This window comes from Nonomuraea sp. AD125B (assembly GCF_041402765.1).
In the GTDB taxonomy this organism is placed as follows: domain Bacteria; phylum Actinomycetota; class Actinomycetes; order Streptosporangiales; family Streptosporangiaceae; genus Nonomuraea; species Nonomuraea bangladeshensis.
The window spans coordinates 236,818-350,107 of the sequence record NZ_JBGLOU010000001.1; the positions used below are offsets into that span (position 1 = coordinate 236,818).

A 113,290-nucleotide genomic window follows, 5' to 3' on the forward strand; every position below is an offset into this window, starting at 1 on the left:
GCCTGCGCGAGCAGCGCGCGGACGAGCCGTACGCCGTCCTGGCCGCCGACCTCGCGCAGGCCGGCCTGCTGTGCGCGATCGACGGGGACACCGCCGGGCTCCTCACCAGCCGGGCCCGCCCGATCGTGCTCCTGCCCCGCCACGACGCCACCCGCCGCGACGCCACCCGCCGCGACGCCACCCGCCGCGACGCCACCCGCCGCGACGCCACCCGCCGCGACGCCCCCCGCCACGACGCCCCCCGCCACGACGCCTCCCGCGCACTGGCGCCCTCCGTCGCGCCCGGGAGCCGGAGTCTCGGCGTCATGCTGCCCGGCACGCCGCTGCACCACCTGCTGCTCGCCGAGGTCGCCGAGCCCCTCGTACTCACCGGCGGCACCGGTGACGAGCCCATCGCGTACGACGACGCCGACGCCCTGGCCCGGCTCGGCGCGGTCGCCGACGCCTTCCTCACCCACGACCGGCCCATCCACGTCCGCGCCGACGACAGCGTGGTCCGGCCCACGGCCGGCGGGGTCGTCGTGCTACGGCGGGCTCGCGGTTACGCGCCCGAGCCGTTGCCGCTGCGCCACTTCGTGCCCCGTACCGTGCTGGCCTGCGGCGCCGACCGCGAGAGCACCTTCTGCCTGGCCCGCGACCGGCGCGCGTTCGTCTCGCAGCCCTTCGGCGACCTGCACAACGACGAGGCCCGGCGCTCGTACGCGGCCGGCATCGAGCACTTCCTCGCCCTGTTCGACCTGTGCCCCGAGATCGTCGCCCACGACCTGCACCCCGGGCACCGCTCCACCCGGCACGCCCTCGCGATCCCCGGCGTCGAGCACGTCGCCGTCCAGCACCACCACGCCCACATCGCCTCCTGCCTGGCCGACAACGGCGAGCGGGGCCCCGTGATCGGCGTCGCCTTCGACGGCTCCGGCCACGGCACCGACGGCACCGTCTGGGGCGGCGAGTTCCTGCGGGCCGACCTGGCCGGCTTCGAACGGCTCGGCCGCCTGGAGCCCGCCCCCATGCCGGGCGGCGACGCCGCGGTCCGCGAGCCCTGGCTCATGGCCGCCGCCTACCTCGGTCCCGGCGACGGCCCGCCCAAGCTGGACGTCGTACGCCGCAACGCCGAACGCTGGGCCGCCGCGCTCGCCCTCGCCGCCGGCTCCCCGCTCACCTCCAGCGCCGCCCGGCTCCTCGACGCCGCCGCCGCGCTCCTCGGGGTCCGGGACCGGATCACCTATGCCGGTCAGGCCGCGTACGAGCTGGAACAGCACGCCGACCCCGCGGAGACCGGCTGCTACCGCGCCCGCCTCACGCCGGGGGAGCCGCTCACCGTGCACGGCGCCGACCTCGTCCGGGCCGCCGCCCGCGACCTGGAGTCCGGGCGGCCCACCCCGGTCATCGCCGGCCGCTTCCACAACGGCGTGGCCGACGCCGTGGCGCGCGCCTGCGCCGCGCTCAGGGACGCCACCGGCCTCACGGCGGTCGCCCTGTCCGGCGGCGTCTTCCAGAACGTGCTCCTCACCGAGCGCGCCGTGCGGCGGCTGCGCGCGGCCGGCTTCCGCGTTCTCACCCACCGGCGGGTGCCGCCCGGCGACGGCGGGCTCAGCCTGGGCCAGGCCGTCGTCGCCGCGGCCCGCGATCGGGACCGCCTATCACGCTGACGCTCCGTGACGGAAGTGAACAGCGGGACCAGGGGAACCAAAGTGATCGCTGTGGCGTCAAAAGGGGCGTGCGCACCCCCAACCGGCCGAAGCATGCCCGGGAGCACGGCCGGTTGGCCGAGCTCGACCTCCTCCGGTTCCTCGCCGCCCTCGCGGTCGTCGCCTTCCACTACTTAGTGGCGTACGCCAGCGTGTGGGGCGACCGGCCCGCCGAGCTGTTCCCTGCCGTGGCCCCCGTGGCCGGGCTCGGCATCCTGGGCGTCGAGCTGTTCTTCATCATCAGCGGGTTCGTCATCCTCATGACGGTGTGGGGGAAGGGGCTCGGCGCGTTCGCCCGTTCGCGCCTGGTGCGGCTCTATCCGGCGTACTGGCTGAGCCTCGCGGCCGTCGCCGCCCTCTACGGCCTCACCGGCGCCAAGGCCCTGGACCCCAAGCTGTCCACCGGCGAATACCTGCTGAACGCGACCATGTTCCAGCGGCTGTTCAAGGTCACCGACGCCAGCGGCGTCTACTGGTCGCTCTGGGCGGAGCTGCGCTTCTACCTCCTCATGGCCATCCTCGTGATCGTCGGCGTCACCTACGGGCGCGTCCTCGCCTTCTGCGGGATCTGGCTGGCCGCCGCGCTCGCGCTCAAGGTGCTCCAGCACGGCGACGTCGCCGTCCCCCCGGTGATCACCGAGACCGTCATGCCCGACTACGCCCCCTACTTCGTCGCCGGCATGGGCCTCTACCTCGTGCACAAGCACGGCCACGCCTGGCTGCCGTGGATCTACGTGGCCGCCGGCTACGCCCTGTCGCTCGACAGCGCCCTGGCCCGCGTGCACCGCCGCATCGACGCCGCCGGGTTCAAGAACATGCCGGTCACCGACACCAGCGTGATCATCGCGATCACGATCGTCTTCGCCCTCATGGCGCTGGCCGCCACCCGGGTCCTGCGGCTCAAGCCGTCGCGGACGCTGACCGCGCTCGGCGGCATCACCTACCCGCTCTACCTGTTCCACAGCGTGGTGGCCGTCGCCGTCATCCCCGTGCTCAGCGGCGATCTGCCGCCGTGGCTCGTCGCCTGTTGCGCCACGCTGATAGCCGTGCTCCTGTCCTATCTGGTGTACGTCTTTGCCGAACGTCCCATCCAGCGCATACTCAAGCCCCGCGGGCGGGCGGGCGCCTCGGTGGCTTCCGCCGTACAGATGGAAAAAGCGTCGGTGCCATAACCTTGTGGCCCTGGGGCACTGTGAAGGGCATAGGCTCGGGCATATAAACGGCGGATAGACAGACCCGGACGAACAGAGGATGTTGCATGACGGTGCGTCGGGTGATGGGCATCGAGACCGAGTACGGCATCTCCGTACCCGGCCAGCCAGGCGCCAACGCGATGGTGACCTCCTCGCAGGTCGTCAACGCGTACCTCGCCGCCTCGGCGGCCCGCGCGCGCCGCGCGCGCTGGGACTTCGAGGAGGAGAACCCCCTGCGTGACGCGCGCGGGTTCGACCTGGCGCGAGAGGTCGCCGACCCCACGCAGCTCACCGACGAGGACCTCGGGCTGGCCAACGTCATCCTGACCAACGGGGCCCGGCTCTACGTCGACCACGCCCATCCCGAATACTCCGCGCCCGAGTGCACCAACCCCCGCGCCGCGGTCATCTGGGACAAGGCGGGCGAGCGGGTCATGTACGACGCCGCCACGCGTGCCTCGGCCATGCCCGCCAACGCGCCCATCCAGCTCTACAAGAACAACACCGACGCCAAGGGCGCCAGCTACGGCTGCCACGAGAACTACCTCATGCGCCGCGCCACGCCCTTCGCCGACATCGTGCGCCACCTGACCCCGTTCTTCGTCAGCAGGCAGGTCGTCGTCGGCGCGGGCAAGGTCGGCATCGGGCAGGACTCGCGCGGCGAGGGCTTCCAGATCAGCCAGCGCGCCGACTTCTTCGAGGTCGAGGTCGGCCTGGAGACCACGCTCAAGCGGCCCATCATCAACACCCGCGACGAGCCGCACGCCGACCCCGAGAAGTACCGGCGCCTGCACGTGATCATCGGCGACGCCAACATGTCCGAGATCTCCACCTATCTGAAGCTCGGCACCACGGCGCTCGTGCTGGCCATGATCGAGGAGGGCTTCCTCAGCCGCGATCTCGCCGTCGAGAACCCCGTCCAGGCCCTGCGCGCGGTCTCCCACGACCCGACCTGCCGCTACGAGATCGCCCTGCGCGACGGCCGCAAGCTCACCGCCGTCCAGTTGCAGATGGAATACCTGGAGCAGGCGCGCAAGTTCGTCGAGGAGCGCGGCACCGCCCAGGACGAGATGAACAAGGACGTGCTCGACCGCTGGGAGTCCGTGCTCACCCGCCTGGCCGAGGACCCCATGCAGCTCGCCCGCGAGCTCGACTGGGTCGCCAAGCTCGAACTCCTGGAGGGCTACCGCAGCCGCGACGGCCTGGCCTGGTCCCACCCCCGCCTCCAGCTCGTCGACCTCCAGTACAGCGACATCCGGCCCGACCGCGGCCTCTACAACCGCCTGGTCGCCCGGGGCCGCATGCAGCGCCTGGTCTCCGAGGAGGAGGTGCAGCGCGCCGTCGAGCACCCGCCCAGCGACACCCGCGCCTACTTCCGCGGCCGCTGCCTGCGCCAGTACAGCGAGTCCGTCGCCGCCGCCTCCTGGGACTCCGTCATCTTCGACATCCCGGGCCGCGAGTCCCTGCAGCGCGTCCCCACCCTGGAGCCCCTGCGCGGCACCAAGGCGCACGTCGGAGAGCTGTTCGACCGCTGCCACACGGCCGCCGACCTGGTCGCCGCCCTCACCGGCGGCGAATGACCGTCCGCTGACGCCGGGGCCGGCCGCTCACAGCAGGCCGATGCCCAGCGTCAGCGTGCCCACCGCCAGGCCCACGCCGCCCGCCACGGCGAGCCAGATGAGCTTGTTCGGCCTGGTGTCGCCCGGGCGGGCCACCGACAGGAAGAACCCCAGCGGCATCAGGACGGGCGCCGCCACGATGAGCACCCGGGTCAGCGTCCTGACGCCCTCGGGGAGTGCGGTCTGGTCCACGTACAGCATCGCCACCAGGGCGAACAGGACCAGCACGCCCGCGTGCGCGTGCCCCGCCCGCCACAGGCCGCGCCGGACCGGGTTGTCCCGGTAGCCGGGAACGTTCCGCATGAGGAACGTCAGCAGCGACACACCGCCGAACACGATCGTCGGGACTGTGATGAGGAGCACACCTGCCATGGTCAGGGACATAGTGGACATATCTGAACCTCCGTGTACGTAGGGGATTCATTATTGGATAGCAACACTATCCAGTCAACCGATACAAGATCGCGCAAGGTTGGGCGCGAAATGTCGGACGGTTCGGGGAAGATATGCCTAGAGGCAGTCCCCCAAGCGGAGGTAGGACATGGCAACCAAGGACACCGGCGGCCAGAAGCAGGCCGGACGGCGCGAGACCGAGGTTGAGGAGACCGAGGCCTCGGCGGCGCCCGACGTTCAGGAGCGTCAGGAGAAGCTCACCGACGACGTCGACGCGATCCTCGACGAGATCGACGAGGTCCTCGAGGAGAACGCCGAGGAGTTCGTCCGCAGCTACGTCCAGAAGGGCGGGGAGTAACACACCCGGCACGGCACCACCACGATCTAGAGTCACGGCAACACCGAGGACGACGTCGAGCGCGCGCTCGCCCGTCAGGGCGGGCCCTGCGCCGTCGCCCTCGGCGCCCGTCCCATGAGCGGCCGGACGGGCGGCACCCCATGAGATGAGGCCGCGAACGGGCGAGCGCTCCGGCCCGGCCGGCGCCTCGCTGTCTTCCGTCACGCGGGCGCCGATCTTTCCTTCCGCGCCTTGACAGGTCGCGAGCGACCGTATGAACGCCGGCGTCTCCCAGGCCGGCCACGAGCCCCACGAACGCACCGAGCTCACGCGCGGACGCGCGGCGCCGCACGCTGCCCCCGGACGTGCTGCCACGGCCCCGGCCGCGCCCGCCGGCGTTGCGGCAACCCCCGCCTGCCCACCATCCGATCATGCGGCCTTCGCCGCCGGCCGTAAGGAAACGATCCGGACAATGATCGGCTCGCGCAGGGGTAGGTTGGCCGCGGCGGGGGAGGGTTCGCCGTGAGCTGATCGTGGGAAGTGCAGACAGCAACGCAACAACAGTAGGGTCGCCCTAGGGACAGTGACGTTTGGGAGGGAGTCGCGTGGCATCGCACAGGGATCTGCCCGTCGGCTTGGTGAATCAGCTTTTCCAGAACAATGGGAGCTCCTCGTTCACGGAGTTCGTCAGCTCCTACGCGCCGGAATTGCTGCCACGGCGGGATGAGGTTCTGGCCACCCCGATCGGCGACCAGGTTCCGCACGCGACCACGATCGTCGCCGCCACCTTCGCGGGCGGGGTGATCATGGCGGGTGACCGGCGGGCGACGTCGGGCAACGTGATTTCGCAGCGTGACGTGCAGAAGGTGTTCAGGACCGACGACTATTCCTGCATGGGCATCGCGGGCACGGCGAGCACCGGCATCGAGTTCGCCCGGTTGTTCCGGGTCGAGCTCGAGCACTACGAGAAGCTCGAAGGCCGCACGATGTCGGTGGCGGGTAAGGCCAACCGGCTGGCGACCATGATCAGGGGCAATCTCGGCATGGCGATGCAGGGGCTGGTGGTGGTGCCGCTGTTCGCCGCCTACGACCCCGACAAGGACGAGGGCCGCATCTTCAGCTACGACGTGGCGGGCGGGCCCTACGAGCGCGAGCGGTTCGACGCGATCGGCTCCGGCTCGATCTTCGCCCGCGGGTCGCTGAAGAAGCTCTACCGCGACGGCGCGTCGGCCGACGACATGGCGATGACGCTCATCCAGGCGCTCTACGACGCGGCCGACGACGACTCGGCGACCGGCGGCCCCGACGTGACCAGGAAGATCTGGCCGGTCGTGGGCGTCATCGACGCCGACGGCTTCCGCCGCCTCACCGACGAGCAGGTCGCCGGCTACGTCGACCAGATGCTCGAAGCCCGGATGATCTCGCCCGACGGCCCCATCGCCCCGCTGCGCTAGAAAGGACCACCTGCCCGTGTCCATGCCTTTTGGATATGCGTCCCCTGAGCAGATCATGCGGGACAAGGCCGACTACGCGCGCAAGGGCATCGCGCGGGGCCGGTCGGTCGTCGTGCTCCAGTACGTCGACGGCATCCTGTTCGTCGCGCCCAACCCGTCGCGGGCGCTGCACAAGATCAGCGAGATCTACGACCGCATCGGGTTCGCGGCCGTGGGCCGCTACAACGAGTTCGAGGAGCTGCGGCTCGGCGGCATCCGCTACGCCGACATCAACGGCTACACCTACGACCGCTCCGACGTGACCGGGCGTGGCCTCGCCAACCTTTACGCCTCCAACCTGGGGCGCATCTTCACCGAGTCGATCAAGTCGCTTGAGGTGGAGGTCGTGGTCGCCGAGGTCGGCGAGACCAAGGACGGCGACGCCATCTACCGGCTCACCTTCGACGGGTCGGTCTTCGACGAGCACGGCTTCGCCGCCATGGGCGGGCAGGCCGAGGCGGTCGCGGGGCGGCTGAAGGAGCGTTACCGCGAGTCGATGTCGCTGGCCGACGCGCTCGAAGTGGCGCTGACAGCGCTGACCGAGCCGGGCGGGGAGCGGCCGCCGGTGGGCCAGCTCGAAGTGGCGGTGCTCGACCGCAACCGTGAGCACCGCAAGTTCCTGCGGCTGACGGGGGCCCGGCTGGAGCGGCTGCTCGCTCAGACGACCCAGTCGCCCGCCTCGCCGCCTTCGTCGTCCGAGCCGTCGGAGGAGCCGCCCTCCACCGGCTCCGCCGGTTCGTCGTCCGGCTCCTCCGGCGACACCCCGCCACCCACGGGCCCCGAAGGCCCGGTCGACGACGGCTCCTCACCCCTGTAACCCCACACCCGTTCCCCGGCGGGGCCGCCACTCGCGCGGCCCCGCCGCTCGCGCTTCCGGTCCCGCCATCCGCGCTTCGGGGCCGTGTCCGGTCGCGCCGTTCGCGCGCCCGGTGCGGTGTGCGGCAGGCCGTGTGCGCAGCCCCCGGCGTGTGCGCAGCCCCCGGCGTGTGCGTGGCGTCTGCCGTGTTTGTGGCGCCTGCCGCGTGTGGCCCCTGCCGTGTGTGCTGCCCCGAACGTTCGCGTCGCCACTGTTCGCGGTGCCGGACCGGGGCGGTGTGAGCTGGATCACCAGGATGGGGGCGAACCGGAGGCGGGTGGTGTTGGTCTCAAGGGGCGTGAACACTTCGTTGCGCACCCTCCTTGCCGGCGGGGCGGCCGCCGCCGCGCTGGTGGCCTCCGGCGGCGCCGCACAGGCCGCGACCGCCGCCTACCCCCACTACAAGGCGCCGAAGATCTTCGGCACCACCTTCCAGCCCGACCCGAAGCACGACTTCACCAAGCGCATCAGCCCCCGCCACGACGGGATCCTGCGCGGCTGGATCACCCACGTGAGCGGCGGCGTGGCCGAGTACCAGCCGATCAAGTGGAAGCGGGACAAGCACACCGAGGGCTATTTCGTGGGCCCGGGCGAGGGCGACGCGACGGCCTACGCCTCGCCGATCGCCAAGAACGTGGAGTTCCTGTCGGCGTACGGCTGCAAGCAGTCGGGCGGGTCGCTCACGGTGAGCAGGAAGACCGGCCTGGGCGCCAAGCGGTGCCCGGCGTCGGTGCTGGTCAAGCGGCACGGCAAGCAGCGTCAGCCAGCCCTCATCACGGTCTACCGGGGCAAGATCGTCAAGGTCCAGGAGATCTACGTCCCGTGAGCGCGCCGCCGTGCTCATTCAGGGGCGGGCACGGCGCTGCCAACAGGGACAAAACATCCCATACAGGTCCGCCATTGAAAACACCCGGCAAGATCTCTCCCGCTCGCCGATCCATGGGCATAGTGTGAGGTGATGGATCGTCGCATCTTCGGGCTGGAGAACGAGTACGGCGTGACCTGCACGTTCAGGGGGCAGCGCAGGCTGTCCCCCGACGAGGTCGCGCGCTACCTGTTCCGGCGAGTCGTGTCCTGGGGCCGATCGAGCAACGTCTTCCTCCGCAACGGCGCCCGCCTCTATCTCGACGTGGGCAGCCATCCTGAATACGCAACACCCGAGTGTGACAACGTCATCGAGCTCGTCACCCACGACAAGGCGGGCGAGCGCATCCTCGAAGGTCTCCTCGTGGACGCCGAGAAGCGGCTGCGCGAAGAGGGCATCGCGGGCGACATCTACCTGTTCAAGAACAACACCGACTCGGCGGGCAACTCCTACGGCTGCCACGAGAACTACCTCGTCGGCCGGCACGGTGAGTTCGGCCGCCTGGCCGACGTGCTGATCCCGTTCCTGGTGACCCGGCAGATCGTCTGCGGCGCCGGCAAGGTGCTGCAGACGCCGCGCGGGGCCGTCTACTGCGTCTCCCAGCGGGCCGAGCACATCTGGGAGGGCGTCTCCAGCGCCACCACCCGGTCGCGGCCCATCATCAACACCCGTGACGAGCCGCACGCCGACGCCGAGCGCTTCCGCAGGCTGCACGTCATCGTCGGCGACTCCAACATGAGCGAGACCACGATGCTGCTCAAGGTCGGCGCCACCGACCTGGTGCTGCGCATGATCGAGTCCGGCACGGTGATGCGCGACCTGTCGCTGGAGAACCCCATCAGGGCCATCCGCGAGGTCTCCCACGACATGACCGGGCGGCGCCGGGTGCGCCTGGCCAACGGGCGCGAGGCGTCGAGCCTGGAGATCCAGCAGGAATACCTGTCGAAGGCGAAGGACTTCGTGGACCGGCGCGGCGGCGACGACATCGCGCACCGCGTGCTGGAGCTGTGGGAGCGTACGCTGCGCGCGGTCGAGACCGGCGACCTCGACCTGGTCTCGCGCGAGATCGACTGGGTGACGAAATACCAGCTCATCGAGCGCTACCGCAAGAAGTACGACCTGCCGCTCTCCTCGCCCCGGGTGGCCCAGCTCGACCTCGCCTACCACGACGTGCACCGCAAGCGCGGCCTGTACTACCTGCTGCAGAAGCGCGGCTCGGTGGAGCGGGTGGCGTCCGACCTGAAGATCTTCGAGGCCAAGTCGGTGCCGCCGCAGACCACGCGGGCGCGGCTGCGGGGCGAGTTCATCCGCAAGGCGCAGGAGAAGCGGCGCGACTTCACCGTCGACTGGGTGCACCTGAAGCTCAACGACCAGGCGCAGCGCACCGTGCTGTGCAAGGACCCGTTCCGCAGCGTGGACGAGCGGGTGGACAAGCTGATCGCCGGCATGTGAGCCGCCGGCTGGACGGGACGCGGGCGGTGCGTTTACCTCGGGCGTACCCGAGGTTCGGGTAGGGTGACGCGAATCTGACGTCTTTTCCGAGGGAAACGCATGCGCCGCGTTCTGGCCGTTCTGGCAGCGATGCCGCTGATCTTCTTCGCCGCGGGATGCGGCTCCGACGACGCCGCATCCGGCGGGTCCACCGGGTTCAAGGTCGCCGGTAACCCCGGCGCCAAGCCCACGGTGACCTTCCCGTCCGGCTCGCCGGCCACCAAGTCGTCCTACGAGGTGATCCAGCCGGGCAGCGGCGCGGAGATCAAGACCGGTGACAAGGTCATCGTCAACCTGACCGTCTGGGACTGGGACGGCAAGACCAACGCCGCCCAGGGCTCGTCGTACGACACCAAGGCCCCCGAGACGATCTCGGTCAACGAGCAGCTCCCGCAGGTGCTGCAGGAGGGCTTCACCAAGGTCAAGCACGGCGGCCGGCTGCTGGCCGTGCTGGCCAACGACTCGGTCCCCGCGCAGCAGCAGCAGCAGACCTCTCCGGCCGAGCCGACCAAGGTGTTCGTCTTCGACGTGGTCGGCACGCAGCCGCCCGCGCTGAAGGCCGCCACCGGCAAGGAGACCAAGGAGTCCATCAAGGGCGTCAAGGTCGAGAACCCGGGCGGCGAGAAGGCGCCGACGCTCACCACCAAGACGGGTGAGAAGCCGCCGGGCGAGCTCGTGGTCAAGACGGTGATCGAGGGCACCGGCGCCAAGGTGCAGCCCAACCAGACGCTCGCCGTCCACTACACGGGCAAGATCTGGGGCACCGACAAGCAGTTCGACTCGAGCTGGGAGCGGGGCGAGGCGGCCGAGTTCCCGCTGAGCGGGGTCATCCAGGGCTGGCAGCAGGGGCTGGCCGGGGTGCCGGTCGGCAGCCGGGTCGTCATGAGCATCCCGCCGAACCTGGGCTACGGCGACCAGGAGCAGCCGAACATCCCGGCCAACAGCACGCTGGTGTTCGTCGTGGACGTCCTGGCCGCCTACTGAGCCACCGCCCGGCCCCGGTGCCCGCCATTTGGGGGTTTCGCAGGGTTTGTGGTGGGTCAGCGCGGTAGCATCGCGAGCCCCGGGGACTGCCTGCCCCGGGGCTCGCCGCGTAGGGGAGGGCCCGATGCTCCGCCGTGCCACCGCCCCCAGGGCCGTTTCCGGGACCGGACCCAGGTCCGTGTGCGGGGCCGGGTTCAGGCTCGTGTCCGGGGACGGGCCTGCACCCGCCTCCGAGGCCGCGTCCATGCGCTTTCCCGAGCCCGGGCCCGCATCTGAGCGCGCGCCCGGGCCCGTCCCCGAGTCCGTGCCTGGGCCCGCTTCCGCGCGCCCGCCCGAGCCCGCGTCCAGGCCCGTCCCCGAGCGCGCGTTCAGGCTCGCGCTGAAGCTCCTGTCGGCGCTCGTGCCGAAGGTCGCGCGCAAGCCCATGCCGGTGCTCGTACGGGAGCTTGGGCCGGTGTTTGGGCCGGTGCTCCTGGTCGCGGTGCTCGCGGGGTGTACCGGGGCGCCTGCTCAAGGGCTGGAGCTGAAGGTGGCCGGGGCGTTCGGGGCGCGGCCCACGGTCGACTTTCCCGACGGCAAGCCCGCGCCCGGCCTCCAGGTGGACGAGCTGACCACCGGCAAGGGCGCCCGGCTGGAGCCGGACGACGTGGCGGTCGTGCAGTACACCGCGCACGTCTGGGACGGCGGGCGCAACCGCCTGGTCGACTCCAGCTTCACCCGTGGCGCGCCCGCCGCGTTCCCCGTGGGCGGCCTGCTGCCCGGCCTGGACCGGGCCCTGGAGGGCCGTACGGTCGGCAGCCGGGTCATCGCCGCCGTCCCGCCCGGCGACGGCTTCGGGCCCAATCCGCCGCGCGGCGTGGGCCCCTCCGATGAGCTGTTCTACGTCGTGGACATCCTCGGCGCCCACCACAAGGGCGCCTCGGTCGAGGGCCGCGCGGGCACGCTGGCGGGCGTGCGTGTGAGCGCCGGCGCGCGGCCGGCGCTCCAGGTGCCCGCCGCCGCTCCGCCGGCCCGGTTCGCGTCCACGGTGCTCGAACGGGGCTCAGGCCCCAAGGCCAGGCCCGGCCGGCTCGTCGTCACCCAGTACGCGGGCGCGGTCTGGGGCAGCCGCCGCGTCTTCGACACCACGTGGACGAGCGGCCTGCCGAAGGCGTTCAAGCTGGGCGACGGCGGCCTCATCAGGGCGTGGGAGCGGGCGCTGACCGGTGTCCCCGCCGGCAGTCGGGTGCTGATGGTCGTCCCGCCCGCGTACGGCTACGGCGCCCCCGGCTTCCCCGCGTACGGGATCAAGGGCTCCGACACCCTCGTCTTCGTCGTGGACGTGCTGGCCGTCTACTGAGCCAGGGCCGCGCGCATAGACTCCCGCCTGTGAGCATCGACGACCTCGACGCGCTGGCCCTGCTGAACGACCCGGTACGCCGCAGCCTCTACGAGGCGGTCGTGGCCGGCGGCGGCGACGTGGGCCGGGGTGAGGCCGCCGAGGCGGCCGGGGTGTCGCGGACGCTGGCCGGGCACCACCTCGACAAGCTGGTCGAGGCCGGGCTGCTGGAGAGCGGGTTCCGCGCCCCCGCCAAGAAGGGGCCGGGCAGCGGGCGGCCGGCCAAGGTCTACCGCAGGGCCAGGGGCGAGCGCTCGGTGAGCCTGCCGCCCCGCGACTACGTCACCCTCGCCTCGGTCCTCGCCGACGTGGTCGAGCTGCTGGGCGCCGATGAGCAGGCGGAGAAGGCGGCGCGCGGCGCGGGTGAGCGCATCGGCGCGCGGCACGCCGGCGAGCCGGTGGAGCGGGTGCTGGGGGAGCGGGGCTATGAGCCGTACGAGGAGGACGGGCTGGTCCGGCTGCGCAACTGCCCGTTCCACGTGCTGGCCTCGGAGCAGCCGCTGCTCGTGTGCTCGATGAACCTGGCGCTGTGCCAGGGGCTGCTGCGCGGGCTCGGCGAGGACCCGGCGCGGGCGCGGCTGGACGCGCGGCCGGGGGAGTGCTGCGTCGCCCTTTCTAAAACAAATGGAGATTGACATAGAAGGGCAGGAGGTGATGTGCTGAGCGTCATGCATCTCGCCCAGCTCAACGTCGCCCACATGCGCGCGCCCATCGACTCCCCCGAGCTCGCCGAGTTCGTCGCCCTGCTCGAACCGATCAACGCCCTCGCCGACGCGGCCCCCGGGTTCGTCTGGCGGCTGAAGGAGAGCGAGAGCGACCCCACCGCGACCGTCCAGCACGAGTACGGCGACTACCTGCTCGTGAACTTCTCCGTGTGGGAGTCACTGGAGTCGCTGTGGAACTACGTCTACCGCTCCCCGCACCTGGGCGTGCTGCGCCGCCGCAGGGAGTGGTTCCAGCGCATGGCGGAGCCGGCCATGGTGATGTGGTGGATCCCGGAGGGCACCATCCCGACGCTGGCCGAGGGCATGCGGCGGCTCGAACGCCTCAGGACCGAGGGCCCGAGCCCCGAGGCGTTCACCTATAAGGACGCCTACGACAGCAGCGAGGCCGCGAACCTGCCCGCCGCCGCCGAGGCGAGGAAGTAGGCCAGGTCCTCCTCCAGGCCCCGGCCCATCGTCGAGAGCCGGACCGGTGCCGCCCGCAGCGCCTCGTGCAGGCCGTCCACCGGCACCGGCACCAGGCGGTGCCGCACCGCCAGCAGCTCGGCCTGGTCGCGCACCCGCGCCCCGAACTCGCCCGGCAGGTCGGGCACCGGCACGTCGGCCGGGCAGAGCGCCACCCGCCCGAACGCGGTCAGCGAGTGATGCGACACCCCGTGGTGCCGCTCGCGCAGGTCGCCCTCGCTGACCCGCAGCGCCGCCACCGGCCGCCCCCGCAGCACCCCGGCCGCGTTGACCGCCTCGCCCGCCTGCACGCCGGAGAAGCCCCAGCGGGTGCCCGAGCCCAGGTTGCCCGGGCCCTGCGCGACGATCGCCACGTCGGCCTCCAGCACGTGCCTGGCCGCCAGCAGCGCCGTGTGCACGGTCACCGCCTCCAGGTCGCCGCCGAACGCCTGGCCCGCCGTCACCACGCCCGCCAGCCAGCCGGTCTCGCGCAGCCGCGCCGCCGTCATCGAGAACCACGCGGGCAGCGCACCGCCGTCCTGCATCACGTACGCCACCCGCGTGCCCGGCGCGGCCTCGTACAGGCCGGCGAGGATCGGCGCGAGCGCCGAGTGCAGGTCGGCCACCACGACGGGCATGTCGTCCAGGGAGTCGGCCTCGCGCAGGACCTCGTGGTGGGGCGAGTCCTGCTCGTCCGCGCCCGCCACCGTGGCCTGCAACGGGGTGTACCGGGCCTTCACCAGGTGCCCCGGCCCCTGAGGATCTTGCGGCAAACGGTTCGGGACGGCCACCACCATGGCGTAACCTCCCGTACCGAGACCCATCGCGAGTGCGGTCGTGTTGAGCAGCACCTCGTCGCCGGGTTCCGGGCGCCCCACCAGCGGGGGGTACGCCAGCGCCCGGCACTCCCCCTCGGGGACGGCGACGTCCAGTTCCACCGCTCCCGGCCACTCGCGTCGGATCCGTACGACCTCGCCCTTGCGCCATCTGATCACGGGGGCAGGGTAGCGTCGATGAAGGAGGAGTGAGGCAGATGTCGCGCCGGAAGACGGAACGGCTGCTCAATCTCGTCATCTGTCTGCTCGCCACCCGGCGTCCGCTGTCGGCCGAGCAGATCCGCCAGGCGGTCCCCGGCTACGACCGCGACGGCGACGAGGCTTTCCAGCGCATGTTCGAGCGGGACAAGAACGAACTGCGCGAGATCGGCATCCCCATCGACGTCGTCCGCGACCCGTGGGAGGACGAGCCGGGCTACCGCATCCAGCGGGAGTCGTACGAGCTGCCGGAGATCACCCTGGAGCCCGACGAGGCCGCCGTGCTCGGTCTGGCCGCCCAGGTGTGGCAGCGCGCCAGCCTGGCCGAGGCCGCCTCGGGGGCGCTGCTCAAGCTGCGCGCCGGCGGCGTCGCCACCGACCAGCCGGTCGGCACCGGCGCGCTGGAGCTGCGCGTCGACACCCGCGACCCGGCCTTCCCCGCCCTGTGGGAGGCTGTGCGCGACCGGCGCGCGGTCCGCTTCGACTACCGCGGCGCCGGCAGCGAGAGCGTACGCGCCCGCACCGTCGAGCCGTGGGGCGTGGTGAGCCGGCGCGGCCGCTGGTACCTCGCCGGCTACGACCGCGACCGGCAGGCGCCGCGCGCCTTCCGGCTCAGCCGCATCGCCGGCCAGGTCGCGCACGTCGGCAAGCCGGGAGCGGTACGCGTGCCCGAGGGCGTCGACCTGCGGGCCATGGTCGGCTTCCCCGACGAGACGACGGACGAGCGGGTGGCCGTCGTACGGGTGCGCCAGGGCGCGTGCGAGGGGGTGCGCCAGCTCGCCAGGGCCGTCCACCCCGGCGTGGACGGCTGGGACGAGGCGGAGCTAACCTTCTCCGACCCCGAGCGGCTGGCCGGCTGGATGGCCAGCCTCGGCGGCGACGTCGAGGTGGTCGAGCCGCCGGACGCGCGCGAGGCGGTCATCCGCAGACTGAAGGGGGCCATGGCGTGAGCGCGCCGGCCACGAAACAGGGGGAAAGCATATGAGCGGGAGCGCGGACCGGCTGCCGCGGCTGCTGGCGCTGGTGCCGTACCTGATGTCCCATCCGGGGGCGCAGGTCGGCGAGGTGGCGGCGGTGTTCGGCCTGAGCGAGAAGCAGCTCATCGACGACCTGCAGCTCGTGTGGATGTGCGGCCTGCCCGGCCACACCCCCGGCGACCTCATCGACGTCTCCTGGGACGGCGGCGAGATCATCATCGACAACGCCGACACGATCGCCCGGCCGCTGCGGCTCGGCATCGACGAGGCCAGCGCGCTGCTCGTCGCGCTGCGCATGCTGGCCGCCCAGCCGGAGCTGGCCCTGCCCGCGGGCAGGGATCAGGCCGGTGGGGCGACCGGTGACGCGCTCGCGCGGGTGACGGCCAAGCTGGAGCGGGCCGCCGGCGAGGGCGCCGCCACCGTCAGCAGCCAGGTCGCCGTGGACGTGGACGCCGCCCCCGACGCGCTGCCCCGCGTCCGCGAGGCGCTGACCGGCGGGCGGCGGCTGTCGCTGCGCTACTACGTGCCGGGCCGCGACGAGGTCACGCCGCGCGAGGTCGATCCCACCCGCGTGCTCGTCGTCGACGGCCGCGCCTACCTGGAGGGCTGGTGCTACCGGGCGGAGGCGATGCGGCTGTTCCGCCTCGACCGCATGCTCGGCGTGGACGTGCTCGACGTGCCCGCCGACCCGCCCGCCGAGGCCGAGCCGATCGACGTCACCCGCGGCGTCTTCCGTCCCTCGCCCACGGACGAGCTGGTCGAGCTGGAGCTGAGCGCGGCCGGCCGGTGGGTGGCCGAGTACTACCCGTGCGAGGAGGTCGCCGAGCTCGGCGAGGGCCGGCTGCGGGTGGCGTTGCGGGCCCGCGACGAGGACTGGATCGTCAAGCTCGCGCTGCGGCTCGGCGACACCGGCCGGGTCGTCGCGCCGCCCCGGATGGCCGAGACCGTGCGCGCCGAGGCCGAGCGGGCTCTCTCCCTGTACGCTCACGGGTCATGACGTGGATCATGCCCGCGGCCGTCGTGGTGGCGGCCGGGCTGGCCGTCCTGGGGGTCCTGGGGGCCCGCGTGGTCGTGGCCGCCCGTGCCCTGAACAGGGAGGTTGCTCGAATTAACCAGCAATTCAGGCTGAAAGCGGACTCCAGGGGATGAGGCAGGGCCGTCGGCAGCGTACGATCGGGTTTGGACAGCACACGGCTCACCTGTAAGGACGTCACATGAACCTGGGAGCTCCGGAGATCATCCTGATCCTGGTGGCATTGGTCCTGCTCTTCGGGGCCAAGAAGCTGCCGGACCTGGCCCGTGGCGTCGGGCGGTCCCTGCGCATCTTCAAGGCCGAGACCAGCAAGATGAACGACGACGACGACGAGCGTCCGACCGTCGTCCAGGCCCAGGCCCAGCCTCCGGCCCAGCCCGCGCCCCCGCAGCAGATCCCGGCCCCCGCGCCCGCGGTGTCGCTCGAGGAGCAGGCCCGCCAGCTCGAGGAGCAGGCCGCCCGGCTGCGTGCCTCGGCGCAGGCCGACAAGCGCGCCTGAGCCTTCCCCTTCATCCGTCCCTCGTCCCCGAGGACTCACCTAGATGGCGCTGCTGAAGAAGTCGGGCCCGAAGCCGTCGCGGGACCCGGAAGGCCGGATGCCGCTGATGGAGCACCTCCGGGAGCTCCGCAACCGGCTGCTCATCGCGATCGCCGCCGTGGCCGTCGGCCTGATCGTGGGCTGGATCGTCTCCGGTCCGGTGTGGGAGATCCTCAAGGAGCCCTACTGCCACACGGACCAGGCGCGGCAGCTCACCGGTGAGTGCAGCCTGACCTACAACGGCATCTTCTCGTCGTTCTTCATCACGCTGAAGATCTCGCTCATGGTCGGTCTCGTGGTGTCCTCACCCGCGTGGCTCTACCAGATCTGGGCGTTCGTCACCCCGGCGCTCTACCGCACCGAGAAGCGCTACACGCTGACGTTCCTGGGGCTGGCGATCCCGCTGTTCGTCCTCGGCGCCTGGCTGTGCTACTTCATCATGGACACCTCGCTGTCCTTCCTGCTGGGCTTCTCGCTGGACGGCACGGTGGCGACGATCGCCATCGACGACTACCTCGACTACGTGCTGATCATGTTGCTGATCTTCGGGGTGTCGTTCGAGCTGCCGCTGCTGCTGGTGTTCCTCAACATCATCGGCGTGGTCTCGCACGCCGCGATCGCCAAGCACCGGCGGCTGGTCATCTTCCTGATGTTCGTCTTCGGCGCGGTGATCACGCCGGGCGGCGACCCCATCACCATGATGGCGCTGGCGACCCCGATGATCGTGCTGTTCCTGGCCGCCGAGCTGTTCATGTACCTCCGCGAGCGCAGGCGGCCGGCGGACGAGTTCGCCGGGCTGTCCGACGACGAGGCCTCGCCGCTGTCCGACGACGACAGGCCGCTCGACGACGTGCCGCTCGGTGACGCCCCGCCCGCTGACAGGCCGGTCGGCGACAAGCCGGGCGACGGGGATCCCGCCGGGCGATAGCGGGCGGAGGATTCCGGTTCCGCGCGATAGGCGATAGGTTCCGGGCGTGTCCCCCCAACTCGCCGTGCTCGTCAACCCGGCCGCACGCGGCGGCCGGGCCCTGCGCCAGCTCGAACCCGTGGCGCGCCGGCTGCGCGCCGGCGGGGCGGAGCTGTCGGTCATCGTCGGCTCCGACGCCGCCGACGCGCTCGAACGCGCCTGCACCGCCGTCGCCGAGCGCCCCGACGCGCTCGTCGCCTTCGGCGGCGACGGCCTGGTGCACCTGGCCGTGCAGGCCGTGGCCGGCACCGACGTGCCGCTCGGCATCATCCCGGCCGGCACCGGCAACGACATCGCGGCCGCGCTCGGCGTGCCGTGCAAGGACCCGATGGCGGCCGCCCGGGTCGTGCTGCGGATGAAGTCGCGGCTGGTGGATGCCGCCCGCGTGCGCGCAGGGCGGACCGAGGAGCTGTTCGCCGGGGTGCTGTGCTGCGGCTTCGACTCGCGGGTCAACGAGCGGGCCAACCGGCTCACCTGGCCGGCCGGGTCGGCCCGCTACGTGGTGGCCATGGTGGAGGAGCTGCGCTCGTTCCGGGCCGTGCCGTTCCGGCTCGTCCTCGACGACGACGAGGTGATCGAGCGGGAGGCGATGCTGGTGGCGGTGGCCAACACCCGTTCGTACGGCGGCGGCATGCGGGTGTGCCCCGACGCGCTGCCCGACGACGGGCTGCTCGACGTAGTGATGGTCGGGGCCCTGCCGAAGGGCGAGTTCCTGCGCGTCTTCCCGAGCGTCTACCGGGGCACGCACGCCGGGCATCCGGCGGTGACGGCGCGCAGGGCGCGGACGGTGCGCCTGGAGGCCGCGGACCCGGCCGGGCTGGTGGCGTACGCCGACGGCGAGCGCGTCGGGCCGGTGCCCGTGGAGTGCGAGGTCCGGCCGGGCGCGCTGCGCGTCCTCGTCTGAAATCTACTTTGTAAAGGCGTCGGGCCCGGATCGCCCGCACCCGGCCCCGTACGGAAGGACGGACCGGAATGGCGGTTTCGGTAGGCTGACGGGTATGACAACGCCAGCGGAACGCTATGCGGCCTTCCGTCAGAAGCACGCCGACGACGGGGCCGCGCTCACATCGTTCCGAGGTCTCTACGACTTCGAGCTGGACGACTTCCAGCTCGACGCCTGCCGCGCCCTGGAGGCCGGTGACGGCGTCCTGGTGGCGGCGCCGACGGGGTCGGGCAAGACGGTCGTCGGCGAGTTCGCCGTCCATCTGGCCCTGCAGCAGGGCATGAAGTGCTTCTACACCACCCCCATCAAGGCGCTGTCCAACCAGAAGTACAACGACCTGGTCAAGCGCTACGGCACCGCCAAGGTGGGCCTGCTGACCGGCGACAACAGCGTCAACGGCGAGGCCCCGATCGTGGTCATGACCACCGAGGTGCTGCGCAACATGCTGTACGCCGGGTCGGCCACGCTGGCCGGGCTCGGCTTCGCGGTGATGGACGAGGTCCACTACCTGGCCGACCGGTTCCGTGGCGCGGTGTGGGAGGAGGTCATCATCCACCTGCCGGAGTCGGTCCGGCTGGTGGCGCTGTCGGCGACGGTGAGCAACGCCGAGGAGTTCGGCGAGTGGCTGGGCGACGTGCGCGGTGACACCACGGTCATCGTCGACGAGCACCGGCCGGTGCCGCTGTGGCAGCACATGATGATCGGCAACCGCGTCTACGACATGTTCGTCAACGACGACCTGACGCCGCGCATCAACCCCACGCTGATGCGGGTGACCAGGGACGCCGAGCGGCTGATGGCGGGCCGGGGCAGGGGGCGGGGCTACGGCCGGCCGCAGCGGGCCCGGCCGCCGGACCGGGTGCAGGTGATCGAGAAGCTCGACTCCGAGGGGCTGCTGCCGGCGATCACGTTCATCTTCTCGCGGGCGGGCTGCCAGGCGGCGGTGCAGCAGTGCCTCTACGCGGGCATCCGGCTCACCACCGACCGCGAGCGGCACGAGATCCGCCAGCTCGTCGACGAGCGCACCGCCCACCTGCCCGACGAGGATCTCGCGGTGCTGGGCTACCTGGAGTGGCGCGAGTGCCTGGAGCGCGGGCTCGCCGCGCACCACGCGGGCATGCTGCCGGCCTTCAAGGAGGTCGTGGAGGAGCTGTTCACGCGGGGGCTGGTCAAGGCGGTCTTCGCGACGGAGACGCTGGCTCTGGGCATCAACATGCCGGCCCGCAGCGTGGTGATCGAGAAGCTGGACAAGTGGAACGGCGAGACGCACGCCGACCTGACGCCGGGGGAGTACACCCAGCTCACCGGCCGGGCGGGGCGGCGCGGCATCGACGTCGAGGGCCACGCCGTGGTGCTGTGGCAGCCGGGCATGGACCCGCTGTCGGTGGCGGGGCTGGCCGGCACGCGTACCTATCCGCTGCGCTCCAGCTTCCAGCCGTCGTACAACATGGCGGTCAACCTGGTGGGGCAGTTCGGCCGTGAGCGGGCGCGCACGCTGCTGGAGGAGTCGTTCGCGCAGTTCCAGGCCGACCGGGCGGTGGTGGGGCTGGCCAAGCAGCTCCGCAAGCACGAGGAGGCGCTGGAGGGCTACCAGGAGGCCATGACGTGCCACCTGGGCGACTTCCCCGAGTACGCCGCGCTGCGGCGGCGGCTGTCGGACCGGGAGGCCGAGCTGTCCAAGCAGCGCGGCGCGGCGCGGCGGGCGGCGGCGGTGCGCTCGCTGGAGGCGCTGCAGCCGGGCGACGTGATCCGGGTGCCGGGCGGGCGGCGGGCGGGGCTGGCGATCGTCCTGGACCCGGGCCGCAACCCGCGCGGGCAGGGCCCGAGCCCGCTGGTGCTGACGATCGGCAAGCAGGTCAAGAAGCTCGACCCGGCCGACTTCCCGGTGCCGGTCGAGCCGCTGGAGAAGCTGCGCATCCCGAAGAACTTCAACGGCCGCTCGCCGAAGGAACGCGCCAACCTGGTCTCCACGCTGCTGGCCAAGATCGGCGACCGTGACCTCGGCAAGCCGCCGCGCGTGCGTGACCACGCGATGGAGGACGACGAGATCAACGAGCTGCGCCGGCGCATCCGGCAGCATCCGTGTCACGGCTGCGACGAGCGCGAGGACCACGCCCGCTGGGCCGAGCGCTACTACAAGCTGCTGCGCGAGACCGAGGGGCTGCGCCGCCGGGTGGAGGGCCGCTCGCATGTCATCTCGCGGACGTTCGACCGCATCTGCTCGGTGCTGGAGCAGCTCGGCTACCTCGACGGCGAGACCGTCACCGACGAGGGCCGCCGTCTCGGCCGCCTCTACACCGAGCTCGACCTGCTGACGGCCGAGAGCCTGCGCCAGGGCCTGTGGGAGGAGCTGGACCCGGCCGAGCTGGCGGCGTGCGTGTCGGCGCTGGTGTTCGAGTCGCGGGCGGCCGACGACGCGCGCCGGCCGAAGATCCCCGCAGGACGGGCGCAGGACGCGCTGACGGCCATGCTGCGGCTGTGGGGGGAGCTGGAGGGCATCGAGTCCGACCACAAGCTGTCGACGCTGCGTGAGCCGGATCTGGGGTTCGCGTGGGCGGCGTTCCGGTGGACGAAGGGGCATACGCTGGACGCGGTGCTGATGGACGGCGTCAACGGCAACGAGCTGGCGGCCGGCGACTTCGTCCGGTGGATCAAGCAGCTGATGGACCTGCTGGGGCAGCTCCAGAACGCGGCGGCGCCGGGCAGCAGGATCCGGCAGACGGCGGGCAAGGCGGTCGACGCGATGCGGCGCGGAGTGGTGGCGTACTCGTCGCTGACCTGACCGGCTGAGTCCGGTGAGTGAGGGCCGGCCACTCGGCCCTCACTCGTCGCCGTGCGCGATGCCCGCGACGGTGAGCGCGAGCCCGAGCACGCCGGTGACGATCCCGGCGACCGTCAGCGCGCCGCCGTCGAACACCAGGTGGAGCAGGCCGAAATCGCGGTCGAAGACGTGGACGGCGACCAGGGCGCCGAAGCCCTGGATCATGAGGAGCACACCGAGGATCGTCATGCGTCCCATCGTGGCGACCGGTGAGGGGCCGGCCATCGGCCGAAAGTAGCGGGCGGGGCCGACTTGTGGCCATTGCCAGGGAAGCTGTGTTGGCGGTGGCGTGACGATTCTTTGGTTCATTTACTCATTTGCGGCGGATTTAACAAGAACGATGAGACGCCGTTCTCGTCGCGTTTTACCGGTCAAGCTTTCACGGTTTCGGCTGAAATGTCGTGAATTATGCGACTTGGTCGGGTAACGTCCGAATTGTCAAGTGTTCGGCCGTTCAACGGGGGAGGAATCATGGCGAACACGCAGCTCACTCACGTCGGGTACCAGCAGGGATGGGGCTGCCGGCGTCGCTATTGGCGCCGCCGCTGGGCCTGCGCCCGCCGTAGGTGGTGGGGTTGGGGGTGCTGACAGCGCCACGTGAGAGCCGGCGGCTCAGCCGCCGGCTCTCCTTTTCCGCCTCCGGCCGCGAACTCGCCCCGGCGATCACCCTTCGCCGGACTTTCCGCGAGTTCTGGCCGGACACCCGTGGGCTGCGGCCGTTGTTCGCCGCCGGAGTGGTGTTCGCCGTCCTGGCCGCGCTGTGCGAGGTCGCCGCGATCCGCCTGTTCGGCCACATCACGGACGAGGTGCTCACCACCCGGGACCTGGAGGGTTTCTGGGTCCCCGCGTTCAGCTGGCTGGGGCTCGCCACGGTCGCGGGGGCGGCGTCGTTCGCCGGGGCGTACGCCACCGCCCTCGCCGCCGAACGCTTCCTGCTGAGACTCCGCGACCGCATCTTCGGCCACCTGCAGACGCTCGCGCCCGACTACGCCGAGAAGCGGCGGCTCGGCGACCTCATGGCCCGGCTCACCGACGACGTCGAGGCCATCGAGGAGCTCGTCGGCTCGGGGCTGGTCAAGGCGATCACCACCGCCGCCAGCGTGGTGTTCTTCGCCGGGGCCGCGTTCCTCGTCCGCTGGGACTTGGCGCTCGTCACGCTCGCCCTGATCCCGGCGTTCCTGCTGGTGTCGAAGCTGTTCGCGGCGAAGTTCCGCGTCGCGGCCGCGCGCGAGCGGCACAGCAACGGCGCGATGAACAGCGTCCTGGAGGAGGGGCTGGCCAACCAGCCGCTGGTGCAGGCGTACAACCGGCAGCGCGACGAGGCGCGCAGGCTGCACCGCGAGGGACGGACCTGGCTGCGCGCCAACCTGTCGCAGGCGTGGCTGTCCGGCCTGTACGGCCCGGTCGTCCAGGTCATCGAGACCGTCTGCCTGATCATCGTCCTCGGCGTCGGCGCGTGGGAGATCGCCGCCGGCCGGCTGACCATCGGCGGCCTGCTGGCCTTCGCCGCGTACCTGGCCCTGCTCTATCCGGCCGTCCAGGGGCTCGGCGAGCTGGCGCTCACCGTGTCGGAGGCGGCCGCGGGCTCCGACCGGATCATCGAGGTCCTGCGGGCCAGGCCCGCCGTCACCGACGCCCCCTCGGCCGTCGCCGCCGGATCGGGACGGGGCCGCGTGGAGTTCGACCGGGTCGGCTTCGCCTATCCGGGACGCGCCTCGCGGCCCGCGCTGCGCGAGGTGTCCTTCGTCGCCGAACCCGGGGAGGTGCTGGTGATCACCGGGCCCAGCGGGGCGGGCAAGTCCACGCTGGCCAAGCTGCTGCTGCGCTTCTACGACCCGGACGAGGGCCGCATCCTGCTGGACGGCGCCGACGTCCGGAGCCTGACGCGCGAGTCGCTGCGCGAGAACGTCACCGTGCTGCACCAGGAGACGATGCTGTTCTCCGGTTCCGTACGGGACAACATCGCCTACGGGCGGCCCGCCGCCTCCATGGAGGAGATCATCCGGGCCGCGGAGACGGCCGGCGTGCACGAGTTCGTCAAGGATCTGCCCCGGGGGTACGACACGCCGGTGGGGCAGCGCGGGCGGCTGCTGTCCGGGGGGCAGCGGCAGCGCGTCGCGATCGCCAGGGCGGTCCTGCGGGACGCGCCGGTGCTGGTGCTCGACGAGCCCATGACCGGGCTGGACGAGGAGACGGCCGCGCAGGTCATGGCGCCGCTGGGGCGGCTCATGGCGGGGCGGACGACCATCCTCATCACGCACGACCTGCGGCAGGTGCCGTCGGGCGCGCGGGTGATCGGGCTGCGGCCGGTGCCCAGGCACGAGCGCATCCGGCTCAGGCGGGCCGGCGTCCCGCGCCTGGCCAGGGACCGGTCCGGGGATCGGGCCAGGGACCGGGCCACGGATCGGGCCGGGGATCGGGCCGGGGATCGGGCCGGGGATCGGGCCGGCGCGGGACACGGGGCCGCGCCCGCCGGTCGCGCGGAGGCCGCGCACGCCGGCCGCGCGGAGGCCGCGCACGCCGTGCGGTCGTCCGGGTCGGTGCCGTGGCCGCGCGAACCGCTCGTGCCCGGACCCGGTGGCGCCGACGCCGGGCCGTGATCCGGTGGCGCCGCGCACGGGACACCCGTCCTTCCCGCGAAGGGCGGGTGTTCTCGTGTCATCGGGGCTGTTTGTCCGGGAAGTCCGCCGGTAGAATCGGAGAGATCCCTCCGGTTGCCGGTGAAGGCGGGTGGAGCGCATGGGCGACGATCACAGCACGGCCAGACCGCTCCGCGCGGACGCCCGTCGCAACCGGGAACGGGTGCTGCAGATCGCCCAGGAGGCCCTGGCCAGCGACGGCCTCACCATCTCCTTCGACGAGATCGCCCGCCGGGCCGGGTTCGGCGTCGGCACCGTCTACCGGCACTTCCCGACCAGGGAGGCGTTGTTCGAGGCGGTGCTGCTCGGCCGGATGGAACGTTTCGTGGCCGACGCGCGCGCGCTCGCCACCGCCGAGGACCCCGGCCGGGCGTTCTTCGGCTGGTTCCGTACGGTGGTCGAGCAGGCCTCGGCCAACCAGGCGCTGTGCGAGATGCTGGAGGGCGGCACGGGACCGGCGTTCCGGCGCGGGACGACGCTGGAGGCCGACTTCGCCGCCGCGCTGGGGCGGCTGCTGCAACGCGCCCAGCGGGCCGGGGCGGTGCGCGGCGACCTCCGCACGGAGGACGTGCAGGACCTGCTGCGCGGCTGCCTCACGGCCGAGCGGCGGGCGCGGGCCAGGGGAGGGAAGGTCTCGATGGCCGAGGTGGTCTGCGACGGCATGCGCTCACACCCGCGCTGAGCCGCGGCGCCTCAGCGGACACCGCCGCGCCTCGAAGGGGCGGCGGCGTCTTGAAGGGGCCGCGCCTCGAAGGGGCGGCGCGTCAGAGGAGCCGTCGCGGCTCAGGGGGAGCCGTCGAGGGTGAAGCGGACCTCGCGGGTGGCCGGGTCGGCCTTGGTGAGGCGGACCGTGACCTGCGAGCCGAGCGGCAGCGGGCCGTCGCAGCGGGCGATCACCGCGGGCTCGACGAGCTGGACCTGCCCGCCGCCGCGCCGCTCGTCCACGTCGATCACCACCGCCTCGAACGCCTCCCCGACCCGCCCCCGCAGCAGGAACGCCTCCACCAGGTCCACGCACGCCCGGTCCACCGCCGAGGCCCGCCGCCCGGACACGGCCATCAGCTCCGGCAGCCCGGCGAGCCCCGCCCGCACGTCGGCGGGCACCGGCTCACCGGCGGCGACCGCCAGGCACACCTCGGTGGCGTACCGGTCGACCAGCCGCCGCAGCGGGGCCGTGACGTGCGCGTACGGCGCCGCGACCGCCGCGTGCCCCGCCTCCTTCGGCGGCGCACCGTCGAACGCCTCGTAGCCTGAGCCGCGCAGCAGCACCCGCGACTCGTGCAGGAACGCCGCCTGCCGCGGGTTCTTCGGGTCCAGCCCGTGCACCACCTCGCCGTAGCCGGCGCCGTCCGGCCACGGCACGCCCAGCGCCCCCGCCACCAGGCGGACCTTGGCGAGGTCGTCCGGCCGGGAGGCGGGCAGCACGCGCAGGATGCCGATCTCGGCGTCGAGCATCATCGCCGCCGCGGCCATGCCGGTCAGCAGCGAGATCTGCGCGTTCCACGCCTCGGCCGGCAGCGGCACCCGGTACTCCAGCCGGTAACCGCCGTCGGCGGGCACGACCTCCTGTTCGGGCGTCGGCAGGGTGACGCCGCCGCGCTCGCGTTCCAGCGCGAGCCGCAGCCGCCCGATCTCGGCCAGCAGCCCGAGCACGCCGTCGGCGGTGCCGGTGTCGACGGCGGCCTGCACGTACGCGTAGTCGAGGCGCTCGCGGCTGCGCACCAGGGCGCGCTGCACGTCGGCGCCGATCGTGCGGCCGTCGGCGTCGAGGTCGATCCGCCACACCGCGGCCGGGCGCGGCAGTCCGGGCAGCAGGCTGGCCGCGTCCTCGGACAGGACCTTGGGGTGCAGCGGGATCTTGCCCTGCGGCATGTAGACCGTCTCGCCCCTGGCCCGGGCCTCGGCGTCGATGATCCCGCCCGGGCGGACGAACGCGCCCACGTCGGCGACGGCGTACCAGACCCGGTAGCCGGCGCGCAGCCGTTCCAGGTGGAGTGCCTGGTCGAGGTCCATGGAGCCGGGCGGGTCGATGGTGACGAACGGCAGGTCGGTGAGGTCCTTGCCGCTGAGCCGCGGCACCTGCGCCACCCACGCCGCCTCGTCCAGCACGGCGGGCGGGAAGCCGGCGGGCAGCGCCAGCTCGCGCCCGATGCGGTCGAACCCGTCTTCCAGCTTCAGGGGGATCTCTTCTGGAACCTGAATCATCGACACGGGCACAACCTACCGTTGCGCCTCCAGACGGGTCAGCCGGGGCTTTTTGTGCGATTCCCGCTTTTGGCGTGATCGCTCACATTACGCTGCTGCCCCGGTAGGTACGAGGGAGAGCACAACGTGTGGATCGCAGTCGCGGTGCCGGCCGTCGTCGTCGGGATCCTGGTCTGGTGGCTGCGCCGTGCCCGGCCCGCCGCTCCGGAGGCCGGTGGGGGTTTCGCGGCCGGACGGGCGCCGGAGTGGGGGCCGGGCCTGACGCCGGAGGCGGACGCCGCGTTCGTGGAGGGGCTGGGCGCGTACGACGCCACCGGCGAGGCGTTGCGGCCGGACTGGGAGCGGGACGTGCTCGCGGTGGACGGCACGCCGCCACGGCTGATCTCGCTGCGGCTGCTCGCCGACGGGTTCGCCGCCCTGGAGGAGGCCGCCCTGCACGACCCGCAGGGCGCGGTCGCGGGCCTCATGGCCGAGTACGCCGCCGCCGAGCGGCCCGGGGTGCTGCACCTGCGGGCCGAGTGGCCGGCGGACGAGGTGGACGGCATGGACCGTACGGCCTTCGCCGAGGCCGTACGGGCGGTCGTCTGCCCGCCGGGCGCGACCGGCGTCGAGGGGTTCGCGAAGGACGGGTTCCTGCTCGTCACCGTCACCGACGCTGAAGCGTCCGGGCGCAACACGCTGATGCTGGACCTCGGGCGGGTGCTCGACCTGTACGCGGAGGCGCGCGAGAAGCGGCCCGACGCGACGCCGGGGGAGGTGCTGGGCGAGGTCGTGTCCGGCATGCTCGCCGCCGGCGGCCCGGGCCTCACCTGGGTACGCCCCCCGACCGAGCAGGAGCGCCACACCGTGACGACGGCCTGCGCCCCAGCCTGAGCCGGCGTCAGCCGCCGCCCTCGGCGCGCCCCTCGCGCCAGTACCCCATGAACGCGACCGCCCGCCGATCCATCCCCCGCTCGCCCACCAGGTGACGCCGCAGCGTCTTGATCACGCCGGCCTCGCCCGCCAGCCACGCGTACAGCGGGTCGGCGGCGTCCTCCTCCGGCACCTCCCACAGCTCCTCGGCGTCCACGTCCACGTCGCTGAAGCCGTTCGTGCCGGCGCCGGGGGACGTCAGCAGCCGCCCGGCGGCGGCCTGGACGGCGGGGATGAGCTGGGCGCCGCGCTCGCCGCCGTTCCTGGGGAGCCAGCCGACGCGCACCGAGCAGGAGGTCTCGACGGGCAGGGCGTCGTCGTCGAAGGGCACCTCGAGAAGGGCCTCGCCGGTGACCCCGGCGGGCAGGCGCTCCAGGACGGAGCAGATGGCGGGCACGGCGGTCTCGTCGCCGGCGAGCAGCACGGTCGTGCTGCCGGCGGGCAGCCGGAACTCCAGTCCGCCGTGCACCCCGTCGTAGCGGGCGTCGGGCCCGAGGATCGCGACCTCGTCGCCGGGCTGGACCCGCTCCGCCCACTGGGCGACCGGCCCGCCGTCGGGGTGCATGACGACGTCCACGTCCAGTTCCCTGACGTCCGCCCGCACCTGGCGCGCGGTGTAGGTGCGGATCGGGTTGCGCCTGGTGTCGTCGAGCTGCCGCCACTGCTGGTACCAGTCCGGCCCGGACGGCAGGTACGACAGCCCGCAGCCCGGCAGCGGCAGAATGAGCTTGATCCGCTGGTCGTAGCCGTTGTCGGCGAAATGGCCGAGGTCGTCTCCGGTGAACGTGACCCGCAGGAACGACGGGCTCAGCCGCTCAAGCCGGTCTACCTGGACGTGGAACATGTGAAACGGCGAGCTCATCCCCGACTCCTCCAACAAAATTAGGCGAGCCTAACCTAAACGATCGCCGGAGGGCTGGCCACCGCACGCAGCGTCAGGACCGATGCACACATCGGAGTCACCGCAGGTCATCAAGTGGATCACTGTCCTCGACAAGCCGTTGTCATGAAAGTTTCAGCGACGATTGACAGTTGGAAAGCGCTTACCTATGTTGTGGCATGTTCGCTCTCACGTACGTAGATCACGTATGTGAACGGATGCTCGCTGGGGGGACACCATTCGCGGACCTGACGGTCCGCTAGGGCCAGCAAGGAGCAGAATCGTGCGACACACATCCATCGGCAGAACGGGCGCGGTCCTCACGGGCGTCGTCACCCTCACCGCCTCCGCGGTGACCGGCGTCGTCATGGCCTCGGCGGCGGCCGCCGCTCCGGCGCCCGGAGCGTACACGCTCGTGAACGCGCACAGCGGCAAGTGCGCGGGCGTGGAGGGCGCGAGCACCTCCGCGGGCAAGGCGGTGCAGCAGGAGAGCTGCACCGGCGGCTCGTCCCAGACCTGGACGGTGGCCGAGTCCGGCGGCACCGTCAGGATCGCCAACGCGGACGGCCCGGTCGGCTGGGCCACGCAGGGCGGCGGCACCACGGGCGGCGGCGGCACGAGCCCGACCACCGTCACCTCCTCCTCGGCCCTGACCAGCGCCCTGTCCGCGAGCGGCTCGGGGGTGATCCGGGTCTCCGGCACGATCTCCTGCTCGGGCATGCTGAAGGTCGGCTCCAACAAGACGATCATCGGCAACTCCGGCGCCGTCATCTCGGGCTGCGGGCTCAACATCTCCAAGGCGTCCAACGTGATCGTGCGCAACCTCACCTTCAGGAACTGGAACGACGACGCCATCAACGTCCAGTACTCGACCCGGGTGTGGATCGACCACAACAGCTTCAGCAACGGCTACGACGGCGCGGTGGACGTCAAGCGGGCCAGCGACTACGTCACCATCTCCTGGAACAGGGTCAGCTCCCACAACAAGACGATGCTGCTCGGCCACGACGACGGCAACGGCTCGGAGGACCGCGGCCACCTGCGGGTGACGTACCACCACAACTGGTTCGACGGCACCAACCAGCGTCACCCGCGGGTGCGCTTCGGCAACCCGGTGCACGTCTACAACAACTTCTACGGCAACATCGGCAGCTACGGCGTGGCCTCGACGCAGGAGGCGGGCGTGCTGGTCGAGGGCAACCACTTCGAGAACACCGACGACCCGTTCCACCGGGGCGAGGGCGACTCCGACCCGGGCAATCTGGTGGCGCGCAACAACTGCTTCGTCAACTCCGGCAGCGGCCAGGCCGGCGGCAGCGTCGCCTCCATCCCCTACTCCTACACGCTGGACACCCCCTGCAACGTCAAGTCCATCGTGACCGCGGGCGCGGGCGCCGGGCGGATCTCCGTCTGAACGCCGTTCCCGCCCTGATCGAGGCCCCTCCGGCGACCGCCCGCCGGAGGGGCCTTCCCTCGCCCCGGCGGAGCCGGGTTCGATAGCGTCTTTCCGCGCGTCACACCCCCTGTGCCTGTTGCGTAAGGAGCCCGGCTTGTCCTACCTGATGTTGTCCGCCGCGGATGTCGCCCTCCTGCTCGACGCCTCCGGCCCCGGCCTGCCCCGCGTCCGCCACTTCGGCGCCGCGCCCGGCACGGACGACGGGGCCGAGCTGCTTCCCCTGCTGGCGTCCCTGGTGAGCGCGCCGCCGCTGCTGCCCGCGCAGGGCGACGGCTGGTACGGCCGCCCGGGCCTGGCGGGCTCCCGCGACGGCGAGCACTGGCCGGTGCGCTGGACCCTGGGCGGCGCGGACGTCGCGGCGGAGCCGGGCAGGGGCGGCACGGTGACGATCACCGCGGCCGACGAGCGGGCGGGCCTGGCGCTGGTGAGCGAGCTGGGCATGGACGCCCACGGGGTGGTGACGCTGCGGCACACGGTGACCAACACGGCGGCCTCGCCGTACCGGCTGGCGGGCCTGGTGTGCGCGCTGCCGATCCCGGCGCGGGCCGGCGAGCTGCTGGACTTCACCGGGCGCTGGGCGCTGGAGAAGGTGCCGCAGCGGCGGGCGTTCGCGCACGGCGTGTGGAGCAGGGAGAACCGGCGCGGCCGGACCGGGCACGACGCGACCGGCCTGCTCGTGGCGGGCACCGAGGGCTTCGGCTTCCGCTCCGGCGAGGTGTGGGCCGTGCACGCGGGCTGGAGCGGCGACCACGTCCACTACGCCGAGCGCCTGCAGGAGGGGGCGGCGCTGTTGGGCGCGGGCGAGCTGCCCGAGCCCGGCGAGATCGTCCTGCGGCAGGGCGAGAGCTACCGCACCCCGCTCGTCTACTTCACCTGGTCGGCGCAGGGCCTGGACGCCGCGAGCGCCCGGCTGCACGACCACCTGCGGGCCGCCCGGCCGCTGCCGGTCCGGCCGGTCACGCTCAACAACTGGGAGGCGACCTACTTCGACCACGGCCTGGACCGGCTGCTGGAGCTGGCCGAGCGGGCCGCGGCGGCCGGGATCGAGCGGTTCGTGCTCGACGACGGCTGGTTCCGCCACCGCCGCCACGACCGGGCCGGGCTCGGCGACTGGTACGTCGACGAGGGCGTCTGGCCGCACGGCCTGCACCCGCTGGCCGAGCGGGTGCGCGGGCTCGGCATGCAGTTCGGCCTGTGGTTCGAGCCTGAGATGGTCAACCCCGACTCCGACCTGGCCCGCGCCCACCCCGACTGGGTCCTCGGCCGGGCCGAGCGCCTGCCGCCGCCGCACCGCAACCAGCAGACGCTCGACCTGGCCCGGCCGGAGGCGTACGCGTACCTGCTGGAGCGGATCGACGCGCTGATCACCGAGTACGCCCTCGACTACATCAAGTGGGACCACAACCGCGACATCGCCGAGCCCGTCCACGACGGGGTGCCCGGCGTGCACGCGCAGACCCTCGCGGCCTATCGCCTGCTGGACGAGCTGCGGGCCCGCCATCCGGGGCTGGAGATCGAGTCGTGCTCGTCGGGCGGCGCCCGCGTCGACTACGGGGTGCTGGCCCGTACCGACCGGGTGTGGACCTCCGACAGCAACGACGCGCTCGACCGGCAGGCCATCCAGCGCTGGACCGGGCTGCTGGTGCCGCCGGAGCGGATGGGCGCGCACGTCGGAGCGCCGCGCGACCACATCACCGGCCGGTCGCTGCCGCTGGCCTTCCGCGCGGGCACAGCGCTGTTCGGGCACATGGGCGTGGAGTGGGACCTCACCTCGGCGAGCGAGGCGGAGCTGGAGGAGCTGGGCGTCTGGATCGCGCTGCACAAGCGGCTGCGGCCGGTGCTGCACGCCGGGCGGGTGGTCCGCGCCGACCATCCCGACCCGTCGGCGCTGCTGCACGGGGTGGTGCTGCCGGAGCGGGCGGTGTTCGGCTACGCGCAGCTGAGCTCGCGGCCGGAGTCGGCCCCCGCGCCGCTGCGGCTGCCCGGCCTGGATCCGGCCGCCCGCTACGAGGTGCGCGTGGCCGGGCCGGTGCCCGGCTCCGCGCTCATGCCGTCGTGGGCGGACGGGCCGGTGCGCCTGCCGGGGGCGGCGCTGGCCGAGCTGGGGCTGCCCGCGCCGGCGCTCCAGCCCGCCTCGGTGGTCGTCATCGAGCTGGAACGGGTCTGAGTCGCCGCGGCTACCGGGGCATGTTGTAGGGGTAGGGGGCCGGGTACGCGCCGGGCACGGGCTGCCAGGCCGCCCAGTCGATCCGTACGCGCTCGCGCCGCTGCCGGTCCACCCTGACCGGCAGCACCGCGCCGGGGGCGAGGATCCCCATCGGGATGCGCGGCAGCGACTGCCGGTGCGTGACCCGGTAGACCTCGCCGTCCGCGCCGCGTACGGCGAGCACGAAGCGCACCACGGGCCGTTCGTTGACCGACATGCCGGTGTCGGTCACGGACTCGACGACGGCCTGCGCGGGGACGCCGGTGGCGAGCAGCTGCCGCCCGGCCCGCGCCGCGACGGCGATGGGCACCCAGACCCCGGCCGTGATGAGCATCGTCACACCTGCGATCGTCAGCGGCAGCCACGTTACGGAGCTCACTGTCTTTCCCCGTTCTTCCTGTTCTCCGACCTTCCTGGCCTTTTCTAGGCAAGGTGGTTTGCATGGCGCTTGATCAGCGCTTGCGAAATACCGGCTTGCGGGCGCGCCGCCGACGGGAACGCATAGAGGCGGAGCGAAAAGCCCGGTAGCCTTCGTGTCGATTCATGACAAAACACCCCATCTTCGGGAGCACACCTTGACAGCTCACGGCGACGCCGGCCAGCTCCGCGTGGCGGAACTCCTGCGGGCGCAGGAGGAGACCGTCCTCAAGCGCTGGATCGACCTCGCGGGCGCCACCGTCGGTGGCAGGGCCGATCGCAGCGTCCTGGCCGGGCGGCTGCGCGAGCTCTACCAGGCCCTGCTGCAGTTCATCGGCGAGGGAGGGGACGCCTCCGACCTGCGCGGCCTGCTCGCCGACCTGTCGCGGGCGCAGGCCAGAGAGGGCTTCACGCCGGCGGAGACCGCCGCCGTGGTGTTCAGCCTGAAGGAGGCGGTGTACGGGCTGATCGAGGCGGAGGACGACGTCGAGGCCCTGCGCGGCTACATCTGGCTGGCGCGGCACATCGACGACCTGGGCCTGTTCACGTTCGAGACCTTCGTCAGCGCCCGCGAGAAGATCATCACCGACCAGGCCGAGCAGCTCCTGGAGCTGTCCACGCCGGTGGTCAAGCTGTGGGACGGCATCCTCGCGGTGCCGCTGGTCGGCACGCTCGACTCGGCCCGTACGCAGGTCGTCATGGAGAAGCTGCTCCAGGGCCTGGTGGAGACCGGCTCCGAGCACGCCGTGATCGACATCACCGGCGTGCCGGCCGTGGACACCCAGGTGGCGCAGCACCTGCTCAAGGCCGTGGTGGCGGCCCGGCTCATGGGCGCCGAGTGCGTCATCTCCGGCATCCGCCCCCAGATCGCGCACACGATCGTCACCCTCGGCATCGAGTTCGGCGACATCGTCACCAAGTCCTCCCTGGCCGACGCCCTCGCCTACGCGCTGCGCAAGAGCGGCGTGCAGGTCACGCAGCGGGCCGACAAGCACGTCGTCGTCGGGCTGGAGCGGGCCTGATGGAACGTGTCCCCGTTCTCAAGCTCGGCGACCTCCTCATCGTCTCGATCCAGATCGACCTGCAGGACCAGAGCGTGCTCATGCTGCAGGAGGACCTGGCGGACGCGATCGTCGACAGCCGGGCCCGCGGGGTGATCATCGACATCACCGCCGTGGAGATCGTCGACTCCTTCATCGGGCGCATGCTCTCGACCATCGCGTCGATCTCGCGGATGCTGGACGCCGAGACGATCGTCGTGGGCATGCGGCCCGCGGTCGCGATCACACTGGTCGAGCTCGGCCTGTCGCTCGGCGGCGTGCGCACCGCGCTCAATCTGGAGAAGGGTGTCGCGATGCTCAAGGAACGCGACGGAGTCGACCCGGCAGCGGTGCCGGAGTGACGCCCGTCCAGGAGCTCGCCATCGCGGGCAACAGCGACGTGGTCATCGTGCGCCAGCAGGTGCGCAACAGCGCCCAGCAGGTCGGCCTGTCGCTGGTTGACCAGACCAAACTGGTCACCGCGGCCAGCGAGCTCGCCCGCAACGCCCTGATGTACGCCGGGGGCGGCCGGGTGCGGATCGAGGTCGTCAACAACGGCGTACGCGACGGACTGCGCCTGGACTTCACCGACGAGGGCCCCGGCATCCCCGACCTGGACCTGGCCCTGACCGACGGCTGGTCCACGGGCGGCGGCCTCGGCCTGGGGCTGAGCGGGTCACGCCGGTTGGTGGACGAGTTCGACCTGGAGTCCAAGACTGGCGAAGGGACGCGGATCACAGTGATCAAGTGGGCGAGATGATCCGCTCAGGGGACGAGCCCTGGGTCCGCATCGAGGACGCCAGCGCCATCGGGGCGGCCCGCCGGGCCGCGACGGCGCTGGCCGAGGCGTGCGGCTTCGACGAGCAGGACCGCGGGCGGGTGGCCGTCGCCGTCAGCGAGGCGGCCTCCAACCTGGTCAAGCACGCGGTCGAGGGCACGATGCTGATCCGGGCCCACCCCGAGGCGGCGGCCGCCGTCGAGGTGGTCGCCCTGGACAAGGGGCCGGGCATGCGCGACGTGCGCAGCGCCGTGCGGGACGGCTACTCCACCGCGGGCACGCTCGGCGTCGGTCTCGGCGGGATCGCCAGGATGGCCTCGGCCCACGAGGTCTATTCCCTGCCCGGACGTGGCACGGTGGTGACCATGTGCTTCACCGCCAACGACGTGCCGGCCCCCGACACCCGGGTGAGCGGGCTGACCCGCCCCATCGGGGAGGAGGTCGTCTCGGGCGACGCCTTCGCGTACGTCGAGAGCCGCGGCACGGCCATCGGCCTGATGTGCGACGGCCTCGGCCACGGCCCCGCCGCGGCCGCCGCCTCCCGCGAGGCCGTGCGGGTCTTCGAGCAGCAGCACCACCTGCCCGTGCTGGAGCTGCTGGAGCGCATCCATAAGGCGCTGACGGGCACCAGGGGCGGCGCCGTGGCCCTCGCCCGGCTGGACCGCGAGCGAGGGGTGGTCCGCTACGCCGGGCTCGGCAACGTCTCGGGCTGGATCGTGCACGCCGAGGGCCGCCAGGGCATGATCTCCGTGCCGGGCATCGCCGGGCACCAGCGCAGCCGCCTGCGCGAGTACGAGTACGCCGTCCCGCCGCACAGCGTGCTCGTCATGCACTCCGACGGGCTCTCCGACCGGTGGGACCCGGTCTCCTTCCCCGGCCTGGCCTCCCGTTCCCCGGTCGTCGTGGCCGCCACCCTGCTGCGGGACGCCGGCACGCGCAGGGACGACGCGGCCGTGCTCGCCGTGGGGACGGCTCCATGAGGAGGACGCCGTGAGGGCGGCGCCGCTGACCACGGTCACCGTAGCCGGCGAGTCCGACGTCTTCGCCATGCGCCAGGTGGGCCGCGAGGTCGCCGCCGCGCTCGGCATGTCCCAGCAGGACCAGATCCGGGTGGCGACCGCGCTCAGCGAGCTGGGCAGGGAGATCGTCATCGAGGGCGCGTCCGGCATGGTGGTCGCCTTCGCCCTCGACTTCGACGACCTCGTGATGGAGGTGAGCTTCCCCGACGCCGCCGCCCGCCACGTGGCCGAGGGCGTGAGCATGGCCGGGAGGCTCATGGACGTCGTCGACGCCGGCGAGCGCGGCCGGGTGGTCCTGCGCAAGCGGCTGCCGGCGAGCGCGTCCGCGCTGTCGGTCGCGCAGATCCGCACCAAGGTCAACGCCATGGCGCCGTCCAGTGCGCTGGACGAGCTGCGCCAGCAGAACCACGAGCTCGCCTCGACCCTGGAGGCGGTCCGCCAGCTCAACGCCGAGCTGGAGGAGACCAACCAGGGGGTCATGGCGCTGTACAACCAGCTCTCCGCCGAGCTGGAGGAGACCAACCGCGGCGTCGTCGCCCTCTACGCCGAGCTGGACGAGAAGTCGATGCAGCTGCGCGAGGCCAGCGACGCCAAGAACCGGTTCTGGGCCACGGTCAGCCACGAGCTGCGCACGCCGCTCAACTCGATCATCGGCCTGGTCCGGCTGCTCACGGGCCCCGGCGGGGACCCGCTGGGCGAGGAGCAGGCGCGGCAGGTCGAGCTGATCGGCTCCTCGGCCGAGACCCTGCTGACCCTGGTCAGCGAGCTGCTCGACATCGGCAAGGCCGAGTCGGGGCGGCTCGACCCGCAGTTCACCACCGTCGACCTCGTCGCCCTGGCCGAACGGCTGCGCATGACGATGGGGCCGGCGCAGAGCACCGACCAGGTCACGCTGCGCGTCGTCGTCCCGCCGCCGCCGTTCACCATGCCGGCGGACGAGGCGATGCTCACCAGGATCCTGCGCAACCTGCTGGCCAACAGCCTGAAGTTCACCCAGGAGGGCGAGGTCGTGCTGGAGGTGGCCCACGATCCGGCCGCCGGCGAGACGGTCTTCACCGTCGCCGACACGGGCATCGGCATCCCGGCCGAGCACCTCGAACGGGTCTTCGAGGAGTTCTACCAGGTGCCGGGGCCGGCGCAGACCCGCGCCAAGGGCACCGGCCTGGGCCTGGCGTACGCGCGGCGGCTGGCTCAGGCGATGGGCGGCACGCTGACCCTGGCCAGCACGCCGGGGGAGGGCACCACGGCGGTGCTGCGGCTGCCGTACGAGTCGCACGACGTCCCCGTCGCCCAGCGCATCCTCGTCGCCGACGACGACGAGAACTTCCGCGCCGGGGTGCGGCGCATGCTCACCGGGTTCGCCGCCCACATCGACGAGGCGCCCGACGGCGCCGCCGCGCTCGCCGCGATGGCCGCGGCGCCGCCCGACCTGGCCCTGCTGGACCTGCTCATGCCCGGCCTCGACGGCACGGCCGTCCTGCAGCGCATGGCCGACGACGAACGGCTGCGGAACGTCCCCGTGATCATCGTCACGCTGGCGCAGACGCACCGGCGTCCCGAGCGGGCCGAGGCCGTGCTCGGCAAGCAAGGGCTGCGCAGGGACGTGCTGCTGAACGCCATCCGCCAGGCACTGGGGAGCCGTGATGAGTGACGCGACGCCGCAGGAGGCGACGATCCTCGTCGTCGACGACACCCCGACCAAGCTCTACATCCTGTCCAGCTGGCTGCGCCGCGCCGGGTACGCCGTGGTCGAGGCCACCGGCGGCCTGGAGGCGCTGCAGCGCATCGCCGAGCTCCATCCCGACCTGGTGGTGCTCGACGTCCGGTTGCCGGACATCTCCGGCTACGAGGTGTGCGAGCGCATCAAGGCCGACCCCGCGACGTCCTCGATCCCCGTGATCCAGATCTCCGGCGCGGCCATCACCGCCGCCGACCGGGCGCTCGGCCTGCACCGGGGCGCCGACGGCTACCTGGCCGAGCCGGTCGAGCCGGACGAGTTCGTCGCCACCGTGGAGGCGGCCCTGCGCTACCACCGGGCGCGGCAGCGGGCCGAGCGCCTGGCCGCCCGCCTCGGCGCGCTCACCGACCTCACGCTGGCCATGAACGCCGCCCAGACCTTCGACGAGCTGCTGTCGACCGCCGTCTCGGGCACCAGCCGCATCCTGGGGCGCAGTGCCGGGGTGGTGGCTCTCGCGCCCGACGGGCGCACCCGCAGGCTGACCGCGCTGCCGCCCGAGGGGACCCCCACGTTCAGGACGGTCCAGCCGCCCGTGCTGCAGTTCCTCGGCGAGCGGGCCCTCGGCCAGCGCGCCGGCACCGAGTTCCTCATCATCCCGCACGACTACTGGTCGGGGATCGCGCCCGACACCCCGTCCCGGCTCGACATCACGGCCGTGCTGTCGCGCACCAAACGCGACCGTCCGCCCGTCCTGCTCGGCGTGGAGCCGGACCCCGAGCTGGACGAGGACGAGCTGAGCATGCTGCGCCAGCTCGGCCAGGCCGTGGCGCTGGCGGTGGAGGCGCTGCGCGCCTACGCCGAGGAGCACGCGATCGCCCTGACGCTGCAGCGCAGCCTGCTGCCCTCGCGCGTCCCCCAGGTGCCGGGGCTCGACATCGTCTGGCGCTACCAGCCGGCGGTGGACAACGTCGAGGTGGGCGGCGACTTCTACGAGGTGCTGCAGCTGGGCGAGCAGGTCCTGGTCGCGGTCGGCGACGTCCAGGGGCACTCGCTGCTGGCCGCCACCGTGATGGCCGAGCTGCGCCACGCGCTGCGCGCCTCGCTCATCGGCAAGGTGGAGCTCGACCAGTCGCTGTCGCTGCTCAACGACGTGCTGCGCCGCTACCACCCGCGGATGACCGCGACCGTGTGCCTCACGCTGCTCGACCCATCGACCGGCGAGGCGCAGATCGCCAACGCCGGCCACATCCCGCCGCTGCTGCTGGACGGCGACGGCGGGGCCCGCTACCACGAGCGCTTCGGCAACCTGCTCCTCGGCGTCGCCGAGGAGGTCTACCGGATCGACCGGGTCGTGGTGCCGCCGGGCGGGGCGGTGCTGATGTTCACCGACGGGCTCGTGGAGGACCGCGACAAGTATCTGGACGACAGCCTGGAGATCGCCCGGCGCGCCGCCGAGGAGATCGGCGACGACATGGACGAGGCGGCCGGCCGGCTCATCGACACCTTCGGCGCGCGGGAGGACGACGTCGCCCTGGTGATCGTCCGCCGCCACCCGCCTGCCGAGGGGTGACGCGGAGGGCTGCTCACCGCTCGATGAGCGTGACCTCCAGGGAGTAGTGCGAGGCGCGGTAGACGTGCGAGCCGTGCTCGACCGCCCGGCCCTGGTCGTCGTAGGTGGTGCGGACCATGGTGAGCAGAGGGGCGCCGCGGCGCTCGGCCAGCAGCCGCGCCTCGGCCTGGGAGGCGGCGCGGGCCCCGATGCGCTGGTTGGCCACCCGCATGCGCACGCCCGCGCCGCGCAGCAGCTCGTACAGGCCGCGGGTCTGCAGGTCGGCGCGGGTGAGCTGGGCGAGGCCCAGCGGCAGCCAGTTGTGCAGCACGGCCAGCGGCTCGCTGGCCGCGAAGCGCAGCCGCTCCAGGTAGAGGATGTCCGAGCCCGGCTCGACGCCGAGCACGGCGGCGACGTCCTCGTCGGCCGTGCGCGGCTCCAGCGCCAGCACCTGCGTGGCCGGCTCCTGGCCGGCGCGGCGCAGGTCGTCGTAGAGGCTGGTCAGCTCGACCGAGCGCTTGACCTGGCCGTGCACCACCTGCGTGCCGACGCCCCGCTTGCGGACCAGCAGGCCCTTGTCCACGAGGTATTGGATCGCCTGGCGGATCGTGGGCCGCGACAGGCCGAGCCGGTCGGCCAGCAGGATCTCGTTGTCCAGCCGCGAGCCAGGAGGCAGGTCGCCTCGCCGGATGGCCTCGGCGATCTGCTCGGCCACCTGGAAATAGAGCGGCACGGGGCTGGATCGATCCAGGTCGATCGCCAGATTCGCGGTCATGCTGATCAGCTTAACCGAGGTCAGAATGTCATGACAAACGATCGGCACGTTAGGGTGGGGACGATGGATGCGACAGAGTTGCTCGACACCGCCGCCGAGGCGGCCAGGTCCGTCGGCCCCCGGCTGCGCGAGGCGTTCCGGTCCCGGCCCGAGGTGGACACCAAACGCGACTTCCACGACCCCGTCACCGAGCACGACCGGGCCGCCGAGGAGGAGATCCGCGCGGTCATCGAGGCACGCGCCCCCGGCAGCGCCGTCGTCGGCGAGGAGGGCGGGGCCACCGGCTCCGGCGACCTCGTCTGGTACGTCGACCCGATCGACGGCACCGCCAACTTCGCCGCCGGCCTGCCCTTCTTCTGCGTCTCGATCGCCGCCGCCGTGCACGGCGAGCTGGTGGTGGGCGTGGTCTACGACCCGGTGCGCGACGACGCGTTCACCGCGAGCACCGAGGGCGCCTGGTGCAACGGCGAGCCGATCCGCAGCCGGGGCGCGACCCGCGACCGCGAGGCCGTGCTGCTGTGCTCCTACCCGCAGCCGGGCGACCTCGACGCCGAGGGGGATGAGGCGCTGCTGCGCTACGGGCGTCTCCTGCGCTCGTTCGCCACCATCCGGCGGCCGGGCAGCGCGGCGCTCAACCTGGCGCACGTCGCGGCCGGCTGGTCCGACGCCACCTACGGCACCTTGTCCAGCCCCTGGGACGTGGCCGCCGGGGCGCTGCTGGTGCGCCAGGCGGGCGGCGTCTATCTGGGCGACCCCCTGGCCAAGGGCGACTACCTGGCGCACGTCGGCGGCTTCGACCTGGCCGGCTCCGCCCTGGCCGAGGTGAGCAGCCGCCCGCGCCGCGCCGCGCCCTGACCGCCCTGACCGTCCGGCGCGCTCTGACCGCCCTGACCGTCCGGCGCGCTCTGACCGCCCTGACCGTCCGGCGGGCTCTGACCGTCCGGCGCGCCCGGCCCCTCCTCAGCGCCCTCTCCTCAGCGGAGTGACGCGACGAGGGCGGGGAGCTCGGCCAGCGTGGTGATGCGCGGGAAGCCGGCGGGCGCCTCCTCCACGCCGAGCCGGTCGAGCCAGACCGAGCGCATGCCGGTGACCGCCGGGGCCGTCACGTCCCGCACGATGTCGTCGCCCACCAGCAGCACTTCCTCCGTCGCCAGCCCGAGGGCCGCGGCGGCGCCGGTGTAGGCGGCCGGCGACGGCTTGTAGTGCCCGTCCAGCACCTCGCCGGTCAGCACCGTACGCAGCGGCCCGGCCAGGCCGATCGCGCGGACCTTCGCCTCCTGCATCGGCTGCGTGCCGTTCGTCAGCACGCCGAGCGCCGGCCCCGAGGGCCCGGCCAGCGCGGCCACCGCCGCCGCCGCGTCAGGGAAGGCGGTCCAGCTCCGCCGGTAGCGGGCGGCGAAGTCGGCGTAGGCCGCGTCGAGGTCGTCCGGGCCGGGCTCGGGCACGTCGAGCTCCCGGCACAGGGCGCGCAGGCGCAGGTGGCGCTGCTCCTGCACCGTGCACTCGCCCGCCTGCCAGCGCGCGAGGTAGGGCCCCTCCAGCGCGGCCCACAATGCGGGGGCCTCGGCCTGGCGCGGATGGCCGGGGAAACGCGCCGCGAGCCAGTCCGCGATCGCGGCGTCGGCGGCCGCCCGGTGGTCCAGCAACGTGCCGTCCAGGTCGAACAGAACCCCGTTGATCATGGCCCCGACGATACCGGGCGCGGCCCGGACGCGGCCGAGGCGGCGATGCGCTCGGCGGTCTCGTGCGGCGGGTAGCCCAGGGTCAGGCCGCGCACCGACAGCGGCGCGCGGGCGAAGCGGGTCTCGGCGTCGTCGGTGAGCACGTAGCGGACGGCGGGGGAGTCGCGCCGGTGCTCGTCGAGCGCCGCAGCCTCCGGCTCGGCCAGCTCCGGCGGCAGCGCCTCCAGGTAGTCGGCGATGAGCGAGTCGAGGTCGAACAGCAGGGCGTAGCGCGCGGCGGTGCCCGCCACGACCCGGACCAGCTCTCCGGTCAGCTCGGCCCGGTAGACCAGGCCGCTGCCGCCGCTCGCGGCGAACCAGCGCAGCGCCTCCTCCACGGGCAGCGTGAACGCCCCGTACGGCTTGCGCCCGTACAGCAGGGCCTCGGCGATCCACCGGTCGCACCACAGCTCGTCCCGGTACGGCACCGGCGCGGCGGGGTCGACCGTCAGGCCCTGGGCGAGCACGGGGTTCCACGCCGACACGAGCGGGCTGCTGAAGCGCGGCATGCGGGGGCCGCGCCAGTGGCTGAGCGGGTAGCCGTACCAGACCGTGACGACCTCGATCCGCCGCTCGGGCAGGGGGCGCTGGTAGGTGCCGTTCATGATGTGGCCGCCCTCGGGGTGCCGCCAGGGGCCGGGGGCGATGCCTGAGCCCGTGGGGACCGGGGGAGTCCGGTAGTCCGGATGCAGGATCCACGTGTCCGCCACGATTACGGCCCTTCGCGATCGGCGGGTACAGCACCAGAGTGGCATCGTGCATCACCGCTCACCCCCCTTGCAAAGGGGTGGCGGGTCAGGTGGTCCGGGCGCGGAAGGCGCCCGCGTGCCGGACGTGCTCGATCATGACGCGCTCGGCCGCGTCGCCGTCGCCCGCCGCGAGGGCTTCCAGGATGGCCTCGTGCGCGTCGAGCTGGGCCTGGACCTGGTCCCGCGCCAGCCACAGCGACGCCTCCGCCGGCACGGGGACGCTGTTGCGCACCGCCCGCGCGTGCGCGCCCAGGAACGCCGGCCCGCCGATGTCCACGATGCGCAGGTGGAAGCGGAGGCTCTGCTCGCCCAGGCGGTCGCCCCGGCCGCGCGCGGCGTCCTCGACCATGGCGGCGTGCAGCTCGCGCAGCTCGGCCAGCTCCTCGGCCGTGACGCGGGCGGCGGCGAGCCGGGCGCCGAGCCCTTCGACGACCGCGCGCAGGCCGTAGTACTCCGCCAGCGCCTCCTCGCCGAGGTCCACCACGGTCGCCCCGTGGTGCGCCTCGTACCTGATGAGGTGGTCCTTCTCCAGCCTGCGCAGCGCCTCGCGCACCGGCGTGACGGACACGCCGAGCCGCCTGGCCACCTCGCCGGCCCGCAGCGCGGTCCCGCCGGGGATGCGCGCGTTGCGGATGTCGTCGAGCAGCGTGTTGTAGACGTATTCGGCCTTGCTGACGGGGGGCCGCGGCTCCAGCGCTGACATGTCGTCCAGTGTCCCGTACGTTCTCGTCGAATTGACCTATGACATATTTTTTATAACTTACAAACCATGACGATCCTCGGCGACCTGCGGGTCATCGACGCGGCGACGCTGTTCGCCGGTCCCTCCGCCGCGATGATGCTCGGCGACTTCGGCGCCGACGTGATCAAGATCGAGCACCCCCGGCGCGGCGACCCGTCGCGCGGCCACGGCGCGTCGGCCGGCGGCGTCGGCCTGTGGTGGAAGACGCTCGCGCGCAACAAGCGCACCGCCGCCGTCGACCTGTCGCGCGCCGAGGGCCAGGAGATCCTGCGCCGCCTGTGCGAGCGCTCCGACGTGCTGATCGAGAACTTCCGCCCCGGCACGCTCGAACGCTGGGACCTCGACCCCGAGGACCTGCTGAAGCTCAACCCCCGGCTGATCGTGGCCAGGATGACCGGGTTCGGGCAGCAGGGGCCGATGGCGCGGCAGCCGGGGTTCGGCACGCTGGCCGAGGCGATGAGCGGCTTCGCGGCCATGACCGGCCAGCCCGACGGCCCGCCCACGCTGCCGCCCCTCGCCCTCGCCGACGGCATCGCGGGCCTCGCCATGTCGTACGCGATCATGCTGGCCCTGCACGCCCGCGAGCGCACCGGGCGCGGCCAGGTGATCGACCTGGCCATCATCGAGCCGATCATGGCCCTGCTGGGGCCGCAGATGACCGCGTACAAGGCGCTCGGCGTGGTGCCGCGGCGCACCGGCAACCGCTCCAGCAGCAACGCCCCCCGCAACACCTACCGCACCCGCGACGGCCGCTGGCTGGCGATCTCCACCAGCGCGCAGCCGATCGCCGAGCGGGTGGTCACCCTCGTCGGCCGGCCCGACCTGGTCGAGCAGCCGTGGTTCGCCACCGGGCAGGGCCGCGTCCAGCACGTGGACGAGCTGGACGAGGCCGTCGCCTCCTGGATCGCCGAGCGCGACGCCGCCGAGGTGATCGCCCGCTTCGAGGAGGCGCAGGCCGCGGTCGCGCCCATCTACGACGTCACCGACATCGCGCGGGACCCGCAGTACGAGGCGCTCGGCACGTTCGTCGAGCTGCCCGACGAGGAGCTGGGCAGTGTCACCATGCAGAACGTCATGTTCCGCCTGTCGGACACCCCGGGCGAGATCCGCTGGCCGGGGCGTCCGCTCGGCAGGGACACCGACGAGGTGCTGACCGAGCTCGACTACTCCCGCGAGCGTCTGGCCGAGCTGCGCGAGGCAGGGGTGATCGCGTGATCCCGCCGGTGACCTGGCTGTACGTCCCCGGCGACCGGCCTGAACGGTTCGCCAAGGCGGCCGCGTCCGGGGCCGACGTGGTCATCATCGACCTGGAGGACGCGGTCGTGCCCGCCCGCAAGGACGAGGCGCGCGCCAACGCCGTCGCCTACCTGCGCGAGCGGCCCCCGGCCGGCGCCGCCGTGCACGTCCGGGTCAACGACCTCACCACGGCCCGGGGCCGGGCGGACCTGGAGGCGGTCGGCGGCCTGGCCGACGGCGTACGGCTGCCGAAGGTCGAGGATCCCGCCGTGCTCGACGGGATCGCGGACGGGCGGGCGTACCCGCTGCTGGAGTCGGCGGCCGGGATCCTGCGCGCGGCGGCCGTCGCCGCGCATCCGGCCGTCGCCGGGATCGCGCTCGGCGAGCAGGACCTCGCCGCCGAGCTGTCGATCACCGACGAGGCCGCCATGAACCACCTGCGGCTCCAGGCGGTGCTCGCGGCGGCGGCGGCCGGGCTGCCGCCGGTGCCGATGTCGGTGTATCCCGACGTCAGGGACGAGGACGGGCTCGCCGCCTCCTGCCGGGCCGGGCGCGCGACGGGCCTGTTCGGCCGGACCGCGATCCACCCCCGGCAGATCCCGGTGATCCGGCGGGCCTTCCGGCCGGGGGAGGAGGAGGTCGCGAGGGCCGAGGAGATCGTCGCGGCGGCCGAGCGCGCCGAAGGGGCGGGGCTCGGGGCGGTGGCGCTGCCGGACGGCCGGTTCGTGGACGCGCCGGTGCTGGCCCGCGCCCGCCGTACGGTCGCGCTGGCCCGCCACCTCGCCGCCGAGGTCTGACGTCAGGAGCCGGTCCACCAGCGGGATGACAGTTCCTCGTCCGTCGCCGCGGGGCCGGGCAGCTCGCGGCGGGCCGGCGGCAGGCGCAGCGCGTCCATCATCAGGGCGAGGTAGCGGTGGCGCAGCTCGGAGATCCGCCGCTCGTCGCCCACCCGGATGGAGGCGATCTGCTCCAGCAGCAGCGCGATGTCGGCGGTGGTGAGGTCGGGGCGCAGCACGCCCGCCTCCACCGTGCGCCGGTGGATCTCGGTGGCCAGGGCTCCCGCCCGCATCGCGTCGCGGCCCAGCTCCTCCGTCGGCTGGAACGTCCCGGCCAGCCTGATCGTCAGCGAGTTGGTGTCGGCGTCGACGATGCCGCGCAGGTAGCCGGCGAACGCCTCCCACGGGTCGCCCTCCTCGGCCAGCGCCCGCTCGGTGACCTCGATGTAGAGTTTCAGCCCGTCGCCGCACAGTTTCTGCAGCAGGGCCTCCTTGCTGGGATAGCGGCGGTAGAGCGCGCTGATGCCGACGCCCGCCTTCTCGGCGACGGCCGCGATGGGGGCGCCGGGGTCGGCGGTGAAGACCGCCCGCGCCGCCTGGAGGATCAGCTCGTCGTTCCGCGCGGCCTGTGCCTTGCGGCCGCTCATGGGTGCGCTGGTCATGCTCGCATTATAGGGAACGTAGTCTTCCGTTCTGCAAGTACGTCTGTCCTATTGTCTATACGACACGTTGACACTGAGGTAGAACCGGGCCAAGCCTGTTGGTCTTGGAGGTGTCCTCGTGAGACGTACCCCGATCGTGCTGGCACTGTTAGGAGCCCTCGCCCTCACGGGCTGCTCGTCCCCGTCCCCGGACGGGCAGAGCGCGCCGAGCAGCGCTCCGGCGGCCGGATCCCCGGCCAAGAGCGGCGGCAAGTACGCCGTCATCACCCACGGCGGCGCCGGCGACGCCTTCTGGGACGTGGTCAAGAACGGCGCCGAGGCCGCCGGCGAGCAGTACGGCGTCACCGTCACCTACCAGGGCGACGGCGACCCCGCCAAGCAGTCCCAGCTCATCGACCAGGCCGTCGCCGAGAAGGTGGACGGCCTCGTGGTCTCCATGGCCAACCCCGACGCGCTGAAGGAGGCGATCGGCAAGGCCGTCGCCGCGAAGATCCCGGTGGTGACGATCAACTCGGGGGCCGACTCCTCCAAGGCGTTCGGCGCGCTCACCCACGTCGGGCAGTCCGAGGACGTGGCCGGGCGCGGCGCGGGCGAGCAGCTCAAGGCGGCCGGCGTCACCAAGCTGCTGTGCGTCATCCACGAGGCCGGCAACGTCGGCCTCGACCAGCGCTGCAAGGGCGCCGAGGAGACCCTCGGCGGCGCCGTCGAACGGCTCCAGGTGGACATCGGCAACCTGGCCGACGTGACGTCCAAGGTCACCGCCAAGCTCCAGTCGGACAAGCAGGTCAACGGCGTGCTGGCGCTCAACCCGGCGGTCGCCGTGGCCGCCAGGGACGCCGTCAGGGACTCGGGATCGACGGCCAAGGTGGCCACCTTCGACCTGTCGGCCGACGTGGTGGACGCGATCAAGGCCGGCGAGGTCCTGTTCGCCGTGGACCAGCAGCAGTACCTCCAGGGCTACCTGCCCATCACGTTCCTGCGCCTCTACACCACCAACCTCAACACCGTGGGCGGCGGCCTGCCGGTCAACACCGGGCCGGGCTTCGTCACCAAGGACAACGCCGACCAGGTCGCCAAGCTGGCGGAGGCGGGCACCAGATGAGCCGGACGAGCGCGGCGGCCGCCGACGAGCGGATCGCCCGCGTCGGCCTGGCCCGCCGCCTGCTCATCCGGCCCGAGCTGGGCGCGGTGGTCGGCGCGGTGCTGGTGTTCGCGTTCTTCGCCGCCCAGTCGCCGGTGTTCCGCTCGCCGGCCGGCGTCGCGAACTGGCTCGACCCGGCCGCCACGCTCGGCATCATGGCGGTCGCGGTCGCGCTGCTCATGATCGGCGGCGAGTTCGACCTGTCGGCGGGCGTGCTGACCGGCACCAGCGGGCTCATCCTGGTCACGCTGGCCACCAGGTTCGGGCTCAACGTGTGGCTCGCCATGCTGGCGGGGCTGGCGGTGGCGCTGGCCGTCGGGTTCGCCAACGGGCTGATCGTGACCCGCACCCGGCTGCCCAGCTTCATCGTCACGCTCGGCACGTTCCTCATGCTCCAGGGCGTCAACCTCGGCGTGACCAAGGCCATCACCGGGACGGTCCAGGTCGGCGGGCTGCGCAGGGCCGACGGGTACGACGGCGCCAGCGCCCTGCTGGCCGGCACCGTCGACCTCGGCGGCACCTCGTTCCGGGTGGCGATCCTGTGGTGGCTGCTGGCGACGGCGGTGGCGACGTGGGTGCTCATGCGCTCCCGGGCGGGCAACTGGATCTTCGCGGTCGGCGGCGACGAGCGGGCCGCGCGGGCGGTCGGCGTGCCGGCCGCGCGGACGAAGATCGCGCTGTTCATGACGACGGCGTTCGCCGCCTGGCTGGTCGGCTCGATCCTGGCGCTGCGCTACACCTCGGTCCAGGCCAACATCGGCATCGGCCAGGAGTTCATTTACATCATCGCGGCGGTCATCGGCGGCTGCCTGCTGACCGGCGGCTACGGCTCGGCCGTCGGCGCCGCCATCGGCGCGGTCATCTTCGGCATGGCCGACAAGGGCATCGTCTTCCTCGGCTGGGACGCCGACTGGTTCAAGTTCTTCCTGGGCGCGATGCTGCTGCTGGCCACGCTGGCCAACCGGCTGGTGCGCCGCTACGCCGAGGAGGTGCGGCATTGATCCTGGAGACCCGCGGCATCGGCAAGAGGTTCGGCTCGGTGCTGGCGCTGCGCGAGGTGTCGATGGGCGTGGCCGCCGGGGAGGTGCTGTGCGTGCTCGGCGACAACGGCGCCGGCAAGTCGACGCTCATCAAGATCCTGTCCGGCGTGCACCAGCACGACACGGGGGCGCTGCTCGTGGACGGCGAGGAGGTGCGCCTGTCGAGCCCGCGCGACGCGCTCGACCGCGGCATCGCCACCGTCTACCAGGACCTGGCGATGATCCCGCTCATGTCGGTGTGGCGCAACTTCTTCCTCGGCTCCGAGCCGCGCAAGGGCCTCGCCTTCGACGTGGCGAAGGCCCGCCGGGTGGCCCGCGAGGAGCTGCGGGCCATGGGCATCGACATCCGCGACGTGGACCAGCCGGTCGGCACGCTGTCCGGCGGGGAGCGGCAGTCGGTGGCGATCGCGCGGGCCGTGCACTTCGGCGCCCGCGTGCTCATCCTCGACGAGCCCACCTCGGCGCTCGGCGTCAAGCAGGCCGGGGTGGTGCTGCGCTACATCGCCCGCGCCCGCGACCGGGGGCTCGCCGTGGTCTTCATCACCCACAACCCGCACCACGCCCACCCGGTGGGCGACCGGTTCCTGCTGCTCAACCGGGGCGCCGGCATGGGCGAGTACGCCAAGGCCGACATCACCCCGCAGGAGCTGACGGCGCTCATGGCGGGCGGGGCGGAGCTGGAGGAGCTGGCGCACGAGCTGCGGCGCGAGTGAGGCTCTTGGGCGGGAATTGACGGTTCCCGGCGGGTGCCTGGAGGTGGGGCGAGGCACAACCATCCGGGCAAGGTGCAGGCGCGAGAGCCCGGAGGTCGCCGGTGAGCAGGAAGGTCGTGCTGGAACAGGCGGCGCGGGAGTTCGCCGAGGCGACCTCCGAGCCGCCCTTCATCTACGAGCTGCCGCCCGAGCAGGGCCGCGAGGTGCTGGAGAAGCTCCAGTCCGGGTCCGGCGTGCCCAAGCCGGACATCGACGAGGAGTGGATCGAGGTCGAGGGCGGCCCGACCGGGACGGTGCCGGTGCGCCTGGTCAGGCCCAAGGGCGCCACGGGCGCCCTGCCGGTGATCCTCTACATCCACGGCGCGGGCTGGGTGTTCGGCTCGGCCCGCACGCACGACCGCCTGGTGCGCGAGCTGGCCGTGCGCTGCGAGGCGGCCGTGGTCTTCCCCGAGTACGACCGCGCCCCCGAGGCGAAATATCCGACCCAGATCGAGCAGAACTACGCCGCCGCCCGATGGGTGACGGAGCACGGCGGCGAGAAGGGCCTCGACGCCGGGCGGATGGCCGTCGCCGGCGACTCGGTCGGCGGCAACATGTCCGCCGTGCTGGCCCTCATGGCCAAGGAACGCGGCGACGTGCGGCTGCGCGGCCAGGCGTTGTTCTACCCGGTCACCGACGCGAGCTTCGACACCGAGTCCTACCACGACTTCGCGACCGGCTACTACCTCAACCGCGACGGCATGAAGTGGTTCTGGGACCAGTACACGACCGACGCCGGGCAGCGGGCCGAGAGCCACGCCTCGCCGCTGCGGGCCACGGACGAGGAGCTGCGCGGCCTGCCGCCCGCGATCGTGCTCAACGGCGAGGCCGACGTGCTGCGGGACGAGGGCGAGGCGTACGCGGCCCGGCTGCGCGCGGCGGGCGTGGACGTGACGGCGGTCCGGCTGGCCGGGATGATCCACGACTTCGTCATGCTCGACGCGCTGCGCGGCACCAACGCCGCCAGGGCCGCCATGGACCTCGCCGTCGGCGCACTGCGGACCTGGCTGCGCGCATGACCTACCGGATCAGGAGGAACGGCCGCGAGCTGCTGCGGAGCGGCCCGTTATTACGCCGCTCCCGGCCGGGGCCCTAGGGGGTCCCGGCCGGATCTTCACACCGGCAGGGGTGGGGGAGAGGCGCGTCCGCGTGGCATGCTCGTGACAGCCGGAAGGAGGCCCCCCGTTGCCCGCCCGCCCTGATGGCCGCCTGCTCGCGGTCAGTGACCTGCACGTCTCCTACGCCGAGAACCGCGCCATCGTCCAGGAGCTGAAACCGTCCGCGCCCGGCGACTGGCTCCTGGTGGCCGGGGACGTCGCCGAGAACGTGGAGGACATCCGCTGGGCGCTGCGGCTGCTCGCGGGCCGCTTCGAGCGGGTGGTGTGGACGCCGGGCAACCACGAGCTGTGGACGCCGCGCGGCGACCCGCCCGAGCTGCAGGGCGTGGCCCGCTACGAGCACCTGGTCGCGATGTGCAGGGAGCTGGGCGTCCTGACGCCGGAGGACCCCTACCCGCTGTGGGAGGGGCCGGGCGGGCCGGTGCGGATCGTGCCGCTGTTCCTGCTCTACGACTACACGTTCCTGCCGCCGGGCATCGACTCCAAGGAGGAGGCGCTGGAGTACGCCCACGGCACCGGCGTGGTGTGCACCGACGAGTTCCTCCTGCACCCGGACCCCTACCCGAGCAGGGAGGCGTGGTGCCGGGCGCGGGTGGCGGCGACCGAGCGGCGGCTGGCGGCGGCCGACGACGGCGTGCCGCTGGTGTTCGTCAACCACTACCCGCTCGTCCGCGAGCCCACGGACGTGCTGTGGTACCCGGAGTTCGCGCAGTGGTGCGGCACCACCGCCACCCGCGACTGGCACCGGCGCTTCCCGACGGCCGCGATGATCTACGGCCACCTGCACATCCCGCGCGTCAACTGGTACGACGGGGTCCGCTTCGAGGAGGTCTCGCTCGGCTACCCGCGCGAGTGGCGCCGCCGCCCGCCCCGCGACCTGCTGCGCGAGGTCCTGGTCGAACCGTGAGCGCGTCACATGAGCGCCTGGGCCAGGGCGGCGCCGCAGTACGCCGCGCCGAGCCCGGCGACGACGCCGGCGGCGGCGTTGGCCACGGCGTGGAAGCGGGCGCCCACCTCCAGCAGCCGCACCGTCTCGTAGCCGAACGTCGAGTACGTCGTCAGCGCCCCGCAGAACCCGGTGCCGGCCAGCGCCATCAGCCCGCCGTCCACCGGCAGCGCGGCGAGGAACCCCAGCAGCGCCGACCCGGCCACGTTGACGGCGAGCGTCCCCCAGGGGAAGACCGTGTCGTGCCGGGCCTGCACCGCCCGGTCGGCGAGGTAGCGCAGCGGCGCGCCGACCGCCGCGCCGGCCACGATGAGCAGCAGCGTCATCCCGCCGCCGCCCGCCTCCCGGCGGCCCGCCGGGTCAGCCACATGCCGGCGGCGACGGCGGCCAGCGCCGCGGCCATCGTGGCGGCCAGGTAGGCCAGCCCGACGACCGGCGCGCCCGCCTCGACCACCCGCCGCACGTCCACCACGTACGTCGAGAACGTCGTGTATCCGCCCAGCACCCCCACGCCGAGGAACGGCCGTACGAGCCGGTGCGCCGGCCGCACCTCGGTGATCACCACCATGAGCACCCCGATGAGCAGGCAACCCGACACGTTGACCCAGAACGTCGCCCACGGGAACCCGCCCGGCGGAGCCGGCAGCGCCGACTGCAGGCCGTGGCGGGCCAGCGCCCCGAGCGCCCCGCCGGCCGCGATGACGGCCAGGACCGGCCAGTGCAGCTCGGCGCGCTGCGCCGGGACATGGAGATCGACGTCAGGATCGATCGGGCGTTCGGTCACACAATCCTCCCGTGTCGGAACACCTCAAGCCGGGAATTTCTCTAGAGATCTGGAAGCGCGCTCGGAGGCCCGATTGAGCACGAAGGACGCCCTCGCCCTTCTCGCAGGAGCCATCATCGTCGTCTCCCTCGTCGGCACGGCCAGGACACCACCGGCGACGGCGGCCAGCCCGCTGGGCAACACCGGCGGCACCTTACCCGGTCTGGCCCCCATCATCTCCGACGCCGACAAGGCCGAGGCACGCGCCCTCATCCGGCGGCTGCGCACCCGGGGGCTCGGCCCCAACGCCGGCTACGAACGCACCCGCTACGGCGAGAACTGGGCCGACACCGCGCCCGGCGTGCCGTACGCGGGGAACGGCTGCCGCACCCGCGACGACCTGCTGGCCCGCGACGGCAGGAACGTGAAGTACCGCGCTGGCTCGCGCTGCGAGGTCGTGTCGCTCACCCTGGAGGACCCCTACACCGGCCGGGTCATCCGCTGGCGGAAGAACCGCGCGGACGAGGTGCAGGTCGACCACGTGGTGCCGCTGAACTACGGCTGGCGCATGGGCGCGCGGCGCTGGCCGATGTCGAAGCGGCTCGACTTCGCCAACGACCCGCTCAACCTGCTGCCGGTGTACGGCGCCGCGAACGAGGAGAAGGACGCCGCCGGGCCGTCGGGCTGGCTGCCGCCGCAGCGGCGGGTGCGCTGCGCGTACGTCACCCGCTTCGCCCAGGTCGCCGTGAAGTACGGCGTCCCGGTCACCCCGGCGGACAAGAGGGCGATGCTCGCCCAGTGCCGATGAGGGGGCAGATGATCAGCGGGGGTCGATCCAGTCGAAGCCGCTCTTGAAGGTCTGCGCGGCCAGCGCCCGCTGGCCCGCCGCGCTCGGGTGGAAGAAGTCCCACTTGCTGACGTGCTCCAGCGTGAACGGGAAGGAGAAGACCGCCCCTCCGTCGGTGCGGCACTGCGGGCCGTAGGCGGCGCAGACCTCGGCGGAGGCCCGGTTGTAGGCGATCACCCGGGCGCGGACCCGGTCCCGTCGCGCGGCGTCGGCCTTCTTCGTCGACGACGGGTTGGCCAGCATCGTCGGGCAGACCCGGCCGAGCGTCCAGAACGTACGGGCCACCGGGTCGTCCTTGCCGACCTGCCACAGCCGCCGCAGGTCGGGGACGCTCGCGAACAGCACCCGGGCCGTCGGCATCCCGGCGCGCAGCGTGTCCAGCGCGGTCTCCAGACGCTGCCGGTAGGTGGCGACCGGGGTCATGGCCTTCTCGGTGCGCACGCAGGCGTCGGTGGCGCCGATGAGCACGGTCACGTAGTCGGCCTTGGCCTCGACCGCCTTGTTCACCTGGCCGAGCAGGTCGGCGCTGGTCGCGCCGGGGGCGGCGAAGTTGAGGTTGTGGCCCTGGAGCGTTCCAGACAGCTTCGACAGGCGCTGGTAGTGGCTGGAGACGGAGGCGTGGTCGCCCGCCGACCACGAGCGCGAGGTGCAGGAGACGTACCAGCCGCAGGCGTTGAAGCCGGTGGAGATGGAGTCGCCGAGGGCGGCCATGACCTCGGGGACCGGCTCGGCGAAGGAGGTGGAGGTCGCGGCGGCGGCCGGAGCCGTGACCGTACCGGTGAGGACACTAGCAGCGGCGAGAACAGGGGCCAGGCGACCGATCATGGCCCCAAAGGTAGAGAGCCGGGCAGGCCCCGGCCATCGCGTCCGGGCAGGTCTGCCGTTTCGGGACCGACTTCATATGGCGGCTTGACAGCCCGAAGGCCGGCCGGTCGGCCCCGCCCCCCAACCGTTCCGCTTTTTTCCGGATTTGCTTGCCTTAACGTGGCATTCACGGGGGTCAGAGTCGAACATGTTCAGGTGACGCATAGCATGTCTTGAGTGAGTGTCGCGCTCGGAACAACCCGCCCGCTGCCGGTTCGCACCACACCGGTCGGCGATCCCGGCGACCTGCTGGCCTCCCTGCCCAGGTCGTCGCCGTACGCCTGGATCAGGAACGGCGAAGGGATCGTCGGATGGGGTGAGGCGGCCCGCGTCGCCGTGCCTCCGGGCTCGGGCCGTTTCGCCTGGGCCCGCGAGTGGCTGGCCGACGTGCTCGGCGGGGCCGGGGTCCCCGGCGCGGGAGGGCCGGGCACCGGCCCGGTCGCCTTCGGCAGCTTCACCTTCGACGAGGACGCGCACGGCTCGGTGCTCGTCGTGCCGCAGGCCGTGCTGGCCCGCCGCGACGGCCGCGCCTGGCTGACCACGATCGGCGACGCGCCGCTGGAGACCGTCACGCCGGTGCTCGACCCCGGCCGCATCAGCTACGGCGACGGCAGCCTCACCGCGCCCGAGTGGGAGCACGTGGTGGCCCGCGCCGCCGCCCGCATCCGCGACGGCGAGCTGGAGAAGGTCGTGCTCGCCCGCGACCTCGTCGCCACCGCCGAGCGGGCCATCGACGTGCGGCTGCTGCTGTCGCGGCTGGCCGGCCGCTACCCCGAGTGCTACACCTTCTCCGTCGCCGGGCTGGTCGGCGCCACGCCCGAGCTGCTCATCCGGCGCACCGGTCAGGAGATCGAGTCGCTGGTGCTGGCCGGCACGACCGCGCGCGGCACCGGTCCCGCCGACGACCTCGCCCGCGGCACCGCGCTGCTCGCCTCCGCCAAGGACCGGCACGAGCACGAGTGCGCGATCGCCTCCGTACGCACCGCGCTGGGTCCGCTCTGCTCGTCGCTGGAGACGCCCGACGAGCCCGAACTGCTCGTGCTGCCCAACGTCCAGCACCTCGCCAGCCACGTCACCGGGCGGCTCGCCGACGGGGCGTCGGTGCTCGACGTGGTCGCCGCCATGCACCCGACGGCGGCCGTCGGCGGCACCCCGACCGACCTGGCGTCCAAAATCATCCGTGAGCTGGAGGGCATGGACCGCGCCGGCTACGCGGGGCCGGTCGGCTGGATCGACGCCAACGGCGACGGCGAGTGGGGCATCGCGCTGCGCTCGGGGCTCGTACGCGGGCGGCGGGCCCGGCTGTTCGCCGGCTGCGGCATCATGGGCGACTCCGACCCGGCCGCCGAGCTGGCCGAGGCGCAGGCCAAGTTCCGTGTCATGCAGTACGCCCTGGAGGGATAGGACGCGTCAGGCGGGGATGTGCACATCCTCGCCGACGCTCACCCGGGCACGGCCCGCCGTCAGCGTCGCCACCCAGTCGCCGAACGCCGCCACCTCGTCCTCGCCCACCGCCACGCTGAAGGTGACCTGGGCGGCGTAGGCGACGTCCTCGACCGCGTACCGCGAGGCGCGCAGGTCGTTCTCCACCCGGCCGGCCTGGTCGTGCGCCACCGCCACGCGCACCCGCCTGGCCGGCACCATCCGCACCGGCTCGGCCCGGTCGAGGGTCTCGGTCACCGCCGAGCCGTAGGCGCGCACCAGCCCGCCCGCGCCGAGCAGCACGCCGCCGAAGTAGCGCGTCACCACCGCCACCACGTCGCTGTAGCCGCGCCCGACCAGCGCCTGCACCATGGGCGTGCCCGCGGTGCCGCCCGGCTCGCCGTCGTCGTCGCCCTTCTGGACGCGCTGCCCGATGACGTAGGCCGTGCAGTTGTGGGTGGCGCCGGCGTGCTCGCGCCGCCGCCCGGCGATGAACGCCGCCGCCTCCTCCACGCTGCGCGCGGGCGCGACCGCGCAGATGAAGCGCGAGCGCCGCACCTCGGTCTCGTGCTCGACGGGGGCGGTGAGGGTGAGGTACGGGGCAGGCACATTCGACAGGGTATGCCCTCGCCTGTGGCGGTCGGCGGGCTACCATCGCCTACAGACCTCAGGGGAGGGTCTTATGCGGAATTCGCGGCACTTGCCGGTGGACGTCGCCGACGACGTCATGCCCTTCGCCACCCTCGCCATCGACGCCTACGGCGTGAGCGTGCTGGCCAGGACCAGGGAGTCGGCCGCCGGCACCCCGGTCGCCCTCGGCACGCGGGTGCTGCAGCGGGTGTTCGGCCGGGGCGACGCCCACACCCGAGGGCTCATCGAACGGGCGGCGAGGGCGACAGGGGACGGCAGGGAGGCGTTGCGCTCGGCGATCGTGGCGGCCTTCCGCGACGACCCGATCCTGGGCCCCGAGGTGGCCGCGATGCTGCTCCGCGCCCCGCTGACCGCCGACCGCACCTGAGCCCGCGGCCTCATGGGCTCCCGGACGGCTCCGGGACGGCGTCGGACGCGGGCGGGCCCTGGCCGCGGAGGCGGTCCATGTCGCGGGCGGCCGGGTGCAGCCCCGCGAGCGTGGTGGTCAGCCCGTAGACCACGCCGCAGGCCACCAGCACCGGCGCCAGCCCGGCCGCCGCGACCGTCGCGCCGGCCAGCACCCCGGCGACGGGAATCCCGGAGAAGGCTAGCGACGTCTGCAATGCCCCCACCCGGCCGAGCAGGTCGCGGGGCACCCGTTCGTACGCGACCGCCCCAAGGATCGGGTTGAGGAACCCGCCGCAGAACCCGCCCACCCCGAACACCGCCATCACCGCCCACACCGGCACGCCGTCCACGGCCAGGATCAGGTACTGCGGCGGCCCGGCCACCAGGAACGCGGCGAAGAACACCGGCCGCCGCCGCAGCCGGTGCGCCAGCCCCGCCGCCACCAGCCCGCCCCCGATCGCGGTCAGCCCCATGAAACCCCGGCTGAGACCCCAGATGGCGGGCCCGTGGCCCGACCCCTCGGCCCACACGGGCCCGAGCACTTGGGCGTAGGCCGCGTCCAGCAGGTTCGTCACCGCCACGGTGGCGATCAGGACGAGCAGCAGCGGCTGCCCCCGCAGGAACGTCCACCCCTGCCCGAACCGCCGCCAGTACCCGCCGTCCTCCCGATCGGGAGAGGCGGGGGCGCGGTGGCCCATGCCGCGCGGCAGCGCCCAGGCCACCACCACCGAGCCCAGCGCGAAGCACGCGGCGCTGACCGCGAGCCCGGCAGGCGCGCCCACCGCCGCGACCGTCGCGCCGCCCGCGACCGGCCCGACGAGCTGGGCCAGCCGCTCCACCGCGCCCATCAGCCCGGTGGCCCGCTCCAGCGGCACCCGCCCCCGGTCGGCCGCCTCGGGCACCATGATCGACTTGGCCAGGTCGCCGGGCCCGCGCGCCGCCCCGATGACCGCGACCAGCCCGGCCAGCACGCCAAGCGGCAGCAGTGACAGCGCGTGCAACAGCGCGATCGCCCCGGCGGCGCCCGCGCTCACCACGTCACCGGCGAGCGACACGCGCCGCGGCCCGATCCGGTCGAGCAGCGGCCCGGCCATCAGCTTGACCACCACGTACGGCGCCATCTCGGCGAACGCCACGACACCCGTCCAGACCGGGCTCCCGGTGGTCACCAGCACGAACCAGGGCACCGCGATGGCCGACACGCGCGTGCCGGTGAGCGACACCGCCACGGCTGCCAGCACCCCTGCGAGCGGCCTGGGCAGCGCCGTCGCGGCCATCAGCCCTCCTCGGGCCCGTCGTCCGTCCCGTCGTCCGTCCCCTCGTCGAGCTCGGGCAGGATCTCGGTGATCAGCACGACCCGCCGGGCTCCCGGGGGAGCCTCCTCGCCGTCGCGCCGGTAGCGGGCGATCACCTCGCCCAGCTCCTCCCGCAGCCGCCACCCCTCCTCCTCGGTGAGGCGCAGCGCGAAGGAGCTGAGGTCGAGCACCCGCCGCCAGCCGTGCGGCATGGTCTGCAGCTCGTTGAGCGCCTGCTGAGTGCGCAGGTTGTACAGGGCCGCGATGGAGCGCATGTAGGCGTGCACGGCCTCCGGCTCGGCGTCGGTGAGCCCTTCGTCGGTGAGCCGGGTGACGCGGTGGACCGAACGCCACCAGCGCTCCCGGGCGTTGCCGCGCTCGGCGTCCTCCTCCACGAACCCGGCCGCGCCCAGCTTGCGCAGGTGGTAGCTGGCGGTGCCGGAGTTGACGCCGAGACGCTCCGCGAGGCGGGTGGCGGTCGAGGGGCCGTGCTTGCGCAGCAGCTCCACGAGCTGGACGCGGACGGGGTGGGCGAGCGCCCGCAACCCTTTGGCGTCGAGGACGACGACGCCGCTCTCCCGGGGATCGGCCATGGCCCCACCCTAGACCGCAAACACTTCTTCGCAAACACTTCTTCGCGAAGAAGTGTTTGCGGTCTACGGGATCAGGGCGTGACCTCGGGAGCGACCGGCACCACCGTGAGCCGGGCGCGAGGCGCGGCGACGGCCTGCGCAGGGGCCTCCGGGACGGATGGCTCGGCGGGCGGCTCGGCGGGCGGCTCGGTGGGCGGCTGGGCCGTACGTGGGACGTAGGTGCCGTCGCGGCGGGCCAGCAGCTCGGCCAGCAGCGCGTCCCACTTGCGCCCGACCGCCTCCACGCTGTACGTCTCCGCCTTCTCCAGCGCGCCCGCGCCCAGGTCGCGGCGGAGCTGCTCGTCCTCGATGACCCGGATGATGCCGGCCGCGAGGTTGGCGTTCGTCCGCGGCTTGATCAGCAGCCCGTCCACCTCGTTCTTGATCATCTCCTTGGGGCCGTGCGGGCTGTTGAAGCTGACGATCGCCAGCCCCTTGGCCATGGCCTCCAGGACCGTCATGGGGAAGCCCTCGTGGCGCGAGCTCATCACGTACACCGACGCCTTCTCCAGCTCGGCACCGACGTCGGTGGTCGGCCCCGGCAGCTCGACCTTGTCCTGCAGCCCCGCCTCGGCGATCTGCGCCCGCAGGTTGTCCTCCTGCGGTCCGGCGCCGAAGATGCGCAGCTTCCAGTCGGGGTGGGCGGCGGCGACGGTCTCCCAGGCGGTGATCAGCCGGTGGAAGCCCTTGATCCGGGTCATGCGGCCGACCGCGACGGCGACCTTGGCGTCCAGCTTCGACGGGTCGCCGGACATCGGCGGCACGGCGTTGGGGATGCGGGTGAGTTTGCGCGGCTTCTTCGGCAGCGCCTCGCGGTAGTCGTTCAGGTCGGCCCTGGTGAGGGTGACGAGGGCGTCGAGGCGGCGGTAGCGCCACTTGATGAGCTTCTGCACCGGCTCGGGCTGCGTGCGCAGCGCCACGTGCTCCTGCCCGATCGTGATCACCCCCGGCAGGGCTAACTGGGCCATCACGAGGTTGAGCCCCGGACGGGTGCCCATGAGCACGCCTGTGTCGAGCGACCGGATGTAGCGGGCGAGCTGCAGGTCGGTCCACATGTTGAAGCGGTGGTAGGCCGACTCCTCCTGGGGGATCAACCGGCTCGGCCGCTTCGACAGCAGCGCGCGCAGCGGGTTGCGGCTCGGCCGCAGCCGGTCGTCCAGGAAGCGGAAACGCACCCGGGGATCGATGGGGAAGAACGGCTCCTCGGCCTCCTTCAGGATGCTCACGATCTCCACGTCGTGCTCCTCGGCCAGGTAGCCGGCCAGGTTGAACACGGTCCTGATCGTGCCGCCCATGCCGTGGGCGTGCAGCAGCAGGATGTGGATCCGCTGCGTCGAGGGGGGCGGCGCGCTCCGCGCCTTGCGCCGGTTGTACCCCCGATAGAGCCGCAGCGCGGCCGATCTGCCCTTGCGTGCGAGTGCGCGCACCGTACGGGTCCCCCTTGAGAACGAGAAAGCGATCAACAACACTTCACGGCCGTACGCGAGGTCGTGTAGCCCTTGCGCCGGCCGGCGTTCACCTGAGCGGTCTTGCGTGAGCGGGAAGCACTGTCAGCCCCGGTGTGCTTTCCTCACCTATGATCATTAGACGCCGCAGGGGTGACTAAGGTTGCATACGCGGCCGATGCCGCGGATCGGGCGTGTGCGGGGGATGCTCGGCCAGCAGCTCCAGCGCCACGTCGATGGCCCGTTCGAGCTGGGTGTCCACGCCGCGCGCGTAGTCCTGCGGGGTGATGTCCACTTCGATGTCGGGGTCGGTGCCGTAGTTCTCCACCTGCCAGCCGACGTCGTCGAAGGCGAAGGAGAACTCCGGCTGCGTCGTCACCGTGCCGTCGGCGAGCTGGTGGCGCGGCCAGATGCCGATGACGCCGCCCCAGGTGCGTTTGCCCACCAGCGGCCCCAGCTTCAGCAGCTTGAAGGTGTGGCTGAAGATGTCGCCGTCGGAGCCCGCCCACTCGTTGGCGATGGCGACCAGCGGCCCGCGCGGCGACTCCGGCGGGTACGGCTCCGCCGCCCCCCACCGCGGGTAGTCGTAGCCGAGCCGGCGCCGGGCCAGCTTCTCCAGCAGCAGCGCCGAGACGTGACCGCCGCCGTTGAAGCGCACGTCCACGACCAGCGCGTGCCGGTCGTGCTCGGCGAGGAACCCCCGGTGGAACTCGCCGAACCCGTCCGGCCCCATGTCGGGCACGTGCAGATAGCCGACCCGGCCGCCGGAGCGCTGGTGGCAGCGGGCCCGGTTAAGGTTGACCCAGTCGCGGTAGCGGGCCGGCTGCTCGTCGGCCAGGGTCCGCACGGTGACCGCGAACACCTTCTCGCCGCGCCGCAGGGTCAGCTCGACCTCCTCGCCGGCCTGGTTGACCAGGCGCTCGTTCGGGGTCGCGACGCCGTCGCCGATGGGCGCGCCGTCGATGGCCAGCACCGCGTCGCCGGGGCGTACGTCGAGGCCGAGCCGGTTGAGCGGCGAGGTCGCCTTCGGGTCCCACGGGTCGCCGGTGACGAGGGAGGCGATGTGGTAGACGCCGTCGCGGCGCTCCCAGTCCACGCCCAGCTTGCCCTGCGTGTAGTCGGGGCCGGGGCGGTACTCGCCGCCGCTCTCGTAGGCGTGGCTGGTGGCCAGCTCGCCGTGCAGCTCCCACAGCAGGTCGGAGAACTCGCCCCGGGTCGTCACCCGGTCCACCAGCGGCTGGTAGCGGTCGTACACGGCCGGCCAGTCCACCCCCGCCATGTCCTCGGTCCAGAAGTTCTCCCGCTGCAGCCGCCACGCCTCGCGGAACATCTGCCGCCACTCGGCCTCCGGGCACACCGACACCTTGATCCGCGACAGGTCGATCCAGCCGCTCTCGCGCCCCGGCCGGTCGTCGTCGTGGCCCGGCACCTCGCCCGCCTTGACCACGCGCAGCCGCGAGCCGGTCCGGTACAGCAGCGTCCTGTGGTCGCGGCCCAGCTCGAAGTCCGTGACGCCCTCGGCGAAGGTCTCGTTGTCGTTCTTGGCGAAGTCGTACAGGTGCAGGACGTTGTCGCCCTCCACGGGGCTGGTGAGGACGAGCGCCTTGCCCTTCAGCCCGGCCACCCGCTCGTAGCGGCCCTCGGGGAGCGGGAAGGCGGTGACCCGGCGGGCCAGGCCGTCCACGTCCACGCGCAGCGCCTCCGGCCGCTCCTCGCCGCCCTCCTCCTCGTCCCCGTCCTCGTCGTCGTCCTTCCGCTCCAGGGGACGCTGGCGCGGCACGAACGGGTCCGGCACGTCGGCGCGCAGCGCCACCACGTACGGGCGGGTGCCGAGCGGGAAGCCCAGGTCGAACTGGAGCTGGTCGTAGACGGGGGAGAAGGTCCGCTGGCCGATGAAGTAGAGGTAGCGGCCCTCGGGGTCGAAGGCCGGCATCGAGTCGATCAGCACCGGCTCGGTCGCCTGCACGGTCCGCCCGCTCTCCGGATGGTGCAGCTTGATCGCGGTGGTCTGGGCGTTGAGCGGGGCGGCGTAGGCGAGCCACGAGCCGTCGGGCGACCAGGCGGGGTCCTCCGGCGAGCCGTACGGGTTGGCCTCCACCAGGTCGCAGCGGCCCGTGGCGAGGTCGAGCAGGTGCAGCTCGTAGCGGTGGTTGACCACGGCCACCCGGTCGTGCGCCGGGTCGGGCACCAGCGCGGTGATCCGGCCCAGCCGGGCGACCTCCGTGCCGGGGCCGCCCTCTCCGCTCTCCAGGACGACCAGCCGCTCCTCGTCGTCGTCGTCGCTGGCCGCCGCGATCAGCCGTACGCCGTCGTTGAGCCAGGTCAGGAAGCGGTAGCGGACGCCGTCCTCGGCGCCCTGCCGGCGTACGGGGCCCTCCCAGCCGGCCATCGTGTACGCCTTGCCGCGCGCGGTGATCGCCAGCGCGCTGCCGTCCGGGCTGAGCGTGGCGCTCTCCAGGTAGTCGGCCGCCTCGACGAAGCGCCGGTTGCGCTGGGTGCGCGAGCTGGCCAGCGCCACCTCCAGCCGGCGCGGCCGCTCGCCGGGCTCCAGCAGGTAGAGGTCGGCGCCCGCGTGGTAGACCAGCCGGTGACCGTCACCGGACAGGTTGCGGGCGTAGTAGTCGTCGTGATGGGTGAGCTTGCGCAGGTCGCCGCCGTCGGGCAGGCACGAGTAGACGTTGCCGACGCCCTCGTGGTCGCTGATGAAGCACACCCGCCCGCCGCTCCAGCAGGGGGAGGCGAGGTTGCCCGGCAGCCGGATCAGCCGCCGGAACTCGCCCGCGCCGGTGGGGTCGATCCACAGGTCGCCGACCGTGCCGCCCCGGTAGCGCTTCCAGCGGGCCGGGTCGGCGGTGTTGCGGCCGAGCACGATCATGCCGCCAGGGCCGTGGGCGATGGAGTTCGCGGGACCGTACGGCAGCCGCTCCGGCACCTCGCCCGGCGCCACCCGGTGCAGCCACTTGCGTCCCTCGAACGGCTGGGACTGGTCGCTGGCGTAGAGGATGCGGCCCTCGGGGTCCCAGCCGGTCACCGTGCAGCGCGCGCCGTGGAAGGTCACCCGGCGGGCCGCGCCGCCGGACGCCGGCATGACGTAGACCTCCTCGGGGCCCTCCTCGCGGCCGACGAAGGCGAGCTGGTCGCCACGGGGGGAGATGCGCGGATAGCCGGCCTCGGCCAGCCCGGCGGTGAGGCGGAAGGCCCGGCCGCCCTGGGCGGAGACCATCCACAGGTCGTCCTCGGCGGCGAACACCACGACGTCCTGGAACACGGAAGGGAAGCGCAGGTAGGCGGACATCGCGGCAGCTCCACGGTCGATGCGACAGCCGGGAGCCGGGCTCCCGGCTGTCCGATCATGTCACCATAGATCAGCTCTCGTCGGAGCCCTTCCTGGTTTCTTTCTTCGTCTCCTTGGCCTGCCGGCTCGTCTTGATGGCCTGCTTCTTCGACTTGCCCGACTTCGTGGCAGGTTTCTTCTTCGTGTCTGCCATTGGAATCCCCCCTGTACGGACAGAGCGCACGCGATGATTCGTGCACCAAGCTCATTGCTACCCATTTGTGCACGAAACCCGACATGCCGCCTATATGCGCCCTCACAGCAGCCGAAGCTGCTCAGGCGGCGAGTCCTGCCCCAGACCGTGCTCCGGGCCGTGCTGCGGGCCCTGTCCTGGGCCGTGCTGCGGGACCGGGCGGAGCCGGCGGCGGCGGGCCGACGCCGGGACGCCGCGGCCGACGCCGTAGCGCTCCGCCAGCTCGCGCACCTGCGCCGTGATCCGCGCCTGGTATGCCTTGGGCGCGTAGGCGCCGCGCCCGTAGAGCTCCAGGTAGCGCGGCACCAGGCGCGGGTGCTCGCGGGAGAGCCAGCGCAGCCACCACTCGCGGGCCCCCGGCCGCAGGTGCAGCACCATGGGCGTCACGTAGGTGGCGCCCGCCTCGGCGACCGCCTTGACGGTGCGTTCGAGCTGGGCGGGGGAGTCGGTGAGGTAGGGGAGGACCGGCGCCATCAGCACCCCGCACGCGATGCCGTGGTCGTTGAGCGTGCGGCAGACCTCCAGGCGGCGCAGCGGGTGGGGCGCGCCCGCCTCGACCGCCCGCCAGGCCTCCGGATCGACGAACCCGGCCGAGACGGCGGCGCTCACCTCGGTGACCTCGGCCGCCTCGGCGAGCAGGTCGAGGTCGCGCAGGATCAGCGTGCCCTTGGTGAGGACGGAGAACGGGTTGGCGGCCTCGCGCAGCGCGGTCAGGATGCCGGGCATCAGGCGGTAGCGGCCCTCGGCGCGCTGGTAGCAGTCGACGTTGGTGCCCATGGCGATGTGGTGGCCGCCCCAGCGCGGCGAGGACAGCTCCCTGCGGGCCAGCTCGGCGGCGTTGACCTTGACCACGATCTTGGAGTCGAAGTCCGCCCCGGAATCCAGATCAAGATATTCGTGCGTTTTCCGGGCAAAACAGTAAACACATCGATGGCTGCAGCCGCGATAGGGGTTGATCGTGTACTCGAACGGCACGCGACTGGCGGCCGGCACGCGGTTGACGATCGAGCGGGCCTGGATCTCGTAGAAGGTCATGCCCTGGAACTCGGGCGTGTCGAACGTCCGCGTGACCGCTCCGCGAGCGAACAGCGGGACGGACGGATCGGCCTCACCATCGGCGGTCAGGCGCAGGTTGTCCCAGCGCATGCCATGATTAGAACAAAAGTTCGAGCTTGATCGCAAACCGAAAAGAGGGTGCAATTACCTGGTCAGGCCGTGGCTAATGATCTTCATGGTTGGGCAGGAAGAGGCCACAGAGCTTGCGTTCCGGAGGTGCACGTATGGCCTGGTCGCAGGACGAGGAGCGGATGCTCGCCCAGATCGAGCAGTACCTCGTCGAGGATGATCCGCGACTCGTCGCACGGCTCGAGTCGTTCAACGAACGAGTCCGTCGCAGCGAGGCCAGGTCACAGGGGCAGCCCGGCGCCTGGCGCCGGCCGCGCCGCTCGACGGTCATCATCCTGGTCAGCTGGGTGCTCATCGCCACGCTGGTCTCCACACTCCTGATCATGGTCTTGCACAACGAGCCCGCCGCGGGGCTGTCGCTGGGCGCGGTGCCCGGCGAACCGGCAGCCGAGCTCGCCACCGACACCGCCCCGATCCCCGCCTCGGCGGGGGCTCACTGACGCCCTCAGCGCGCTGTCCGGTCCAGGCCCGGTAAGGGCTCTCTGCCGCCCTCAGCGCGCTGTCCGGTTCAGGCCCGGTAAGGGCTCTGTGCCGTCCTCAGCGCCGTTCCGCCCAGGCGCGGCGGATCTCGCCGTAGCCGAGCACGGTGATCCCTTCCTGCCGCAGCAGTTCGCGAGCCTGCGGCGAGGTCAGGAACTCGTGGTCGCCGCTGCGCACCCGCCACCCGTCGGGGTCGGCGGCCTGTGACGCGGGCCCGCCGAGGCCGGGGTGCACCGCCCACTCGCTCAGGCCGGGCGGCAGCTCGCGCAGCGCGCGGGCGTACGCCTCGGCCCTGCCCTCGACGTCCAGGGCGAAGCTGTCCAGGAAGTCGTGGTCGAGCGCGGGCAGCCCGCGGGCGCGCAGCAGCTCCCGCGACGGCTCCAGCCAGGCCCGCACCGCTAAGCCGTGCTCGTCGGCCAGCTCCAGAGTCAGCTCGAACACGTCCTGACGCCCCCCGTCGGCCAGGCAGTGCCAGTCCAGGTGCGAAGGCTCCAGTCCCGCGTCCAGCACGGCGCGCAGCTGCGCCCGGAACTCGATCTCGTCCAGGCGGGCGCGAGCCAGCACGCCGGGAGCGTCCTCGAAGGAGGGGAACCCGCCGGCGGCGTCCAGCAGCGACGGGATCAGCGCCCGCGGGGCGAGCGGGCCCCACGGGTGGCCTGGCTGCTCGCACACCAGCGTCAGATGGACGCCGAACGGGATCTCCGGCCGCTCGCGCAGCAGCGCCATCGCGTGCGCCGCGCCCGGGCAGGGCGTCATGAGGCTGCACGAGGCGGCGAGGCCGTCCTCGATCGACCGGATGACGGCCTCGTTGACCTCGGAGTGGAGTCCGAAGTCGTCGGCGTTGACGATCAGCAGGCGCGCCTCGGGCGGGAATCCCGGCAACGAGGCGGACGGTCGTGCAGTCATCTCCTCACCATGATCGTGGTGAACGTCCTGCACAACCCGTTTTCATGACGACGTCGTCGCGACGCGGATCTCCGGCTCGTGGCGCACCGGGAAGTTCACCGAGGAGGCGATGAAGCAGGCCTTGTGGGCGTCGGCGTGCAGCGCGGCGGCCTTCTCCGCCATCTCCGGGGCGGCCACCGTGACCTCGGGACGCAGCACGACCTCCGTGAAGTGGCCGCCCGCCGCGGTCTGCTCCATCGTGCCGCCGGCGCGGTCGACGTACGCGGTGACGACGACCCCGTTGACCGCGCACAGGTGCAGGTAGGACAGCATGTGGCACTGCGACAGCGCCCCGACCAGCAGCTGCTCGGGGTTCCAGCGGGACGCGTCGCCGCGGAAGGCCGGGTCGGAGCTGCCGGGGATGACGGCGGCCGGGCCGTCGGCGGACAGCTCGTGGTCGCGGGCGTAGTCGCGGTAGCCGCTGGTGCCGGTGCCCTTGTCGCCGGTCCAGGTCACGACGGTGGCGTAGGTGTGGTGGCGGTTCATGGGCGCTCTCCCTCGGATCGCGGTTCATGTGCTCGGCTCGTGGTCGTACGGGTGTCCAGGACGTGGGCGCGGGCGACGGCGGCGGCCTCCTCGGGGCGGCCCGCCGTGATCGCGGCGAGCAGGTCCTCGTGCTGCGCGGAGACGTACGCGTGCCGGTCGGGCGGCGCCAGCGAGCGCAGCGTGGACACCTGGATCTGGTCCCAGACGCGCTCCAGCGTGCGCAGCGCCAGGGCGTTGCCGGCCAGCTCCGCGATCGTCTGGTGGAAGCGGCGGTTGAGCGGCACGGCGTCGGCCAGGCGCCCCTCGGCGGTGGCGGCCGCCGTGCGCGCCGCGACGTCGTGCAGCGCGCGCAGGTCGGCGGGGGCGATGCGGCCCTCGCGCTGCCGCACCGCGGCCAGCTCGGCGGTGAGCGCCTCCAGGGCGGCCCGCACCTGGTAGGCCTCGTTCAGGTCGCCCTCCTCCAGGGCGACGACCGTGACGCCGCGCCCGGCCGGCCGGACCAGGCCGTCGGCGGCCAGCGCCCGCAGCGCCTCCCGTACGGGGGTCCGGCTCATCCGCAGGCTCGCGGCCACCTCCATCTCGGTGAGCCGCGCGCCCGGCGGATAGGCCCCGCCGAGAATCAGCTCCCGCAACCGGTCGCACGCCACATCGGTCTGCATGGGATGGATCTTAGCCCTTTGCATACATTGCATGCAAAGCGCGGACCATTGCCAGAAAATACTCGTAGACGTATACTCGCAAACGAGTAAAGGAGAACGAGATGGCGAAGCGGCGGCCCGTACGCAACCTGCTGGGACTGGCCGTGCTCACCGTGCTCGTGCAGCGCCCCATGCATCCGTACGAGATGGCCTCGGTCCTGCGGGCCCGCGCCAAGGACCGCGACATGCGGATCAAATGGGGCTCCCTCTACACGGTGGTCGGCAACCTGGAGAAACACGGCCTGATCGCCGCCGTGGAGAGCAACCGCCAGGGCGCCCGCCCCGAGCGGACCGTCTACCGCGTCACCGACGCCGGCCTCGCGGAGGCCGCCGACTGGACGCGGGAGCTGCTCGCGGCCCCCGCGGACGAGCCGTCGGCGTTCGAGGCCGGGCTGTCGGTCCTCGGCGGTCTCGGCCCCGACGAGGTCGCCGAGCTGCTGCGGCGGCGGCTCGCCGTCCTGGAGCGGCACGTCGCGGCAGGCCGGGACGAGCTGGAGCGCGACGGGCGGGAGGTGCCCCGGCTGTTCCTCCTGGAGGCCGAGTACGCGCTCGCGATGCGGCAGGCCGAGGCCGCCTGGGTGCGCGGCCTGCTCGCCGAGCTCACGGACGGCACGTTCCCCGGCCTGGACGCCTGGCGCGCCTACCGCGAGACCGGCCGGCTCCCCGACGACGTGGCCGCCGCGGCCGAAAGGGGACGCCTGGACGACTGAAGCAAGAACCCGGCGGCGGTGCTGGCACACCGCCGCCGGGGTGACCTCGCATCCGACAGACCCGCGGCGCGGACCCCCGGCCACGAGGTGGCAACGGCAACAATAGCCGGGCTCCCCGCCGCGGTCCCGACCATGGGGAGCGAACATGATCACACTTGACCGCGTGACGTCGCAGGACGGCACGGAGATCGCCTACCGCCGCCTCGGCGGCGACGGCCCCGGCCTGGTGCTGCTGCACGGCGCCATGCAGACCGGGCAGGGCAACATCGAGCTCGCCGAGGCCCTGTCCGGCGCGTTCACCTGCTACGTCCCCGACCGGCGCGGCCGGGGCCGCAGCGGCCCGGCAGGACCCCGCTACGGGCTCGCCCGCGAGGTCGAGGACCTCTCCGCGCTGCTCGCCGCGACCGGCGCCGAGCACGTCATGGGCGTCAGCTCGGGCGCCATCGTCGCCCTGCGCACCGCACTGGCCCGCCCCGAGCTGCGTACGGTCATCGCCTTCGAGCCGCCCCTCGACCTCGACGGCTCCAACCCGACCGGCTGGCTGGAGCGCTTCGACAGGGAGCTCGCCGCGGGCCGCGTACCCGCCGCGCTGGTCACCGGCATGCTGGGGACCCGCATGGGCCCGGCGTTCCTCGGCCTGCTGCCCCGGCCCCTGCTGGAGGCCATGACCACCGCGATGCTCAAACGGCAGGACAGGACGGCCGCCGACGGCGAGCCGACGTTCCGCGAGCTCGCGCCGACCCTCCGCCAGGACGTCCAGGTCGTCGCCGAGACCGCCGACGACCTCGACGCCTACCGCCGGGTGCGGGCCGAGGTGCTGCTGCTCGGCGGCACGAGGAGCCCCGCCTACCTCAGGAACGTCCTCACCGCCCTGCGCGGAGTGCTGCCCCGCTGCCAGCGTGTGGACCTGCCCGGCCTCGACCACAGCGCCACCTCGAACGCCGCGATGCGCGGCAGGCCGGAACAGGTCGCGGCGGAGGTCCGCCGCTTCCTGCGGCCGGCCGGTTAGAGGTTCTTCAGGAAGGTGGCGGCGACCGGCGCGGCCACCGCGCCGCCCCCGCCGCCACCCTCCACGATCACCGCGAACGCCACGTCGCCCTTGAACCCCATGAACCAGGCGTGGGTCTCCAGCTTGTCGCCGACGTTGTACTCGGCCGTCCCGGTCTTGCCGCGCGTGCCCGCGGGCAGGCCGGCCTTCTTGGCGGTGCCCTTGGTGACGACGGCCGCCATCATCGTGTGGAGGCGGCTCTTCACCCCGCCGGGCAGCTTGCGCTCGGCCGCCTTCTGCTTCAGCGACGGCACCAGCGTCGGCGGACGCCACGTGCCGTCGGCGATGGCGGCGGCCACCGAGGCGATCGACAGGGGGCTGGCGGTGATCCTGGCCTGCCCGAACGACTCCGCCGCGAGCTCGGCGTCCGACTCCGGCTTGGGGAAGCTCGCCGGGGTCGCCGGGACGCCGATGTTGAGCGGCTGGTTGAAGCCGACCGCCTCGGCCGTCTTCAGCAGCTTCGTCCCGCCCAGCTTCGACTGGGCGAGCGGCGCGAAGGTCGTGTTGCACGAGTGGGCGAAGGAGTCCAGGAACGACAGCGAACCGAACGCCTCGTTGTCGGAGTTGCGGATCTTCAGGCCGCCGACGGTGGCGTACTCGGGGCAGGTGACGGTGTCCTCGGGCGACAAGCCGGCCGCCAGCAGCCCGATCGCGGTGACCGCCTTGAACGTCGAGCCCGGCGGATAGCGGCCGTCCAGCGCCCGGTTGAACCCGCCGCGGTTGTTGACCACCGCCAGGATCTCCCCGGTCGAGGGCCGGATCGCCACCATGGAGGTCGGCTTCTCCACGTCCTTCACCGCGGCCACGGCGGCGGCCTGGGCACGGGGGTCGAGCGAGGTCTTGACCGGCTCGCCCTCGGCGCCCTCGATGGTCTCCAGCGTCTTGCCGCCGAGCTTGATGTCGGTGGACGGGGTGCCGGCCAGCCGCTTCTGGAACGTCTCCTGCAGCCCGCCGCGGCCGATCGCCTGGCCTGTCTTGTAGGCCGAGCCGAGCTTGGCGACATCGTCCTTGGAGGCCTTGTCCAGGTAGCCGACGAGCTGCTGCACCGAGCCGCCGGCCGAGCCGTCGTCGATGCGCCCGCCGTCGGCGTCGGTGATCTCCGCCCGCTGCGGCCAGCGCGTCTTGACCGAGAACGTGGCCCCGTCCGTGAGCTGCGGATGCAGGGCCGTGGGCGACCAGTCGACCTTCCAGGTGCGGTCGGCCACGACCAGGTCGAGCCGGCCGTCGTAGGACCAGTCGCCGATGCTCTTCAGCTTCAGCGTCACGGTGTAGGGGACTCGTGCCTTGCCGTCGCCCTCGGTCACCTGGCCCAGCCGGACCGAGGTGCGCTCCACGCCGAGCGCGGTGCGCTGCTGCTCGTAGACGCCGAGCTGCTGCGGTGTCGCCAGCTCCCTGGCCATCGCGGCGGCGTCACCGGACTGCCAGGCCGCGACGAACCGCTGCGCGGTGCCGGCGGGAGTGCCCCGGGTGTGCAGCACGTAGTAGGCGCCGCCGGCCGCGGCTCCCACCGCCAGCACGGCCGCGGTGGACACGATCGCGATGGTCCGGCCCCGTGCCACCGATCAGCCCCCCGCCTCCGCCGACGTCGTGCGGGCCACGGTCGCTCCGTCGGCCCCCTTGACGCTGGAGGCGTAGACGGGCACGTATTCCTGCCCGGAGAGCCGCTGGATGGCGGCCATGACCTCGTCGGTGACCCGCCGACGGTCGCGGGCGCTGCGGTAGTCGCCCTCGAAACGCATCGGCTCGCCGATCGCGATGCCGATCCGCGCCGGGCGCGGCACCTTCGAGCCCAGTGGCAGCACCTTCTCGGTGCCGCTGAGCGCCACCGGCAGCACCGGCGCGCCCGTCTTCAGCGTCAGCCAGGCCACGCCGATCTTGCCGCGGTAGAGGCGGCCGTCGGGGGAACGGGTGCCCTCGGGGTGGATGCCGAACAGCTCGCCCCGCTCCAGCAGCGCCGCTGCCTCCTCCAGCATCGCCTGACCGGCGTGGGCGCTCTCACGATCGATCGGCAGGCTCCGCCCGATGCGCATGAAGAAGCCGGAGATCGGGTTGCCGTCGAAGTACTCGTTCTTCGCCGTGAACGTCACGTGCCGCGGCAGCAGCGCGGGCAGCAGGAACGAGTCGAGCACCGACAGGTGGTTGGCGGCCAGGATCCCGGGCCCGCTCCTCGGTACGTGCGCCGCGCCGGTGATGTGCGGCCGGCACATCGCGTGCGTCAGCGGAGCGGCGGCGAACTTGACCACTTCGTAAAGCAACAGGCTCTCCTGGATCATCGGGCGTTCGGCCACCCACCATAGAGCAGGCGCTCCGCCGGTGAGCGGAGCGCCTGGAAAGATTGAGGCCGATGTGGCGGTCGCCTCCTCGGCGAGGTGCACAACACGGCTCCAGCCGAACGGTATTCCGTGAAGGCGGTAATTTGCGGCCCGGGGGACACTGACCACATCGGCCTCTTGATGCTAACGGACGTTCGGGGCCCGCTATTCCACCGGCTCGCCGACGGCGTGGTCATGTCCGCGTCCAGTGCGGCTGGACGACGTCGAAGACCCGCTGCTCGCGCCCCCGCAGGGCCACCTCGGCGAACTGCCACAGAATCGCCCCCGTGGGCGCGTGGATCACGATGGACGGCCCCAGCGGCATCTGCAGCAGCTCGCCCTCCCACCGCGGCACCCCCGGCGCCAGGAACCACTCCAGCGGCACCTCGTGCACCGACGCCACCTCACGAGGATCGGCCACCGGCCGCTGCCGGCCGCCGAACGCCACCACCGGCGTGATCACGAACCCCGAGTCGGTGACGAAGTCGTCGAGCAGCCCCGCCACCTCGACCCCGGTCAGGCCCGTCTCCTCGGCCAGCTCGCGCAGCGCCGCCTCCACCGGCTGCTCGCCGTCGTCCAGCCGGCCGCCGGGCAGCGCCCACTGCCCCGGGTTGCGGCCCCGCGAGGCCCGCTTGATCACCACCGTGTACGGGACGCCGCCGGGGTCCTCCAGCACGCACACGGTGACGGCGGCCCGGCGCACGCCGCCCACCGGCGGCACCTCCCGCCGGTCGAACGCGGCCAGCCGGGCGGCCACCTCCTCGCGCAACACGTCGATCGGCGACAGCACCCGTACATGATCTCACGCCCGCCCCGCGTGCGGCGGGACCTGACGATCAGGCGTCTCACCCGACGCTCTCCAGCACCAGCGTCAGCACCGTCCCCGCCCCCATGCCCGCGCCCGCGGCCAGCGCGGCCCACCTCCCCAGGCGCTCGCCCCGCAGGTGGCCCACGACGCCCAGGACGATGCCCGCCAGCCCGAACAGGACGGGCGCGTACAGCACGGCCACCGCCGCGCACACGCACCCGAGAACCGACGGCACCTGATCGACTCCCCGGCGCCGCCGCGCGGCGTCGTCCGGGGGCGGGTCGTCGGGGTGGGGCACCGGGCGGGCTCCTTCCGGCGGGGACCTCCATCACACACCTCCGCCAGGGCCTTGTCAGCCCGTTGTCCCCGTGCGGGCGAGCTGGGGCGGGAGCGGCCGCGCGTGGACGACGTCGAGCCGGGACACGGCCCGGGTGAGCGCCACGTACAGCCGGTTGAGCCCGCGCCGCTCGCCCTCGGCGATGGCGGCAGGCTCGGCGACCACCACGTGGTCGTACTCCAGCCCTTTGACCAGCGACGCCTCCACCACGCTGAGCCGGTCGCCGAGGTCGAAGCCCTCCTCACGCAGCGCCGCGGCCAGCTCCGCGGCCCCCGGGTCGGCGGCGATCACCCCGATCGACCCCTCGAACCCGTACGCCTCCCGCACCGCCGCCACCACCCCCTTCCCCAGCTCCTCGACGGCGGTCACCCGCACCCGCCCGTCCGACCGGTACGACCGCGTCGGCGGCACGTCCGCCTCCAGCGACTCCAGCAGCCCGTTGGCCAGCTCCACCACGGCCCCCGGCACCCGGAAGCCGGTCGTCAGCGCCACGACCTCGCCCTCGGGCTTGCCGAGCAGCGCCATCCGCTCCGGCCACGAGGCCGCCGCCCACGGCGTGGTGCCCTGGGCCAGGTCACCGAGCACGGTGAGCGAGCCGTGCTCGCTGCGCCTGGCCACCGCGCGGCACTCCATCGGGGACAGGTCCTGGGCCTCGTCCACGATGACGTGGCCGTAGCCGCGCGGCCGTTCGATCAGCCCGGCGATCTCGTCGAGCAGCACCACGTCGGCGGCCGTCCATTTCGCGCTCCTGGGGCCGCGCGGGGGCCTGGCCCAGGTGATCGCGGCCCGTTCCGCGTCGGTCAGCACCCCGCGCGCCGGGTCCGCGCCGTCGTCCGCGCCGTCGTCCGCGGGGCCGCTCAGGACCTCGTACAGGACCTCCTCCGGCTTGACCGGCGGCCAGAGTGCGTCCAGGGCGGGGGCGAGCGCGCGGGCCGTCCTGCGGCTCCAGGCGGCGTTGACGGTGACGCCGCGGGCCTCGGCCTGGCGGCGGACCGCTTCGAGCGTCCGCGCGTGCACGCGCTCGCGGCCCACGCCGTACGGGAGCGCGGCGCGGCGGGCGTCGTCCACGATGCGGCGCAGCTCGTCCTCCCCGACCCGCCACCGGTAGGAGCCGTCGGCCACGGTGACCGGCTCGACCGGCTTGCGTATGCGCCCGTACAGCGCCCTCCGCAGCACCTCCGCCATGCGGGCGTCGTGCTTGACGGCCGCCGCCTCCTCGCCGTCGGCGGCGGTGACGGGCACGGTCGCGAGCAGCCGCTCCAGCGTGGTCTGCTCGACGTCCACCTCGCCGAGCGCGGGCAGGACGGCGGAGATGTAGCCGAGGAAGGCGCGGTTGGGGCCGAGGACGAGCACGCCGCCGCGTTCCAGCCGGCGGCGGTGCGCGTAGAGCAGGTAGGCGGCCCGGTGCAGGCCCACCGCCGTCTTGCCGGTGCCCGGCGCGCCCTGGACGCAGACGCTCACGTCGAGGCCGGCGCGGACGAGGTCGTCCTGCTCGGGCTGGATGGTGGCGACGATGTCGCGCATGGGGCCGACGCGGGGGCGTTCGATCTCGGCGGCCAGGAGGCGGCCCCCGCCCTCCTCGCCCCGGTCGAGCCGTTCGTCCTCGTACGAGGTCAGCGTCATGCCCGACCACCCGAACCTGCGGCGCACCGCGACGCCCTGGGGATCGCGGGCCCCGGCGCGGTAGAAGGCCCGCGCGACCGGCGCGCGCCAGTCGATCACGACGGGCGGGCCGCCGTGCTCGCCGGTGATGTGCCGGCGCCCGATGTGGTACGCGCGCCCCCGGTGCTCGGCCGAGTCCGCGCCGAAGTCGAGGCGGCCGAAGAACGGCGGGCCCTCCGGCTCCTCGCTCAGCTCCTTGGCGAGGCTCTTGAGGTGGCGGCCCAGCCGCTCGGCGCTGTAGCGGTCGCCGGCCACGGTCTCGCCGACGATCACGTTGTCCCGCGCGCCCTCCAGCATGCGGCGGAGGCCCGCCCGGCAGCGTTCGACGTACGCGCGCTCCTCGTCGAGCGTCCCCATCGCGCCTCCTCAGAGTGTTAACTCGGTCAATATTTTGACCAGGTTAACACCTTGCTAGAGTTGGCGCCGTGACGGGACTCCGGGAGCTCCAGCGGCAGCGCGTGCGTGAGGCCATCTCCGCCGCGGCGATCGGGCTGTTCCTGCAGAGGGGCTTCGACGAGGTGCCGGTCACCGAGATCGCTGCGGCGGCCGGGGTGTCCAAGCCGACGCTGTTCAAGTACTTCCCGGCCAAGGAGGACCTCGTCCTGCACCGCATCGCCGACCACGAGGGCGAGTCCGCCCGCGTGGTGCGGGCGCGGGCCGAGGGGGAGACGCCGCTGGAGGCGCTGCGCCGCCACTTCCTCGACGGGCTCGCCCGCCGCGACCCCGTCACCGGGCTCAACGACCACCCCGAGGTCATGGCCTTCCACCGCATGGTGTTCTCGACGCCCAGCCTCCAGGCGCGGATGTTCCAGCAGATCTCCCGCGACGAGCAGGCGCTCGCCGGCGCCCTCGTGGAGTCGGGCGGGCTGGACGACCTGACCGCCGCGCTGCTCGCCGCCCAGACGCTGGCCGCGCAGCGGGTGCTGTCCCGCCGCATCTGGCAGTGGCTCGCCGATGGCCGTCCGCTAGCCGAGGTCGAGCCGGAGGCTATTGATGCCGCGAACCGGGCATTCTCCTTGTTGACGATTAATGGTTATTAATCCGGTAATGATGCTTTCCGCTGTACGCGAGAAAGCCGGTGTTCAACCAGGTCGTCCAAGGTGCGCTTGATATTCTGAACAACGCCTTGACGATGTGCATCGTCATGCAATGAGCGTTGCGGGTTTCTTTACCAGAAGGAGTGACAATGGAAGGCCCATTTACGGATAAATGCGATTACCCAGTGATTGTGAAGGATCACGGATCGTGACCGCCATCCGGCTCTCCTTCGCCTGGGAGCGGCTGCGCGCGGTCCTGCCCGACCCCGCCGGCCTCGTCGCCATGACCCGCACCCCGCGCCGCGACCTCGTGGCCGGGCTCACCGTGGCGATCGTCGCCCTCCCGCTCGCGCTCGGCTTCGGCATCAGCTCCGGCATGGGCGCCGAGTCCGCCCTCGCCACGACCATCGTCGCCGGAGCGCTCGCCGCCTTCTTCGGCGGCTCACGGGTCCAGGTGTCCGGCACGAGCGGCGCCATGACCGTCATCCTCATCCCGATCATGAGCACGCACGGCCCCTCCGGGGTGCTCGCCGTCGGCGTGCTGGCCGGGCTGCTGCTGATCGTGCTCGCGCTGGCCCGCGCGGGCCGCTGCATCGCGCTCGTGCCCGCCCCGGTGGTGGCCGGGTTCACCGTGGGCGTGGCCTGCGTGATCGGGCTGCAGCAGCTTCCCACCGCACTCGGCGTGCCGGCCAGCGGCCACGACAAGGTCGCCGTCGTCGCCTGGCACGCCCTGCTCGACTTCCTGGCCCGCCCCCACTGGTGGGCCATGTCCGTCACGATCGCCGTGGCCGCCGTGCTGCTCGTGGGGGCGAGCCTGCGGCCCACGGTGCCGTTCTCGCTGCTCGTCGTGGTCGTCACCGCCGTCGTCGCCGAGACGGCCGAGCTGCCGCTGGCCCGCATCGGCACCCTGCCGACGGGGCTGCCCGCGCCCTCGCTCGGCTTCCTCGACGCCGCCGTGCTGCCGTCGCTGGTCGGGCCGGCCGTCGCGGTGGCCGCCCTCGCCGCGCTGGAGTCCCTGCTGTCGGCCTCCGTCACGGACGGCATGACGCGGGGTCCCCGGCACGACCCCGACAGGGAGCTGTTCGGGCAGGGGGTCGCCAACCTGGTGGCGCCGATGTTCGGCGGCATGCCCGGCACGGGCGCGATGGTCCGCACCGCGGTCAACGTGCGCGCCGGCGCCCGCTCGCGCCTCGCGGCGATCTCGCACGCGGGCATCCTCGCCGCCATCGTCTACGCCGGGGCCGAGCTGGTGTCCAAGATCCCGCTCGCCGCGCTGGCCGGCGTGCTGCTCGCCACGTCCATCAGGATGATCGAGGTCGGCACCGTGCGCGCCTTGTTCCGCTCCACCCGGTCCGACGCCGTCGTCCTGGTGCTCACCGCCGTCGCCACGCTCATCCTCGACACGGTGCTCGCCATCGTCGTGGGGCTCGTGGTGGCGGGGGCGCTCGCGCTGCGCCAGCTCGCCCGCAACACCCGCCTCGACCCCGAGCCGCTGCGCCACGAGGAGCACCTGCAGCACACCGAGGACGAGCACGCGCTGCTCGCCGAGCACATCGTCACCTACCGGCTGGCGGGGCCGCTGTTCTTCGCGGCGGCCCACCGGTTCCTGCGGGAGCTGTCGGCGGTGACCGGCGTGTCGGTGGTCGTGCTGCGCATGTCACGGGTCACCGGCATCGACGCCAGCGGGGCGCTGGTGCTCGGCGACGCCATCGAACGCCTCGAACGGCGCGGCATCCTCGTCTACGTCTCCGGCATCCCGGACGGCCACCACCAGCCGCTGGAGGCGCTGGGGGTGATCGCCCGGCTCAGCGAGGCCGGCCAGGTCTTCGCCACCACGACGGAGGCCATCGCGGCCGCCCGCGACCGCCTGCGCAACACCGGCGTCCTGCCCCGCCTCGCCGGCTGACCCGTCCGCCCCTGCCCCGGGCCGCCGGGGCAGGGGGCCGGGGCAGGGCCGGGGCAGGGGAGCGGTGCGGTCAGGCCAGCTGGGCGACGCCCTCCAGGAGACGGTCCACGTCGGAGCGGTCGTTGTAGGGGACGAGGCCGGCGCGCACGGCTCCGCCCGTGTCGCGGATGCCCATCGCGCCCGTCAGCTCCCAGGCGTAGTTGTGGCCGTTCCAGACGTTGACCCGCAGCCGGGCCAGGTGCTCGGCCACCTCGCGCGGCGTCCGCCCGGCGACGGTGAAGTACGCCGTGGCGGTGCGCCGGGCGGGCTTGCCGTACACCGTGACGCCCGGCAGCGTCTCCAGGCCCTCGATCAGGACGCCGAAGAGCTCCATCTCGTGCTCCTCGGCCGCCGCCATCGAGGCGAGCAGCCGCTCGCGCCGGTTGCCGGTGCCCGGCACCATCGCCGCCAGGTGGTCCACGGCGGCCGTCACGCCCTCCAGGTCGGCGAAGGCCGCCGTGCCCGTCTCGAACCGTTCCGGCACCGTGTCGGGCGAGGAGGCCAGTTTGTCCGGCCGGAGCGTCTCCAGCAGCGCCGGGTCGGCCACCACCGCGCCGACGTGCGGCCCCGACCACTTGTACGCGCTCGTGGCGTAGAAGTCCGCCCCCAGCGCCCGCATGTCCACCGGCCCGTGGGCGGCGGCGTGCACGCCGTCCACGTACATCAGCGCCCCCGCCCGGTGGGCGAGCTCGGCGATGGCGGCCACGTCGGGGCGGGTGCCGATGATGTTGCTGGCCGCGGTCACGGCCACCACGCGGGTGCGCTCGTTGACGAGGCTCGCGTACTGCTCGACGGGCAGCTCGCCGGTCACCGGGTCCACCTCGGCCCAGCGCACGGTCGCGCCGGTCTGCGTCCAGGGACGGACGTTGGCGTCGTGGTCGAGCCGGGAGACGACGACCTCGTCCCCGGGCCCGGCGAGCGCCCGGGACAGGCGGTAGGTGAGCGTGGTCATGTTCGGGCCGAGGATCACGCCGCGCGGGTCGCCGCCGACCAGGTCGGCCACGGCGGCGCGGCAGGCGGCCACGATCGCGTCGGAGCGGTGGCTGGCGGGGAACGCGCCGCCCACGTTGCCGATCCCGCCGCGGTAGGCGTCGGAGATGGCCTCGATCACCGAGCGCGGGGTCTGCGTGCCTGCGGCACCGTCGAGATAGGCGTAGCCGTCGTTGAGAGCGGGGTAGCAGGCGCGTACCGCTTTGATGGGGAAGGGCATGATATGTAAATGCTCACCCTCCGCGACCTCAACCGTGCGACCTTGTCCCGGCAGCACCTGCTCGACCGGTACGAAGGCGACGTGACGGACGTCGTGCACCGGCTGGCCGGGCTGCAGGCGCAGGAGCCGCGCCCGCCGTATCTCGGGGTGTGGTCGCGGCTGGCGAACTTCGAACGGACCGGACTGCACGACGCCCTGCACGCCGGGACCGTGCTGCGGGCCACGATGTGGCGGGCCACGCTGCACCTGGTGACGGCGGCGGACTTCGCGGCGTTCCGGCCGCTGCTCGCGCCCGTGCTGGCCGCCGCGGCGCGCCGCTTCGACGGCTACGACGCCGCGGCCGTGGTCGCCGCCGCCGGCCGGATGCTGGCCGAGCGGCCGCACACGTTCAACGAGCTGCGCCCGAAGCTGCTGGAGGAGTTCCCCGGCGCGAACGACCGGGCCCTCGGCTACGCCGTGCGCATGCTGACCCCCCTCGCCGTCGTGCCGACCGACGACCGGTGGAGCTTCCCGCGCGACCCCGCCTTCGCCCCGCCCGGCATCGGCCTGGACCCGGAGCCGAGCCCGCAGGCGCTCGTCGAGCGCTACCTGGCCGCGTACGGCCCCGCCACGCCCGCCGACGTGCAGGCCTGGTCGGGGCTCGCCGGGCTGCGGCCGGTCATGGAGGAGATGGAGCTGGACCGGCTCGCCGGGCCCGCCGGCAAGGAGCTGTTCGACCTGCCGGGCGCGCCCCGGCCGGGCGGCGACGTGCCCGCGCCGGTGCGGTTCCTGCCCGACTTCGACACGCTCGTCCTCGGCCACGCCGACCGCACCCGGCTGCTGGCCGATGCGCACAAGGGCCTGGTCACCACCAAGAACCTGCGGGTGCGGGCGGTCGTCCTCGTGGACGGGTTCGCGGCGGGGACGTGGCAGATCAAGCGCTCGGGCAAGAAGGCGAAGCTGCTCATCAGCCCCTTCGAGGCGAAGTTCCCCCGGGACGCGGTGGCGGAGGAGGGCCTGCGGATGCTGGCCTTCGCCGAGCCGGACGCCGCCGCCCACGACCTGGAGGTCACGGCCTGACGGTGCTTGCCGCGCCGGACGGAGTTTGATTGGTTCGGGACGGAGGTGGTACGCCGTGCCGCAGCTCACCGCCCTGGACGCGCAGTTCCTCAGCATCGAGACCGCCACGAACGTCGCGAACATCGCCGGCCTCGCCATCCTGGAGGGCCGGCTCAACCGCGCCGACCTGCAGGCCCTGCTCGAACGGCGGCTGCCGTCCGTGCCCGCCCTGCGGCGCAGGCTCGCGCCGGTGCCGTTCGGGCTGGACCACCCGTACTGGGTGCAGGAGGACGACCTCGACCTCGACTACCACGTCCGCGAGATCGGCCTGCCGGGGCCCGGCGACGACCGGCAGCTCGCCGAGCAGGTCTCCCGGCTGCACGCCCGCCGGCTGGACCGGAGCCGGCCGCTATGGGAGATCTACCTCGTCCACAACCTGTCCGGCGGCCGCACCGGCCTCTACACCAAGATCCACCATGCCGCCGTGGACGGCATCGGCGGCGCCGACGTGCTGGCCGCGCTGCTCGACACCACCCCCGAGCCGCCGCCCCCGCCCGCGCCCGGCACGGAGGAGCCACAGCCCGACCGGGACGAGCCGCCGCCCGGGCAGGCGGAGATGGTGGCGCGCGGCCTGGCCAGGCTGGCGGCGAACCCGGCGCGGGCGGTCAGGTTCGCCGCGGCGGCCGTGCCGTACCTGGACGAGATCCCCGTCGTGTCGTGGCTGCCCGGCACCCGGCTGCTGTCCGGGCTCGCCCGCAGGATGGCCGGCGCGGGCGGTGTGCCCGGGCTGCCCGCCCTGCCCGCGCCCCGGACGCCGTTCAGCGGGCCGGTCTCGCAGCACCGGCGGTTCGCGTACGTGTCGCTGCCGCTGGAGGAGGTCAAGGCGGTGCGCAAGGCGTTCGGCGTGACCGTCAACGACGTGGTCATGGCGGTGTGCGCGGGCGCGCTGCGCGGCTGGCTGGCCGGGCACGGCGGCGTGCCCGGCCGGCCGCTGGTGGCCGGGGTGCCGTTCTCGCTGCGCGAGGCCGGGATGCCGGGGCCGGGCAACCAGGTGACGATCATGACCGCGCCGCTCGCCACGCATGTCGCCGACCCCGTCGAGCGGCTGCACGAGGTGCGCAGGGCCATGCGCCGGATCAAGGACCGCTTCGCGCTGGCGCCGGCGCGCTGGCTGCGCGAGTTCAGCGCCTCGATGCCGGCCGCGCTCATGGGGCTGGCCTCGCGCTCGGCGTTCGCGCTGGTGGGGGAGACCGTCCCGCCGATCAACGTGATCATCTCGAACGTGCCGGGCCCGCAGTTCCCGCTGTACGTGTGCGGCAACCTGCTGCTGACCCACTATCCGGTCTCGGTGATCACGGACGTCAGCGGCGGCGTCAACATCACCGCCTTCTCCTACAACGGCTCGCTCGACATCGGCGTCGTCACCGACCGGACGATGATCCCCGACGCCTGGGAGCTCGCCGGGCACCTGCGCGCAGCCCTCGACGACCTGCTCAACGCGGAATCATCCTTGCCGCATTGACGCCTACGCTCGGCGGATGATCCTCGACCGCCGGGTGCTCAACCGGACGACCCTGGACCGCCAGCTCCTGCTGGCCCGTGCCGCCCTGCCTCCCGCCGAGGCCGTCGCGCGGCTGGTCGCGCTGCAGGGACAGGAGGCCGACGCGCCGTACATCGGGCTCTGGTCGCGTCTCGCCTCCTTCACCCAGGACGACCTGACCGCCCTCCTCCACGGCGGGCAGGTCGTCCGGGGGCCGTTGCTGCGCGCCACCCAGCACCTCTCGCTCGCCGACGACTACGTGTGGCTGCGCCCGCTCGTGCAGCCGGTCCTCGACCGCGCGAGGAAGGGCGCCTTCGGCCGCGCCCTCAAGGACGTGGACCACGCGGAGCTCACCGAGCTGGCCCGCGCCCACCTGGCGGACGCGCACCGCGACGGCCGCGTCCTCACCCGGCCGCAGATCCGTGATCTGCTGCGCGAGCGGTGGCCGCAGGCCGACCCGATGGCGCTCGGCTACGCGGTGCAGACGCTGCTGCCCATCGTCCACACCCCGCCGAACGGCGTCTGGGGCCGCGGCGGCGCCACGCCGTTCACCCTGGCCGAGCACTGGCTGGGCCGCCCCCTCGACACCGGGTTCGCCGCCGAGCGGCTGGTGCGGCGGTACTTAGCAGCGTTCGGCCCCGCGTCGGTGATGGACGTGCAGGCCTGGTCGGGGCTCACACGGCTGCGTACGGTCATGGAGGGCATGCCGGACCTGCGGACCTACCGGGACGAGACCGGCCGCGTCCTCTACGACCTGGACGGCCTGCCGCTCGCCGACCCCGGCACGCCCGCGCCCGTGCGCTTCCTGCCCTGGTTCGACAACCTCGTCGTCGCCTACGCCGACCGCGGCCGGTTCATGACCGCCGAGCAGCGCAAGGCGGTCTGCGTCGGCGCCGCGATCTATCCCACGTTCCTCGTCGACGGATATGTCGGTGGCATGTGGAATCTTGGTGGTGGAGTGCTGACGGCCGAGCCCTTCCACCCGCTGCCCGCCGGGGTGCGTGAGGAGCTGGAGGCCGAGGGGGCGCGCCTGATGGCGTTCGCCGGCGTCGAGGAGGGGAGGTTCACCTGGCTGCCGCCCAGGACGGACAGCAAACGCGAGGGGAGCCCGCGGAACTGAACGTGCTGTCGAGTCGTTCCTGTTGGGTAGCTTGGAAGTTGGGCGGCCCGTGCGGCCGGTGGTTGTTCCGTATGTTCGAGGTGGCGATGCCGTAGTCCCGTTCTCACCACGTTCCGTGCGTCCGTCCAAAGCGAGCGAGGAGAAAGTCTTGTCCGAAGCAGCAGAGGTTCTAGAACTGGACGACACCAGTGCCGACGGCGGTGCGCCGCTCGGCGCCGACTCGGTCAAGGCCTACCTCAAGGAGATCGGCCGGGTGCCGCTCCTCACCGCCGAGCAGGAGATCGACCTCGCCAAGCGCATCGAGGCCGGCCTGTTCGCGCGCGAACGCCTCGACACCGAGGAGGGGCTCTCCGACGAGCTGAGGGGCGACCTGGAGTGGATCGCCGCCGACGGCGTCGAGGCCAAGCGCCGCATGCTGGAGGCCAACCTGCGGCTGGTGGTCTCCATCGCCAAGCGCTACACCGGCCGCGGCATGCTCTTCCTCGACCTCATCCAGGAGGGCAACCTCGGCCTGATCCGCACCATCGAGAAGTTCGACTACCGGCTCGGCTACAAGTTCTCCACCTACGCGACCTGGTGGATCAAGCAGGCGATCACCAGGGCCATGGCCGACCAGGCCCGCACCATCCGCATCCCCGTCCACATGGTCGAGCTCATCAACAAGGTCGCGCGGGTGCAGCGCCGCCTGCAGAGCGACCTCGGCCGCGAGCCGACCCCGGAGGAGATCGCCGCCGAGACCGACCTCGAACCCGACCGGGTCATCGAGGTCCAGGGCTACGGACGCGAGCCGGTCTCGCTGAGCATGCCGCTCGGCGAGGAGGGCGACAGCGAGTTCGGCGACCTCATCGAGGACACCGAGGCCGTCTCCCCGGCCGACGCGGTGTCGTTCACGCTGCTCCAGCAGCAGCTCCACCACCTGCTCGACCAGCTCTCCGAGCGGGAGGCGGGCGTCATCACCATGCGCTACGGCCTGGCCGACGGCAAGCCGCGCACGCTCGACGAGATCGGCAGGGTCTACGGCGTCACCCGTGAGCGCATCCGGCAGATCGAGGCCAAGACGATGTCCAAGCTGCGCCACCCCTCCCGGTCACTGGCGCTGCGCGACTACCTGAGCTAGCCCACGCGCGTGGGTGTTCCGCCGGTGGTGAGAAAGGCTGCGCAAACAAGCACTCAAGAGTGCCGCAAGGGCCTGCTGACCGCACCGGCGGCTGACCTACGTTCGTAGCGTGAGACGTACCCGATCGAGCCTCGTCCACCAGATGGCCTACGCCGCGGGACATCCGCACCGCATCGCGCCGCACCTGCGGCGTCTGGCCCGCGACACCTGGTTCCGCCTGCGCAGCCACGACCACATCGCCTACTACCGCCGCGTCATGCGCTCCGACACCGCCCGCGACCCGGAGGGCGCGGTCGGCTCGCACACGCACAGGCGCTGGCTCGCGCTCGGCCGCACCCAGTTCGACTACCTCGTGAGGCACGGGCTGAAGCCCGAGTGCCGGATGCTGGAGATCGGCTGCGGCAACCTGCGCGCCGGCCGGCTGTTCATCGACTACCTGCACACCGGCAACTACTACGGCCTCGACATCTCGCCCGACATCCTCATGGCGGCCCAGGACACCCTCGTCCGCTACGGCCTGATGGACAAGCTGCCGCACCTGACGCCGGTCCGCGACCTGCGGCTGGAGTTCCTGCCCAGCGGCTTCTTCGACGTCGTGCACGCCCACAGTGTCTTCTCGCACTCGCCGCTGGAGGTCATCGAGGAGTGCTTCGCGCACGTCGGGCGGGTGATGAAGCCGGAGGCGCACTTCGACTTCACCTTCGACCGCACCGAGGGCCGCGAGCACCAGGTGCTGCGCGAGGACTTCTACTACCGCACCGAGACGCTGGTGGAGCTGGCCGGCCGCCACGGTTTCACGGCGACGTTCATGGCGGACTGGGAGCCGCTGCACAAGCAGTCCAAGCTCCGCCTCACGCGGCGGCCGGAGGCGTGAGGGCCGCCGCTCAGCGGGCGATCCTGACGACCGCCGCGCCGAGCGGCTCCAGCTCCACCCGCCCGGTCACGGCCCGGCCGGTGAGCAGGTCCGTCCCGTCCGCCTCCAGAGGCACGGACGCGCCCGACTCGCCGCTGTGGTTGAGCAGGAACACGTACTCGTGGGTCTCGTCGCCGCGCACCGCGCACTCCACGTGGGCGGGGACGCCCGCGAAGCGCGCCCGCACCCCCGCCGCCTCGACCGTGCCGGCCACCAGCTCGTCGAAGGCCGCCTGCTCCAGCAGGGTCGCGACGTAGACGACCCGCCCGGCGCCGTAGCGGTTCTCGACCACGGCGGCCTGCCCGGCGAGCAGCCCGTCGGCGTAGGTGGCGAGCGCCGTGCCGCCTTCGAGCCGCAGGTCCTCCCGCCACCAGGTGGAGGTGGTGGTGGGCCCGCCCTTGAACTCGACCGTGAACTGCTCGTCCGGCCTGGCCGGCCAGTACTCGTCGATCTTCGCGCCGATCAGCTCACGGAACGCGCCCGGGTAGCCGTCCGGCCGCACCCGGTTGTCGGCGTCCACGACCCCGGAGAAGAACGACATGAGCACCGTGCCGCCGGCCCGCGCGAACTCGGTGATCCGCCGCACACCCTCGTCGCCGATCAGGTACGCGTTCGGCACCACCAGCACCTTGTAGCCGCCCAGCGGCGAGGAGGCCGACACCACGTCCACCGCGTGGTGCCGCTCCCACAGCGGCGTGTAGTGCCGCATCACCGTGTCGGTGTAGCTGAAGTCGCTGCGCGGCAGGCCGAAGACCTCCTCCAGCCCCCACCAGCCGTCCCAGTCGAACAGGATCGCGATCTCCGCCCGCGACGTGGTCCCGGCGAGCGGGGCCAGCAGCCTCATCTCCCGCCCCAGCTCCTTGATCTCCCGGAACGTCCGCGAGTCCGGGCCCGAGTGCGGCAGCATCGCCGAGTGGAAGCGCTCCTGCCCGCCCCGGCTCGCCCGCCACTGGAAGAACATCACCGAGTCCGACGCCCGCCCGAGCGCCTGGAGCGAGCCGAGCCGCATCCGCCCGGGCTCCTTGACGATGTTGAGCGACCACTGGCTGACGGCGCTGCTCGACTGCTCCATCAGCAGCCACGGCTGCCCGCCCTTCAGCGACCGGAACAGGTCGAAGTTGAACGCCGCCGAGACGTGCGAGCCGGCGTCGGCCGGGTTGGGGTAGATGTCGAGCGCCGCCGCGTCCTCCTCCGGCGCCCACCTCCAGTAGTCGGCGTGCCGGAAGAAACGCATGAAGTTGGTCAGCACCGGGATGTCGTCGCGGAAGGAGCGCACGATGTCGCGTTCGGCGACGAAGCACTCCAGCAGCGCGTCGGAGGTGAAGCGCTTGAAGTCGAGCCTGCGGGTGGGGTTCATCCAGGTGCGCGGGATGTGCGGGACGTCGATCTGCTCCCAGTCGGTGTAGACCTGGCCCCAGAAGCGGGTGGTCCACGCCTCGTTGAGCCGGTCGAGGGTGCCGTACCTGCGGCGCAGCCAGCGGCGGAAGTTCTCCGACGCGGCCTGGTTGTAGGCGGTGGGGCCGTACTCGTTGCTGATGTGCCACATCGCGAGCGCCGGGTGGAAGGAGTAGCGCTCGGCCAGCTTCGTGGTGATCGCGGCGGCGTAGCGGCGGTAGATCGGCGAGGAGGGGTCGTAGTGCAGGCGGTTGCCGAACCCGAACGGCTGGCCGTCCTCCCTGATGGGGAACACCTCGGGGTGCAGGTGCGTCAGCCAGACGGGCGGCGCGGCCGTCGGGGTGGCCAGGTTGACGGCGATGCCGTTGTCGTGGAGGAGGTCCATGACCTCGTCCAGCCAGCCGAACTCGTACGTGCCGGGCTCCGGCTCCAGCGACGCCCACGCGAACACGCCCAGCGAGACCAGGTTCACCCCCGCCTCGCGCATCAGGCGCACGTCCTCGCGCCACACCTCGCGGTCCCACTGCTCGGGGTTGTAGTCGCCGCCGTAGGCGAGGCCGCCCATCCGCCGGCGGAAAGCGTCCATACGACTCATGTCAGACCTCCCGCTCGACGGTCACGACGGTCAGGCGCGGCTCCTCGCCGCTGATCTCGTGTACGGGACCCGTCAGCGTCACGTCCCGCTCCTCGATGACGTCCGGCACCGAGCGGCGGAAGGACAGCCCCACCGCGCCGGGCTCCACGACGCGCCGCCCGTCGCGGCCGGTGAAGGCGAGCAGCCGGGCAGGCACCTCGAAGCCGATCCGGGCCCGCTCGCCGGGGTCGAGCTCGACGCGGGCGTACCCGACGAGCTGGGCGACCGGCCGGGTCACCGAGGCGACGCGGTCGGCGGCGTAGAGCTGGACGACCTCGGCTCCGCGCCGGTCGCCGGCGTTGCGCACGGTGACCGAGCAGCGGATCGGGCCGCCGGCCGGGGCCTCGCCGTCGGCGGTCATGTCCGCGTAGGTGAAAGTCGTGTAGCTCAGCCCGTGGCCGAAGGGCAGCGCGGGCGCGGGGTCGATGTTGCTCACGGAACCGGCCCCGCCGAGCTTCGGGTGCAGGTAGCTGTAGGGCTGGCCGGCGCTCGCCCGCGGCAGGCTCATCGGCAGCCGCCCCGACGGGTTGACCGCGCCGCTCAGCACCCGGGCGATCGCCCCCGCGCCCTCCTCGCCGGGGAAGAACGCCTGCACGACGGCGGCGGCGTCGCGGAGCAGGCCGGGCACCGCGTACCCGCGGCCGGTCATCAGCACCGCCACGGTCGGCGTGCCGGTGGCGATGACCGCCTCGGCCAGCTCCCGCTGCGCGCCGGGCAGTTCCAGGCTCTCCGCGTCGCAGCCCTCGCCGGACGTGCCGCGGCCGAACAGCCCCGACCGGTCGCCGAGCACCACCACCGCCACGTCGGAGCCGGCGGCGAGGCGGGCGGCCTCGGCGATGCCGGAGCGGTCGCCGTCGTCCACGCCGGTGCCGCGCGCGGTCTCGATCACCGCGCCGGGCAGCTCCGCGCGCAGCGCCTCCAGCAGCGTCGGCGCGGCGATCCCCGCCTCCACGCCGGGGAAGTGCGGCAGCACGTGCTGGACGAAGGAGTAGCAGCCGAACAGCGCGGCCACCTCGTCGGCGTTCGGCCCGACCACGGCCAGGCGGCGTCCCTCGCAGGGGCCGAGCGGCAGCACCCCGTCGTTGGTGAGCAGCACGACCGACTCCTCGGCCAGCAGCCGCGCCACCTCGCGCGACTCCGGGCCGTCGAGGTCCACGGTCTCCGCGGGCTCGTCCAGCGCGGGCTCGTCGTCGAGCAGCCCGAGCCGCGCCTTCTGCCGCAGCACCCGCAGCAGCGCCCGGTCCACCAGGTCCTCCGCGACGCGGCCGGAGACGACGGCGTTCCGCAGCGGCTCCAGGTAGGCCACGCCGGTGGGCAGCTCGACGTCGATGCCCGCGGTGAGCGCCTGCACGGCCGCGTCCTCGGCGTCCTCCGCCACGGCGTGCAGCGTGTGCAGGAAGGCGACGGAGAAGTAGTCGGCCACGACGGTGCCGTCGAAGCCCCACTCCTCGCGCAGGACCTTCGTCAGGTAGTGGGCGTCGGCGGCCACCGGGACGCCGTCGATCTCGGCGTAGGAGTTCATGACCGAGCCCGCGCCGGCGTCTCGCACCGCCACCTCGAACGGGAACAGCAGAGTGTCGGCCACCTCGCGGGCGCCGGCGTGCACCGGCGCGAGGTTGCGGCCCGCCCGGGAGTTGGAGTAGCCGACGAAGTGCTTGAGCGTGGCGATCACGCCCGCCGACTGCAGGCCGCGCACGTAGGCCGCGCCGATGGTGGCGACCTCGTACGGGTCCTCGGAGACGCACTCCTCGACCCGCCCCCACCGCTGGTCGCGGATCACGTCGAGCACCGGCGCCAGCCCCTGGTGGACGCCGAGCAGCCGCATGTCCGCCCCGATCCGCGCCGCCATGCGCTCGACCAGCGCGGGATCGAACGACGCCCCCCACGCCGGCGGCACCGGGTAGACCGTGGCCCGCCAGGCGGCGAGGCCGGTCAGGCACTCCTCGTGGACCAGCGCGGGGATGCCGAGGCGGGTCTCGCGGCGCAGCCACCGCTGGCGGGCGGCCAGCACGCCGCTCGCCCAGGCCGGCTCGACCGGGCGGGTGCCGTAGTGGCGGGTGACCTGGCCCAGGCCGTCGCCGGCGAACGCCTCGAACTCCACCTCCTCGCCCTGCATCGAGTCCTGCAGCGGCGCGACCACGCCCTCGTCGCGGTTGACGTTCAGCCACACGCCCACGAGCTGGGCGAGCTTCTCGTCCAGCGTCATCTCCGCCATCAACTCACGGACCCGCCGCGCGCGGCGTTCCTCCAGCTCCGACGCCGACTGCTTCACACGTGCAGGCATGACCCCTCGAAGTCTTCCCAAAGCGCTGACAGAAGTCTGTCAGAAAGTTTCTGGTGCACTTTCCGAAATATTACCGTGACATTGCCGAAGCGTTACGGTAGGCTCCGGCACGTAGTAATGTCAACAGATCTCCAAAAAGAGCGGCATGCCGGCGGTAACCGCAGCTCATCGGGGATGGCTGGATTTCTGATACTTTCCGGAAAGTTGTGGAGGTGCGAGATTTCGGTGCGCCGAGCCACGCTCGCGGACGTCGCGGCGGCAGCCGGAGTGTCGGTGCCCACGGTGTCCAAGGTCCTGAGCGGCAAGAAACACGTCTCCGCCGCCACCCGGGACAAGGTCCTGGAGGCGGTGCGCGCCTTCGGCTACGAGGCGCCACGCCCGCCCGCCACGCCCCGGGCCGGCATCGTCGACCTGCTCATCGACGGGCTCGGCTCGCCCTGGGCGCACGTCGTCGTCGACGGCGCCGAGCGGGCCGCCGCCCGCTGGGGGTTCTCGCTGGTGGTGACGTCCTCCGCGCGGCCCGACTTCGACCTGCGGCGCTGGATCGGCATCATGCGCAAGCGCGGCACCGACGGCATCGTGCTCGTGCTCTCCCGCGCGAACGCCGAGGAGATCCGGGCCATCGAGGAGCTGCTGCACGTCCCGCTGGTCCTGCTCGACCCGGTGGGGCAGCGCGACCCGAGCCTTTCCGCCGTCGGCGCCACCAACTGGAACGGCGGCGTCCTCGCCACCACCCACCTGCTGGAGCTCGGCCACACCCGCATCGGCTTCATCGGCGGGCCGCTCGACGTGCAGTGCACGCTCGACCGCTACGAGGGCTACCTCGCAGCCCACCGCACCTTCGGCATCGAGCCCGACCCCGGGCTGACCCGCTACGGTGACTTCCTCGTCTCCGGCGGCAAGCGGCACGGGGCCGAGCTGCTCGACCGCGACGACCCGCCCACCGCCGTCTTCGCCGGCTCCGACCTGCAGGCCGCGGGCGTCTACCAGGCCGCGGCCGAGCGCGGCGTCCGGGTGCCCGCCGAGCTGTCGGTGGTGGGCTTCGACGACTCGCCGCTCTGCGCGACCATGTCGCCGCCGCTCACCACCGTGCGCCAGCCGCTCGACGAGATGGCGAACGAGGCCGTACGGCTCATCAGCGAGGAGCTGACCCACCCGCGCGGCCCCGCAGGGACCCGCATCGAGCTCGCCACCACCCTCATCCTGCGCGCCAGCACCGCCCCGCCCGCCGGAGGCTGACCTAGTTGGCGCAGTCCTGGGTGTTCAGGGCCAGCGCGATCTCGTAGACGCGCTTGTTGGAGTTGACCAGGAACGCGTAGTACGCCTTCGGGTTGCCGGGGACCTTGATGTACGGGTAGCCGCTGGCGGCGGTCTTCAGCCCGGGGTAGGCCTTCTTGAGGCTGGTGAGGGTGGAGCCCAGGCCGATGCCCGCCGGGGTGCGGGCGCCCTTCGGCGCGAAGATCATCGCGACGCCGCGCTTCTTCGAGATGTAGAGCCCGACCGCGTCCTTGCCGACCGGGTGCGCCTTCAGCTCCCATCCGCTGCAGGTGTCGGAGTCGAAGGTCTTCTTGTATCTGATCTTGCCCGTGGCCTTGGCGGCCTTGGCGCTCATGCCGAGCCGGACGCCGCCGTACCCGTGAGGGCCGAACGTGCCGGGAGCCGTCGCGGCCTGTGCGGTGGGGGCGGCGGCCAGCAGAAGTCCAGCGGCCAGCGCCGTCGCCAGCGCGGCGCGAGCCGTCGTGTGTGGTGTCATGCAGGGTTCGACGGCCGAAGGGGCCCGCAGGTTCACACCAGATCGTGGGCGACGGCGGCCCGCGTTTATGAATAATTCTCGTAATAACATCGAATTTCCTCGTGTGGAATTCGCTGACGATTTCCCGTGGAGTCGCGGTGGAGAACTGGTAAAAGTGAAGTCAAGGCAGTCCCGACCGACCAAGGATCGTCATGATTACACCGGATCTCCTGGTCGGCGCGTTGCTCGGCGGTGTGCTCGTGGCCGTCGTACTCGCGCTGACGGGCGCCCTCCTGTGGCAGGCCAGGGCCAAACGCGCTGCTCTTCGCGCCCGTGACGTCGCCCGGCGCGAGACCCGCGCCGCCGAGCAGAAGGCCGAGACGGCGCGCAAGAATGCCGAGAGCGCCGCACAACAGGCCGAGATCAATAAAAAATGGTACGACGCCGCCGTGAGCGAATACGGCCGCCTCGTCGAACGGTTGCGCGCGGTGGCCGACGTCGAGGCCGGGCATCCCGCCGTGGAAATCCCGGGGCTCCTGAACGAGTGCCTGACCGAGACGGCCGTCGCCGTCCACTGCCGGGAGGCCGAGAGCCTGTTCAGGGAACGGGCCGCGGCCATCCGCGGCGATGTCGCGGCGGCCGCGCGCTCGGGCGTACGCGGCGTCGCCGACACCGCGCAGGCGGCCCTCACCCGGCTGCAGATCAAGATCGACGAGGAGCTGGACGACCACGCCGGCACGCCCCGCTACCACCAGGGCCTGATCGAGATCGACCACCTGGCCACCCAGGCGCTGCACAGCCTCCAGCGGCTGCGCATCCTGGCCGGCTCCTGGCCGGGCGTCCAGCGGGAGGACTGCACGTTCAGGGAGATCGTCGAGAGCGCCAGGGGCCGCATCGGACCCTACCTGCGGGTCGACTACACCTACCAGCCCGACGCGGGGGAGGTCGTGGTCGAGGGGCGGGTCGCCGAGCCCATCATCGTCGCGCTGGCCGAGCTGCTGGACAACGCCACCAGCTACTCCGACGACCGGGTCGACGTGTACGTCCAGGCCGTGCAGGCGGGCTACCGCGTCGTCGTGGAGGACCGCGGGCTCGGCATGAACGACTTCCAGCGGGCCGAGGCCGAGCACCTGCTGTCCAGCGACACGCCCATGGACGCCGCCGCGCTCAAGGACGAGCGGCGGCTCGGGTTCGCCGTCGCCGGCCGCCTGGCCCACGACTACGGCTTCCGCGTCGACGTCGGCGCGCCGTCCAGCAGCGGCGGGGTCAAGGCGGTGTGCCTCGTGCCGACGCACATGATCATCCACATTCCGCCCTCGACCGATCCCGCCGCTCCCGGCCCCGCCCATCCCGACTGGGCCACCGTCCCCGACGACCTGATCCCTCCTGACCCGGCGCCCGTCACCGCCCCTCCGCCGGAGGAGTTCGAGGACGAGACGGACGGTGCCGAGGCGCCCGCGACCACGACGTCCGGACTGCCGAAGCGGCGGGTACGGGTGCCGGAGAGCAGGCCCGCCGCCCCGCCCGGGCCGATGGGGGACGCCATGCCGGCCGACGACCTGGACGGCGGCATGGAGTCCATCTTCGAAGCGCTCCGCGCCGCGTACGCCGACCGTGACACAGACCGCGACCCCGTCCGCGACCCCGTCCGCGACCCCGTCCGCGACCCCGACCGAGGACAGCACCAGCCATGACCACCCAGCCCACCGCCGACACCATCGACATGACCGGGCACCTCAACCGCCTGGTCACCGACAACGACGGCCTCATCAACGCGATGCTGTTCACGACCGACGGCCTGCTGCTGGCCCGCTCGCACGGCCTCAGCAGGGAGGAAGCCGAGCGCACGGCCGCGATGATGGCGGGCCTGCAGTCGCTGCAGCGCCAGCTCGCCGGCTTCTGCGGCATGCCCGCCGAGCAGGAGCTCGCCGCCCCCTGGCGGCACATGATCAGCGACCTGTCGGACGTCACCGTGCTGCTGTTCGCCGCCGGTGAGCGCACCGGGCTGGCCGCGGCGGTCCGCGGCGGGTCCACGACCGGGCCGGTCGCCGTGGCCATCCAGGCCATCATGAAGACGATCAGGGGCCTGCAGCCGGTGCTCGGCGCCCGGGAGCGGGGCAAGCCGTCGTGACCGGGCCGCCGTCGTACGGGCGGCCGAGGCGGGCCGGGATGGTGCGTTCGCACACCGTCACCGGCGGCGGCGCCGCCGCGTCCCGCTCCGCCCTGGACGAGGCCACCCTCCTCATCGCCGACCCGCACCGGTCGCCGGCCGGTCTCGGCGCGCACGCCCAGCGGGCGATGACGCTGTGCCGGCCCGGCGTGCTGTCGGTCGCGGAGGTCGCCCACCACCTGCGGTTGCCCGGCGCGGTGGTCAAGATGATCGTCGCCGGGCTGGTCCACAGCGGCCACCTGAGCGCCCGGGCCCCCTACACGCCCGCCGCCGGGCGGCACGACCTCGACTTCCTGCAGCAGGTGCTCGATGCCCTACACAAACTCTGACCGCTACGTCCCCGCGGCCGCCCGCCCCGTCAAGATCGTGGTGCTGGGGCCGTTCGCGGTGGGCAAGACCACGTTCATCGGCACCGTGTCGGAGATCCGGCCGATGCACACCGAGGAGCGGCTGACCCAGGCCGGCCAGCTCGTGGACGACCTCGACGACCTGCGGGGCAAGAGCACCACGACGGTCGCCATGGACTTCGGCCGGCTCACGCTCACCCCCGACATCGTGCTCTACCTGTTCGGCGCGCCCGGCCAGCGGCGCTTCAGCGGCATGGCCCGCTGCCTCATGGAGGGCGCGCTGGGCGGGCTCGTCCTGGCCGACACCCGCCGCCTCGACCAGAGCTTCCCGGCGATCGACCTGCTGGAGCAGGCCGGGCTCCCGTACACCGTCGCGATCAACCACTTCGCCGGCGCGCCCCTGCACCGCGAGGCCGAGCTGCGCGAGGCGCTGGCCCTGCCCGCCGACCGCGCGCTGGTCAGCCTCGACGCGCGCGAGCTGGGCTCGGCCAAACAGGGACTGATCGCCCTCGTCACCGCCATCATCACGCAGTCCCGTCTGGAGCCCGCCCGATGACCATCCCCGCAGCCGCCGGCGTCCGCCTGTACGGCGAGGAGTTCGCCGCCCGCCCCGAGGACGCCTACGACAAGCTGCGTGCCGAGGGCCCGGTGGCCTGGGCGGAGATTGCCCCGCAGGTGCGCGCGCTCGTCGTCGTCAGCCGCCGCGCCGCCCGCGACCTGCTCAACGAGGCCGGGACCTACAGCAAGGACAGCCGCATGTGGGGCGACCTGGCCCGCGGGCTGGTGCCGCGCGACAGCCCGGTGCTGGCCCTGATGGCCTTCCGTCCCAGCCTGCTGTACGCCGACGGGGAGCGGCACGCCCGGCTGCGGCACGCCATGGACGACTGCCTGGCCCGGATCAACCTGCACCGCCTGCACGACCGCACCCGCGGCCACGCCGGGCGGCTGATCGCGGAGTTCGCCCGCGACGGCCACGCCGACCTGATGAGCCAGTACGCCGACCTGCTGCCGCTGCTGGTCTTCGCCGACCTGCTGGGCTGTCCCGCGCAGATGGTCGAGCGCATGGTCACCGGCTGCCAGGGCATGATCGGCGCGGGACCGCAGGCCGAGCAGGCCGCGGCCGACCTCGCCGCCGTCCTGGCCGAGATCATCCAGCTCAAGAGCGAACGGCCGGACGACGACTGCACCTCCTGGATGCTGGCCCACCCGGCGCGGCTCGGCCACGAGGAGATCCTGCACCAGCTCGTCGTCCTCATCGGCGCGGGCACCATCCCGACCGCCGCGTGGATCGCCTCCACGCTGCGGCTGCTGCTCACCGACGACTCCTACGCGGGTGACCTGTCGGGCGGCGCGGTGACCGTCCGGCGGGCCATGGAGCAGGTGTTGTGGACCCGTTCGCCGATGGCCAACTTCTCGGTCCACTACGCCCGCCACGACACCTCGCTGCACGGCGTGCCGATCCCGGCCGGCGTGCCGATCCTCATCAGCCACGCCGCCACCGGCACCGACCCCGCCGCGCCGCGGCCCGGCTACGGCAACCGCTCCCACCTGGCCTGGTCGGCGGGGCCGCACCGGTGCCCGGCCGAGAGCCACGCCGCGATCATCGCCCAGACGGGCATCGAGGCGCTCCTCGGCCACCTGTGGGACCTCGACCTCATCGACCCGTACACGCCCAACCGGCACGGGCCGTTCCACCAGTGCCCCGCGAGCCTCGGAATCCGCTTCCGCCCCCATACGGCAGACACCCTCACCCCCTCATCCCTGCCGAATGCTGGAGGTCTCCGTGACCATGGCACCGATCCCCCTCGACACCACCGGCCTCCGCCTGTATGAACAGGCCGACCAGTTGCGCGCCGCCGGCCCGGCCGTGCGGGTCCTGCTCCCTGGAGACCTCGTCGCCTGGTCGGTGACCAGGGGCGACGTGGTCAGACGGCTCCTCACCCATCCCGACGTCTCGAAGGACGCCCGCAGGTCGTGGCCGGGCTACCGGCCCTTCGCGATCGCCTGGCTGACCGCCTGGGTCGACGTGGTCAGCATGTTCACCGCCGACGGCGACGACCACCAGCGGCTGAAGGACCTCGTCGGCCGGGCCTTCACCGCCCGCCGCATTGACGCGATGCGGCCCGCGATCGAGGCGATCGTGACCTCGCTGCTCGACGAGCTCGCCGGCTTACCCGCCGACCGGCCGCTCGACCTGCGGTCCCGTTTCTCCTACCGTGTCCCCACCCGGGTCATCTGCGACCTGTTCGGCGTGCCGGACGACCAGCGGCCCGCGATGCTCGCGACCATCGACGCCGTGCTCGACACCAGCCTCGGCCCCGACGAGGCGGCCGAGGTGCAGCGGGGCATGTACGCCGCGATCCACCGGCTGGTCGCCACCAAGTCCGCGCGGCCCGGCGACGACATGACCAGCCTGCTGCTGACCACCCGGCGGCGCGACGAGGACCGGCTCAGCATGGACGAGCTGGTCAGCACGCTGATCCTGATGATCGGGGCGGGCAGCGAGACGACCGTCTCCCTCATCGACCACGCGGTCGCCGCCATGCTCACCCATCCGGACCAGCTCGCGGCCGCGCGCGAGGACCCCGGGCGCTGGGCCGACGTGATCGAGGAGAGCCTGCGCCTGCATCCGCCGATCATGCACCTGCCGCTCCGCTACGCCACCGCCGACCTCGACCTGGGGGAGGGGGTCACCATCGGCAAGGGGGAGCTGATCATCATCGGGTTCGGCGCGCACGGCCGTGACCCGGCGGTCAACCCCGACCCCGGCCGCTACGACATCGACCGGCACGACCGGCAGCACCTGGCCTTCGGGCACGGCATGCACTTCTGCCTCGGGGCGCCGCTGGCCAGGCTGGAGGCGGCTGTCGCGCTGCCCGCGCTGTTCGGGAGGTTCCCGCGCCTGGCGCCGGCGTGGCCGGTGGGTTCGCCGGCGCGGCAGCCGTCGTTCATCGGGAACGACGTCCGCGAGCTCCCGGTGCTCCTCGGGCCTGCCTGGATCGGGGCGGGCCGGCGGCCTCTCCGCCCGGATCAGCTCTGGCGGAGGAGGTCCTCGGCCTGCTCGGTCACCTCGTCCACGGTGATCGCGGCCACCCAGGAGGCGTCGTGCGGGCACCGTTCCGCCCGCAGGTCCACGCCGCTCGCGCCGCAGCGGGGACAGGTGATGATCCAGGAGACCAGCGGCCGGTGCCTGACCCGGGTGAGCGGGCCCGCGTTGACCAGGTTGCCGCACCAGTACAGGCCGATCGTGGCGGCGCCCACGGCGGCGGCCAGGTGGCGCGGGCCGGTGTCGTTGCCGATGACCAGGTCGCAGCGCTCGTACAGGGCGGCGAGGCCGCCGATGCTCAGCGCGCCCACCAGCGGCGTCGCGGGGCGGCGCATGGCGGCGCGGACCTCCGCCACCAGGTCCGCCTCCTCGGGCGTGCCCGTCACCACGACGGGACGGCCGAGCCGGTCGCCGACCGCGGCGAACGAGCGGGCCGGCCAGCGCCGCCGCGGGTCGGTCGCGCCCGGATGCAGGGCGACCAGGCCGGGCGGCGGCTCGCCGAGCACGGCACGCAGCTCGGCCCGGTCGGCGCCGGTGACCGCCACGCGCGGCTCGAACTCCCGCGCGCGGGCCCCGACCAGCGCGGCCGCCTCCAGGTAGCGCAGGGTCTCGTGCTGGTAGTAGTGGTACGGCAGCCAGCGGTCCAGCGGCTCGGCGTCCGGCGTACGGAAACCGGCGGTGACGCGGGCGCCGAGCCGCCGGAGGAACGGGTTGGAGTGCCGCCCGCCCCCGTGCAGCTGCACGGCCAGGTCGAAGCGCCGCTCGCGCAGCCGTTCGACCAGCTCCTCGGGGGCCGGGCGGGCCTCCGGCCGGGTGGTGAGCCCGGCGATCGGCGGCATGGCGACCACCTCGTCCACCGGGCCGGGCCGCCCGGCCAGGAAGGCCGCGTGCCAGGCGTTGCCCAGCAGGACCAGCCGGGCGTCCGGGTAGGCGTCCTTGATCGCCCCGATGGCGGGCAGCGCCACGACGAGGTCGCCGAGCGCGTTGGCGCGCAGCACCGCGATCGTCCGCACCCCGTCGACCAGCCCCGTCATGACGACCGTCGTGCCCGGCTCCCACCTGGGCAAACTACGCGGCGAGCACCCTGGCGGCGGCGTCGAGCACCTCCTGGACGGTGATGCGCAGCAGCGCAGGGTCCGGCACGTCCGTCTGCACCTCCCGTTCGCCGTCGCCGTGCCACAGGGCGGCGTGGACCGGCTTGCGCGGCGGTCCCCAGATCCGCGGCGAGGCGGGGCCGAACAGCACGACCGACGGCCGTTCGTACGCGCTGGCGAGATGCGCCATCCCCGTGTCCCCGCACACCACCAGCGCCGCCCCGCGCACCAGCGCCGCCAGCGTGTCGAGGCCGGTCCGCCCGGCCAGGTTCGCCCGCGCCGGCAGCCCGGCCAGGGCGGTCACCCGCGCCGCGCGCTCCCGTTCGGCGGCCGTGCCGGTGACGACGACGTCGTGGCCGGCCACGGCGAGCGCCGCCGCGACGGCGGCGAACCGCTCCGGCGGCCACCGCTTGCTGCCGTAGGCCGCGCCGGGATGCACGACGGCCGCCCCGGGCCGGGGGCTCGGCGCGGGCGGCGGCGCGAGCAGCAGGTCGGACTCGTCCGGGTCGCCGCCGTCGGAGCGGACGAGCCGGCACCACTTGGCCACCTCGTGCTCCACGTCCCGCACCGCGGGCCCGTCCGGGTGCCCGGCCTCCGGGCAGGCGAAGGCCACCAGGCGGCGGGGGCGGGTGCCGTAGACGGCCCGTACGCTGTCCGGCAGCACGCCGTGCAGGTCCACGGCCACGTCGGGGGCCACGACGGGGGGCGGGCGGAGACTGCGGTGCGGGACGACCTCGTCCACGGCCCCGGTCAGCCGCGCCAGCGGCCGGAGCGCCGGGTTGACGGCCAGCAGCAGGCGGTGGTCCGGGTAGCGGCGGCGCAGCCCGCGCAGCGCCGGCACGGTGACCAGCAGGTCACCGAGGTTGAGCGCGCGCAGCGCCAGCAGCCTGGGCGCGGCCTCCTGGGCGTCGGTCACACCCTCCGCTGCCCGTGGCCCGGCAAAGACAATCCTGCCCGCCGTCCGGAAGTGGTCAACGCCGCAAGACCGGCCCGGGGCCGGGGTACACCACGGGCGTGAGCAGCGCCTCCTACGCGATCCACCGGACCGCCGTCCTCCTCGTCGACCCGTACAACGACTTCCTGTCCGAGGGCGGGAAGATCTGGCCACGGGTACGGGAGATCGCCGAACAGGTCGACCTCCTCGACCACCTGCGCGCGATCACCGCCGCCGCGCGGGATGCGGGGATGCTGGTCTTCGTCGTCCCGCACCGGCAGTGGCGGCCCGGCGACTACGACGACTGGGACCACCCCAACCCCACGCAGCGCGGCATCCAGGAGCGCCACTCCTTCGAGAAGGGCGCCTGGGGCGGCGAGTGGCGGGCCGACCTCGTCGCGCCGGGCAGCGACATCGTGGTCAAGCAGCACTGGGCGCAGAGCGGGTTCCCCAACACCGACCTCGACCTGCTGCTGCGCCAGCACGCCATCACCCACGTGATCCTCATCGGCCTGCTGGCCAACACCTGCGTCGAGTCGACCGGCCGGTTCGCGATGGAGCTCGGCTACCACGTCACCCTGGTCAGGGACGCGACCGCGGCCTTCAGCGCGGAGATGATGCACGCCGCGCACGAGCTCAACGGGCCGACGTTCGCGCACTCCATCACGACGACGGAGGACCTGCTCGCGGCGATCAGATCCGCCCGCTGACCGCCTGGGCCGGGTGTACATCTCGGCCTAATGTGGTCGCCATGACCGATCATCGGGAACTGCGGGCCGGCGACCGCGACCGCGAGCGCGTGGCCGAGCTGCTCCGGGTCGCGGTCGCCGAAGGGCGGATCACCCTGGAGGAGCTGCACGAGCGCGTCGACCGCGCCTATGCCGCCCGCACGCTGGGCGACCTGGACGGGGTCGTCGCCGACCTGCCGGTCCCCGGCGTTCCCGCGCGGCCGGCCCCTTCCGAGGCCGGCGGCGGTCTGGAGCTGCACACCGTCGGCGGGCGGGTCGAGCAGGCGGGCCGCCGGACGGTCCCGGCGTACATCAGCGCCAGGGCGGGGCGCTGGGGCAAGGCGCGGATCGACTTCACCCGGGCCGACTGCCCCCACGGCGAGGTCGTGCTCGACGTCGAGATCACCTCCTGGTTCGGCGACATCGTCGTCGTGGTGCCGCGCGGCTGGCGGGTGCGCGACGAGGACGTCGTACGCCGCCGGCTGGGCGCCGTCCACAACCACCCGCCCGTGCCGCTCGCCGCCGACGGCGTCACCGTACGCCTCACCGGCTACGTGCAGACCGGCGACGTCTGGGTGCGATACCGCCGCCCACCGGCCTGAGGAGCGTCAGGTCTGCCTGTGCAGCAGCAGCATGGCGGCGTCGTCGGGCAGCGGGCCGCCGGTGTGGCGGACCAGGTCGGCGCGCAGGGCGTCCAGCGCGTCCTGCGGATCATCCGCCCGCAGGAGATGGACGCGGTCGGTCAGGGGGTAGAAGGCGCCGCCGTCGTCCCTGGCCTCGATGACGCCGTCGGTGAACAGCAGGATGCGGTCCCCGCCGAGGAAAGGCGTCTGATGCGCTTTCGGGCGGTCGCTCGCGAGAGGGCCGAGCCCCAGGGGCAGACCCGCGTCGGCCGGCTCCACGGCGGCGACCCTTCCGTCCGCGCCGAGGTGGAGCGGCGGGGGATGGCCGTGATTGAGGAGGAGGATCTCGCCGTCGCGCACCTCGGCGAGGATCGCGGTGACGAACTTCTCGCCGCCCAGGTGCCGGGACAGGCTCGCCTCCAGCCGCGCGCTCACCTCGTCGAGTTCGGGCTCGTCGTAGGCGGCCTCGCGGAAGGCGCCGAGCACCCAGGCCGCCGTCTCCACCGCCTCCAGGCCCTTGCCCTGCACATCGCCGATCAGCAGCCGTACGCCGTGCGGGGTGGTGACCACCTCGTACAGGTCGCCGCCGATGCGGGCCTCGGCCGCCGCCGAGGTGTAGGACAGCGCCACCCGCAGGTCGGCGGCTCTGCGCGGCACCGGCCGCAGCAGCACGCGCTGGGCCGCCTCGGCCACCAGGCGCACGTCGGCCAGCTCGCGCTCGCGCCTGAGCCGCAGGTGCCCGGCCAGCATGCCGACCCCGGTGACGCCGACGATCGTGACGATGGTGAGGTTGTTCTGCCAGCGCAGCAGCAGGTCGTTGTAGGCGGCCAGGGGGATGCACAGGGCGAGCGCGACCAGACCGACCATGGCGGTGCGCTGCACGCTGCCGGACACCGAGGCGAAACTGGGGCCGAGCGTGAGCAGCGGCAGGAAGCCGAGGGAGGGGCCGGCCAGGACGTCGGTCACCGCGACGGCCGCCATGACGCCGAACGGCAGCCAGCGCAACGCCCCCTGCGCGCTCATCCAGCGCCCCCCTCCCACGTAGGTCGCCGTGCAATATCATTGCATAGTGCAACCTAGTTTGGGCCAGGCGTCATTTTCCTTTTGGAGCTCCTGGTCCACGCCGTCGGCGGCACGATGCTCAGGCGTCGCCGGTCGAGCCGAGGAAGCCCTGCTCGCGCAGCCAGTCGGCGGAGACCTTGCCCGGCTCCTCGCCCTCGACGTCCACGCGGGCGTTGAGCCGCTGCATGGTGGCGTCGTCCAGCTTCGCGATCACCGGCTGCAGCACCTTCTCCAGGGCGGGGTGCTTGTCGTAGGTGTCCTGGCGGACCGTGACGGCCGCGTTGTAGTTCGGGAAGAACTTCTTGTCGTCCTCCAGGACGGTCAGGCCGAGCGCGGCGATGCGGCCGTCGGTGGTGAACACCTCGCCGAAGTCGCAGACCTGGCCCTTGTCGGTCTCGGTGTAGACGACGCCGGTGTCGAGCAGACTGACCTGCTTCTTCGGGATCTTCATGCCGTACGCCTTGGACAGCCCGGGCAGGCCGTCGTCGCGGGTCGAGAACTCGGTCTCGATGCAGAGCGTGACCGCCTCCGGCCTGGTCTCGGCCAGCTTCGCCACGTCGGACAGCGTCTTGACGCCCAGTTCCTGGGCCTTCTCCGAACGGATGGCCAGGGCGTAGGTGTTGTTCAACGGGGTGGGGCCGATCCAGCGGATCTTGTTCTTGGACAGGTCCTCGTCTGCGGTGGCCTTGAACTGCCCGGCGGAGTCCCGGATCGGCTCGGTCTTCTTCAGGTGCTCGATCCAGCCGGTGCCGGAGTACTCCCAGTAGAGGTCGATCTCGCCGGCCTCCAGAGCCTTGCGGTTCGGCGCCGTACCGCCGAGGTTGGTCTTGTCGACGACGTCGGCGCCGTGGGCCTTGAGCAGCTGGGCGGCGATCTTGCCGAGCACGATGTTCTCGGTGAAGTCCTTGGAGCCGACGACGAGCTTGCTGCCCGCCAGTTCGTTGCCCGCGCTGCCGGATTCGACGGCGTCGGCGGTGCCGCAGGCGCTCGCGCCGGCGACGGTCAGCGCCGCGGCGGCGAGCAGGGCGAAGGTCGTCCTGAGGGGACGGGGGAGCATGAAAAAGCCTCTCGATTGTCCAGTACGGTCAGATGCCGCGTGGTTTGAGCAGGTTCTCGGCCAGGCTGCCGAGCCAGTCGATGAAGAAGGCGACGCAGGCGGTCAGCACGCCGCCGACGATGGTGACGGGCATGCGGTTGAGCTTGAGCCCGTTGATGATCAGCTCGCCGAAGCCGCCCGCGGCGACGAAGGCGCCGAGCGTGGCGACGCCGACGGTCAGCACGAGCGCGGTGCGCAGCCCCGCCAGGATCGCCGGGACGGCGAGCTTGAGCTCGACCCGGCGCAGGATCTGTCCCCGCGTCATGCCCATGCCGCGGGCGGCCTCGATGAGCGCCGGATCGACCTGCTGCACGCCGACCATGGTGTTGCGCAGCACGGGCAGCACCGCGTACGCGACCAGGCCGACGAGCGCGGTCTGGAAACCCACGCCCATGAGGAACGTGCACAGCACCAGCAGGCCGATGCAGGGAACGGCCTGGCCGAGGTTGCCCAGGGTCAGGATGACGGGGGCGATGAGCCGGTTGCGGGCGCGGGAGGCGGCCACGCCGAGCGGGATCGCGACGATCACGACGAGCGCGGTGGCGGCCAGCGTCATCTGCAGGTGCTCGACGGTCTTGGCCAGGATGACCGCGCGGTTGAGGCTGCGCTGTTCGATGGAGTCGAGCTCCAGCGTGCCCACCCACACGTACAGGGCGATCAGGGCGGCGGCGACGGCGGCGGGCGTGATCAGGTGGCGGACGCCGCGCGGGACGCGCCGTACAGGGGCGAGGGGCAGGGTCTCAGCCGGCAGGGTCTCAGCGGTCACCGGCGACCAGCTCCTCCTGTGACCGGTTCCCGACGGCCGCGCACAAGGTCGCGTAGCTCAGCACGCCGGCCGCCGAGCTGCACCGGTCGGTGCCGTGGGCGAGCATGAGGTCCAGTGCCTCGCGCAGGCTGGCGTCCGCGGCGATCTGGGGGAGCCGGGGGTCGGGCCGCGGGTAGGTGGCCGGGACGTCGGTGACCCGCAGCAGCGCCAGCCGCTTGAGCGTGGCGTCCTGGCCGATGAAGCCCGCCACGTAGTCGTCGGCGGGGCGGTCGAGGATGGCGGCGGGGGTGTCGTACTGGGCGATGTGGGAGCCCTCGCGCAGGACGGCGATGCGGTCGCCCAGCTTGATGGCCTCCTCGAAGTCGTGGGTGACGAAGATGATCGTCTTGCGGAGCTGCTTCTGCAGCCGGACGAACTCGTTCTGCAGGTGCTCACGGGTGATCGGGTCGGTGGCGCCGAACGGCTCGTCCATGAGCATCACGGGCGGGTCGGCGGCCAGCGCGCGGGCGACCCCCACGCGCTGCTGCTGGCCGCCGGACAGCTGGCGCGGGTAGCGGTCGTGGAAGGCCGACGGCTCCAGGTGCACCAGGGCGAGCAGCTCCTCCACGCGGGCGGCGATCCGGGGCTGCGGCCAGCCGAGCAGTTTGGGGACCAGGCCGATGTTCTGGGCCACGGTCAGGTGCGGGAAGAGGCCGACCTGCTGGATGGCGTAGCCGATGTGGCGGCGCAGCTCGTCGGGGTTCAGGCCGAGCACGTCGCGCCCGCCGATGCGGATCTCGCCCGAGGTGGGCTCGACCAGCCGGTTGATCATCTTCATCGTGGTGGTCTTGCCGCAGCCCGACGGGCCGACGAAGACGACCAGCTCGCCGGCCGGGATGTCCATGGTGACGTTGTCGACCGCGGGGGCCGGCTGGCCCGGATAGTGCTTGGTCAGCGCGCGCAGCTCGATGCGCACGCCCTCGGCGTCACGGTCGGACAGGTCACGGTCGAACACGAAGCCCCCTCGGGGTGGTCAGGTGGCGGACGGCAGCGAAGAACAGGTCGAAGAGCACCGCGATGATCACGATGCCGAGCGTTCCCGCGAGCGTGGCGTTGAGCGAGTTCACCGAGCCCAGCCGGGAGAGCCCCTCGAAGATCTGGTTGCCGAGCCCCGGCCCGTCCACGAAGGCGGCGATGGCGGCGATGCCGATCGCCATCTGCGTCGAGATCCGGATCCCGGTCAGGATCATCGGCCAGGCGAGCGGGAGCTGGACGCGCAGCAGCAGCCGCGGGCGGTTCAGGCCCATGCCGCGGCCGGCCTCGACGGTGGCGGCGTCCAGGCCGCGCAGGCCCGTCACGGTGTTGCGGATGATCGGCAGGAACGCGTACGCGGTGAGCGCGATCAGCGTGGACCCCCAGCCCAGCCCGGTCAGGGGGATGAGGAGGGTGAGCAGGGCCAGCGAGGGGACGGTCAGGATCGCCGCCGAGACCGCGATCGACCCTTCCCGCACGCGCGGCGAGCCGTGGCCGAGGACGCCGACGCCGATGCCGACCACACTGGCCAGGACGATGGCGATCGCCACGACCAGGGCGTGCTCGGCGGCGGCCAGCGAGAGGGTGTCCCATCGGGAGACCACGTACTCGCCGAAACTCATACAAGGACCACCTTCGCTTACGCTGTCAGAGGCTCGCAAACGTATGCCAAGAGTTGCGGTCAGTGCAAAACCAGGTGCAGCTAGCGCAACAAACGCAATGCTTCTGTGATGAACGGACGTGGATGAGCGACAAGCCTCCGGCGCCCTCGGCGGGGCTGCGGCGGGACATGGATATTCTCGAAGTCCTCGCAGGTCACGGCGATGACAGGGACGCGGATGGGTTCGGCGTCAGCTGGATCGCCGAGCGGCTGGGACGGGAGAAGAGCCAGATCTCCAGAGCGTTGCGGGCGCTGGAGCTGGAAGGCATGGTGGAGCGGGACCCGGTCACCCGGCGCTACCGCCTGGGCTGGCGGCTGTTCGCGCTGGCCGCGCGCACTCAGCAGGCCCGGCTCGTCCGGGTCGCCGCGCCCTACCTGCGACGCCTGGCCGGCGCCTTCGACGAGGACGCCTACCTGTGCGTGCTGCGCGGCAACCAGGTCCTGACGCTGCTGTCGGTGCCGTCGTCGCGGGCCTACCACCGGGTGTGGGAGGGCGTCTCGGTGCCGGTGATCATGGCCGCCGCCGGCCGGTCGCTGCTCGCCGAGTGGGACGAGGAACGAGTGCGGGCGCTGCTGCGGACTGTGCTGCCGTCCGGGCTGGACAGCGCGGTGGCCAGCGAGGACGACTGGCTGGCCGACCTCGCGCATGTGCGCTCGGCGGGCTACGCGGTCTCGGACGTGGAGCTGGACGACAGTGCTGCCGGGGTGTCGGCGCCCGTACGTGACCACCGGGGGCTCATCACGGCGGCGATCAGCGTGTCCGTGACCCGGGCGGCGGCGCCGGAGCGGCTGCACGAGATGGGGGCCGTGGTGGCGGTGGTGGCGCGCGAGCTCTCGGCCGCACTAGGTTTCCCGGCGACGCCCGCCGCGGGAACGTGGAGGTCACCGGCTTAGCACCCGCTCAGGACAGGATGTTCACTGGTCTGGCCGGTCGGGCGAGTCGCGCTGGCCGGCCGGAGAATAGGTCTCATCCGCAGAAAACCCCGACTCGTGGTTGTCGGGACTTCGCTAAGGCCTCACTGTGGCGGCGGGTGTCCACCTTCTCCAGGATGTCGTGCACGTGGTTCTTCACCGTGCGCATCTCGATGCCCAGCCGTTCCTCAATCTCCTGGTTCGTCAGGCCCAGTTCGAGCAGCCCGAGCACCCGGTCCTCGCGCGGAGTGAGCGCCGGGACCCGCGGTTGTGGGCGCCGTTCGGCGGCGAGTGTCGCGACCCGGCGCATCAGCGTCGCGGCCATTCGCAAGCTGCACAGCGTCTCTCCCGTGACGACCGCGCCGATCAGCGACAGCAGTCGGGCAATCAGCTCAGATCGCAGGAGATAGATGCTCGCCTACCCTCCGCACGAGCGGATGGCCCGAGCGGCAGTGGGACGTGGGTGGCCGGCAGCTGCCGGGAGACCTTGTCCAGTCGGCGGACGTTATAGCAGGTGAAGGGGCGCAGAACGAGCCCAGCGTGGGTGGTGCACGGATGCCAAACAACAGCTCGTGCACCTCGCCGCAGATCGTTGATGCTGTTGATGCTGCCGACGTCGCAGGCCATCCCGACCACAATCAAGGTCACTTTCGCTACCGCGTTGACACCGGTTGCTGAGTTCGTGCTCACGCGCGCGCTGACCAGCGTTCCAGACCTGCCCGCTCGAGCAACTGCAGCACCGGAGCCAGCCCGGCGTAGGAGATCCCGCGAGGCCGCTCTCGCCCTCCTCGACCTCGTCCAGGCATGCCTACTCTACCCGGATTCTAGAATTTCCTAGCGCTGGCGAAGGTGCAGAAAGTGCACCCAGGCAATGCGCGGATCCGAGAGGAGATGTTCAATATCTTCAGGTAGGGCCGTCATTATAAAAGCCGAAATGCGACCCTCCCTGGCATATGCTTGCATTTTGGAGTACCTCAAGCTGTAGTGCTTGAGGATTAGATCGTCCTCTGGTCGTAGCATGTCTACCCATTTAGAGAAAACGCTGATGGTGGCACGCGATTGCTGGCAACCTCTGACTCCTCTAAGTTCGCACGATTCTCGATCCCAGGCGAGCAATACTGCGGCAGAACTTGATGGTGGTGATATGAAGATAGTGTCAGGCGTGAGCGGCGCGGTCAGAAGATTCGAAACCCCCGCATCAGTGAGAGGGGTTTTGGGTTTCACGAGCACCTGAACCTCGGCGCTTATACGCCTTTCAGACAATGCGGAGATCAGTGATTCAGTGTCCCCGAAAGGCTTGTTGTTGCCGATTAATGCCCTGGAAAGAGTGGCGGACTTGCCAAGGTGCGGATTGGATATTCTCCCTGACGAATGAAATTGGATCGCGCTTTGTATCCAATGCCCAGAGGAGATCCCTTCGGGGCTGCGCGGTTCCAGTAGAATCGGCAGAAAGCCACCCCTGGCCGTAATCGGAGAGTCTTCGAGTAGACCGGCACTTTTCATCTCGAGGAAATCTACTTGATAATCGATCTGTGACACAGCGAAGGCGTTAAGTGCGACGAGCTCGAGACGGTTGCTGGACACAAAGGGACGCCATGGTTCGAACAGAGTCCTATTTATTCCCCAGATCGATATAGCAGCCACTAGTAAAATTGCTGCCGAAGCACGCATTGCTGCTTTTTTGGAGGGTAACCGATTAATTAGCTTCATGTCCCTCTTCTTTCGTTTGGCCGAAAGCGGATGGGAAAGAGTGTCGGCTCTCTCCCATCCGCTTGACTGAATCTCAGTCGAGGCCGGGAGTTATGCAGTTGGAGTACTGATATCTCCCAACGGAGCTGGCGAGCTGGAAATTCAGATTCAATGGGTTACCGCCGGGATTGCGCCAATCTCTCTTGGCGGTTATCCATACAGTGTGCCTGATCGTGGGTGACTTATAGCGCTTGTTGATCTTCTGGCCATTCGGCATGGTTTCCCAGGCTTTGAAGTCCCAGTATGCCTCACTGTCGAGCTGGTGACGGAAATGCCGGATGGTACAGAAGTCTAGTGCGCCCGTTGGGCAGCGACCGGTGACGAGCATGGAATCCGACAGTTTATGATTGCCTGTTTTTCCGCCGGGGGATGGAAAGTATTCCTTGCAGTCTTGACTTGCGCTCGTGGTCGCGGCGAGACCGCCGCCAAGACTCGAGTCGCCGAAACTGCCAGGTGCGATGGCGACCATGCCGGCTACCTCAAAACTGAGACGTGTTGCGGTGTAGCACGCACTGGCAATATATGCGACGTGGGCAGCCTTGTCGAACGCCGTGGCAAAGGTGGATCCCCAGCCCTGTTTGGCGTTCTTTCCTGGATAGAGTTGGACGGTGTTCCGGAAGTTCTCTACTATCCAGAGTTCCTCGTCATCCAGCCCATCCTGTCCGGCGTGGTACATCCAGTCCGAGCTTACTGCGGTTCGGAAATACCAGCCCTTCTTGCCGAGCTGCTGATCAACCTCGCACTGCAGGCCATCCGGGCCGTACAGCGACTTGTCGGTCACTCTGCATGGACCACCCTTCACCAGGCCGCCATCGCAGTCATCGGCTGCTGCGACGCGCGAAGTACCTGGAATTGAGGAGCACGTGCCACCATCGTGCAAGTCTGTGGGGTCTTGTTCGGCTGGAATCGGCGCCTCGATGATGGTCAGACCACCGCACCGGTCGAAGACAAAGATAGAGATTGTGGCTTCGTCTGGGTCAATTTGTCCAGGCTCGTCACTCGACCTCGTGGAGGAGGTGACCGCTCCGGTCGCCGCAGTTTCGTCCCAGAGCCGCTTCACCGTCGCCGTCACCCGAGCCCCTCCGTCTCCGGTTTGCTGAACGACGACGTTTTCTACGATGACTTCAGAGTTGGTTCGTTCTACCTTTCCATCGGACAAGCCGTCATGCTGTCCGACGAGTTCATCGTTGAGCAGGGATATTTGCGCGGTAACTGGTGAGGTTGCTGTTATCCCGGAAGCATCCCAAATCGTCTCGGCTTGGCCCTCCAGCACCTCGTCCTGGGCTGTGTAATATGCCCGAATTCGATCGGTGTAGTCGGGGATGGATGACTCGGAGGCGTCTGCCCTGGCTTTCTGAACCTGCGACTGGCTCTCGAGTACGCATTCGTGTGGTGTGGACGGCGGCTTGGGAACCACCTTTGGAGTGGCCGTCGCAGATTCCCATTCGCTCATCCCAAATGCTGTGCGAGAGCGGACTCGGACTGTGTAATGAGTGTCGTTCGATAGTCCTCCGATAGAAGCAGTAGGAATTTTTACGCCTATTTCTTTGACTGTCGATCCGCTGTCATCGATGACCTCTACGTCGTATCCATCCAGCAGCACAAGGCCGCCGTTGTCCTCCGGTATACCCCAGCTTGCGACGATGCTGCTGTCACCGGGTTGCACTGCGAGGTTCAACACTTTGCTCGGTGGGCGGGCTGGCACATACGTGATTTCCAGCGAGAGTTGTTCTGCAGCGCCTGGAGCACTGAACTCGACCGGCTCCTCGTGGTCCGAGGTAAGCAAATACCAAGTAGAATTGCTATTGGCGACATCTGCCTGGGGTGATGAGATCGGAATATTGAAGGGGGCGACTGTGGTGTCCACATCGCTCGACAGATCGGAGCCCTTTGTGTCGCTCGTCACCGCTTTGGCGAGTGGGGCCGCTGTGATCAGCATATCGGCGGGACATGTGCTAGCACATGACGAGGAGCCCAGTTTGAGCACTGCTTCTGTGAAGGTTACTCCATCTGGGATTTCGTCGAACTTGACGCCGAGCACTGATGCGATTTTGTTCTGCTCCACTCCACCAAATTGCAGCCGGTCGGCATTCTGCAAGGAGCAGGGGGCGCCGTTACAGGCGGTCGGATCGATCTTCGTTGTCTTGATGACAAAGTTGTCCTTGCCCAGCGTCAGCTTCCGCACGTCCTCCACTGGGTCGGGTGACGGTGTGCCGGGAGTGGTGAAGCTGATGGCCTCGGTCTTGGAAGTGCAGATTTCCTCGACGTCTGATCCCTCTGTGGAGGCAGTGATGGTATCGGTTGTGGTTGCACGGACCGTGCTGGCTACAGGTGTAGTGCCACCGAGCGGGGTGTTCATGTCGGTGGTGATCTCGGCGGCGGTCTGTGCTCGGCTGTAGATGCGGACCTCGTCGATGACGCCCTTGAAGTACTCTTCGTCCCAGATGTCGTTGCCGCCGATGTGCAGGAGGCCGGCGTCGTTGGTGATCGAGCCGCTGAGATCTTCCTGGGCGATCTGGGTGCCGTTGCGGTAAAGGCGGGCGGTGGTGCCGTCGTAGGTGACGGCGAGGTGCGCCCAGGTGTTGACGGTCAGGTTGCTGGTGGCTCCGACGGACTCTGGCTCTCCATTGATGGTGAAATAGCCGGTAGGACCGTTTCCGCTGGCGGCGTAGAGGCCGTAGGACAGGTCGAAGACGTTGTCGTTGTCCTTGGCGATGACGGTGCGCCAGCCGTCCACGGTGCTGGGCTTGACCCAAGCTGACAGGGTCAGCTTGTTGCCGAGACGCAGGGAAGGGGCGTCCTCGATGTCCACCCTGCCGTCTGTGCCGTTGAAGGAGAGCGCCTTGCCGTACTTGCCGGTGACCCAAGTGGTGCCGGAGGCGCTGCCGTCGTTGCCCCCGATGGGGTCGGTGATGGTGCCGCCGCTGCCCTCGTTCATGTCGTAAGCGGCCACCAGACCGGACGGAGTAGGAGTCGGAGTAGGCGTGGAAGTCGGAGTCGGCGAGGGTGTGGAAGTCGGTGTTGCCGTGGGAGTGGGGGTGGGGGTGGGGCCAGGGTCGGAGCCGTCGTCTTGTGGGCCGGTGACGCAGGCAACCATCTGCCACTTGTATGTGCGGCCGGCTTGCACGGTGTTGGCCGGAAGTTGGAAGGAGGCGCGTTGGCCGCCGTTGACGGTGCGGCTGCCGAGTGGTGCAGAGCCGACCGGCAGGCCGTTGTTGTCGTACAGGTAGTACTTGGCCGTCACCAGGCCGCCGGAGGGGCGGTTGACCATGCCGGACAGGATCGGATGGGCCGGGTCGGCCATGCCGGTCTCGGTGTCGGAGGGCAGCACCGGTGCGTCCGAGGTGATGCGGTAGGCCGGGCTCTCGTTGCAGGAAGGCCGGGTGAGGCCGCTGCGGCACGCCTTGACCACGAACTTGAAGCTGGCCGGGTTGTCCAGCGTGAACACCTTGTCCAGCGTCTGGCCGGAGGGGATGTTGTTGTGGGTGGTGGTGCCGGGGACGCCGACCAGGGAGCGGATCTCGTCGCCGGTCAGCACTTTCTGGTAGGCGTGCACGTCGTCGACGGCGCCGTCGAGGGTGGCCTCGTCACCGGCGATGACGGTGCCGCGGCCGATCTGGAAGGCGCCGCGGGCGTTCCAGCCGGCGGTGTGGTCGCGTTCGGCGTTGAGTTCGCCGTCGACGTACAGGCGCATCTTGTGGGCGGTCGCGTCGTACTGGGCGGCCAGATGCGTCCAGCGGCCGACGCCGGCCAGTTTCTTCGACCCGATCGGGACCGGGTTGGCGTTGGCGGTGTCGGCGTCGTTGAGGGTGAGGATCCAGCGCTGGTCCAGCTCGGCAGCGTTGGAGGCCAGGTAGCCCAGGCTGAAGCCGGGCTGGTTGGTGCCCATCTGGGAGAATACGGCCTGGTCGCCGGCGCCGCTGTCGAGGCGTACCCAGGCGGTGACGGTATAACTCTGGTTGGTGTTCAGGACCGGTGCGCCGGTGCGGATCTGGCCGCCGGGCGACAGCTTGACCGCTTGGCCGAGCTGGCCGGGGACGCGGCTGTAGGCGCCGCTCAGGTTGGCGGTGAAGCCCTTGCCGGTGGCGTCGGCGGCGGTGGTTCCGGAGGTCTCGTCCAGCTTCCACCAGGCCGCTTCGCCGGTGGGTAGCTGGGCGGCCGGGGGCGCCATGGTGGAGTCGTTGACGGTCACGGTGTAGTCCAGGTTCGTCGCCTCGGGGACGCTGGACTTGTAGGTGACCTTGACGTTGGTGCTGCGGGCGATGGCGTCGTTACCGGACATGGAGTCGATTGACTCGGCGGTGACGGTGGGAATCGCCGGCGGGAGCACCCAGTCCACGCTCAGTTTCGGCACGCGGGAGCCGCCAAACATCTGGGCCCAGAAGTTGTACGACTCGCTGAGGTCCTTGGGTACCGGCAGCTCGGTGCCGAGCCGCAGTTGCAGGCCGTGGTTGGCGGTGCCGGTGGCCCAGGCTTGGACCATCGCGGTCAGGTTCCAGCTCCAGATCGCCCCGTCGGTGCGTACCTGAGTACAGGGGTCGAGAGAGGAGCGTTCGTCGGGGCGGGTGGCCGGCTGGTTCTCCCAGAAGGTCTCTTCCGCTTCCCATTCTTCGGTGATGAGGGAGGCGGTGACCGCCTGCAGGTTGCTGCACGTGGTGGCGTTGCCGCGCAGCGACAGCTGCATGGTGGCCCCGACCACATGGCGGCCGCTGATCGGCGCGGTGTCGAAGGCCAGCAGCGCGCGGGTGGCGGACTCTCTGGTATAGCCACAAGTGGAGGGGGTGGGGCAGCTCCGGGGGTTGGACCGGGACACCTGCCCGGCACCCGTGGCGGAGTTCGGCGACATGACCGACGTCTCCTGCGTCACGGTCAGCGTGGTGGTCGGGTCCACGGTGACCGGATATTGGGTCGCGGGGTCGGCCAGCCACTTGGCGTCCGGCTTCAGCACCAGGACGGTGTCACCGTTGTCGCCCTTGACCACGTCGGTGGCGACCTTGGCTTCCCGTCCCGGCTGCTTGGCGTCGGCCTTGGCCGCGGCGGCGTCCCACATGCGCGGGGCGGGTGCGGAGGCGATCTTCTCGCCCTTGTCCTTGCCCTCGTCGTCGGACAGGGTGAGCGCGCCGGACTTGGTCTTGGCCAGCTTGACGCCCTGGGCCTGCACCGGCAGGCGGAACTCCACCGGCCCGGCAGGCCGCTCGCGCAGCACCACATCATGCCGGAATCCGGTGGGCAGCGCGGTCACCACCAGGTCCGCGGCCGGGCCGGCGACGCCTGCGTATGTGGCGACGTTGCCCTTGATCTGCGGCTTCGGGAGCGCGGTGGGCCAGGACAGGCCGAAGCTGCTGTCGCGTCCCATACGGATGGAGGCGAACGGGCCGGTGCCGCCGGGCGACAGCCGTAGCCCGGCCTTAGCCAGCCGGGGCCTGAGCACGCCGTTCTCTTCGACGAGGGTGGTGTCGATCCACTCCCATGTCTTGCCGCGCCGCAACTGGGCGGGGCCGTTATAGGACTGGGTGGACAGATGGCCGTCCGGATAGGCCCATGTACGCGAGGATTCGGTGTACGCGGCTTCTACTGCGACCGGTTTGTTCTGCTTTTTGGCTTCGGTTTAGCGCTGCTCGGAACAGCGCGTCCGGGTCCTCCGGCTGGGGGAACGTGGTTATCGATGGAGTAACTGGTCCGGTGGGCTCCGGCTCGGCCTGGGCTGACGGGATGGTTCCCGCGACTAGCAACGATGCTGTCACCGTGAGCACCGTTGCGATCGCTAATTGTCCCGAGGTGAGCCAGCGGCGTTTCGATGTGCTTACTAACTTGTTCACTAACACCTCTGAATCGGGGTGAGTATGAGATAGCAAACAAGCTTTACTGGCGGCGCGCTTCATGATCAATGTGATATAGATCACCATAAGTTCTACCTAAAAAACCCGTAACATCAGGAGTCACCTCGGAGGTGTAGCCCTTTTTAGAAGATCCACCGTGCTCAGGGGGCGCTGTACAGGGAGGGCTGCCAGAGGTAACTGAGGTTTGGGTGGGCGCGCGGGGCCGCAATGAGCTTGCCGCAGCGGGGATGGCGGGGCACCTGCAGGTTGCAGGCGTGCTCGTTACCAGAGGGCGGCCCGCCAGGCGGGTGTCCTGGCGGGTCTGCTTGCGACGCAAGGTTTTGTCTATGGCCACCACGGTTGGCGTGTGACACACGCCGAGGCGGTCCCCGAACTTCCTCCTTGAAGTCGCGCATGCTCTGGTTCGGTTTTTTCTCGGCCTATGTGCGTAAGAGAATCTCGTCGAGGTGCCATTCGAGTATCTCGGGGTGGGGCCGGTTCGGGACGTTGATCTCCTGGCCGGCTCGGTGGCAGACCCCCACCTACTACGTCGGGGTGGGTAGGGCGAGCGTGCTCGTCCACTACACGCCGGGTCCCGACGAAGCGGACGGCGTCGACCATGCGCTCGACAGGCATGGCCATGACAGTTGCGGAAAATTGAGCACCAGGTACGCGGTCGTGCCTGACAAGCAAGGCTGACTGGTCACTATGTATCGTGTCTGACGATGGCCACTATAAGAGTGCGGCTCCTGTCCGAATTCAAGAAAGTCCTGTCGGAGGTGGAGTACTTCCCGCTCGATGTGCTGGACTGCCCGGCGATCTCCAAGGCCGGGCAGCCCATGCTCGGCCATGTCGATCCTTACGGGGACACGATGTTCAACCGGGCGCAGATGCGGACGCTGCTGGACGAGATCGACGCTTTGCTGGCCGCGGATGCCCCACTCACGGCGGACCAGCGGCGCTATCTGTCGTTCCTCGGGAGGTTGTGCGTTCTGGGAGACGACGCCCCGCACCGGTACCTGTGGATCTGGGGGGCGTGAAGACGGTTCGACGTGCGATGGGCGGTCGTCCTGAAGTGCGCCGCGACGGTCGCCGTGTCGCTCGCAACCGTGACCTCGGTCAGGTCGTCGGGCACCGCGGCCCGGAACCAGATGGGCGCTCCGTACGCTGTATGCGCGGATTGCCGGGCGATGGGAATCCTGCCCGCCTCGGTAGCGTTACGTATCCGACGCTTTACCTACCGAGGTAGATCTTTGCCGGATATATGGTGATTTGTTTGCATGTGTCCAGGTTTGGTCGGTAGCTTGGTAGGCGTTGGTCAGCGGGTAGCCAGTCTCCCGTTGGCATCGGATCTCCGGAATCTCCGGATCCGCACGCGCTCCACGTAGCGACCGCATTGGCTTAGGCCCGGCTACATCAGTCAAGCGAGCGCAACCTCCGTGTTCCCTAACGAAGGACTTTCCCTTGACCATGTCCGTCCGCACGCGAGCTCTCAGCCTGCTGACCGCCGCCACCCTCGGCGGCCTGTCCATCGGCGCGGCCACCGCGCACGCCGACGCGCAGACCACCGCACCGGTGAGCGCCGCCAAGGCCCAGGCGACCCTGCTCACGGGCTCGACCAAGGCGTCGTACTTCTGGGACGACTCCTCCGGCCGGGCCGGCGACACCGGACTGCCGGCCGCCGGGAAGCCCATGCAGAAGGGTCTGGCCGCCAGCCCGAGCTGGCCGCTCATGACCGAGGGCTACGTGATGTACAAGGGCAAGAAGCTGCCCTTCTTCGTCGGCGACCGCGGTCCCGGCGAGCCCTCCGACCGTGGCGTCATGCTGGACCTCGACGCCAAGACCTTCGCCGAGCTGACCGGCGGCACGTTCAACCCCGACACCCTGGGCGTGGACGGCGTCGACGGCGAGGGCCACATCAAGATCGACTACGTCATCACCAAGTGGGGTGACGGCGTCGGCCGTAAGAGCCAGCCGGTGGCCTTCTCCACCGGCGCCTGGGCCGAGAAGGACACCAGCGTCCGCCCGGTCTCCGTCAAGAACCAGTGACCTGACGGCCGGGCCACGAAGGAGGGCGTCCCCGCGCGGGGGCGCCCTCCTTCGTGTTCGGAGCGTTCAGCGCGTGCGCGGCACCGGCACCTTCGACCAGTCGAGGTCGGAGGCGAGGTAGAAGCTCGGGTAGGCGGGCTGGTTGTAGGCCGTCTGCTGGCGCGCCACCTCCACTCTGTACTGCGGGTCGTGCATCAGCGTGTACAGCTTGCGGTCCGTGACCTCGGTGCTGAGGTAGACGCGCAGGGCCGAGCTGTCGGCCGTGCGCACCAGCAGCTCCTCCCGCCAGTCGCCGAACACGTCGGCCACCAGGCCCGGGTTGCCCTTCGTCCAGTTGTTCGTCAGGGTGCCCTCGGCCGTGAGCAGCGTGCCGCGCCGCCGGTCGTCGATCGTCGGCGTCTGCAGCACGGTCGTGGCGGTGCCGTTGACGAGCTGCGTCGTCATGTCGGCCGCCCACCGGATGCTCATGTTCGTCCCCGGCACGTCGCGGCCCAGGTAGTCGCCGCGGGCCGACCACAGGCCCGCCTGGACGGCCTGGTCG

105 protein-coding genes and 2 pseudogenes (1 of these 107 cut by a window edge) are annotated in these 113,290 nt (G+C 71.9%); 63 read left to right on the forward strand and 44 right to left on the reverse strand.

Translation table 11 applies throughout. The features are described from left to right. From ACBR40_RS01030 to dop, 3 genes are all read left to right on the forward strand, one after another. Positions 1-1,649: Sua5/YciO/YrdC/YwlC family protein (locus ACBR40_RS01030; RefSeq protein ID WP_371247024.1), on the forward strand; the 1,649-nt coding region annotated here is incomplete at its 5' end. A 68-nt stretch (positions 1,650-1,717) separates the two neighbouring features. Continuing rightward, on the forward strand, positions 1,718-2,860 hold the full coding sequence (locus ACBR40_RS01035) for an acyltransferase (protein ID WP_344215494.1): 1,143 nt from the start codon (positions 1,718-1,720) through the stop codon (positions 2,858-2,860). An 86-nt stretch (positions 2,861-2,946) separates the two neighbouring features. Next, the gene (gene dop, locus ACBR40_RS01040; RefSeq protein ID WP_344215491.1) at positions 2,947-4,461 is read left to right on the forward strand and encodes a depupylase/deamidase Dop; all 1,515 of its coding nucleotides are present in this window, start codon (positions 2,947-2,949) and stop codon (positions 4,459-4,461) included. A 27-nt stretch (positions 4,462-4,488) separates the two neighbouring features. On the opposite strand, the gene ACBR40_RS01045 is transcribed toward dop, so the two are convergent. Then, positions 4,489-4,872 (reverse strand): hypothetical protein, encoded by a 384-nt coding sequence (locus tag ACBR40_RS01045; RefSeq protein ID WP_344215892.1) that lies wholly within the window; start codon positions 4,870-4,872, stop codon positions 4,489-4,491. Between the two features lie 169 nt (positions 4,873-5,041). Between ACBR40_RS01045 and ACBR40_RS01050 the strand changes: the two genes are divergently transcribed. The 9 genes from ACBR40_RS01050 to ACBR40_RS01090 all read left to right on the forward strand — a co-directional run bounded on the left by ACBR40_RS01050 (position 5,042) and on the right by ACBR40_RS01090 (position 13,445). Further along, the gene (locus tag ACBR40_RS01050) at positions 5,042-5,251 is read left to right on the forward strand and encodes a ubiquitin-like protein Pup (protein ID WP_329575500.1); all 210 of its coding nucleotides are present in this window, start codon (positions 5,042-5,044) and stop codon (positions 5,249-5,251) included. A gap of 584 nt (positions 5,252-5,835) precedes the next feature. Continuing rightward, positions 5,836-6,684 carry a proteasome subunit beta gene (prcB, locus tag ACBR40_RS01055; protein ID WP_371247025.1) on the forward strand — a complete coding sequence of 283 codons (849 nt, stop codon included), beginning with the start codon at positions 5,836-5,838 and terminating at the stop codon, positions 6,682-6,684. A gap of 22 nt (positions 6,685-6,706) precedes the next feature. Next, the gene (gene prcA / locus ACBR40_RS01060; RefSeq protein WP_371247570.1) at positions 6,707-7,540 is read left to right on the forward strand and encodes a proteasome subunit alpha; all 834 of its coding nucleotides are present in this window, start codon (positions 6,707-6,709) and stop codon (positions 7,538-7,540) included. A gap of 337 nt (positions 7,541-7,877) precedes the next feature. Then, positions 7,878-8,405 (forward strand): hypothetical protein, encoded by a 528-nt coding sequence (locus ACBR40_RS01065; RefSeq protein ID WP_344215489.1) that lies wholly within the window; start codon positions 7,878-7,880, stop codon positions 8,403-8,405. A gap of 132 nt (positions 8,406-8,537) precedes the next feature. Next, positions 8,538-9,896 (forward strand): Pup--protein ligase, encoded by a 1,359-nt coding sequence (pafA, locus tag ACBR40_RS01070; protein ID WP_091087617.1) that lies wholly within the window; start codon positions 8,538-8,540, stop codon positions 9,894-9,896. 99 nt (positions 9,897-9,995) lie between these two features. Further along, positions 9,996-10,919 carry an FKBP-type peptidyl-prolyl cis-trans isomerase gene (locus tag ACBR40_RS01075; protein ID WP_371247026.1) on the forward strand — a complete coding sequence of 308 codons (924 nt, stop codon included), beginning with the start codon at positions 9,996-9,998 and terminating at the stop codon, positions 10,917-10,919. A gap of 304 nt (positions 10,920-11,223) precedes the next feature. Further along, on the forward strand, positions 11,224-12,258 hold the full coding sequence (locus ACBR40_RS01080) for an FKBP-type peptidyl-prolyl cis-trans isomerase (protein ID WP_371247027.1): 1,035 nt from the start codon (positions 11,224-11,226) through the stop codon (positions 12,256-12,258). Positions 12,259-12,287: 29 nt separating this feature from the next. After that, the gene (locus ACBR40_RS01085) at positions 12,288-12,932 is read left to right on the forward strand and encodes a helix-turn-helix transcriptional regulator (RefSeq protein WP_371247028.1); all 645 of its coding nucleotides are present in this window, start codon (positions 12,288-12,290) and stop codon (positions 12,930-12,932) included. A 21-nt stretch (positions 12,933-12,953) separates the two neighbouring features. Further along, positions 12,954-13,445 (forward strand): DUF3291 domain-containing protein, encoded by a 492-nt coding sequence (locus ACBR40_RS01090; protein ID WP_371247029.1) that lies wholly within the window; start codon positions 12,954-12,956, stop codon positions 13,443-13,445. Here the strand turns inward: ACBR40_RS01090 and ACBR40_RS01095 are convergent. Continuing rightward, positions 13,391-14,458 (reverse strand): DUF3866 family protein, encoded by a 1,068-nt coding sequence (locus ACBR40_RS01095; RefSeq protein WP_344215481.1) that lies wholly within the window; start codon positions 14,456-14,458, stop codon positions 13,391-13,393. The two genes, ACBR40_RS01090 and ACBR40_RS01095, sit on opposite strands and share 55 nt — an antisense overlap. Before the next feature lie 38 nt (positions 14,459-14,496). On the opposite strand from ACBR40_RS01095, the gene ACBR40_RS01100 reads away from it, so the two are divergent. The 7 genes from ACBR40_RS01100 to ACBR40_RS01130 all read left to right on the forward strand — a co-directional run bounded on the left by ACBR40_RS01100 (position 14,497) and on the right by ACBR40_RS01130 (position 21,737). Then, the gene (locus ACBR40_RS01100; protein WP_344215479.1) at positions 14,497-15,447 is read left to right on the forward strand and encodes a WYL domain-containing protein; all 951 of its coding nucleotides are present in this window, start codon (positions 14,497-14,499) and stop codon (positions 15,445-15,447) included. 31 nt (positions 15,448-15,478) lie between these two features. Beyond that, complete coding sequence (locus tag ACBR40_RS01105; protein ID WP_371247030.1) at positions 15,479-16,471, forward strand: helix-turn-helix transcriptional regulator; 993 nt, start codon at positions 15,479-15,481, stop codon at positions 16,469-16,471. After that, positions 16,468-16,623, forward strand: coding sequence for a hypothetical protein (locus tag ACBR40_RS01110; protein ID WP_344215475.1), 156 nt, complete (start codon positions 16,468-16,470; stop codon positions 16,621-16,623). The genes ACBR40_RS01105 and ACBR40_RS01110 overlap by 4 nt, the downstream gene beginning before the upstream one ends. A gap of 65 nt (positions 16,624-16,688) precedes the next feature. Then, the gene (gene tatA, locus ACBR40_RS01115) at positions 16,689-17,006 is read left to right on the forward strand and encodes a Sec-independent protein translocase subunit TatA (RefSeq protein WP_344215473.1); all 318 of its coding nucleotides are present in this window, start codon (positions 16,689-16,691) and stop codon (positions 17,004-17,006) included. Positions 17,007-17,049: 43 nt separating this feature from the next. Beyond that, positions 17,050-17,973 carry a twin-arginine translocase subunit TatC gene (gene tatC / locus ACBR40_RS01120; RefSeq protein WP_344215471.1) on the forward strand — a complete coding sequence of 308 codons (924 nt, stop codon included), beginning with the start codon at positions 17,050-17,052 and terminating at the stop codon, positions 17,971-17,973. A 46-nt stretch (positions 17,974-18,019) separates the two neighbouring features. Next, positions 18,020-18,916 carry a diacylglycerol kinase gene (locus ACBR40_RS01125; protein WP_371247031.1) on the forward strand — a complete coding sequence of 299 codons (897 nt, stop codon included), beginning with the start codon at positions 18,020-18,022 and terminating at the stop codon, positions 18,914-18,916. Positions 18,917-19,010: 94 nt separating this feature from the next. Further along, the gene (locus ACBR40_RS01130; RefSeq protein ID WP_371247032.1) at positions 19,011-21,737 is read left to right on the forward strand and encodes a DEAD/DEAH box helicase; all 2,727 of its coding nucleotides are present in this window, start codon (positions 19,011-19,013) and stop codon (positions 21,735-21,737) included. A gap of 39 nt (positions 21,738-21,776) precedes the next feature. Here the strand turns inward: ACBR40_RS01130 and ACBR40_RS01135 are convergent, their stop codons facing one another. Beyond that, positions 21,777-21,965, reverse strand: a complete 189-nt coding sequence (locus tag ACBR40_RS01135; protein WP_344215466.1) for a hypothetical protein — start codon at positions 21,963-21,965, stop codon at positions 21,777-21,779. 392 nt (positions 21,966-22,357) lie between these two features. On the opposite strand from ACBR40_RS01135, the gene ACBR40_RS01140 reads away from it, so the two are divergent. Both ACBR40_RS01140 and ACBR40_RS01145 read left to right on the forward strand, forming a co-directional pair. Beyond that, complete coding sequence (locus ACBR40_RS01140) at positions 22,358-24,376, forward strand: ABC transporter ATP-binding protein (RefSeq protein WP_371247033.1); 2,019 nt, start codon at positions 22,358-22,360, stop codon at positions 24,374-24,376. Between the two features lie 139 nt (positions 24,377-24,515). Further along, on the forward strand, positions 24,516-25,097 hold the full coding sequence (locus tag ACBR40_RS01145) for a TetR/AcrR family transcriptional regulator (RefSeq protein ID WP_364452719.1): 582 nt from the start codon (positions 24,516-24,518) through the stop codon (positions 25,095-25,097). Between the two features lie 101 nt (positions 25,098-25,198). On the opposite strand, the gene ACBR40_RS01150 is transcribed toward ACBR40_RS01145, so the two are convergent. After that, on the reverse strand, positions 25,199-26,620 hold the full coding sequence (locus ACBR40_RS01150) for an RNB domain-containing ribonuclease (protein ID WP_344215884.1): 1,422 nt from the start codon (positions 26,618-26,620) through the stop codon (positions 25,199-25,201). Between the two features lie 126 nt (positions 26,621-26,746). Between ACBR40_RS01150 and ACBR40_RS01155 the strand changes: the two genes are divergently transcribed. Further along, complete coding sequence (locus tag ACBR40_RS01155; RefSeq protein WP_371247034.1) at positions 26,747-27,493, forward strand: hypothetical protein; 747 nt, start codon at positions 26,747-26,749, stop codon at positions 27,491-27,493. A gap of 7 nt (positions 27,494-27,500) precedes the next feature. Here ACBR40_RS01155 and ACBR40_RS01160 read toward each other — a convergent pair whose 3' ends face one another. Then, the gene (locus tag ACBR40_RS01160) at positions 27,501-28,394 is read right to left on the reverse strand and encodes a siderophore-interacting protein (RefSeq protein WP_371247035.1); all 894 of its coding nucleotides are present in this window, start codon (positions 28,392-28,394) and stop codon (positions 27,501-27,503) included. A 301-nt stretch (positions 28,395-28,695) separates the two neighbouring features. On the opposite strand from ACBR40_RS01160, the gene ACBR40_RS01165 reads away from it, so the two are divergent. Both ACBR40_RS01165 and ACBR40_RS01170 read left to right on the forward strand, forming a co-directional pair. Next, positions 28,696-29,826 carry an RICIN domain-containing protein gene (locus ACBR40_RS01165; protein ID WP_371247036.1) on the forward strand — a complete coding sequence of 377 codons (1,131 nt, stop codon included), beginning with the start codon at positions 28,696-28,698 and terminating at the stop codon, positions 29,824-29,826. 148 nt (positions 29,827-29,974) lie between these two features. After that, positions 29,975-32,035 (forward strand): alpha-galactosidase, encoded by a 2,061-nt coding sequence (locus tag ACBR40_RS01170; RefSeq protein WP_371247571.1) that lies wholly within the window; start codon positions 29,975-29,977, stop codon positions 32,033-32,035. 10 nt (positions 32,036-32,045) lie between these two features. Here the strand turns inward: ACBR40_RS01170 and ACBR40_RS01175 are convergent, their stop codons facing one another. Further along, positions 32,046-32,453, reverse strand: a complete 408-nt coding sequence (locus ACBR40_RS01175) for a DUF3592 domain-containing protein (protein WP_344215452.1) — start codon at positions 32,451-32,453, stop codon at positions 32,046-32,048. Positions 32,454-32,649: 196 nt separating this feature from the next. On the opposite strand from ACBR40_RS01175, the gene ACBR40_RS01180 reads away from it, so the two are divergent. Genes ACBR40_RS01180 through ACBR40_RS01205 form a run of 6 tightly spaced genes read left to right on the forward strand, consistent with a single transcriptional unit; the run spans position 32,650 to position 38,576 of the window. Further along, positions 32,650-33,513, forward strand: coding sequence for an STAS domain-containing protein (locus ACBR40_RS01180; RefSeq protein WP_371247037.1), 864 nt, complete (start codon positions 32,650-32,652; stop codon positions 33,511-33,513). Next, positions 33,513-33,893, forward strand: a complete 381-nt coding sequence (locus tag ACBR40_RS01185; protein WP_371247038.1) for an STAS domain-containing protein — start codon at positions 33,513-33,515, stop codon at positions 33,891-33,893. The genes ACBR40_RS01180 and ACBR40_RS01185 overlap by 1 nt, the downstream gene beginning before the upstream one ends. Next, positions 33,890-34,291, forward strand: a complete 402-nt coding sequence (locus tag ACBR40_RS01190) for an anti-sigma regulatory factor (protein WP_344215446.1) — start codon at positions 33,890-33,892, stop codon at positions 34,289-34,291. The genes ACBR40_RS01185 and ACBR40_RS01190 overlap by 4 nt, the downstream gene beginning before the upstream one ends. After that, the gene (locus tag ACBR40_RS01195; protein ID WP_371247572.1) at positions 34,288-35,289 is read left to right on the forward strand and encodes an ATP-binding protein; all 1,002 of its coding nucleotides are present in this window, start codon (positions 34,288-34,290) and stop codon (positions 35,287-35,289) included. The genes ACBR40_RS01190 and ACBR40_RS01195 overlap by 4 nt, the downstream gene beginning before the upstream one ends. A gap of 10 nt (positions 35,290-35,299) precedes the next feature. Beyond that, positions 35,300-36,979, forward strand: coding sequence for an ATP-binding protein (locus ACBR40_RS01200; protein ID WP_371247039.1), 1,680 nt, complete (start codon positions 35,300-35,302; stop codon positions 36,977-36,979). Further along, positions 36,972-38,576, forward strand: coding sequence for a SpoIIE family protein phosphatase (locus tag ACBR40_RS01205; RefSeq protein ID WP_371247040.1), 1,605 nt, complete (start codon positions 36,972-36,974; stop codon positions 38,574-38,576). Before ACBR40_RS01200 ends, ACBR40_RS01205 begins: the two co-directional genes overlap by 8 nt. Positions 38,577-38,589: 13 nt before the next feature. Here the strand turns inward: ACBR40_RS01205 and ACBR40_RS01210 are convergent, their stop codons facing one another. Next, entirely contained in the window at positions 38,590-39,330 is a 741-nt protein-coding gene (locus ACBR40_RS01210; RefSeq protein ID WP_371247041.1) for a GntR family transcriptional regulator, read from the reverse strand. Between the two features lie 63 nt (positions 39,331-39,393). Here ACBR40_RS01210 and ACBR40_RS01215 point away from each other — a divergent pair, with 63 nt between their 5' ends. Beyond that, the gene (locus ACBR40_RS01215) at positions 39,394-40,185 is read left to right on the forward strand and encodes an inositol monophosphatase (RefSeq protein ID WP_371247042.1); all 792 of its coding nucleotides are present in this window, start codon (positions 39,394-39,396) and stop codon (positions 40,183-40,185) included. 119 nt (positions 40,186-40,304) lie between these two features. Here ACBR40_RS01215 and ACBR40_RS01220 read toward each other — a convergent pair whose 3' ends face one another. From ACBR40_RS01220 to ACBR40_RS01230, 3 genes are all read right to left on the reverse strand, one after another. Then, complete coding sequence (locus ACBR40_RS01220) at positions 40,305-41,012, reverse strand: HAD family hydrolase (RefSeq protein WP_344215435.1); 708 nt, start codon at positions 41,010-41,012, stop codon at positions 40,305-40,307. Then, positions 41,009-41,761, reverse strand: coding sequence for a hypothetical protein (locus tag ACBR40_RS01225; protein WP_371247043.1), 753 nt, complete (start codon positions 41,759-41,761; stop codon positions 41,009-41,011). Before ACBR40_RS01225 ends, ACBR40_RS01220 begins: the two co-directional genes overlap by 4 nt. A gap of 85 nt (positions 41,762-41,846) precedes the next feature. Next, entirely contained in the window at positions 41,847-42,503 is a 657-nt protein-coding gene (locus tag ACBR40_RS01230; RefSeq protein WP_371247044.1) for a GntR family transcriptional regulator, read from the reverse strand. 66 nt (positions 42,504-42,569) lie between these two features. On the opposite strand from ACBR40_RS01230, the gene ACBR40_RS01235 reads away from it, so the two are divergent. After that, positions 42,570-43,757 (forward strand): CoA transferase, encoded by a 1,188-nt coding sequence (locus ACBR40_RS01235; RefSeq protein WP_344215429.1) that lies wholly within the window; start codon positions 42,570-42,572, stop codon positions 43,755-43,757. Continuing rightward, entirely contained in the window at positions 43,754-44,575 is an 822-nt protein-coding gene (locus ACBR40_RS01240; RefSeq protein WP_344215427.1) for a CoA ester lyase, read from the forward strand. Before ACBR40_RS01235 ends, ACBR40_RS01240 begins: the two co-directional genes overlap by 4 nt. Before the next feature lie 2 nt (positions 44,576-44,577). Here ACBR40_RS01240 and ACBR40_RS01245 read toward each other — a convergent pair whose 3' ends face one another. After that, positions 44,578-45,216 carry a TetR/AcrR family transcriptional regulator gene (locus tag ACBR40_RS01245; protein WP_364452671.1) on the reverse strand — a complete coding sequence of 213 codons (639 nt, stop codon included), beginning with the start codon at positions 45,214-45,216 and terminating at the stop codon, positions 44,578-44,580. A 118-nt stretch (positions 45,217-45,334) separates the two neighbouring features. On the opposite strand from ACBR40_RS01245, the gene ACBR40_RS01250 reads away from it, so the two are divergent. The 5 genes from ACBR40_RS01250 (at position 45,335) to ACBR40_RS01270 (ending at position 50,174) form a co-directional block, all read left to right on the forward strand. After that, positions 45,335-46,318, forward strand: coding sequence for a sugar ABC transporter substrate-binding protein (locus ACBR40_RS01250; protein ID WP_371247045.1), 984 nt, complete (start codon positions 45,335-45,337; stop codon positions 46,316-46,318). Then, positions 46,315-47,358, forward strand: coding sequence for an ABC transporter permease (locus ACBR40_RS01255; RefSeq protein ID WP_344215421.1), 1,044 nt, complete (start codon positions 46,315-46,317; stop codon positions 47,356-47,358). The genes ACBR40_RS01250 and ACBR40_RS01255 overlap by 4 nt, the downstream gene beginning before the upstream one ends. Then, the gene (locus ACBR40_RS01260) at positions 47,355-48,110 is read left to right on the forward strand and encodes an ATP-binding cassette domain-containing protein (RefSeq protein WP_344215419.1); all 756 of its coding nucleotides are present in this window, start codon (positions 47,355-47,357) and stop codon (positions 48,108-48,110) included. The genes ACBR40_RS01255 and ACBR40_RS01260 overlap by 4 nt, the downstream gene beginning before the upstream one ends. A gap of 101 nt (positions 48,111-48,211) precedes the next feature. Further along, positions 48,212-49,168 carry an alpha/beta hydrolase gene (locus ACBR40_RS01265; protein WP_344215417.1) on the forward strand — a complete coding sequence of 319 codons (957 nt, stop codon included), beginning with the start codon at positions 48,212-48,214 and terminating at the stop codon, positions 49,166-49,168. 166 nt (positions 49,169-49,334) lie between these two features. Continuing rightward, on the forward strand, positions 49,335-50,174 hold the full coding sequence (locus ACBR40_RS01270; RefSeq protein ID WP_371247046.1) for a metallophosphoesterase: 840 nt from the start codon (positions 49,335-49,337) through the stop codon (positions 50,172-50,174). Between the two features lie 5 nt (positions 50,175-50,179). Here the strand turns inward: ACBR40_RS01270 and ACBR40_RS01275 are convergent, their stop codons facing one another. Further along, the gene (locus ACBR40_RS01275) at positions 50,180-50,539 is read right to left on the reverse strand and encodes a CrcB family protein (RefSeq protein ID WP_371247047.1); all 360 of its coding nucleotides are present in this window, start codon (positions 50,537-50,539) and stop codon (positions 50,180-50,182) included. Continuing rightward, a complete protein-coding gene (locus ACBR40_RS01280; RefSeq protein ID WP_371247048.1) occupies positions 50,536-50,997 on the reverse strand; it encodes a CrcB family protein in 462 nt (153 codons plus the stop codon). Before ACBR40_RS01280 ends, ACBR40_RS01275 begins: the two co-directional genes overlap by 4 nt. A gap of 73 nt (positions 50,998-51,070) precedes the next feature. On the opposite strand from ACBR40_RS01280, the gene ACBR40_RS01285 reads away from it, so the two are divergent. Then, positions 51,071-51,784 carry an HNH endonuclease family protein gene (locus tag ACBR40_RS01285; RefSeq protein WP_344215404.1) on the forward strand — a complete coding sequence of 238 codons (714 nt, stop codon included), beginning with the start codon at positions 51,071-51,073 and terminating at the stop codon, positions 51,782-51,784. Positions 51,785-51,796: 12 nt separating this feature from the next. Here ACBR40_RS01285 and ACBR40_RS01290 read toward each other — a convergent pair whose 3' ends face one another. Then, positions 51,797-52,648, reverse strand: a complete 852-nt coding sequence (locus ACBR40_RS01290) for an SGNH/GDSL hydrolase family protein (protein ID WP_344215402.1) — start codon at positions 52,646-52,648, stop codon at positions 51,797-51,799. Positions 52,649-52,864: 216 nt separating this feature from the next. Between ACBR40_RS01290 and ACBR40_RS01295 the strand changes: the two genes are divergently transcribed. Continuing rightward, complete coding sequence (locus ACBR40_RS01295) at positions 52,865-54,091, forward strand: isochorismate synthase (protein WP_344215400.1); 1,227 nt, start codon at positions 52,865-52,867, stop codon at positions 54,089-54,091. A gap of 6 nt (positions 54,092-54,097) precedes the next feature. Here the strand turns inward: ACBR40_RS01295 and ACBR40_RS01300 are convergent, their stop codons facing one another. Then, positions 54,098-54,718, reverse strand: a complete 621-nt coding sequence (locus ACBR40_RS01300) for a YigZ family protein (RefSeq protein ID WP_371247049.1) — start codon at positions 54,716-54,718, stop codon at positions 54,098-54,100. Between the two features lie 73 nt (positions 54,719-54,791). Here ACBR40_RS01300 and ACBR40_RS01305 point away from each other — a divergent pair, with 73 nt between their 5' ends. Continuing rightward, a complete protein-coding gene (locus tag ACBR40_RS01305; protein ID WP_371247050.1) occupies positions 54,792-55,127 on the forward strand; it encodes a hypothetical protein in 336 nt (111 codons plus the stop codon). Positions 55,128-55,137: 10 nt separating this feature from the next. Here the strand turns inward: ACBR40_RS01305 and ACBR40_RS01310 are convergent, their stop codons facing one another. The 6 genes from ACBR40_RS01310 to ACBR40_RS01335 all read right to left on the reverse strand — a co-directional run bounded on the left by ACBR40_RS01310 (position 55,138) and on the right by ACBR40_RS01335 (position 63,192). Beyond that, complete coding sequence (locus ACBR40_RS01310; protein WP_371247051.1) at positions 55,138-56,424, reverse strand: MFS transporter; 1,287 nt, start codon at positions 56,422-56,424, stop codon at positions 55,138-55,140. After that, a complete protein-coding gene (locus ACBR40_RS01315; protein WP_371247052.1) occupies positions 56,424-57,035 on the reverse strand; it encodes an ArsR/SmtB family transcription factor in 612 nt (203 codons plus the stop codon). Before ACBR40_RS01315 ends, ACBR40_RS01310 begins: the two co-directional genes overlap by 1 nt. A 71-nt stretch (positions 57,036-57,106) precedes the next feature. Further along, positions 57,107-58,501: a glycosyltransferase family 4 protein gene (locus ACBR40_RS01320; protein WP_371247053.1), complete on the reverse strand. Its 1,395-nt coding sequence runs from the start codon at positions 58,499-58,501 to the stop codon at positions 57,107-57,109. A 175-nt stretch (positions 58,502-58,676) separates the two neighbouring features. Beyond that, entirely contained in the window at positions 58,677-61,814 is a 3,138-nt protein-coding gene (locus ACBR40_RS01325; protein WP_371247054.1) for a S41 family peptidase, read from the reverse strand. Positions 61,815-61,884: 70 nt separating this feature from the next. Further along, the gene (locus ACBR40_RS01330) at positions 61,885-62,007 is read right to left on the reverse strand and encodes a hypothetical protein (RefSeq protein ID WP_281249613.1); all 123 of its coding nucleotides are present in this window, start codon (positions 62,005-62,007) and stop codon (positions 61,885-61,887) included. Between the two features lie 102 nt (positions 62,008-62,109). Then, entirely contained in the window at positions 62,110-63,192 is a 1,083-nt protein-coding gene (locus ACBR40_RS01335; protein WP_371247055.1) for an Rv2578c family radical SAM protein, read from the reverse strand. A gap of 134 nt (positions 63,193-63,326) precedes the next feature. Between ACBR40_RS01335 and ACBR40_RS01340 the strand changes: the two genes are divergently transcribed. Then, a complete protein-coding gene (locus ACBR40_RS01340) occupies positions 63,327-63,671 on the forward strand; it encodes a DUF3040 domain-containing protein (RefSeq protein WP_344215384.1) in 345 nt (114 codons plus the stop codon). Between the two features lie 97 nt (positions 63,672-63,768). Here the strand turns inward: ACBR40_RS01340 and ACBR40_RS01345 are convergent, their stop codons facing one another. The 3 genes from ACBR40_RS01345 to ACBR40_RS01355 are packed head-to-tail and all read right to left on the reverse strand — an operon-like array spanning position 63,769 to position 65,801. After that, positions 63,769-64,617 carry a polysaccharide deacetylase family protein gene (locus tag ACBR40_RS01345; RefSeq protein WP_371247056.1) on the reverse strand — a complete coding sequence of 283 codons (849 nt, stop codon included), beginning with the start codon at positions 64,615-64,617 and terminating at the stop codon, positions 63,769-63,771. A gap of 42 nt (positions 64,618-64,659) precedes the next feature. Then, positions 64,660-65,142, reverse strand: coding sequence for an OsmC family protein (locus ACBR40_RS01350; RefSeq protein ID WP_344215380.1), 483 nt, complete (start codon positions 65,140-65,142; stop codon positions 64,660-64,662). Then, a complete protein-coding gene (locus ACBR40_RS01355; protein WP_371247057.1) occupies positions 65,139-65,801 on the reverse strand; it encodes a GntR family transcriptional regulator in 663 nt (220 codons plus the stop codon). The genes ACBR40_RS01350 and ACBR40_RS01355 overlap by 4 nt, the downstream gene beginning before the upstream one ends. 101 nt (positions 65,802-65,902) lie before the next feature. Between ACBR40_RS01355 and ACBR40_RS01360 the strand changes: the two genes are divergently transcribed. Both ACBR40_RS01360 and ACBR40_RS01365 read left to right on the forward strand, forming a co-directional pair. Further along, positions 65,903-66,550 (forward strand): PadR family transcriptional regulator, encoded by a 648-nt coding sequence (locus ACBR40_RS01360; protein WP_344215376.1) that lies wholly within the window; start codon positions 65,903-65,905, stop codon positions 66,548-66,550. Between the two features lie 145 nt (positions 66,551-66,695). Further along, the gene (locus ACBR40_RS01365) at positions 66,696-67,559 is read left to right on the forward strand and encodes an alpha/beta fold hydrolase (RefSeq protein ID WP_371247058.1); all 864 of its coding nucleotides are present in this window, start codon (positions 66,696-66,698) and stop codon (positions 67,557-67,559) included. Here ACBR40_RS01365 and ACBR40_RS01370 read toward each other — a convergent pair. The 5 genes from ACBR40_RS01370 to ACBR40_RS01390 all read right to left on the reverse strand — a co-directional run bounded on the left by ACBR40_RS01370 (position 67,556) and on the right by ACBR40_RS01390 (position 73,074). Beyond that, complete coding sequence (locus ACBR40_RS01370; RefSeq protein ID WP_371247059.1) at positions 67,556-69,130, reverse strand: penicillin-binding transpeptidase domain-containing protein; 1,575 nt, start codon at positions 69,128-69,130, stop codon at positions 67,556-67,558. The genes ACBR40_RS01365 and ACBR40_RS01370 overlap by 4 nt on opposite strands. Before the next feature lie 30 nt (positions 69,131-69,160). Then, entirely contained in the window at positions 69,161-69,853 is a 693-nt protein-coding gene (locus ACBR40_RS01375) for a lysophospholipid acyltransferase family protein (protein ID WP_371247060.1), read from the reverse strand. A gap of 250 nt (positions 69,854-70,103) precedes the next feature. Further along, entirely contained in the window at positions 70,104-70,700 is a 597-nt protein-coding gene (locus ACBR40_RS01380; RefSeq protein ID WP_329575683.1) for a CoA pyrophosphatase, read from the reverse strand. A gap of 55 nt (positions 70,701-70,755) precedes the next feature. After that, positions 70,756-71,016: a hypothetical protein gene (locus tag ACBR40_RS01385; protein WP_371247061.1), complete on the reverse strand. Its 261-nt coding sequence runs from the start codon at positions 71,014-71,016 to the stop codon at positions 70,756-70,758. A gap of 54 nt (positions 71,017-71,070) precedes the next feature. Beyond that, positions 71,071-73,074, reverse strand: coding sequence for an ATP-binding domain-containing protein (locus ACBR40_RS01390; RefSeq protein WP_371247062.1), 2,004 nt, complete (start codon positions 73,072-73,074; stop codon positions 71,071-71,073). Positions 73,075-73,142: 68 nt separating this feature from the next. Between ACBR40_RS01390 and ACBR40_RS01395 the strand changes: the two genes are divergently transcribed. Continuing rightward, the gene (locus ACBR40_RS01395) at positions 73,143-73,757 is read left to right on the forward strand and encodes a TetR/AcrR family transcriptional regulator (RefSeq protein WP_371247063.1); all 615 of its coding nucleotides are present in this window, start codon (positions 73,143-73,145) and stop codon (positions 73,755-73,757) included. Between the two features lie 205 nt (positions 73,758-73,962). Continuing rightward, positions 73,963-75,660, forward strand: a complete 1,698-nt coding sequence (locus tag ACBR40_RS01400; protein WP_371247064.1) for a SulP family inorganic anion transporter — start codon at positions 73,963-73,965, stop codon at positions 75,658-75,660. Between the two features lie 70 nt (positions 75,661-75,730). Here the strand turns inward: ACBR40_RS01400 and ACBR40_RS01405 are convergent, their stop codons facing one another. Further along, entirely contained in the window at positions 75,731-76,909 is a 1,179-nt protein-coding gene (locus tag ACBR40_RS01405) for a cysteine desulfurase-like protein (RefSeq protein ID WP_344215357.1), read from the reverse strand. Positions 76,910-76,918: 9 nt separating this feature from the next. Here ACBR40_RS01405 and ACBR40_RS01410 point away from each other — a divergent pair, with 9 nt between their 5' ends. The 5 genes and pseudogenes from ACBR40_RS01410 to ACBR40_RS01430 all read left to right on the forward strand — a co-directional run bounded on the left by ACBR40_RS01410 (position 76,919) and on the right by ACBR40_RS01430 (position 82,598). Then, a complete protein-coding gene (locus ACBR40_RS01410) occupies positions 76,919-77,968 on the forward strand; it encodes a winged helix DNA-binding domain-containing protein (protein WP_371247065.1) in 1,050 nt (349 codons plus the stop codon). A 55-nt stretch (positions 77,969-78,023) separates the two neighbouring features. Beyond that, positions 78,024-79,469 (forward strand): wax ester/triacylglycerol synthase family O-acyltransferase, encoded by a 1,446-nt coding sequence (locus ACBR40_RS01415; protein WP_371247066.1) that lies wholly within the window; start codon positions 78,024-78,026, stop codon positions 79,467-79,469. 16 nt (positions 79,470-79,485) lie between these two features. Next, complete coding sequence (locus tag ACBR40_RS01420) at positions 79,486-80,607, forward strand: winged helix DNA-binding domain-containing protein (RefSeq protein WP_371247067.1); 1,122 nt, start codon at positions 79,486-79,488, stop codon at positions 80,605-80,607. A 208-nt stretch (positions 80,608-80,815) separates the two neighbouring features. Then, positions 80,816-81,724, forward strand: a pseudogene (locus ACBR40_RS01425) (RNA polymerase sigma factor); the annotation flags it as partial. A 142-nt stretch (positions 81,725-81,866) separates the two neighbouring features. Beyond that, on the forward strand, positions 81,867-82,598 hold the full coding sequence (locus ACBR40_RS01430; RefSeq protein ID WP_344215880.1) for a class I SAM-dependent methyltransferase: 732 nt from the start codon (positions 81,867-81,869) through the stop codon (positions 82,596-82,598). Positions 82,599-82,608: 10 nt separating this feature from the next. Here the strand turns inward: ACBR40_RS01430 and ACBR40_RS01435 are convergent, their stop codons facing one another. After that, a complete protein-coding gene (locus tag ACBR40_RS01435; RefSeq protein ID WP_371247068.1) occupies positions 82,609-84,618 on the reverse strand; it encodes a beta-galactosidase in 2,010 nt (669 codons plus the stop codon). Positions 84,619-84,628: 10 nt separating this feature from the next. After that, entirely contained in the window at positions 84,629-86,950 is a 2,322-nt protein-coding gene (locus tag ACBR40_RS01440; protein ID WP_371247069.1) for a glycoside hydrolase family 3 N-terminal domain-containing protein, read from the reverse strand. A 225-nt stretch (positions 86,951-87,175) separates the two neighbouring features. On the opposite strand from ACBR40_RS01440, the gene ACBR40_RS01445 reads away from it, so the two are divergent. Beyond that, a complete protein-coding gene (locus ACBR40_RS01445) occupies positions 87,176-88,189 on the forward strand; it encodes a substrate-binding domain-containing protein (RefSeq protein ID WP_344215345.1) in 1,014 nt (337 codons plus the stop codon). A 1-nt stretch (position 88,190) separates the two neighbouring features. Here ACBR40_RS01445 and ACBR40_RS01450 read toward each other — a convergent pair whose 3' ends face one another. After that, a complete protein-coding gene (locus tag ACBR40_RS01450) occupies positions 88,191-88,703 on the reverse strand; it encodes a hypothetical protein (protein WP_371247070.1) in 513 nt (170 codons plus the stop codon). A gap of 191 nt (positions 88,704-88,894) precedes the next feature. Here ACBR40_RS01450 and ACBR40_RS01455 point away from each other — a divergent pair, with 191 nt between their 5' ends. The 6 genes and pseudogenes from ACBR40_RS01455 to ACBR40_RS01480 form a co-directional block, all read left to right on the forward strand. After that, positions 88,895-90,376, forward strand: a complete 1,482-nt coding sequence (locus ACBR40_RS01455) for a hypothetical protein (RefSeq protein ID WP_371247071.1) — start codon at positions 88,895-88,897, stop codon at positions 90,374-90,376. Next, the gene (locus ACBR40_RS01460; RefSeq protein ID WP_344215339.1) at positions 90,373-90,813 is read left to right on the forward strand and encodes a roadblock/LC7 domain-containing protein; all 441 of its coding nucleotides are present in this window, start codon (positions 90,373-90,375) and stop codon (positions 90,811-90,813) included. The genes ACBR40_RS01455 and ACBR40_RS01460 overlap by 4 nt, the downstream gene beginning before the upstream one ends. Positions 90,814-90,851: 38 nt before the next feature. Continuing rightward, positions 90,852-91,181, forward strand: coding sequence for a DUF742 domain-containing protein (locus ACBR40_RS01465; protein WP_344215337.1), 330 nt, complete (start codon positions 90,852-90,854; stop codon positions 91,179-91,181). Continuing rightward, positions 91,162-91,755 carry an ATP/GTP-binding protein gene (locus tag ACBR40_RS01470; protein ID WP_344215335.1) on the forward strand — a complete coding sequence of 198 codons (594 nt, stop codon included), beginning with the start codon at positions 91,162-91,164 and terminating at the stop codon, positions 91,753-91,755. Before ACBR40_RS01465 ends, ACBR40_RS01470 begins: the two co-directional genes overlap by 20 nt. Beyond that, positions 91,752-93,032, forward strand: coding sequence for a cytochrome P450 (locus ACBR40_RS01475; RefSeq protein WP_371247072.1), 1,281 nt, complete (start codon positions 91,752-91,754; stop codon positions 93,030-93,032). Before ACBR40_RS01470 ends, ACBR40_RS01475 begins: the two co-directional genes overlap by 4 nt. Positions 93,033-93,603: 571 nt before the next feature. Beyond that, positions 93,604-94,035, forward strand: a pseudogene (locus ACBR40_RS01480) (cytochrome P450); the annotation flags it as partial. Positions 94,036-94,229: 194 nt separating this feature from the next. Here ACBR40_RS01480 and ACBR40_RS01485 read toward each other — a convergent pair. Next, positions 94,230-95,279: a glycosyltransferase family 9 protein gene (locus ACBR40_RS01485; RefSeq protein ID WP_371247573.1), complete on the reverse strand. Its 1,050-nt coding sequence runs from the start codon at positions 95,277-95,279 to the stop codon at positions 94,230-94,232. Between the two features lie 34 nt (positions 95,280-95,313). Further along, complete coding sequence (locus ACBR40_RS01490) at positions 95,314-96,255, reverse strand: glycosyltransferase family 9 protein (RefSeq protein WP_371247073.1); 942 nt, start codon at positions 96,253-96,255, stop codon at positions 95,314-95,316. A gap of 98 nt (positions 96,256-96,353) precedes the next feature. Here ACBR40_RS01490 and ACBR40_RS01495 point away from each other — a divergent pair, with 98 nt between their 5' ends. Both ACBR40_RS01495 and ACBR40_RS01500 read left to right on the forward strand, forming a co-directional pair. After that, positions 96,354-96,983 (forward strand): isochorismatase family cysteine hydrolase, encoded by a 630-nt coding sequence (locus ACBR40_RS01495; protein ID WP_371247074.1) that lies wholly within the window; start codon positions 96,354-96,356, stop codon positions 96,981-96,983. 41 nt (positions 96,984-97,024) lie between these two features. Then, positions 97,025-97,603, forward strand: a complete 579-nt coding sequence (locus ACBR40_RS01500; protein ID WP_371247075.1) for a DUF1707 domain-containing protein — start codon at positions 97,025-97,027, stop codon at positions 97,601-97,603. Positions 97,604-97,609: 6 nt separating this feature from the next. Here the strand turns inward: ACBR40_RS01500 and ACBR40_RS01505 are convergent, their stop codons facing one another. The 5 genes from ACBR40_RS01505 to ACBR40_RS01525 all read right to left on the reverse strand — a co-directional run bounded on the left by ACBR40_RS01505 (position 97,610) and on the right by ACBR40_RS01525 (position 102,182). Further along, a complete protein-coding gene (locus tag ACBR40_RS01505; RefSeq protein ID WP_371247076.1) occupies positions 97,610-98,647 on the reverse strand; it encodes a PP2C family protein-serine/threonine phosphatase in 1,038 nt (345 codons plus the stop codon). 118 nt (positions 98,648-98,765) lie between these two features. Continuing rightward, complete coding sequence (locus ACBR40_RS01510; protein ID WP_371247077.1) at positions 98,766-99,743, reverse strand: glycine betaine ABC transporter substrate-binding protein; 978 nt, start codon at positions 99,741-99,743, stop codon at positions 98,766-98,768. A 28-nt stretch (positions 99,744-99,771) separates the two neighbouring features. Continuing rightward, positions 99,772-100,548, reverse strand: a complete 777-nt coding sequence (locus ACBR40_RS01515) for an ABC transporter permease (RefSeq protein WP_371247078.1) — start codon at positions 100,546-100,548, stop codon at positions 99,772-99,774. Then, positions 100,538-101,542, reverse strand: coding sequence for an ABC transporter ATP-binding protein (locus tag ACBR40_RS01520; RefSeq protein ID WP_371247079.1), 1,005 nt, complete (start codon positions 101,540-101,542; stop codon positions 100,538-100,540). The genes ACBR40_RS01515 and ACBR40_RS01520 overlap by 11 nt, the downstream gene beginning before the upstream one ends. Beyond that, positions 101,529-102,182, reverse strand: coding sequence for an ABC transporter permease subunit (locus ACBR40_RS01525; protein WP_344215315.1), 654 nt, complete (start codon positions 102,180-102,182; stop codon positions 101,529-101,531). Before ACBR40_RS01525 ends, ACBR40_RS01520 begins: the two co-directional genes overlap by 14 nt. 122 nt (positions 102,183-102,304) lie before the next feature. Here ACBR40_RS01525 and ACBR40_RS01530 point away from each other — a divergent pair, with 122 nt between their 5' ends. Continuing rightward, positions 102,305-103,114: an IclR family transcriptional regulator gene (locus tag ACBR40_RS01530; protein WP_371247080.1), complete on the forward strand. Its 810-nt coding sequence runs from the start codon at positions 102,305-102,307 to the stop codon at positions 103,112-103,114. 73 nt (positions 103,115-103,187) lie between these two features. Here ACBR40_RS01530 and ACBR40_RS01535 read toward each other — a convergent pair whose 3' ends face one another. The 3 genes from ACBR40_RS01535 to ACBR40_RS01545 form a co-directional block, all read right to left on the reverse strand. Next, a complete protein-coding gene (locus tag ACBR40_RS01535) occupies positions 103,188-103,457 on the reverse strand; it encodes a LuxR C-terminal-related transcriptional regulator (protein ID WP_344215311.1) in 270 nt (89 codons plus the stop codon). A 509-nt stretch (positions 103,458-103,966) separates the two neighbouring features. Continuing rightward, complete coding sequence (locus ACBR40_RS01540; RefSeq protein WP_371247081.1) at positions 103,967-104,842, reverse strand: hypothetical protein; 876 nt, start codon at positions 104,840-104,842, stop codon at positions 103,967-103,969. Positions 104,843-104,915: 73 nt separating this feature from the next. Continuing rightward, entirely contained in the window at positions 104,916-110,369 is a 5,454-nt protein-coding gene (locus ACBR40_RS01545; protein ID WP_371247082.1) for a LamG-like jellyroll fold domain-containing protein, read from the reverse strand. A 1,056-nt stretch (positions 110,370-111,425) separates the two neighbouring features. Here ACBR40_RS01545 and ACBR40_RS01550 point away from each other — a divergent pair. Both ACBR40_RS01550 and ACBR40_RS01555 read left to right on the forward strand, forming a co-directional pair. Continuing rightward, on the forward strand, positions 111,426-111,740 hold the full coding sequence (locus tag ACBR40_RS01550; RefSeq protein ID WP_371247083.1) for a hypothetical protein: 315 nt from the start codon (positions 111,426-111,428) through the stop codon (positions 111,738-111,740). A gap of 430 nt (positions 111,741-112,170) precedes the next feature. Continuing rightward, positions 112,171-112,749, forward strand: a complete 579-nt coding sequence (locus ACBR40_RS01555) for a hypothetical protein (protein ID WP_344215876.1) — start codon at positions 112,171-112,173, stop codon at positions 112,747-112,749. A gap of 66 nt (positions 112,750-112,815) precedes the next feature. Here the strand turns inward: ACBR40_RS01555 and ACBR40_RS01560 are convergent, their stop codons facing one another. Continuing rightward, on the reverse strand, positions 112,816-113,290 hold the 3' end of the coding sequence (locus ACBR40_RS01560) for a rhamnogalacturonan lyase (protein WP_371247084.1). 1,883 nt of this gene lie beyond the right edge of the window; the window shows 475 of its 2,358 coding nt (coding positions 1,884-2,358); its start codon lies off the right edge, out of view; the stop codon is at positions 112,816-112,818.

Coding starts and splice junctions, on each gene's coding strand:
- ACBR40_RS01325 (WP_371247054.1), bottom strand. CDS start 61,814: ATGTCCGCCTACCTGCGCTTCCCTTCCGTGTTCCAGGACGTCGTGGTG.
- ACBR40_RS01405 (WP_344215357.1), bottom strand. CDS start 76,909: ATGCCCTTCCCCATCAAAGCGGTACGCGCCTGCTACCCCGCTCTCAAC.
- tatA (WP_344215473.1), top strand. CDS start 16,689: ATGAACCTGGGAGCTCCGGAGATCATCCTGATCCTGGTGGCATTGGTC.
- ACBR40_RS01145 (WP_364452719.1), top strand. CDS start 24,516: ATGGGCGACGATCACAGCACGGCCAGACCGCTCCGCGCGGACGCCCGT.
- ACBR40_RS01430 (WP_344215880.1), top strand. CDS start 81,867: ATGGCCTACGCCGCGGGACATCCGCACCGCATCGCGCCGCACCTGCGG.
- ACBR40_RS01510 (WP_371247077.1), bottom strand. CDS start 99,743: ATGCTCCCCCGTCCCCTCAGGACGACCTTCGCCCTGCTCGCCGCCGCG.
- ACBR40_RS01470 (WP_344215335.1), top strand. CDS start 91,162: ATGCCCTACACAAACTCTGACCGCTACGTCCCCGCGGCCGCCCGCCCC.
- ACBR40_RS01465 (WP_344215337.1), top strand. CDS start 90,852: ATGGTGCGTTCGCACACCGTCACCGGCGGCGGCGCCGCCGCGTCCCGC.
- ACBR40_RS01215 (WP_371247042.1), top strand. CDS start 39,394: ATGGATGCGACAGAGTTGCTCGACACCGCCGCCGAGGCGGCCAGGTCC.
- ACBR40_RS01460 (WP_344215339.1), top strand. CDS start 90,373: ATGACCACCCAGCCCACCGCCGACACCATCGACATGACCGGGCACCTC.
- ACBR40_RS01135 (WP_344215466.1), bottom strand. CDS start 21,965: ATGACGATCCTCGGTGTGCTCCTCATGATCCAGGGCTTCGGCGCCCTG.
- ACBR40_RS01305 (WP_371247050.1), top strand. CDS start 54,792: ATGCGGAATTCGCGGCACTTGCCGGTGGACGTCGCCGACGACGTCATG.
- ACBR40_RS01230 (WP_371247044.1), bottom strand. CDS start 42,503: ATGTCAGCGCTGGAGCCGCGGCCCCCCGTCAGCAAGGCCGAATACGTC.
- ACBR40_RS01315 (WP_371247052.1), bottom strand. CDS start 57,035: ATGGCCGATCCCCGGGAGAGCGGCGTCGTCGTCCTCGACGCCAAAGGG.
- ACBR40_RS01555 (WP_344215876.1), top strand. CDS start 112,171: ATGTCCGTCCGCACGCGAGCTCTCAGCCTGCTGACCGCCGCCACCCTC.
- ACBR40_RS01410 (WP_371247065.1), top strand. CDS start 76,919: ATGCTCACCCTCCGCGACCTCAACCGTGCGACCTTGTCCCGGCAGCAC.
- ACBR40_RS01150 (WP_344215884.1), bottom strand. CDS start 26,620: ATGATTCAGGTTCCAGAAGAGATCCCCCTGAAGCTGGAAGACGGGTTC.
- ACBR40_RS01330 (WP_281249613.1), bottom strand. CDS start 62,007: ATGGCAGACACGAAGAAGAAACCTGCCACGAAGTCGGGCAAGTCGAAG.
- ACBR40_RS01170 (WP_371247571.1), top strand. CDS start 29,975: ATGTTGTCCGCCGCGGATGTCGCCCTCCTGCTCGACGCCTCCGGCCCC.
- ACBR40_RS01290 (WP_344215402.1), bottom strand. CDS start 52,648: ATGATCGGTCGCCTGGCCCCTGTTCTCGCCGCTGCTAGTGTCCTCACC.
- ACBR40_RS01390 (WP_371247062.1), bottom strand. CDS start 73,074: ATGGGGACGCTCGACGAGGAGCGCGCGTACGTCGAACGCTGCCGGGCG.
- ACBR40_RS01475 (WP_371247072.1), top strand. CDS start 91,752: ATGACCATCCCCGCAGCCGCCGGCGTCCGCCTGTACGGCGAGGAGTTC.
- ACBR40_RS01050 (WP_329575500.1), top strand. CDS start 5,042: ATGGCAACCAAGGACACCGGCGGCCAGAAGCAGGCCGGACGGCGCGAG.
- ACBR40_RS01045 (WP_344215892.1), bottom strand. CDS start 4,872: ATGGCAGGTGTGCTCCTCATCACAGTCCCGACGATCGTGTTCGGCGGT.
- ACBR40_RS01185 (WP_371247038.1), top strand. CDS start 33,513: ATGGAACGTGTCCCCGTTCTCAAGCTCGGCGACCTCCTCATCGTCTCG.
- ACBR40_RS01505 (WP_371247076.1), bottom strand. CDS start 98,647: ATGAGCGCGCAGGGGGCGTTGCGCTGGCTGCCGTTCGGCGTCATGGCG.
- ACBR40_RS01105 (WP_371247030.1), top strand. CDS start 15,479: ATGAGCGGGAGCGCGGACCGGCTGCCGCGGCTGCTGGCGCTGGTGCCG.
- ACBR40_RS01455 (WP_371247071.1), top strand. CDS start 88,895: ATGATTACACCGGATCTCCTGGTCGGCGCGTTGCTCGGCGGTGTGCTC.
- pafA (WP_091087617.1), top strand. CDS start 8,538: ATGGATCGTCGCATCTTCGGGCTGGAGAACGAGTACGGCGTGACCTGC.
- ACBR40_RS01540 (WP_371247081.1), bottom strand. CDS start 104,842: ATGAAGCTAATTAATCGGTTACCCTCCAAAAAAGCAGCAATGCGTGCT.
- ACBR40_RS01435 (WP_371247068.1), bottom strand. CDS start 84,618: ATGGACGCTTTCCGCCGGCGGATGGGCGGCCTCGCCTACGGCGGCGAC.
- ACBR40_RS01450 (WP_371247070.1), bottom strand. CDS start 88,703: ATGACACCACACACGACGGCTCGCGCCGCGCTGGCGACGGCGCTGGCC.
- ACBR40_RS01235 (WP_344215429.1), top strand. CDS start 42,570: ATGACGATCCTCGGCGACCTGCGGGTCATCGACGCGGCGACGCTGTTC.
- ACBR40_RS01245 (WP_364452671.1), bottom strand. CDS start 45,216: ATGACCAGCGCACCCATGAGCGGCCGCAAGGCACAGGCCGCGCGGAAC.
- ACBR40_RS01420 (WP_371247067.1), top strand. CDS start 79,486: ATGATCCTCGACCGCCGGGTGCTCAACCGGACGACCCTGGACCGCCAG.
- ACBR40_RS01275 (WP_371247047.1), bottom strand. CDS start 50,539: ATGACGCTGCTGCTCATCGTGGCCGGCGCGGCGGTCGGCGCGCCGCTG.
- ACBR40_RS01340 (WP_344215384.1), top strand. CDS start 63,327: ATGGCCTGGTCGCAGGACGAGGAGCGGATGCTCGCCCAGATCGAGCAG.
- ACBR40_RS01195 (WP_371247572.1), top strand. CDS start 34,288: ATGATCCGCTCAGGGGACGAGCCCTGGGTCCGCATCGAGGACGCCAGC.
- ACBR40_RS01110 (WP_344215475.1), top strand. CDS start 16,468: ATGACGTGGATCATGCCCGCGGCCGTCGTGGTGGCGGCCGGGCTGGCC.
- ACBR40_RS01160 (WP_371247035.1), bottom strand. CDS start 28,394: ATGAGCTCGCCGTTTCACATGTTCCACGTCCAGGTAGACCGGCTTGAG.
- prcA (WP_371247570.1), top strand. CDS start 6,707: ATGCCTTTTGGATATGCGTCCCCTGAGCAGATCATGCGGGACAAGGCC.
- ACBR40_RS01100 (WP_344215479.1), top strand. CDS start 14,497: ATGTCGCGCCGGAAGACGGAACGGCTGCTCAATCTCGTCATCTGTCTG.
- ACBR40_RS01255 (WP_344215421.1), top strand. CDS start 46,315: ATGAGCCGGACGAGCGCGGCGGCCGCCGACGAGCGGATCGCCCGCGTC.
- ACBR40_RS01365 (WP_371247058.1), top strand. CDS start 66,696: ATGATCACACTTGACCGCGTGACGTCGCAGGACGGCACGGAGATCGCC.
- ACBR40_RS01440 (WP_371247069.1), bottom strand. CDS start 86,950: ATGCCTGCACGTGTGAAGCAGTCGGCGTCGGAGCTGGAGGAACGCCGC.
- ACBR40_RS01130 (WP_371247032.1), top strand. CDS start 19,011: ATGACAACGCCAGCGGAACGCTATGCGGCCTTCCGTCAGAAGCACGCC.
- dop (WP_344215491.1), top strand. CDS start 2,947: ATGACGGTGCGTCGGGTGATGGGCATCGAGACCGAGTACGGCATCTCC.
- ACBR40_RS01535 (WP_344215311.1), bottom strand. CDS start 103,457: ATGGCCGCGACGCTGATGCGCCGGGTCGCGACACTCGCCGCCGAACGG.
- tatC (WP_344215471.1), top strand. CDS start 17,050: ATGGCGCTGCTGAAGAAGTCGGGCCCGAAGCCGTCGCGGGACCCGGAA.
- ACBR40_RS01500 (WP_371247075.1), top strand. CDS start 97,025: ATGACCGATCATCGGGAACTGCGGGCCGGCGACCGCGACCGCGAGCGC.
- ACBR40_RS01210 (WP_371247041.1), bottom strand. CDS start 39,330: ATGACCGCGAATCTGGCGATCGACCTGGATCGATCCAGCCCCGTGCCG.
- ACBR40_RS01350 (WP_344215380.1), bottom strand. CDS start 65,142: ATGAACCGCCACCACACCTACGCCACCGTCGTGACCTGGACCGGCGAC.
- ACBR40_RS01075 (WP_371247026.1), top strand. CDS start 9,996: ATGCGCCGCGTTCTGGCCGTTCTGGCAGCGATGCCGCTGATCTTCTTC.
- ACBR40_RS01345 (WP_371247056.1), bottom strand. CDS start 64,617: ATGACTGCACGACCGTCCGCCTCGTTGCCGGGATTCCCGCCCGAGGCG.
- ACBR40_RS01360 (WP_344215376.1), top strand. CDS start 65,903: ATGGCGAAGCGGCGGCCCGTACGCAACCTGCTGGGACTGGCCGTGCTC.
- ACBR40_RS01335 (WP_371247055.1), bottom strand. CDS start 63,192: ATGCGCTGGGACAACCTGCGCCTGACCGCCGATGGTGAGGCCGATCCG.
- ACBR40_RS01355 (WP_371247057.1), bottom strand. CDS start 65,801: ATGCAGACCGATGTGGCGTGCGACCGGTTGCGGGAGCTGATTCTCGGC.
- ACBR40_RS01530 (WP_371247080.1), top strand. CDS start 102,305: ATGAGCGACAAGCCTCCGGCGCCCTCGGCGGGGCTGCGGCGGGACATG.
- ACBR40_RS01525 (WP_344215315.1), bottom strand. CDS start 102,182: ATGAGTTTCGGCGAGTACGTGGTCTCCCGATGGGACACCCTCTCGCTG.
- ACBR40_RS01220 (WP_344215435.1), bottom strand. CDS start 41,012: ATGATCAACGGGGTTCTGTTCGACCTGGACGGCACGTTGCTGGACCAC.
- ACBR40_RS01205 (WP_371247040.1), top strand. CDS start 36,972: ATGAGTGACGCGACGCCGCAGGAGGCGACGATCCTCGTCGTCGACGAC.
- ACBR40_RS01310 (WP_371247051.1), bottom strand. CDS start 56,424: ATGGCCGCGACGGCGCTGCCCAGGCCGCTCGCAGGGGTGCTGGCAGCC.
- ACBR40_RS01485 (WP_371247573.1), bottom strand. CDS start 95,279: ATGACGGGGCTGGTCGACGGGGTGCGGACGATCGCGGTGCTGCGCGCC.
- ACBR40_RS01550 (WP_371247083.1), top strand. CDS start 111,426: ATGGCCACTATAAGAGTGCGGCTCCTGTCCGAATTCAAGAAAGTCCTG.